This is a genomic window from Paraburkholderia sp. A1BS-2L (assembly GCF_051125205.1).
Taxonomy (GTDB): Bacteria; Pseudomonadota; Gammaproteobacteria; order Burkholderiales; family Burkholderiaceae; genus Paraburkholderia.
On sequence record NZ_CP120428.1, the window covers coordinates 860108 to 973589 of the forward strand.

Here is a 113482-nt window from a genome sequence, read left to right on the forward strand (position 1 = left end):
CGCGCACCGCATGGGTGAGCAGCAGCATCCCCAGCATCAGCAGCGATATGGCGCTGAGCGCGAGCGATACGGTCTGGATCGATTTGAGCATTGGCGCGTCGGCCTAGAATTTTGCGGTCATGCCGAGCCCGACCACGTTGCGGTCGTAAAGTTGCGGCCGCAACTCGCGCGCTGCCGAGACGTTGATCGCGAGCGAGTCGCTCACGTCGAATACGGCCCCTGCATAGAAACCGCGGGTCTTGACGGTCACACCCTGGTCCGTCTCGGGCGCATTGGCGAACCCTGCCAGCAGACGCAGCCGGCTCCACGCCTGCCAGTCTGCGCGCAGCGAATATCCCGTCAGATAGCGGTCTTGTTCGTCCACCGAGTTGATCCATTTCGCTGTGACCCATAGCTGATCGTTGCCGAGATACTGGATCGCGCCAAGGTTAGCGGACCAGATCCGCCCAGTCTCATAGAGGGTGTAACGCGCATCGAGCGTCGCGTAAGTCGACTGCTTGCCGGCCGCCCGATCGAGCCGCCATTGCAAGCCGGTGCCGGCCGCCACTTTCGGCAAAATCGATGCGTCCGGTGTGCCGCCGCCATAGGCGTAGACGCTCAACCTGTCGGAATACCGATGATCCAGCCTCGCCTCGGAATAGACGTTGGTCGTATCGAATCGTCGACTCACGTCCGTACCGGCGGAAATCACGTTGCGCTCGTCCATCGAATATGCCAAACGGACGGCGCCTTCCTTCCAGGGTGGCGCTCCGTTCGACAGGCTGCTGTATTCGCCGTTGACGTCCAGACGGAATCGCGGGTGATCCGGCAATGTGACGCGTTGCGGCGCCACGGAATCTGGCGCCAGCACGGCTGCTTCCCGGTAGGCCGCGCGTGCCTCGTCATCGCGCCATTGCTCGCGCAAGCTGTCGCCAAGGCCGATCAACGCCGCCGCGTTGCCCGGTTGCTCCTGTGCGAGCGCGCGATATTCCGACTCGCTGTTCCGGGCGTCGCCCCTGGCGAGCAGCAGGCTAGCGTGCAACTCGCGCGCCTCGGCATCATGCGGGGCGTCGTGCAAGACGGCATCGACCTGCGCGAGCGCCGTATCGATGTCGCCGCGCCGCTCGGCGATTCGCGCGAGCGCGAGACGTGCATCCCTGTATTCGGGCGCCAGCGACAGGACGCGCTGAAACAGCCGGGCTGCGTCGTCGTCGCGTCCTTTCGCCATCAGCACCAGGCCTTTCTGCAGCAGCACGTCGACATTGTCTGGCGCAGCGGCCGCCGCGCGAGACAACAGGTCGAATGCTTCGTCCATGTGCCCGGCCAGTCGCGCCTGCACGCCGGCCTGATACAGACCGGCGATTTCCGCCGCGGAGAGGCCCGGCTCACTTTGGGCGGCAGCCGCCGGCAAGCAAGCACAGATCAGCCAGGCCGTGAGCACGCAACGGCCTGCGAATGGAACCGGATTGACCATCAGGCACGCTCCGGCGGCGACACGATGCGTGCAATGCGGGACTGCAACTCGCTGAGTGAGAACGGCTTTCTCACGTAGTCTTCCACGCCCCACCGAAATGCGTTGACGACATCGGCTTCCAGCGTGCGCCCGGTAATCATGATGACCCGCGTGTGTGCGAGCGCGCCGTCCTGATTCATCTTGCGCAGCAGCGCAAAACCGTCGAGGCGCGGCATCATTACGTCCAGCAACGCCATCGACGGCCTTTGCTCGCGTATGAGTTCGTACGCAGCCTCGCCATCAGGCGCGGACAGCACCCGGTAACCCCAGATCGCGAGTTTGTGCTCGAGCAGCTCACGAAGGAGCGCGTCGTCTTCAGCAATGAGAATCGTTGGTAAATCCGACATTTGCGCTTTCAGGACCATGGCTGTTGTGGCGGCGGGATGACAAGAGAGACTCGGCGCATTGCCGGCAAATGACATTTGATCAACGATCCAGCAGCCCGTGGAACGCGATGCCGGCATAGTTCGGCCACGCGCGAAACACGGGTTGCAGGCTGGCAGAGACGCTCAGCAGACGATCCGCATCGCCGAGGAAACTCACTTTGCCTGCATCGATTCGTTCTCTGCGCTGCTCGACATACCCGATGCCTCGCTCCAGCATGGTGGCGTGATCGAAGCGTAAGGCGACCATCTTGCCGTCCTCGGGCACCAGCCATAGCGTGCCCACGCCGCCGGGCGGCACGGGTGCGTAAGTCTGTGTCCATTCGTCCTGCAGCGGGCCGTTTTCCAGCGCGACGCTGACCGGAAAATTCCGGACTGCGCCCCACGCCAGCAAGGGCGCGGCCACGCGCTGCACTTGCGCGGCATCGGTGCGATACGCCATGACGGTCAGCGAGCGCCCGGTTCGACCGATCTGGTCAAGCACCTCGTTGCCGCCCGGCGCGTCGGGCAGCCAGAATGGCACGACCGTATCAAGCGGCAGGGCCGCCGCCTCACCGAGCGCGGCGGTGGTCTTGCTCCACGCGTGCATCACCGCCTGCGGCTCGATGCGATAAGCGGGTAATTGATACGGTTCGATGTCGTATTGAACGCCGTTCAGTCGGGCCGGTTCAGCCGACAGGCGCTGATACTGTTCGATGGCCCTCAAGCGTGCCACCGCCTGTTCTCGCCCCTTGTCTGTGACCATTTCTGGGTCGCCTTCGACCGCCCAGACCTGGATGTTGGCTCCGTGCGCGCGCGCCACGAAATCCCGCAGCGCGCCGGCGTCGCTCACCTGAGCATCAGCGATCGGCAACGCGATGTAAAGGCGCGACACCTTGTACCGCAACGCGTCCGCGAGCAAGTCACCTCCGCCGTCTTCCCATCGATTGCGTTGCCACACCCACGCGGCACGTACGCCTTGCGCCGCTGCGGCACGCGGTGAGAGATGCACGTCAATCACGTCAAGACGAGCGCCATCGGACGGACACACCAGCACGAGGTTTTGATCGATGTTCGCTGTCCCTTCACGCAACGTCGCCAGATCGATCAGGCCAAGGACCCGCCCAGTGCCGACCGTTGGCTGCAGCGGGTAAAGAGCACCAGGATCGCGCCCGGCCGGCGCAATCCCCCACTGAAAACCGGTGCTCCCGCTCCCTGCCAGCACGACAGCGCCCGCCGCGGCACGCGGCCATCGGGTGTCACGGTGCTCCAGAACGATGCCCGCGGGCTGCCGGCCAGGCCGGCAGGCGATCATGACTGTGTCACCTTCGCGATTGCGGATTGCGCTTGCCCGTTCTTCCTGCCCGAATGGCCGGAACGTGAGGTCGGGCAAAAGCGGCGTGTTGAACATCAGCATGTCGGGATTGGCTGGATCGCCGGGCGAGGCCGGTCCGATCGCCGTCGGCACGAATCGACTGTCGTCGACGATGCCTGACACGGCGATCGGGGCGCCGGCAGTCGTCCCCACCGGCGCCAGCCACGCAGACCACTGCAGTTGCGAGTCCTTCGGCAGATTCAACTCGAAACAGTGGGAGGAAGACGCGTCCGGCCGCCCTTTATCACCAAAACACTGCAGACGGGTTGTTTGGGTGTGCGCGGACGCGGATGCCATAACGGCCGCAGTCGCAGCAATCCACAGCATGATTGAAAACTTCATTCTTCCTACTAATTGAGTTTGGCCGATTCGATGACTGCCACGAGAAGGAATACGACTTTCTTCACCGAAAGCCAGACAGCCGCTCCGGATCGTGCCCGCTCCATAGCCAACCACCCCCGATGAATATGTGATTTGCCGGGCAACCGACTCCTGCCGACCTGCCGACCCGCCGACGAACGCGACAAGCCAAAGGCGTGCACTCAGGACGACATCCCGTCGCCAGAGTGGCGTATTTTCTCTCAATGCCCAGGTGCTTGAACAGTCTCGGCGGGTGAGAAGGTGACAGTCATTTAATCGATTCGCTAGCTTGTTAGCCGCAATCATGGTAAGGATCTCGGGGGCTTTGCGGTCACGGTTGCAGACCCGTTTCCGGTTGTGATGCGCTCCATTAGCACGTCGCTCGCATACCATCTGATGGCCGCGCCCCTGAACCGGTTTTCGCTACGAATTGCCCTCCTGAGGCGCGTGCCTGCATCGTCTTCGACGCCGTGGCGCGTCAGTTGGCGGATGTCTCCAGAGTGGCTGTCTTCCACCGTCATTGAGCGTGACGGGCCCCTCCCTGACCTCCAGCGTCGGACCGCAGCCCCTGCCGCGCAAGCGGTTTCGTGTACGCCCGTGATGGCGTGCCATCTGCAGGGTGCAAGTTCCTGCCGGAGCTGGCCACCGCGCCGTCGCTGAAGGTAGCCCGTCAATCTGCCGGGAGGCCCCATTTTCCCAGCGTGGTTGGCATCTGCTCGGTTTCCGGCGCCAAAGCCTCTTCCCGTTCCGAAGATATAGCGACACGATCCGATCGGTTTTGTCGTATGACTTATCAACCTTACGCAAAACCGGCCGTCTGGCTCGACGGTCCAGATGCCCTGCTCGTGCATTACCGTCCCCGCATGAGAAAAGAACCGGGGAAGTGCGCCGGATCGTGCTGCTCGGCGACTCGATGGGCGAGATGGGCGCGTATTACGCCTCCGCCGATCTCGCGTTCATCGGCGTAAGCTTGCTGCCGCTGGGCGGCCAGAACTTGATCGAGGCGTGCGCGGTGGGCGTGCCCGTGCTGATCGGCCCGCACGTGTTCAACTTCACCCAGGCCACCGCAGACGCCGTGGCGGCCGGCGCGGCGCTGCAAGTGCAGGATCGCGCCGATCTCGCGCGCCTTGCGCGAACTCTTCAACGACAAGCCGCGCCGAGTCGCCATGGCCGCGGCTCGCCGTCGCATTCGCGGCGCGTCATCGCGGCGCCACGGGGCGCACGGTGGACGTGCTTGCCACGCTGTTGCCCGAGCGGGCGTCGGCGTCGTTCGATCTTTAATGGTCGGCTCAGAACGCAAGACGCGGCGCGACATAGCCACCGTAGTCTGACGTGGAGACGCCGGTTCCCTGGGTCCGCATCGTGTAGCCTGCTACGAAGTGCCCCTGGATGTATTTGCTGTTCTGACCGACCGAGCTGTCGATATATAAAGCGGCGAATGCGACGATCGGGACGGACGTCTTGCTCGCAATTTGCGTGCCGACCGGCAGCAGGACAGTGGTTCCGGTGGGGACGTTGCTATAGATGACATCCTTGACGCCCGGCTGGACGTAGATGTTGTCTCCGATTGACAGCGAGGTCGGATTGCCGGAATTGATCAGATTGATGATCGCCGTCGTGTCGTTGGCCATCGTGTTGAACGACGTCCACTGTCCCGCCTCGCACGACGAGCCATAGGTTTGACCGTTGCCGATCTGGAACTCGTAAGGCTGGCCTGTCGCGTCGACTTTGGGCGCATTCGTTGTCGAGTCCCAGTACTGGTTGTACACGCACTGATCCATGACCACGGGAAAGAGCGATCCGGCCGGCACCGTGGACGGCGGTGCGATGATCGCGACGGCCGTTGCGCTGTCGGCCGTCGTCGGCACGCCGAGCAGCGAGCCGAGCAGCAGCGACACCAGCCCGCCGTTGCTCGAGGCATTGCGGGCGATCGTCACCTGCACTGCGGGTTCGAGCATTTGCCCCGATGGCGCTGGCAGCGTGACCTGGCTTGGGGCGAGCAGCGTGGGCGAGGATGCCGCGACGTCCCAATATCCCGCTTTGACCGCGCCGCTGGAGAGCGTGACGCCATCCGACTTGTTCAACGCGATGGCGGTCGTGGCGGACGCGGCCGCCGCCGTCCAGTTCGGTCCGCTCGTGCTGCCTCGGGAGAGCGCCCCGGCCCCGGCGAGTGCCGCCGCGTCAGCGCCGTTTTGCAGCTCGCCGCTGACCGTGAAGACACGCGGCAAGTCGATCGCAAAGGCGCCAATGATCAGCAGGGCAGTGAACGTCAACAGGAACCAGAGCGTGACCGACCCGCGCGAGCGCGATCGTGCCGGTTCCAACGGGTGCGGGTGCGGGCGCCGGCCGCGGCGCACCGGCGACGGATAGCGGGCGGCTGCTGCCCGGCCCGGAGGCACGCGGGACGGCGCGCTGGAAGACACGCGGGAACGCACGCGCTTATTCACAGTTTTTCACCGCGACGGCGGTAACGGTGATGGGGCCTGTCAGCACGCTCAACGCCGAGCCGAGCACGACCCCGTTGTAGGTGTACGCGATGCTCACCTGAAGCGGATTGCTGCTGCCGGCCGTTGCGCAGCCCCCTGCGGGGCTCACCGTCACGGTTGGAGGCGTGGCGGTGCCGCTGGTCACCAGACCGTTGTTCGTATAGGCGAGCGCGACATTCCTGATCTGGGTTTGCGTGTAGGTCGGCACGCGCAGCACCACGCCCTGGCGCGCCGCTTCCCCGGCGGCATTCGTGATGACGGCCTTGTCGCAAAGGAGCATGCTCACGTCGACGATGCCAAAGAGCATCATCAGCAGGAACGGCAGCACCAGCACGAATTCGAGCGAGACGACGCCGCGCGCATGAACGCGGGCGCCGGGGCTCGCGCGCCCGCGCGCCTTCATTGGAGCGCTCCGACACGCGCGACGCTCGCTGCCGATACCGGCTGGGTGTGTGCGGCGCCCGCGGCGCTCGCATCTGGCCCGGCGGCGGCAAGGCGCTCGCGCAGTTGCCGGTAGAAGCGCAGATTGTCATCCGCCGAGTCGGGCGGCATGTCGGTGACCAGGATACGCCTCGCGGCCTCGTTGTTGCCGAGCAATCCGTAGGCCAGCGCGAGGTTCTCGCGCGCCTGGGGCGGCGCGTCGGGCAAGCCCGCGACATCGAGCAGGACATTGGCGCCGGCGCGCACGTCACCCGCCAGGATGAGCGAGAGGCCCAGGTCCGCCTTCAGGCCTGCGACTTCGGGGTGTTGCTGCAAGGCGGCTTGATAGACCGCTTGCGCTTGCGCGTGCTTGCCTTCGAGATCCAGCGTCGCGCCCAGGCCTTCGGCGGCTACGGCATGCTCAGGGTGAGCCGCGAGCAGTTTCCGGTAGCGCTGCTCGGCTTCGTCGAGCCGTCGCTGGCGCAGCGCGACGCGTGCGAGCCCGAGCATGGCGCGCGCATCGTCCGGCGCACTGGCTGCAACCCGCGCATAGAGGACGCCGGCGCGCGCGAGATCGCCACTTTGATACATCGCGTCGCCGAGGCCGAGCTGGGCGGCTTTCGATTGCGGATCGGCCTTCAACTGCTTGCCGAAAAGCGATATGGCCAGCTGCGTATCTCCGGCTTCGAGCGCGCTTTCGGCGACATGCATGTCGGCTTGCGCATCGGGCAGGTGCGTGGCGGCAGGCTGCGGCGTCACGAAGTGATTGCTGGCGCATCCCGTGGCGAGCAGCGCGGCGGCCAGCGGTGCGAGCAGCGTCAGCAGCGCGGTGAGTGTCCTGCGCGCAGGCATGGGTCGAGATGGGATCAATTTGAACTCCTGCATTCCTGAAGCGCTCAATGGCCGCGAAACACGGCGATGAGCCGAATGACGGCCGGGCCCGCCGCAATGAGCGAGACGGTCGGCATGATGAAAAACATCATCGGCATGGTCATCTTTGGTGCGAGCTTGGCGGCCTTTTCCTCGAGCGCGACCATCTGCATGGCCCGCTCGGTGCGCGACAGCGTGCGCAGCGATTGCGTGATCGGTGTGCCGTACTTTTGCGACTGCACGAGGGTAGTCACCAGTGCGCGCATGGTGGACAGGCCGACTCGCGCCGACATCGCATTGAGCGCCTGCGCGGTGTCGCTGCCGATGCTGAGTTCGTCCGCCGTGACCGTGAATTCATCGGCGAGCGGCGGGCAGATCACGCGCAGCTCGCGCGCCACGCGCTTGATGGCGACGACGAGGCTATTGCCTGCGTTGGTGCAGACAACGAGCAGGTCGAGCGCATCGGGCAGCGCGGCCGCGATGGCGCGGCGGCGATGCCGGACGAAGAACGCGAGCGCATATTCCGGCAACATCATGCCGATGACGAATGCGCCCGCCATCAGCAGCGCCCGGATCACGAATATCTGGCCGGCCGCGGGCAGATGCCCGCCAAGGGCGATGGCGCCGAGCGCGAAACAGGCGCCCACGACGATCTTGAGCCCCGAGAGAACCGCCACCGCGCGGTGGTCGCGAAATCCCGCGCTGGCAAGACGCATGGCGACTTTGGCGCGGTCTTCGGCCTGCACGACCGGCAGCCGCTCGCCGAGGGCGGCGATGCGTCTTGCGAAGCGCTGCGGCATGCGTTTGGCGACATCGGCCGTCGCGCTGCTGTCGACGCCCATGACGCCCACGCGGGCCACGGCTTGCCGTGTGCGCTGGGCAATGCGCGCGCGCTGGCCCTTGTCGCGCATGGCGAGCCACAGCGTGAAGCCGGCAAGCAGGACGAGCAAGGCGGCATTGCGCCAGAAGTCGGCGTTCATCATCGCGAGGTGTCCAGGTTCGAAATCTTGTTGATGAGCCACAGTCCGATCGTGAGCAGCACGGCGGCGAGGGTGAGGATCTTGTGTCCGGCCCGGGTATGCGTGAGCATGTCCAGGTAGGGCCGATTCACGATGTAGATAAACCCCATGAGCGCGAACGGCACGGCTGCAATCATCTTGCTCGCGAGCCGTCCCTCCGCCGTGAGCGCCTTGCTTTTTGCGCGGATGTCGCGCCGCATGCGCACGATCCCCGAGAGGTTCTCGAGCGTATCGCCGAGATTGCCGCCCGTTTCGCGCTGCAAGATCAGGCAAACGGTAAAGAACGAGAAGTCGGCGAGCCGCATGCGCGCTGCTGCCTGTTCGAGCACGTCTTTCAGGTCGGCGCCAACGAGCAGGGCATCGCCCATCGCGCGAAAGGTCGTCCGAACCGGCTCGTCGCTTTCGACCCCTGCCACGCAGATCGCCTGCACAACGGGAATGCCGGCGCGCACCGCGCGGATGATGAGGTCGATCGTATCGGGAAAGATCGCGAGAAAGCGGTTCCTGAAACGCGCGATCAACCACTGGTAGGCCGCGCGCACGACAAGCACGGGGATGACGATGCAGCCGAGCACACGCAGTACGGGTCCCACGGGAGCGAGCGCGGTGCCGATCACCGACGCAATGAGCGCCACGATCGCGACGACGTAAAGCGCGCGAATGCCGCCCGGCCCACTGACCGTATGGATGCGTTCGTGCCAGGCCGGGATGATCGCAAAAAGGGCGTCCTGATTCGCGAAGCGGCGCTTGGGCTGCAGCAGTTGCGCCTGCTGCTTCGCGTCGTGCTCGACGAGGGCGGCCTTGCTCTCATCGCGTACCGTGATTACGCGCGCGCGGATGCGCGTGCGCGGCTGCTGGCGGGCGATGCTGCGCAAGGAATGGACGATGAGCCCGACCATCACGAGAGCAAAGAAGGCGCCAAAGCCGATGATGTCTGCGGATCTCATGATTGCATCGCCGTGAGCAGCGCCTCTTCGAGGCCGAAGTAAGCCGCGCGCTGAGCGAACACGGGACGCAGCGACGAGCATTCGAACGTCCCGCGCACCTGCTCTTCGTAAGCGGTGCCGTTGTAGCGGAAGGTGAACAGGTCCTGCGTGATGACGACGTCGCCTTCCATGCCCGCGATCTCGGTCACGTGGGTCACGCGCCGCACGCCGTCACGCATGCGCTCGACCTGCAGGATCAGATGGACGGCGCTGGCGATCTGTCTGCGAATCGACATCAGCGGCAGATTGCCGTTGGCCATCATCACCATGCTCTCGAGCCGCGTGATCGCATCGCGCGGGGTGTTCGCGTGGATCGTCGTCATCGATCCGTCGTGGCCCGTATTCATTGCCTGCAGCACGTCGAATGCTTCAGTGCCGCGCGTCTCGCCGAGGATGAGCCGGTCCGGGCGCATACGCAGCGCGTTGCGAACGAGGTCTCGCTGCGAGATGCCGCCCAAGCCTTCGCTGTTTTCGGGGCGCGTCTCGAGACTCACGACGTGCGGCTGCTGGAGTTGCAGCTCGGCGGCGTCCTCGATCGTGACCACGCGCTCGGCTTCGTCGATGAAGCGCGAGAGCGCATTGAGCAGGGTGGTCTTGCCGGAGCCGGTGCCGCCCGATATCACAACGTTCAGGCGGCACGCGGTGGCGATGCGCAGCACGTCCACCATCTGCGTCGAGATATTGCCCTGCTGCGCCATGCGGCCGAGCGTGATGTTGCGTTTGGCGAACTTGCGGATCGAGATCGATGCGCCGCGCAGGGCGATCGGCGGCAGCACGACGTTGACGCGGCTGCCGTCGGCAAGACGCGCATCGACCATCGGACTGCTTTCGTCGACGCGCCGCCCGATTGCCGCCGCGATGCGCTGCGCCACGTTGATGACGTGCGCGTTGTCGCGAAACTTCAGCGCCGTGAGCTCGAGGCGGCCGCCGCGCTCCACGTAGACCTGGTCCGGCCCGTTCACGAGAATGTCGGTGACGCGCTCGTCGGCGAGCAGCGGCTCGATCGGCCCGATGCCGAACATGTCGTTGAGAATCTCGTCGACGGCGAGCGTCTGCTCGGTCAGCGTCAGCGACAACCGCTCGCGCGCCGTCGTCTCGGCTGCGATCTGCTCGATGCCCGTGCGCACTTCGGCGCGCGACATCATGAGCGCCGCCGACATGTTCATCGATGAAAAGACGGCCGAACGAATCGCCTTGAACGTCTCGGAGCGGATCAGCGCTTCGTGGCGGTCCGCGCTCGAGAGGCTGGCGGCGGCGTGCGGCCCTGCCAGCGAGGCCAGCGGCGCCAGCGGCGCTTCGCGCTTGCCTGCTTGCGGCTCGGCGGCAGCGGCGGTGCAGGCCGCGCTGCCTGGGTCATCGGCGGATGCGGCGGATGCCGCTGATGCCGCTGATGCGCCTGAAGCGGGCGAGGGGCCGCCCGCGAGGGGGTTGCGGCGGCCGAACATCAGCTTGCCCTCCGCATGGGCACGAGGCGCTTGTACCACGGCTCGCGTGGCACGGCCGCCTCGCTGCCCGTGATCGCATTGGCGAGCGACACGATGGCCGCGGCGAACGGCGAGCGTTGTGCGTTGGCAAGCGTTGGCGCTTCGCCGAGGTTTTCCGCGAGCGCGAGGCTCTGCGGCTCATAGGGCAGCGAATGCACGGAGCCGCGTGCGAGCGCGGTGATGAAATCGTCCTCGCGAACGCGTCCGGACACGGGTTGCCGCGCTTCGTTGAGCAGCACCGTGATGCCGGGCGCGCTGTCGAGCGTTTGGGCAAAACGGCAAAGGCGTGCGGCTTCGCGCGCCGAATGCACGGAGAGATCGGCCACCACGTGGATCGTCGAGCTCGCGTCGAGGGCTTCCTCGACGACCCGGCCGGCGCGCCCCGGCAGGTCGAGCATGATGTAGTGAAAGTGGTGCTTGAGCATCGCGACAAGCTCGCCTAGCGCGCCCTGGCGCAGCATGAACTCCTGGTTGTACGGAAGTTCCGAGGCCAGCACGAGCAGGCGGTCGCTCTGCGCGACGAACGCCTGATTGATCAATTGCTGATCGAGCCGCTGCGGGTTTTGCAGCAATTCGATGAGGCCGTTGTTGGCGGCGACGCCGAGCATCGAAGTGGCCGCACCGCCGTAAGGGTCGAGGTCGATGTAGGCAATGCGGCGCCGCGTTGCATCGGCGAGATGAGACGCGAGCGCCGTTGCGATCGTCGTGACGCCGACGCCGCCTCGCGCGCCCACGAACGAGAGCACCTTGCCCATGCGCGTCGACCCGCCGCCGCCCGTGGAGGTGAGCGCGCGCCGCACGAGCTCCGCGGTGAGCGGCTTGACGAGATAGTCATGCACGCCGATGTGCAACAGGCTGCGAAAGAGCCCGACATCGTTGCGCTCGCCCACGACAATGACGGCGACCGAAGGATCGACGGCCTCGGCGAGCCGCGTCAGATCGGAAATCGGCATCGTCGATCCGGTGATATCGACGATCAGATGGCGCGGCGACTCCTTGAGCGAAGACATGATCGCGACCGCATCGTCGAGCGAGCCGGGCGTGACATGCGAGGTCGCGATGCCCTGATCGATGACGACGCTTTTGATGACTTCCGTGCTTTGCGCGTCGGCGACGACGGCGATGAGTTTTTCGGCGCCGGACGGCTGTGCCCGGCGTTTGAGGATGGTCGATTCGAAAACGCCCATGGGTGCATGCTCCGTTATCGGGATCCCGTCGACGAGTTCGACGAGGAGGGCGAAGATGACGTAGCGCTCGAATAGTCGGAGTTCAGCGGTTTCGTCCGGTCCTCCTCGTAGCGCCGCACTGCGCTCGCGGCGAGCGGCGCGTCCGCACCCGCGTACGGCACGGGTGCAACGAGGTCAGCCGGCCGCGCGAGCATCGCGGCCAGGTTCGAGTAGGTCGCGCAGCCGAACGCCACGCCGGGCCGCGCCTGTCCGGCATCGAGCATGCCGGAGCGCTGGTTGAGCGCCGCGCACGCCGGGGGCGTCGCGTGGCCGCCGTCGCCGGGGGCAAAGCCGATCACCGACGGATCAGGCATGCCAATCGGCGGCTGCGCCGACATGCAGGACGCGAGGCCGGTGCTGGCCACGCCGGCGAGAATCGTGGCAACGAGCGAGAGCCGGGGCTTCATCATGGTTCCCCTGTCAGTGTCAGTAAACGAAGCCCGCAGCGCCAACAAGGCGCGGCGAATTACCCGAAAGCGGGTCGATCGAGAGCGACTGGCGCACGGCAAACTCGATGTCGCTGCTGGGCGTGATGACATCGTCCAGCGCGCCGTGCAACTGGCCCGGCCCGGTCGGCCCGACGATATACGGCGTCACGATGACGACGAGCTCCGACTTGTCGTTCTGGTATTTCGTCGACGAGAACAGCTTGCCGAGAACGGGCAGACCGCCCACACCGGGAAGCTGGGAGAGCACATCGCTTGTCGAGCTCTGCAAGAGTCCGCCGATTGCGAAGCTCTGCCCGCTCGAGAGCTCGACGGTGGTCTCCATGCGGCGAACCGATAGCGCCGGCACCACGATCGAGTTCAGCGTGACGCTGTTGCTCGGGTCGATCTGGCTGACTTCAGGCCGCACGTTCAGGCTGATGCGGTTGTCGGCGAGGACGGTTGGCGTGAAATTCAGCGCGACGCCGTAAGGCTTGTACTCGACCGTGATCGTGCTCGTCGTGCCGCTCTGCGGCACGGGGATCGGCAACTCGCCCCCGGCGAGGAAGCTCGCCGTTTGACCCGACATCGCCGTCAGGTTCGGCTCGGCCAGCATGGTCAGCAAGCCTTCCTGATCGAGCGCGTCGAGCACGCCTTGGATGTTCGTCTTGCCGACCTTGAATCCGCCAAGCACCGAGTACGCGCCGTTGGACTGGAGGTTGAAGAGATTCGTCGTCGCGTCCAGGATGGCGCGCCCGTTGAACAGCCCACCGAAGAAGTTGCCGCTCGCGGCAATGGCATTCCAGTTGATGCCGAGCTGTTGCGTGATGTTGCGATCCACCTCAGTAATGCGCACGCGCAGCAGCACCTGGATCGGGTGCGCGATCGAGAGGCGGTTCACGAGTTGCTCGTTGGCGTGAAGATACGGCTGCAGCGTCTGGACGATGGCATCGGCATCCGCTGCGCTCGGCACCGCGCCGGTCACCATCAATGAGCCGGGCGCGCCCGACACTGTCACCGCGAGTTTGGGAAAGCGCGCGTCGATAAGACGCTGGATCGAAGCCGTATCCGTGGACACGCTGATTGTCTTGCGCAGGATTTCCCGATTGTTGGGGCCGAGTGCGAAGAGTGTCGTCGTGCCGGACTTCTTGCCGAGCACGAAAACCGAGCGCGGCGTCGGCACATGGACATCGGCAACGTTCGGGTCGGCAACGAAGACAGCAACAGCGGGTTGCGGCAATTCGATTAACGTGCCGCTGCCTGCGGCGACCGACAGCACATCGGCGGGCGCCGCGGGCTCTTTTGCCCATGCAGCATCCGCTCCCGGGCCGGCGAGTATGGTCATGGCAAGCAGCGCGCCGAACAGGGCGGTGACGGCAGGGCGGCCGCCAGCGTGGCGCCGCGCACCGCGTGAAAGCAGCTTGCCGTATGTGAGGCTGAACATGTGTCGTCCTATGATCCTGCGGCAGGGGCGGGGGCCGCTTGCGCCTGTGCGGGCGTGACGGGTGTCCCGGACGGAGTGGGCGCCGCGGGCGGCATGCCGCCAGGCAGCGGCGGCACCCCCGGCGCGCCAGTGGAAGTGCTGCCGGCCAAGTCGCCGTCTGCCTGCTCGACCTTCGAGCCGCGGTAGATGACGACATGCGGCGCCTGTGCCGGTGCTTTCGTCTGGCGCGGTGTTGTTGCCGGCGCGCTCATGCCGCGTAGCGCGCGCGAGACGTCTCCGGCCCATACGGGCGGCGTGTGCGCCATGGCGATGTCCTCGGCGTCCGGTGCGTGCCTGTCGCGCGTAGCGAAACTGCGCAGCGCAAGCGAGAGCGTGCCGAGGTGCGCTGCCACCGTGATCGACTGTGCGCTCGCCGGTGTGACCTCGATAGTCACGGTGCGGGCATTGGTGCTCGGGGCGCCGTCATCATCCTTCGGACGACGAAACGCTGTGCCGACTGCGAGTACGCGCACGCGCTCGGCAACCGTTTCCGATTCGACGGCGCGCGCGGGATCGACATGAACACCTGTTTCGTTGCGCATCTGCTGTGTGAGCAGGATGTCGACATAATCGCCGGGCTGAATGAGCCCCGCGTTGCCCGACACGTCGTCGACGGCAACCGAGATCGCGCGCATGCCGGGCTTGAGCGCCGCTGCAAGAAAACCTGGGGCGCCCGGCAAGATCACGTCGGCCACGCCAAGCGGCGTTCCTGCGCGAACCGCGTGCCGCAGCAGATCGCCCTTGAGGTCTTTGGGGGTGCCGGCTTCGGTGGCCTCTTCGACGAGTGCGCCGGACGGAACCTGATCACGTGGCACCGCTTTCCATACGAGGTCCGCGTCGCGCAGCAGCAATCCGTCCGGCAAATCGTCGGCTGCGGCGCGCACGTGCACCGTGGACGCATGAGCCGCGGCTTTCGGGTTCGATGCGGCAATGAACAGCGCGCGGATGATGAATGCGCCAATCGCGGCGATGACAACGAGCGCGGCTAGCTTGATGAAATTTGGCATATGGGCGGCGTTGTATTCGGGCAAGCGGCGTGGACGCGGCGGGCGAGACTTCGGTTAAACTAAACAAGCAGTTGCAACATGGCAAGCGTCGTGCGATGGCCGGATGCGGGCTGCAGCCAGACCGCGACCAGGCCGCCCAACGCGAGCGCGACGCCATAGGGGACGCCGCGTGCCGGTGCGATCCAGTCAAGCCGCACGCTCACACCCGCGAGGGCGGGAATGCGCTGCATGCCGGCTACTGCGAGCACGACAAGGGCCACAAACAATCCGCATGTCGAAACGACCACCAGCACGGGCCACGATTGCGGCCCTGCCCAGAGGAAGACCGCAGCGGCGAGCTTCACATCGCCGCCGCCGAGCCAGCCCAATCGAAACATCACAGCAGCCGCGACAAGCGCCGCCGCGCCCGCCGCCACATGGATCTCACACGCGGCGCGGCCGAACCCTGTCATCGCGGCGTTGACGAAATACAGGGCGGCGAATGCGGCCACGGCGGTATTCGGCAGACGCCGCATGCGCAGATCGCAACCTGCGAGCATGACGAGGGTCATGCTCGCAGCCGCTTTCACTATGCCCAGGTAAAACATGGTTTGCCGAATCTGCGGAGGAAGACGGTCTCCGGCTCGCACCTGCTCGTGCGGTGCCGGAGCATAACGAGCGCTAGATTCAGCTGATTGCGTTGGTTGCCTTGGTGATCAGCGTCTGGAAAAGCGCCTGGAAACCCGTGTTACCGGACAGGTACGTACCGAGCGCGACCAGGACAGCGACGATGATGCCGCCAAGAACCGCATATTCCAGCGAGCTGACGCCGCGCTCGTCGCGCGATAAGGAACGGATAAAACGCAGCATGAGAAGACTCCTTTTTGAAGTGACGCTTGCGTGACAATGCTTGCTATGCCGACTGGCCCCGAAGGAGGACGAACTCATCCCCCGAGACTCTTTAACGGCAATTGGCCCGCAAGCTTGAGCCCATTGCACGCGGCCTGGCATCCGGTGTGAATGCCTTCCCTGATGCGAATCGTATTGCCGGTCGCATTCATGTGATCCGTTGAATAGAGGCGTAAAGCGGTGCCAGTTTTTGCCTTATGAACGGCTTTTTGATCAGATGATTACAGAATGTTTTCGGCAGATATTTCCGCCTGCAAGGGGGCGGTCGGGGTGAAACGGGGAGGGATAGTGGATGGGTTATCGCGGCGAGGTACGCCGACGATTGTGCGATCGCCATGCAAAAGCACTGCGTGTTTTGCGAGGCCGCAGGATGGAATGAGGGCCGGGGAACAGGTGGCGCGAGCACTGGGCAGGCGGAGCGCGACGGGCATTTCGCGCGCGGCGTTGATCAGCGCTTGAGCACCCGTCTGGGCTCCAGATTCGGCCCCGCGCCCGTGCGTGTCACCGGGGTCCGGTTCCGCTGGATCCGCCGTTGATTAGCAGTCCCTGTTTTTCAATAAACGCGATTACCTGATCGAGGCCCTCGAGCGCCTTCAGGTTGCACATCACGAACGGGCGCTCGCCGCGCATCTTCTTCGCATCCGAGGCCATCACGTCGAGATTGGCGCCCACGAGCGGCGCGAGATCGGTCTTGTTGATGACGAGCAGGTCCGACTTCGTGATGCCGGGGCCGCCCTTGCGCGGAATCTTCTCGCCGCCCGCCACGTCGATCACATAGATCGTGAGGTCCGAGAGCTCCGGGCTGAAGGTGGCCGCGAGATTGTCGCCGCCCGATTCGATAAAGACGATGTCCGCGTCGGGAAAGCGCGTGAGCATCTGGTCGACGGCTTCGAGGTTGATCGACGCGTCTTCGCGGATCGCCGTATGCGGGCAGCCGCCGGTCTCCACGCCCATGATGCGCTCGGCGGGCAGGGCGCCCGCGACGGTCAGCAGGCGCTGATCTTCCTTCGTGTAGATGTCGTTGGTGATGGCGACGAGGTCGTAGCGCTCGCGCATCGCCTTGCAGAGCATTTCGAGCAGCGTGGTCTTGCCGGAGCCCACCGGGCCGCCTACGCCGACGCGCAGCGGCGGCAGTTTCCTGGTGCGTCTGGAGTGCGAATTCATGGTTTGTGTGCGTGTGTGTGTTCAGTCAGACGGCCAGGAGCGCTAGGAGCGCTAGGAGCGGAAGAGCCGCGAGTATTGCGATTCGTGCCGTGCACTCAGAATGCCGAGTTGTGGCGCGAAGGTGTTGAGCGCGTCGGGCGGCGTGGCGAGCGCACGCGTGACCGCGCGTTCGATGGCCGGCCGCATCGCGACCACGATGCGCTGCCCCGCGACCTGCCCGAGCGGCACCGCCTTGAGCGCGGCGGCGACCTGGTTCTCGACCCAGCTGAACGCGTAGGCCGCAAGCGTGGCGTCGGCCGACGCGTCATGCGCGAAGGCCGCAAAGGCAAAGGCCGTCGGCTGCGCGACGGGCGTCATGCATTCGAGCGTCGCGCGGCGCGCGGCATCGCCCCATTCGAGCTGAGCGCAAAGCTGGCGCAGCGACCAGCCCATCTGCGAGGTCTCGCGGCGCAGCTCCGCCGATTCGCGGCTCGCGACGAATTCCTCGTTCGCTTCGATCAGCGCATCGGCGTCGTGTGTGCGCCAGCGTTCGAGCTGATGCGCGATGAACGGCAGCTCGCCGGGCGCGAGCACGTTCGCGAGGCCGCCTGCGATCCAGTGCGCGGCGTCGTCGGCGTTGGCGACGAGCCCGGCGTCGATGGCCGCTTCGAGCCCCTGCGAATAGCTGAACGCGCCGATCGGCAGCGCTGGCGACGCGAGATGCAGCAGCGCGGTGAGCTCAGCGATGTCCATGGCTGTGGTCGTGCGCGTGGCCGTCGCAATGACCGTGATCGTGGCCGCAGTCGGCGCCGTGTGCGTGGTCGCCGTGGTCGCAGTGGGCGCCGTGTGCGTGGTCGCCGTGGTCGCCAGGGTCGCCGTGGTCATGATGATGGGCATGCCCGTGATGCTCGTCGAACACGCTTTGCGCGAGTGCATAGTCTTCGGCGAAGGTTTCGTCGTGACCATGACGATGTCCTCCGCCATAAGCGCCGGCTTCGGGCTGGAACGGCAACTCGGCGCGCTCGACTTGCGCACCGAGGCGCGTGAGCATGTCCTCGAGCACTGGATCGGCTTCGAGCTTGAGTGCGTCGATGTCCACTTCCACGGGCGTATGGCGGTTGCCGAGGTGATACGCGGCGCGCATGAGGGTGAGGCGCTCGGGCGCGCGCACGAGCAGCACGCTTTGCGGCGCGGCGATCACGCGCACGAGGCCGCCGTCGTCGGCGACCAGCATGTCGCCGTCGCGTAGCACCGTGCCGCGCGGCAGCACCACGCCCACTTCCTCGCCCGAATCGAGCGTGGCCGCAAAGCGGCTCTTGCAACGCGCGTCGTACGCAAGGGTGAGCGTGGCCGCGCGCTTGATCAGCACCGGCGCGAGCTTCGCGTTGAGTCGTTTGTCTATCGTGCGCATGTCGGACTAGCGTTTTCAGGCTTAGAACAGGAAATAGCGCTGCGCCATCGGCAGCACCGTGGCGGGCTCGCAGGTCAGCAACTGGCCGTCTGCGATCACCTGATAGGTTTCGGGATCGACACTGATCGAAGGTTGCCACGCGTTGTGGATCATGTCGGCTTTCGTGACATTGCGGCAGTTGCGTACCGCCACTATGCGCTTTTGCAGGCCGTAGCGCTCGGGCATGCCTTTGTCGAGCGCAAGCTGCGAGACGAACGTGAGCGAGGTCTGCGTGAGCGCGCGCCCGCGCGTGCCGAACATCTCGCGATAATGCACGGGCTGCGGCGTGGGAATCGATGCGTTCGGGTCGCCCATCTGCGCCATCGCGATCATGCCGCCCTTGAGGATCATCGCCGGCTTGACGCCGAAGAACGCCGGATCCCAGAACACCAGGTCGGCCCACTTGCCGGGCTCGATCGAACCGAGCTCGTGCGCGATGCCATGCGTGAGCGCCGGGTTGATCGTGTACTTCGCGACATAGCGCTTCACGCGGAAGTTGTCGTTGCGCGTGCTGTTGGCACCCCCGTCCTCGGGCAACGCGCCGCGCTGCACCTTCATCTTGTGTGCGGTCTGCCACGTGCGGATGATGACTTCGCCCACGCGGCCCATCGCCTGGGAATCCGAAGAGAGCATCGAGAGTGCGCCTAGATCGTGCAGGATGTCTTCGGCGGCGATGGTCTCGCGGCGGATGCGCGACTCGGCGAACGCGATGTCCTCGGCAATCGACGGGTCGAGGTGATGGCACACCATCAGCATGTCGAGATGCTCGTCGAGCGTGTTGATCGTGTAGGGGCGCGTGGGATTGGTCGACGAGGGCAGCACGTTGGCCTCGCCGCACACCTTGATGATGTCGGGCGCGTGGCCGCCGCCCGCGCCTTCGGTGTGGTACGTGTGGATCGTGCGGCCCTTGAACGCGTTGACCGTCGCTTCGACGAAGCCGCCTTCGTTGAGCGTGTCGGTGTGAATGGCCACCTGGGTGTCGGTGGCGTCGGCGACGGTGAGGCAGTTGTCGATGGCCGCGGGCGTCGAGCCCCAGTCTTCGTGCAGCTTCAGGCCGATCGCGCCCGCGGCGATTTGTTCTTCGGCGGGCTCGGGCAGACTCACGTTGCCCTTGCCGAGAAAGCCGAGGTTGATCGGCCAGCCGTCGGCGGCCTGCAGCATGCGCTCCATGTGCCACGGGCCCGGCGTGCAGGTCGTGGCGTTGGTGCCGGTGGCGGGGCCGGTGCCGCCGCCGATCATCGTCGTGACGCCCGAGGCGAGTGCCTCGTCGATCTGCTGCGGGCTGATGAAGTGGATGTGTGTGTCGATGCCGCCCGCCGTCACGATCTGGCCTTCGCCGGCGATCACTTCGGTCGAGGCGCCGATGGGGATCGTCACGCCCGGCTGCACGTCGGGATTGCCGGCCTTGCCGATGCGCCAGACGCGGCCGTCCTTGATGCCGATGTCGGCTTTCACGATGCCCCAGTGGTCGACGATCACGGCGTTGGTCACGACCGTGTCGGCCACCTCGGCTGCGAGGCGCTGCGACTGGCCCATGCCGTCGCGGATCACCTTGCCGCCGCCGAACTTCACTTCGTCGCCGTAGACCGTGTAGTCGCGTTCGATCTCGATGAGCAGGGCGGTGTCGGCGAGACGCACGCGGTCGCCGGTCGTGGGGCCGAACATTTCCGCGTAGGCGCGGCGGCCGATCTTCAATGTCATATCGGAATCCTGATGAATTCGGAGGCGGGCGCCGCGCTCAGAGCGGGCCCATGACCTTGCCGTTGAAGCCGTAGATGGCGCGCTCGCCCGCGAACGCGACCAGCTCGACGGTGCGCTCCTGGCCGGGCTCGAAGCGCACGGCGGTGCCCGCCGCAATGTTCAGGCGAAAGCCGCGCGCGGCCTCGCGCTCGAACGAGAGCGCTTCGTTGACTTCGTAGAAGTGATAGTGCGAACCGACCTGCACAGGGCGGTCGCCGGTGTTCGCGACAGTCACGGTCACGGTTTCGCGGCCCGCGTTGAGCTCGATTTCGCCGTCGTCGATCAGCATTTCGCCGGGGATCATGAGCGGCACTCTCAAGGAATCGGATGGTGGACGGTCACGAGCTTCGTGCCGTCGGGGAAGGTGGCCTCGACCTGAATGTCGGGGATCATCTCGGGCACGCCTTCCATCACGTCGTCGCGCGTGAGCAGCGTGGTGCCGTAGTGCATGACCTCGGCGACGGTCTTGCCGTCGCGGGCGGCTTCCATCAGCGCGGCGCTGATGAAGGCGACCGCCTCCGGATAGTTGAGCTTGAGGCCGCGCGCGCGACGCCGTTCGGCGAGCAGCGCGGCGGTGAAGATCAGGAGCTTGTCTTTCTCGCGTGGCGTGAGCTTCATCGTTTTTAATAAGTTGGAACGGCTAACCGGGGCCAACCATCCGGGCCCGATCGTGCGGCGTCAGCTTACGGCAGCGAGGTTACGCGCAGCTTGCAGTTCCTTGGGGATCGCGCGGACATGGCGATGCAGGCATTACGCAAGGTGTATGCCAATGACGGGGCGCTTTGAATGCACCTTCGCGCGGAATTTGCGCACCTTGTTGATGCATCGATGCGCTTCGATGGCGCATGGACGCGCCGACGTGGTGCGTGAAAGGGGCGGCGGGGGTCAGGTCGTCCAGAGGCGCAGCGGCGCGGCCGTTACGCCGTGCACGATCGGGCGCAGCCGGCTCCAGCACTGCGCGAGCGTTTGCTGCAGCGGCTCCATCGAGCGCGCGATGACGCGCACCAGCAGCACGCTTGGCGCAACGCAGGTGGCGCCCGCGCGCAGCGCGTCGTCGAAGGGGAGCGTGAGCGCGAGGTCTTGCGCGAGCGCCTCGTTGCAGGCCGGGCCAACGGCCCACAGCATGCCGAAGGCCGGATAGCCGGCGAGGCCCTGAGGAGCGTCGCGCAGCGGGTCGGCGGCGTCCATGAGGGCGCGTTCGAACCAGAGGAGTTGCTCGTCAGCACCGGGTGCGGCGGCGCGCACGACCCGAGTGAGCGAGCGCACCATGCCGGCCGACCAGCGCTCGCCGGCCGCCTGGCGGCCGAGTTGCACGGCGTCCCAGCCGATTGCTGTCGCGCTTTCGGCGAGCGTGAGCGAGAAGTCGAGCTCGGCGTGCGCGTGATCGAAGACGAGATTGTTCTGCGGCAGCCAGTCGAGCCTGGCGTTCGCGCCCACGCGCAGCTTGATGCGCTGGCGCGCCACGCGGCCATTGGACTTGTACCACTTGGTGGCACCCGGCGTGGTGAGCACGGCATGAGCGCCAGCGCCGACATTCACGTCGATGTCGAGCCGGTCGCCACCCGCGATGCCCGCCGGCGGATGCACGATCACCGCGTGACAGATCGCATCGCCTTCGGGATAGAGCGGTCGTTGCACGCGCAACGGTCCCGTGTGCAGCCGGTGCGCGAGCGTCGTGCGCTCGCCGCGAAGCTCGAAGCCGAGTTCGAGTTTCGCGGCCCATTCGTGATGAATCGGGTTGCGCGAGGCGGGGCTGGCGGGCGCGGCGAGATCTTCGTGAAGCGGCATGCGAAAAATATGGGGCAGGTGCGGGCGGCGACTGGATGCGCAGGGTAGCGCATCACGCGCCGGCCATGCCTCGCGCGATTCGTCGGTGAACCGTGAGCGATTAGTAGGTGGGCACCTTCGGATCGACCTGGCGCGACCACGCGTCGATGCCGCCTTGCAGGTTGAACACCTTCGTGAAGCCGCGCGACTCGAGGAACATCGCGACCTGGGCGCTGCGCGCGCCGTGGTGGCAGATGCAGACGATCTGCGCTTCGTCGTCCAGTTCTTCGCTGCGCGCCGGAATCTGGGCCATCGGGATCGAGACGCTGCCGGCGATGCTGGCGGTCTGGATTTCCCACGGCTCGCGCACGTCTAGAAGCACGGGGGCGCCGCGCGAGGTGTCGGCGAGCCATTCGGCGAGGGCGGGGGCGGTCAGATTCTGCATGGGAGACTCAGTCGTAGAGATGAGACGAGCCGCTTATGCGGCCCGCCGGAAACACCGTGGTTTAAAACTTGAAACGCGAGGGCTGCACTGCGTTCTCGAGCGGCTCGACATACGTTTCGAACACGGTCGCGATGCGGTATTGCTTCTCGTCCATGCGCGTGATGATCTGCGCTTCCATGACCGGCGCGTCGCCGACGAAAGCGGCCAGCCGCCCGCCCACCTTCAATTGTTCGAGCAGTTCCTGCGGCACCACCGGCAGGCCGCCCGAGACGCAGATCACGTCGTAGGGCGCATTCGCGGCCCAGCCGCGCGAGCCGTCGCCCTGCACGACTTCGGCGTTGAGCACGCCGTTCTTCACGAAGTTGGCACGCGCGAATTCGGCGAGTTCCGGGTCGATCTCCACGCTCAGCACCTTCTGCGCGCGATGCGCGAGCAGCGCCGCCATGTAGCCCGAACCCGCGCCGATCTCGAGCACGCTCTCGTGCTTTTTCACCGCGAGCTCCTGGAGCACGCGCGCCTCGACGCGCGGCGCCAGCATGTGCTGACCGTTGGGCAGTGGCACTTCGAGGTCGGCGAACGCGAGATCGACATAGGCCGCGGGGACGAAATGCTCTCGCTTGACGATCGAAAGGAGGTTCAGGACGTCCTGGTCGAGCACGTCCCAGGGGCGAATCTGCTGCTCGATCATGTTGAAACGCGCTTGTTCGATATTCATGGTGACTCGGCGTTATGGTTCGGGTTCTGTGCAGATGGCCAGGCCTCGGGCAACCAGCAAACACACGCTGAAAACGGTGCCAGGCAACCGCGAGATTGTACCAAAGGGCTTTCGCGCCGCGCCTTGCGGCCGGCGCTGGAAATGCACAAGCGGATCAGTATTTGTCCTGGCTCGAATGCGTGGGGAGGCCCGCCTGGCCATTCGGACGAATGTGCGCGAACGCATCGGGCAGCGAAACTCGAAGCGTGTTTAACCCGCTTCAAAGGAGCAGCATGTCTGGCGTGATACAGATGAATTACAGGGTGGCTTCGAACATCACGCGAAGGCGTTGGGGGATGGGCGCAAGCGCATTGGTCCAGGTGCGCATCGATCCGGCGCTCAAGGAGCGCGCGTCGGCGGTGCTCGAATACATGGGGCTCACGGTTTCGGACGCGGTGCGCATCCTGCTCACGCGCGTCGCGAACGAAGGCGCTTTGCCGCTCGGCTTCGCGCTCGATCCGGCCACGCACGATGCCGGGTTCCGCGCGAAGGTGCGCGAGGCGCTGGAAGACCCGCGGCCCGGGCCTTGCGCCCGCTCGCGGGAGTACAGCTTGAAGCTCGAACGGCCGCCGCCCACGCTGGCCGGCTGTTGCCGGCTAGCGAACCGGCCGAGCCCGCCGGCAACCCGAATCACTGCGCGAGATACACGAACTTGCCGCCGCGTATCGTGCCCATCACGCTCGCGCGCTGGTCGAGGCCCACGTGGTCCTTTTCGCTGGTGTTGACCACGCCGTTGGGCACCACCAGCTCGTGGGCGCCTTCGAGCTCCCGGCGCAGCGCCACGCGAAACGCCTCGGTGCCGGGCTGGGCGGTCTTGAGCGCGCGCTTCACCGCATCCTGAAGGCGCGGGTAGACGCCGGCGGCGTCGCCGGCGAACTGCGTGACCGTGCCCGGGCCGTATTTCGCCTCATAAGCATCGACGAACGCTAGCGCGGCCTTGTGCGCCGGGTGGTCCGCCGGCAGCGTGCGCGCGACCACCACGGGCTGCGTCGGGAACAGCGTGCCTTCCACGTCCTTGCCGCCGAGCTTGATGAACTCCGGCGTGGCGATGCCGTGGGTCTGATAGATCGCGCCCTTGTAGCCGCGCTCGACCAGTGTGCGCTGCGGCAGCACCGTGGGCGTGCCGGCGCCCGCGATCAGCACGGCGTCGGGTTTCGCGGCCATCAGCTTGAGGATCTGGCCGGTCACGCTGGCGTCGGTGCGGTTAAAGCGCTCGGTCGCCACGATCTGGATGTTGCGGTCCTTCGCGAACTTCGTGAACTCGTTGAGCCAGCTGTCGCCGTAGCTGTCGGCAAAGCCGATGAAGCCCACGGTCTTCACGCCGTGCGCGGCCATGTAGTGCGTCATCACGTCGGCCATGGCGGCGTCGGTCTGCGCCATCTTGAAGGCCCATACGCGCGCGCCTTGCTGCGGTTCGACCACCGAGGCCGAACCCACCAGCGTGATCATCGGCGTTTTGGCTTCGGCCACGGGGTCGAGCGCGGCGAGCGCGGCCGGCGTGATGTTCGGCCCCACGATCACGTCGACGTGGTCCTCGTTGATGAGCTTGCGGATGTTGCGCACCGCCGCGCCAGGGTCGGAGCCGTCGTCGAGCACGATGTAGTCGGTCTTCTGGCCTGCGATCTCCGGGGGCCACATCAGGATGGCGTTCTTGCTCGTGATGCCGATGGCCGCGGCCGGGCCGGTGCTCGACAGATCGATGCCGACCTTGAGGTCGGCGTGCGCGGCGGGCGCGAACGCGGCCGTCGCCAGCGCGGCAGCCGCTGCGAGCGGGCGTAGCGCGCCGAGGGGCGAGCGCACAAACGAGCACAAGGACGGAATCAGGCGCGGTTGCAGCTTCATGCGATGGGTCTCCAGGAGGATATGAAGCGAAAAGCGTTGTTGTCGTGTTGCGTTGTGGTTTCTTCCGGCGCTCGCATGCCGTTACAGCTCGTAGGTCTCGTGCTCGCCCTTGAGCGCCTGCTCGATCAGCTTGCGGTTCAGGCTCGGCGAGAGCAATTCCACCAGCGTATAGACGTAGCTGCGCAGGTACGCGCCCTGTTTGAGGGCCACCCGCGTCACGTTGCTGCCGAACAGATGCCCCACCGGCACGGCGCGCAGATGGCGGTCGCGTTCGGCGTTGAACGCGATATCGGCCATGATGCCCACGCCCAGACCCAGTTCCACGTAGGTCTTGATCACGTCCGCGTCGATGGCCTCAAGCACGATGTCGGGCGAGAGGCCGCGCAGGCGGAACGCGTCGTTGATCTTGGTGCGGCCCGCGAACGCATTGTCATAAGTGATCAGTGGAAATTGGGCCAGATCGTCGAGCGAGAGCGGCTTGCGCTCGAGCAGCGGATGGTCCGGCAGCATCATCGCCACATGGTGCCAGGTGAAGCAGGGCAGCGACACCAGTTCCTTGTAGCCGGAAATGGCCTCGGTCGCGATGCAGAGGTCGGCCTGGTCGTGCAGCACCATCTCGGCCACCTGGGTCGGGCTGCCTTGCAGAATTGAAAGGTGGACCTTCGGGAAGCGCCGCTTGAATTCCGCGATGGCGGCCGGCAGCGAATAGCGCGCCTGAGTGTGCGTGGCGGCGATGGTCAGGTTGCCCTGATCCTGCGCGGCGTAGTCCTTGCCCACGCGCTTGAGGCTCTCCACCTCCTGCAGGATGCGCTCAACAGAGGCAAGGATGATGCGTCCTGGCTCCGTGAGCGAGCGCACGCGCTTGCCGTGGCGCGTAAAGATTTCGACCCCGAGTTCATCCTCCAGCTCGATGATGGCCTTCGAGACGCCCGGCTGGCTTGTATACAGGGCCTTGGCCGCTTCCGTGAGATTGAAATTCTGGCGCACGGCCTCGCGCACGAAGCGGAACTGGTGGAGGTTCATATATAACCCCTTGGCATATCAACCTGATTTTTAGATCGTTTGAATTATAAGGCGAGTTTATTACCATTCCTCCAAGTTTTCCAATATGGATATCTGTTTTGGTCATTAGCAAAGGAACGGCGCATTTCAAGCACGCCGACCGGAAGCCAGATCAAGACGGTCGAATCGAATCGGAGCGCGCGGCGTAACCGGAACGCTGCGAATGAACAACCCTGGGGTCCCCGAATGTACCAATACGATCAGTACGACCAGACCATCGTTGACGAACGCGTCGCGCAATACAGCGACCAGGTTCGCCGGCGCCTCTCGGGCGAGTTGAGCGAAGAAGAATTCCGCCCGCTGCGCCTGCAGAACGGCCTGTACTATCAGCGCCACGCCTACATGCATCGCATCGCGGTACCGTACGGCAACCTGCGCAGCGACCAGTTGCGCATGCTCGGCCGCATCGCCCGCGAGCACGACCGTGGCTATGGCCACTTCTCGACGCGCACGAACGTCCAGTACAACTGGATCAAGCTCGAAGAGACGCCGGAAATCCTGCGCAAGCTCGCCTCGGTGCAGATGCACGCCATCCAGACTTCGGGTAACTGCATTCGCAACATCACCGCCGACCAGTTCGCGGGCGTCGCGCCCGACGAGATCGTCGATCCGCGTCCGTGGGCCGAGATCCTGCGCCAGTGGTCGACGTTTCACCCCGAGTTCGCGTGGCTGCCGCGCAAGTTCAAGATCGCCGTCTGCGGTACGAAGGAAGACCGCGTGGCCGTGCAGATCCACGACCTGGGCGTCTATCTCGACCGCAACGAGAAGGGCGAAGTGGTCGCGAGCATCCTCGCGGGCGGTGGCCTCGGCCGCACGCCGATCGTCGGCGCCATCATCAAGCGCGACCTGCCGTGGCAGCATCTGCTGACCTACTGCGAAGCCGTGCTGCGCGTGTACAACCGCTATGGCCGCCGCGACAACATCTACAAGGCGCGTATCAAGATCCTCGTGAAGGCGCTCTCGCCGGCGAAGTTCGCCGAGCAAGTCGAAGAGGAGTGGCAGCATCTTAAGGACGGCCCCTCGACGCTCACGCAAGCCGAGCTCGACCGCGTGGCGCAATATTTCGTGCCGCCGGCCTACGAGAAGCTCGCCGATACGGACGCCTCGTACGAGAAGCATCTGCTCGAGAACCGCGCGTTCGCGCGCTGGGTCGAGCGCAACGTGCGTCCGCACCGCGTGCCGGGCTATGCATCGGTGACGTTCTCGCTCAAGACGGGCAAGGTCGCGCCCGGTGACGCCACCGACAAGCAAATGGAAGCCGTGGCCGACTGGGCCGACGAATACGCGTTCGGCAAGATCCGTATCTCGCACGAGCAGAACCTGGTTCTCGCCGACGTCAAGAAGCGCGACCTCTTCGCAGTGTGGGAAAAGGCGAAGGAGCAAGGCTTCGCCACGCCGAACATCGGCTTGTTGACCGACATCATCGCGTGCCCGGGCGGCGACTTCTGCTCGCTCGCGAATGCGAAGTCGATCCCCATCGCGCTCGCGATCCAGGAGCGCTTCGAGAACCTCGACTACGTCTACGACCTGGGCGACCTGTCGCTGAACATCTCGGGCTGCATCAATGCGTGCGGTCACCACCACGTCGGCAATATCGGCGTGCTGGGTGTGGATAAGGACGGCTCCGAGTGGTATCAGGTCACGCTCGGCGGCGAGCAGGGCAACGGCGCCAGTGGCACGCGCCTTGGCCGCGTGATCGGCCCGTCGTTCTCGGCTGAAGAGATGCCCGAGGTGGTGCAAAAGGTGATCGACACGTTCGTCGAGCACCGCATCGACGGCGAGCGCTTCATCGACACGTACGACCGCATCGGCATCGCGCCCTTCAAGGAGCGCGTGTACGCATCGCGCCAGCCGGCCCACGCCTAACCGCAGCACGCAACGAGATACGAGCAATGGCATTGATTATCAAACAACGCGAGATCGTCGAAGACAACTGGCAAGTCGTGCGTGCCGCCGAAGACGGCGCCCTGCCTGAAGTGTCGGCGCTGCCCGCCGGCAAGGTGCTGGTGCCGCTCGCGCTGTGGCAGGCCGAGCGCGACGCGCTGGTCGCTTCGCGCGGCAAGGGCGAACTGGGCGTGTGGCTCGCGCCGGACAGCGAACCGGCCGACATCGCCGGCGACTTCGAGAAGATCGCGCTGATCGGCGTGGACTTCCCGGTGTTCCGCGATGGCCGCGGCTATTCGATCGCGCGTCTGTTGCGCGAGCGCTTTGGCTACAAGGGTGAACTGCGCGCGATCGGCGACGTGCTGCGCGACCAGCTGCGCTTCTATGAGCGCTGCGGCTTCGATGCGTACGCGCTGCGCGCCGACAAGGACATCAACGACGCGCTCAACGCATTCACCGAGTTCACGGTGCAATACCAGGGCGCGTTCGACGAGCCGTCGCCGCTGTTCCGCCGCCGTGCCGCGCTGGCAGCCCAACAAGGCGCTGCAGCATGAGCACCGCTTTGGACACAACGGCCAACGACATCCCGGCGGAACTGCAGGCGAAGATCGAGCGCCTCGACGCGCTGCTCGATTCGATCGCTGCGCGCCACGCCAGCGTGAAGCTCGCGAGCAGCCTCGCAGCCGAAGACATGCTGCTCACCCACGCGATCCTCTCGCGCGGCGTGAAGATCGGCGTCTTTTCGCTGAACACGGGCCGCCTGCATGCGGAAACGCTCGGCATGGTCGAGCGCGTGCGCGAGCGCTACGGCTACGAGATCGAGCAGTTCCACCCGCAACAGGACGCCGTCGATGAATACGTCGCGCAGCATGGCCTGAATGCGTTTTACGAGAGCATCGATCTGCGCAAGCGCTGCTGCGAGATCCGCAAGGTCGAGCCGCTGAACCGCGCGCTTTCGGACGTGTCGGCATGGGTCACGGGCCAGCGCCGCGAGCAGTCGGTCACGCGTGCTGAGCTGCACGAGGAAGAGCAGGACGGCGCGCGCGGCATCGCCAAGTTCAATCCGCTCGCGGACTGGACCGAAGCCGAGGTGTGGACGTATCTGCGCGCCTTCGACGTGCCGGTGAACCCGCTGCACGCGCGCGGTTACCCGAGCATCGGCTGTGAGCCCTGTACGCGGGCCGTGTGTCCGGGCGAAGACAGCCGGGCGGGGCGCTGGTGGTGGGAGTCGCGCGACACGAAGGAATGCGGGCTGCACATCACGTCGGTTTCCGCGATTCCGGTTGTGCAAGCGCCAGCCGCCGGCCAGGCGAACTAGAATTGAGGGTTGTCGCGCCGTTTGCAAAGGCGGCGCGAAATCGAACACAGAGCATCGCGCCCCATCAACGGGGCGCCCAGACGAAGGATCTGAACATGAGCACGACGCTCGATTCCGCAGTGAACGCACCGCTCCAGGTCACGGCGAACCGCATGGACCATCTCGACTGGCTCGAAGCCGAGTCGATCCACATCCTGCGCGAACTCGTTGCCGAGTGCAGCAAGCCCGCGCTGCTGTTTTCGGGCGGCAAGGACTCGGTGGTGGTGCTGGCGCTCGCGCTCAAGGCCTTCGGCCTCGGCGCGAACCGCAAGACCTCGCTGCCGTTCCCGCTCGTGCACATCGACACGGGCCACAACTACGAAGAGGTGATCGACTTCCGTGATCGCCGCGCCGCTGAAATTGGCGCCGAGCTCGTGGTGGGCCACGTCGAGGATTCGATCAAGAAGGGCACCGTGCGCCTGCGCCGCGAAACCGATTCGCGCAACGCCGCCCAGGCCGTCACGCTGCTCGAAACCATCGAGCAATACGGCTACACGGCGATGATCGGCGGTGCGCGCCGCGACGAAGAGAAGGCCCGCGCGAAGGAGCGCATCTTCTCGTTTCGCGACGAATTCGGCCAGTGGGACCCGAAGGCGCAGCGCCCGGAACTCTGGAGCATCTACAACGCGCGCCTGCACAAGGGCGAGCATCTGCGCGTGTTCCCGATCTCGAACTGGACCGAGCTGGACGTGTGGCAGTACATCGAGCGCGAGAAGCTTGAACTGCCCTCGATCTACTACGCGCACCAGCGCGAGATCGTGCGCCGCAACGGCCTGCTCGTGCCGGTCACGCCGCTCACGCCGATGAAGGAAGGCGAAGTCAGCGAAATGGCGCAGGTGCGTTTCCGCACGGTGGGCGACATCAGCTGCACGTGCCCGGTGGAAAGCGATGCCGACAACGTCGAGAAGATCATCGCCGAGACGGCCGTGACCGAAATCACGGAACGCGGAGCTACGCGCATGGACGACCAGGCGTCGGAAGCCGCGATGGAACAGCGCAAGAAGCAAGGTTATTTCTAAAGAGCACGCAGAGGAAGAAACGAATATGGTTACGACGCACCAACCTGAAGACCTCGGCGTGCTGCGCTTCATCACGGCGGGCAGCGTGGACGACGGCAAGAGCACGCTGATCGGCCGCCTGCTGTACGACAGCAAAGCAGTCCTGAGCGACCAGCTCTCGGCGCTCTCGCGTGCGAAGAACAAGCGCACCGTGGGCGACGAGATCGACCTGTCGCTGCTCACCGACGGCCTCGAAGCCGAGCGCGAGCAGGGCATCACGATCGACGTGGCATACCGCTACTTCGCTACGGCACGGCGCAAGTTCATCATCGCCGACACGCCGGGCCACGAGCAGTACACGCGCAACATGGTCACGGGCGCTTCGACGGCGCACGCCGCGATCATCCTGATCGACCCCACGCGCGTGACGGTCGAGAACGGCGTGACCCAACTGCTGCCGCAAACCAAGCGCCACAGCGCGATCGTCAAGCTGCTGGGTCTCCAGCACGTGATCGTCGCGATCAACAAGATGGATCTGGTCGACTACAGCGAAGCCACCTTCGATCTGATCCGCGACGCCTACGTCGCGCTCGCGCGCCAGCTCGGTCTGGAGAACGTGCGCTTCGTGCCGGTTTCGGCGCTCAAGGGCGACAACATCGTCGCCGCGAGCGAGCGCATGCCGTGGTACGCGGGCGAGCCGCTGCTCGACGTGCTCGAGGCGCTGCCGGTCGCGCAGGCCACCGGCGACGCGCTGCGCTTCCCGGTGCAGTGGGTTGCGCGCCAGGACGGCTCGAGCGCCGACGACTTCCGCGGCTACATGGGCCGCATCGAAGCGGGCGAAGTGAAGATTGGCGACGCCATCACGGTGCTGCCGGCGGGGCGTGCGGCTACGGTGGCCGAGATCATCGCGCCGGTGCCGGGCGGCACGGCGCAAGTCGACCGCGCGTTCGCGGGCCAGACCGTCACGATCCGTCTCGCCGAAGATGTGGACGTTTCGCGCGGCGACACTTTCGTGCCGGCATCGGACGATACGCAGCCCGCGAAGAAGCTTGAGGCGGACCTCTGCTGGTTCGACGAAGAGCCGCTCTCGTTGCAGCGCAAGTACCTGCTCAAGCAAACCACCAGCACGGTGTTCGCGAAGATCGGCGCGGTCAAGGAAGTGCTCGACGTGCACACGCTCTCGCACGCCACCGACCGTCACAACCTCGCGATGAACGACATCGGCCGCGTGGCGCTCACGCTGCAAAAGCCGGTCGTCGCGGACCTGTATGATGTGCACCCCGGCACCGGCGCGTTCGTCCTCATCGACGAGGCGACGCACCACACGGTGGCCGCAGGCATGATTCGCGCGGTTGCCGCCTGACGCGGCACGGCGCGAACGTGGCAGCGCGCCGCCGCCAGGGTTCGAAGGCGACGCGCCGACACAGGAGTCAACGAGGCAAATGGGCAAGGTTTATCTGATCGGCGCCGGACCGGGCGCGGCGGATCTCATCACGGTGCGCGGCGCGCGTCTGCTCGCGAAAGCGCAGGTCGTGCTGCACGATGCGCTCGTGGAGCCGGCGATGCTGGATTACGGCCCACAGGACGCGAAATTCATCGCGGTCGGCAAGCGTTGCGGCCAGCGCTCGACGGCGCAGCACTTCATCAACAAGCAGATCGTCGATGCGGCGCGCGAGCACGACGTGGTCGTGCGCCTGAAGGGCGGCGACCCGATGCTGTTCGGCCGCGCCGACGAAGAGATGCGCGCGCTCGAAGCGGCGGGCATCGAGTACGAGATCGTGCCGGGCATCACGGCAGCGCTGGCGAGCGCGGCTACGCTGCAACGCTCGCTTACGCTGCGCGGCGTGTCGCGCAGCGTCGCGCTCGCGACGTATTCGCGCGCGGCGGGCAGCGAGGAGATCCGCGAGCAGGTCAACGCCGATTCGCTGGTGTTCTACATGGGCCGCGACAGCGCGCCGGAGATCGCGCGGCAGCTGATCGAAGCGGGCCGCGCGGGCGCAACGCCCGTGGCGATCGTCGAGGCATGCAGCACGGCGCGCGAACGCACGCTCACGCTTACGCTGGCGGGCCTTGAAGCGGGTGAGGCGCACGACTGGCTCGATCCGGCGCAGCCGAGCCTGCTCATGATCGGCGAGGCTTTTGCCGAGCGGTCGGTGCAGCAGTCGCAGGCCGAAGGCGAGACCCGGGACGAGATGCCGGGCTATCGGGCCGCATGAGGCAACGAAAAACAACAGGGGTAGCAGAACGTGCGACGGGCCGCTGAATGAAGCGGCCCGTTTGCTTTGGTGCAGGCGTTAGTGGTTTCTAGTCACGCTCTTGCGCGAGACAGTACTGCACGATCGCGTCGAGCACGCCGTCGTCCTCGCCCACGGCGCTCGCGCACGAGAGCCGCACGTGCGGATGCGCCGCCTGGCATTGCGCGATGAGTGCGGGCAGGTCGCGCCGGATATGGCCGCCCTGGCCGAAGAACACCGGCACCACCGTGATGGCGTCGCAGCCCAGCGCCGCTTGTTCGGCGATGGCCTCGGGCAGGCTCGGCGTCATGAGTTCGAGGAAGGCGAGACTCACGGGCCGCGCCGCGCCGCGCGTGGCGGCGAGCTTGCCCGCGAGCCGCGTGAACGGCTCTTTCCAGCGCGCATCGCGCGCGCCGTGGCCGAAGAGGATCATGCCGTGCGTGCCCATCGCCGTATTTTCCTGAGGAGCGTGGTCTGGCCGCTAATCGATACCCGCGCGTCAGATCGACGTTAGTGCCGGTCGACCCATTTCAGGCTGAACAGCCCGAGCGCCAGATAGATGAGACCCGGCGTCGCTGCGGTGAGCGGCGCAGGCCACGTGTTCAGTGTACCGATGTGCGAGAACAGCGTGTTCACGAGCTGGAAGCTCATGCCGAGCATGATCCCGCCGAACACCTTGATGCCCACCACGCCCGCGCGCGTATGCAGGTACGCGAACGGCAGCGAGAGCACCAGCATCACGAACACCGCGAACGGGTAGATCAGCTTGCGCCAGAACGCGATCTCGTAGCGCTGCGTGTCCTGATGGTTTTCCGCAAGGTGCTGGATATAGCGGAACAGGTTGAACATCGACATGCGATCGGGCGAGACCAGCAGCACCGAAAGAATCTGCGGCGTGAGCTCCGAGCGCAGCGAGTACTCGGGCACGGCGGTTTGCTGCGCGCGATAGACCGGATTGAGCGCATCCGTGGGCTGGCTCGGCGGCGGCGTCACGCTGATGAGCTGGGTATCCGTCACGTCCTTGAGCAGCCAGTGCCCCGGCGGCTGATACTTGCCGCTCTTCGCGACGCGCACGTTCGAGAGCCTGAAATGCGAATCGAATTCGTAGATGCGCACGTTGGTGATCGTCGCGTCGGGCAGCAGCTCGCCCACGTTGACGAAGCGCGTGGCCTGTTGGCCGTCGGCGCGCGCGGTGAGCGTGTCCTTCACCCACACCCCCGACTTGAAGTCGGACGACACGGCGGAGCCGAGCGCTTCGAGGCGCACGCGCTCGGAGAGCTGATCGGTGTACGGCCCGATCACTTCGCCCATGAGGTAGGTGAGCAGCACGAGCGGAATGCCGATCTTCAGGAGCGAGCGCAGCGCTTGACCGGTCGCGAGACCGGACACGCGAAAGATCGTGTACTCGGAATTGGCGGCCATCTGCGCGAACACGTAGATCGCGGCGATGAGCGCCGCCACCGGAATGATCTCGTAGAGCCGCGACGGCGCCTGCAGCGAGACGCGCAGCACCGCGTACATGAACTTGTAGTTGCCGTGGCCGACCGAGTTCAGCTCGTTGATCAGGTCGAAGAAAAAGAACAGACCCGAAAACGCAAACAGGATGAACACGAAGGACACGTAGACCTGGCGTGCGAAATACTTCTCGTAGATGCGCATCGGTCAGCTCCCCTGGGACGTGCGCTGGAACATCGCGCGCGTGAAGAGCGGCCGGTTGCGCACGCGCAGCCAGAAGATGAAGACGACCAGCGCGAGCACCACGACGTGCAGCGCGACGAGGCCGACGCCGAACGGCATCTTGCCCTGCTCGACCTGCGATTGCACGACGTTGAGCAAGTTCGAGTAGGTGAGGTAGATCAGCACGGCCATCACGAGATTGATGGTGCGCCCGCGGCGCGGGTTCTGATACGCGAGCGGGATTGCGAGCAGCATCAGGTTGATCGCGATGAGCGGCAGGCCCGCGCGCCAGGCGAATTCGCCGAGATTGTCGCCGCTTGGATTGCGCAGCAGATCCAGCGTGGAGGTGCTGCTCGCCGTGGGCGTGGCGACCACGGGCTGGCTCTGGACCTTGACGCCGTAGCGCTGGAACTCGGTGATGCGGAAGTCGGGATGGCCGGGCTCGCCGTCGTAGCGGCGGCCGTTCTCGAGCACGACGAAGCGGTCGCCGTTCTTCTCGGTTTCGGTGTGGCCGGTCTTCGAGACGATCACGTTGACCTTGCCGTTTTCGGTGCTCGTGACGAACACATTGTCCACGCGGCCCTTGTCGGGGTTCATGCTCTCGATGAAGAACACGCGGTGCGTGGTGGGCGATTCGCGGAACTGGCCCGGCGCGAGGAGCGACACTTCATCGCGCTGCTGAAAGCGCGCGCGGATCAGCTTGCTTTGCGCGTTCGACCACGGCCAGCCGACGAAGGCGAAAAACACGATCAGCAGGATGATCGGCGTCGAAAAAACGGCGATCGGCTTGATGAGGCGCGTGAGGCTCACCCCGGAGGCGAGCCAGACGACCATTTCGGAATCCTTGTACCAGCGCGTGAGCACAAACAGGATCGACACGAAAAGCGTGACGATGAGCATCACCGCGAGATAGCCGATCACGGTCAGGCCGATCAGGACCAGCACGTCGCGCGGGTCGATCTGGCCGGAAGCCGCGAAGCCGACGATGCGGATCATCATTGTCGTCAGCATGATCGTGAGCAGAACCATGAACACGGCGCCGGCCGTATACGCGAGTTCTCGCTGCAGGGAACGTTCGAAGATCATTGTTGATGAAGAGGGCGGGCGGCCCGCGCCGGGCGGCGCGCGGCTCGCGCAACGGCTCGGGAGCCGCCGCGGGAAAAATAGCGGATAATTGCGGCTTTCATCCTAAGCCCTGATTTTATCCGAGGACAAGCGCGATGGACTTTAGCATAAAAGCCTGTGACTGGAGCAAAGGCGGGGAAGGTCCCTTCCTGACTGGCAAGTCGGATTGCGTCGTGGTGGGCGTCTTCGAGGCGCAGACCCTTTCGGGCCCGGCATTCGTGATCGACCGCGCCATCGGCGGCGCAATCGTTCGCCTCGTGAAGTCCGGCGACATCGACGGCAAGGCCGGCTCGACGCTGTTTCTGCCGGAAGTGACCGGCATCGGCGCTTCGCGCGTGCTGCTCGTCGGCCTCGGCAAGCAGGATGCATTCGGCCAGAAGGCCTATGGCGAGGCCGTCAAGGCCGCGTGGCGCGCGATTCTCGGCACCAAGATCGCACAGGTCACGTTCACGCTCGCACAGCTGCCCGTCAAGGATCGCACGAGCGACTGGGGCGTGCGCGCTGCAATCCTTGCGCTGCGCAATGAGACCTACCGCTTCACGCAGATGAAGAGCAAGCCCGAGCTCGCGCAGCGCGCGCTCAAGCGCGTGGTCTTCAGCGTCGACGCCGCGGACGAAAAGGCCGCGAAGCTCGCCGGCAAGCAGGCCGTGGCGCTCGCCAACGGCATGGACCTCACGCGCGACCTCGGCAATCTGCCGGGCAACGTCTGCACGCCCACCTACCTCGCGGCCACGGCCAAGAAGCTCGCGCGCGACTGGAAGCTCAAGGCCGAAGTGCTCGGCCAGCGCCAGATCGAAGCGCTCAAGATGGGATCGTTTCTTTCTGTTACAAAGGGGTCGGTCGAGCCGCCGCAATTCATCGTGCTGCACTACCAGGGCGCGAGCGCGAAGGCCGCGCCGGTCGTGCTGGTGGGCAAGGGCATCACGTTCGACACGGGCGGCATCTCGCTCAAGCCCGGCGAGGGCATGGACGAGATGAAATACGACATGTGCGGTGCGGGCTCGGTGCTCGGCACGCTGCGCGCAGTCGCCGAAATGGGCCTGAAGCTCAACGTGATCGGCATCATTCCCACCTGCGAGAACATGCCCGCGGGCAACGCCACGAAGCCCGGCGACATCGTCACGACGATGGCGGGCCTCACGGTCGAGGTACTCAACACCGACGCCGAAGGCCGCCTGATCCTGTGCGACGCGCTCACCTACGCCGAACGCTTCAAGCCGGCCGCCGTGATCGACATCGCCACGCTCACGGGCGCTTGCATCATCGCGCTCGGCCATCACAACAGCGGCCTGTTCTCGACGGACGATGCACTCGCGGGCGAATTGCTCGATGCTTCGCGCGAGGCGATCGATCCGGCGTGGCGCCTGCCGCTCGACGAAGCGTACCAGGACCAGCTCAAGTCGAATTTCGCCGATCTCGCCAATATCGGCGGGCGTCCGGCGGGCAGCGTGACGGCGGCGTGCTTCCTCTCGCGCTTCACGCAAAACTATCCGTGGGCTCACCTCGACATCGCGGGCACCGCATGGAAGAGCGGCGCGGCGAAGGGCGCGACGGGCCGTCCCGTGCCGCTGCTCGCGCAGTTCTTGATCGATCGGGCCGCGGACGGTCGCGCAGGGCAATGACGCGCATCGACTTCCACACGAACGTCGGCGATTCGCTGATGTACGCGTGCCGGCTCGTGCGCAAGGCGTATCAGGCCGGCCAGCAAGCTGTCGTGCTGGCCGAGCCCGCGCGCCTGCGCGCGTTCGACGAGATGCTGTGGACTTTTTCGCCGCTCGATTTCGTGCCGCACTGCATGGCCGGGAGCGCCCACGCCGCGCAAACGCCCATCGTGCTGAGCGCGGATCTCGAGCAGGCGCCGCATCATGGCGTGCTGCTCAATCTGGGCTCGGCGGTGCCGCCGCAGTTCGCGCGCTTCGAGCGCCTGCTCGAAGTGATCGGCGACGCGCCCGAGGAGCTCGCCTCGGGGCGCGAGCGCTACCGTTTCTACCGCGACCGCGGCTATGCGCTGAACAACTACAAGCAGGGCGCTTGACCCCTATTGAACCCGGCACGCCGGCTGCTTGTCTCTCCTTTATTGTTTGATCGAAATCCAAAGGAGGTGATCGTGTCCGATTTTCATCGCGCTGACGAACCCGAGATCCCGATGCTGAACGAACCGCTCGTGCAGGGCAACCTGCTGCGCGGTCGTCATGGGTCGCCGTTCGAGACCGTGTCGGCACAGGCATCCACACCCGAGCCGAGTGCTGGCGTGTGCGCCGAAGTTCCCGATAGCCCCCTTCCTCCTGACGCCGAAGCGCTCGTCGAACGGCTGAGCGGACGGGCCATGAGCTGGCTCACGGGCGATGGGCGCGACGTGATCGAGGCGCGCTGCGCCGCGGCAATGCAGGAGCACGCGCACTGGATCGTCGGGCAGGTGTCACGCGAAATCGGTCTCGCGCTCGAAGCTGAATTGAAGGGCTGGGTGAAGGCTGCGGTGCGCGAGGAACTGGCCGCGCGCGCGGCGCAATCGACGCCTCCGGCGGCCTGAAGCGGTTTTGCGGCGGGCCGTGCTGCACGCAGGCCCGTATGGATTATTTCAGCGTGAGGATCCAGTTCGCGAGCGAGGCCGCCTGAGCGGAAGTCAATTGGGTGTTCGCGGGCATGGGCACCGAGCCCCACACGCCGTTGCTGCCTTCCAGGATCTTGCGCGCGAGATAGCTTTGCGCGTCGGGCTTGTCCGCGTACTTCGCCGCGACGTGGTGGAGCGACGGGCCCATGAAGGTGCGCGTCACTGAATGGCAGCTCATGCAGTTCTGCTGTTGCGCGAGGGCAAGCCCGCTCGGGCCCGGACCGTTCTGTGCGTGGGCGCTCGTCGTGGCTAGCGCCAATGCCAGCGCCAGCGCGGCAACGGGCGTCGCTGTGTCGTTCTTCGCGTGCGACTTCAGTTTCATACTGGTCTCCGCCAGCTTGTTCGCCGGCTGTGTGGTCGCATTATAAGAGCAAAGGGCGCACGGTCCGTGCGCCCTCCTTACGGCGTGCCCGAAGCCTTTACGTTGCGCCGATTTTCCGCCTGCCGCGGGTCTGATCGTTCTCAGCTCCGCGGGTTCTCAGCCTCCGGTTCTCAGCCCGTGACCGCACCCTTGTTCGCCGGACGCGCCAGCGCGGCGTATTTCGCGAGCACGCCCCGCGTGTAGCGCGGCGCCGGCTGTTTCCAGGCCGCGCGGCGGCGCGCGAGTTCGGCGTCGTCGATATTCAGTTGCAGCAGCAGCTGGTGCGCGTCGATGGTGATCGAGTCGCCCTCCTGCACGAGCGCGATGGCGCCGCCTTCGAACGCTTCGGGCGCGACGTGGCCCACCACCATGCCCCACGTGCCGCCCGAGAAGCGGCCGTCGGTGATGAGCCCCACGGATTCGCCGAGCCCCTTGCCGATGATCGCCGAGGTGGGCGCGAGCATCTCCGGCATGCCCGGGCCGCCCTTCGGGCCAAGGTAGCGCAGCACCACCACATCGCCGGCCTTGATCTTGTCGGCGAGGATCGCTTCCATTGCGCTTTGCTCGTCGTCGAACACGCGCGCCGGGCCGGTGATCACGGGATTTTTCAGGCCCGTGATCTTGGCGACGGCGCCATCAAGCGCGAGGTTGCCCTTGAGGATCGCGAGGTGGCCTTCCTTATAGAGCGCCTGGTCGATCGGGAAGATGACTTTTTGATCGGCGCGCGGCTTCGCCGGCACGTCCTTCAGTTCCTCGGCGATGGTCTTGCCAGTGATGGTCATGCACTCGCCGTGCAACAGGCCTGCGTCGAGCAGGATCCTGAGCACCTGGGGAATGCCGCCGGCCTTGTGCAGATCGGTCGCCACATACTGGCCCGAAGGCTTCAGATCGCAGATCACCGGCACTTTCTTGCGCATGCGCTCGAAGTCGTCGATGCTCCAGTCGATTTCGGCGGCATGCGCAATGGCAAGATAGTGCAGCACCGCGTTGGTCGAGCCGCCCGTGGCCATGATCAGCGCCACGGCATTCTCGATCGACTTCTTCGTGATGATGTCGCGCGGCTTGAGATCCTTCTTGACCGCCTCGACGAGCACGCGCGCCGACTCGGCGGCCGAATCGACCTTTTCCTCATCGGGGTTGGCCATCGTCGACGAATACAGGAGCGACATGCCGAGCGCCTCGAACGACGAGCTCATCGTGTTGGCCGTGTACATGCCGCCGCACGAACCCGTGGACGGGCACGCGTTTTTCTCGACGCCCTCGAAGTCCTCCTCGGTCATGCGGCCCGCGGTGAACTCGCCCACGGCCTCGAACGCCGACACGATGGTCAGGTCCTTGCCCTTCCAGTTGCCGGGGCGGATCGTGCCGCCGTACACGTAGATGCCGGGCACGTTGATGCGCGCGAGCGCGATCATGCCGCCGGGCATGTTCTTGTCGCAGCCGCCGATCACGACTACGCCATCCATCCACTGGCCCTGCACGCAGGTCTCGATACAATCGGCGATCACCTCGCGCGAGACGAGCGAATACTTCATGCCCTCGGTGCCCATCGACATGCCGTCCGAGATCGTGGGCGTGCCGAAGATCTGCGGATTGGCGTTTGCGCCCTTGACCGCCGCGACGGCCGCGTCGGCGAGGCGCTGCAGGCCCGCGTTGCAGGGCGTGATGGTCGAGTGGCCGTTGGCGATGCCGATCATCGGCTTGTCGAAGTCGGCCTTTTCATAGCCGAGCGCGTAATACATCGACCGGTTCGGCGAGCGGGCGACGCCTTGCGTAATGTGCTTCGAACGACGATTGTAGGCCATGGGGACGCTCCATGAAAGGTGTCTCGATCTTGTTCGGTTGCCGGGTTCGGGGCTCGAGGGGAATGCGCCGGCGTGTGCGAAGAAGAATGGAGTTTCGCGAGCACAATGTCCAATATATTCTCCGCGCCATCTGTCCCCCGAGCCCGCAGTGAACCCGCAGTGAGCCCGCAGTGAGCCCGCAGTGAGCCCGCAGTGAGCCCGCAGTGAACCCGCAGTGAACCCGCAGTGAGCCGCGTGGGAGGCGCGTTTTGGTTCATGCCCGCTCGTCTCGGCGATAATGTGTCGCCGCAGCACGCGAAGCGAACTGTGCAGCCTTGAAGCCGTCCAATGCACGCGCCGCGCATTATTGTGCTGATTTTTACAACTCGATTTCAAACCTCACCGCCGACAAGCACTGATTTCACGATGCTCATCCACCCGAATTTCGACCCCATCGCCATTCATCTGGGGCCGCTCGCCGTGCGCTGGTACGGCCTCATGTATCTCGTCGGCTTCATCCTCGCGATCGTGATCGGCCGGCTGCGCCTGCGTCTGCCTTACGTGGCCGCGCAGGGCTGGACCGTCAAGGACATCGACGACATGCTGTTCTACGGCGTGCTCGGCACGGTGCTCGGCGGGCGCCTCGGCTACGTCGTGTTCTACAAGGCGAGCTGGTACTTCGCGCATCCGCTCGACATCTTCAAGGTGTGGGAAGGCGGCATGTCGTTCCACGGCGGCTTTCTCGGCGTGACTTTCGCGATGGTCCTGTTCGCGTGGCAGCGCGGGCGCACCTGGCTGCAGGTCACCGACTTCGTCGCGCCGATGGTGCCCACGGGGCTCGCCGCAGGGCGTCTTGGCAACTTCATCAACGGCGAGCTGTGGGGCCGCGTGACCTCGCCGGACGCGCCGTGGGCCATGCTGTTCCCGGGCGCCGCCAACGACGACGCCGCGTGGCTCGCCGCGCATCCGCAACAGGCTGCGCAGTGGCATCTGAACGAGGTGTTCGCGCAATATCATTTGCTGCCGCGTCACCCGTCCGAGCTCTATGAAATCGCCCTCGAGGGCATTGCGCTCTTCATCGTGCTGATTCTGTTCGCGCGCAAGCAGCGTCCCGTGGGCGCGATCTCGGCGATGTTCCTGATCGGCTATGGTCTCGCGCGCTTCACCGTGGAGTTCGCCCGCGAGCCCGACGATTTCCTCGGTTTGCTCGCGTTGGGTTTTTCGATGGGGCAATGGCTCTCGTTGCCGATGATCGTCGTGGGCGTGCTGATGATGATTTGGGTCTATCGCCGCGCCAAACGCGACAACGGTGCGCAGCAAGCCGTGAGTGCCAGGAGCTGATGCCGCGGTTGATGCGACTCGCGCTGCACTGAACGCACCATGAAGAAAGCCACGGTTTTGCCGTGGCTTTCTTTTTTGTTGTGCGCCTGGCGCGCGTTACTTCATCTGCACCGAGCCCGACACGTTGACCGTGACGGTGGACGTGCCGCCTTCGAGCGGCATCGGCGGTGCGGCCTTCGCGTCGGCCGACATGGCGCGCGCGCTCATCATCATGATCGGACGCGGCATCACGCCTTGATGGCCCACGTTCACGTCGCGGACCGTGTAGCTGCTATAGCCGAATGCGCGCGCATTCGCGGCCGCCTGCTCGCGAAACGAGGCGATCGCCTGGCCCGAGAGCTTTTGCTCGGCGGCACGCTGGGCTTCGGGCGAAAGCGAGAACTGCACGTTGCCCACCTGCATCACCGAAGCGATATCGCCGGCGAGTTTCGAGGCGGCGGCGAAGTCGTGCGATTCGAGCACGACTTCCGTGCGGCCGCGCCATGCCGAAATGCGCCCGTCGCGATCGGTCGACGGATAGATCGAGAACTGGCCCGAGCGTGCAGTCACGCCCGCGACGCCCTTGGCTTTTTGCAGCGCCTGGTCGGCGCGCTGATTGAGCGTGGTCGTGAGCGATGCGGGATCCTTCGCTTCCTGCTCGTAGAACAACGTGATCGTGACGACGTCCTGCGGGATCTCGGCGCTTGCCTGGGCGGAAAGCGAAAGTACGCCCGCCGGTTGATAGCGCGCTTCGCTCTGCGCGAATGCGGCGCCCGGCGCGAGTGTCATGGCAAGCGGTACAGCGGCTGCGAGTGCGGCGGCGAGCGTGACGACAGCTTTTTTCTTCATATTGGGGCTCCTGGCAGAACAGATTCGCAAAACGGCACGTGCGTGCCGTTTGCGTGTTCGTTAGGCGGGGTGGGCCGCGCAGGGTTCCCGCCGGAGCAGGGCAGCTTTGCAATCTTTAAAGATTGGCTGCACACGCACGCCAACGGCTCATGTCGAGACTTACATCAGCCGCCTGGTGATGAAGTCCCATTCGGCCTGGGTGACCGGCGTGATGGACAGGCGATTGCCCTTGGCGAGCACGCGCATGTCGGCGAGCTCCTCGTGCTCGCGCAACGCGGCGAGTGCAATGAGCGGGCACTTCTTCTTGAACACCACGTCGACGAGCATCCAGCGCGGCGTTGCCTGCGTGGATTTCGCGTCGTAGTAAGGGCTCTTCGGATCGAATTGCGTGGGATCGGGGTACGGCGTGGACGAGACTTGTGCGAGACCCGCGATGCCGGGCTCGGGGCAGCTCGAATGGTAGAAGAGCACGCCATCGCCGATCTGCATGGTGTCGCGCATGAAATTGCGCGCCTGATAGTTGCGCACGCCGGTCCATGGCAGCGTGCGCTGCGGGGCGTTCGCGAGATCGTCGATGCTTGCTTCGTCGGGTTCGGACTTCATCAGCCAGTAGCGCATGACTCGAAGTAACACGTCGGAAGTGGAGGGGGGGAAACAGCGTTGGCGCAGGGAACGCCAAAAGGGAAGCACAAAAAGGACAACACAAAAGGAAAACGGCATCGGACGTGAGTTCGATGCCGTTTGAATAGGTCCCCGCCTTAGCCGCTAGGCCGGCATCCTGAACCGGAGGTTCAGAATTGGTCGCAGTTAGCAGCACTTCGGGTACATCAGACTAGTGACGCGCACACCCGTGCTACAAATTTCCGCAACCGTGCACATGGCATTGGTTCAAGGAATATATGACCTTGGCGAACCAGGCAGGGAAGCTGACTAAACTGTTTGGTGCTCTGCTGTGTGCTGCTGTTCGAAAACGTCTTGTGGACGTTTTCGTGAACATCACTTTAGCGCGATTTTAATCCTTTATGTAGCGGGTTTTATTGAACCCCGTACTGCTGGATGACTGCGCCAAGCTGCTCATTCATTTGGTGCATTGTACGACGGATTTCTTCCGCTGGGAATGCTTCGCCGTGCCGCACGCTCGTCTGCAAACGCAGCAATTCCGATGCGATCGAGAGCGCGGCCATCACGGCGATGCGGTCCGTGCCGCGCACGTTGCTGTGATTGCGGATCTTCGACATTTCCGCGTCCACGCGCGCCACGGCTTCGAGCAGCGCGCCTTCGGTTTCCGGCGAACAGGCGAGGCGATAGCTTTGGCCGAGAATCGTCGCTTCGATCTGTTTGGTCGTCATGCATTTTCTCCGTGGCGAGCCGCGTTTTGACCCGTGCCTTCGTCGCCGGCGTTTTGCGACGGCTCGAGCAAGTCGAGCTGGTTGTCGCGCTCCGCGCCCGTGCGCGCGCGCGGCAGCTTTTCGAGGATCGCGTTCAGACGAACCTGAGCGTCGTCGATCTTGGCCGAGAGCCCATCGCGCTCGGCCTGCAGCGCGTTGCGCTCTTCGCGCACCTGGTCGAGTTCGGCGCGGGTCGCTTCGCATTGCGCCTGCAATTGCGCGAGTTGCTCTTCGAGCGCCACGCGTGCTTCATGATGGCGCTGATTAATCTCGATCAGCCGCCCGATGTTTTGTGAGAGTGTTTCGAGTTCGTTGAGCATCTGCTGCGTCCTCTAAAGACAGGCATTCTAGCGCGGATTGTCGCGTATTCCGATAACTGCGACGTTTCCAGACGTAACATCACCGCTTCATGGTGGCTTCTTGCTGTTTTTGAACCGCCATGTGTGGGCCGGCGACGCCCGGGAACGCATCTTGCACCATGCGCGAGGCCGGCCTTCATATCGTGGTTGTCACCGCGTTTCGCGCAATAATGGCGCTTTCTTGACGCCCGCACGGGGCCCTCCTACACTTGACGGCCCCGTTTCGCCTCTAACGATCGCGTGTGTCAGTGTCCCGGGATCGACTCCTTTCGACGATGCGAACCGTCAACTCCGATAAATCGCGCAGCACCTCTGCGCCGGCCGTGCCGCGCGCTTGCGGCGCCAATGTGTTGCGTCGCACGATGAACGCGCGCCGCGCGGCAACGATCTGGTGTGGGCTTGCCGTGGCCGCGCTCGCAGTGTTCGTGGCGTCGCTTGCGATCGGCAGCGTGCCGGTGACGCTCGCGCAGGCGCTGCATGCGCTCGTGCCCGCCACGCCGGGCACGACGGCCACACAAAGCGCCAACGACATGGCAAGCGAGATCGTGCGCACGCTGCGCTTGCCGCGCGCGCTCGGCGGCTTCGCGTGTGGCGCGTTGCTCGCGCTCGCGGGCGCGCTGCTTCAGGTGCTGTTGCGCAATCCGCTCGCCGAACCCTACGTGCTCGGCGTCTCGGGTGGCGCTGCCGCATTCGCGCTGGTGGCGATGATCGCGGGCGCGGCGTGGTGGGTCGTGCAAACGAGCGCCTGCGCAGGCGCTTTCGTGTCGATCCTGCTCGTGCTCGGCCTCGCGCGCCGCGAGCTTTGGCGCGGCGAACCGCAGGACAGTTCTCCGCGTCTGTTGCTCACGGGCGCGGTGACGGCGGCGGGGTGGGGCGCGCTGATCACGCTACTGCTGACGCTCGCGCCTGAAGCGAGCCTGCGCGGCATGCTGTTCTGGCTCACCGGCGACCTCAATGGCGCCGGCATGCCATGGCCTGCGCTGATGGCGCTTGCGCTCGTGCTTGCATTCGGCGTGATCGCCGCGCCGCGCCTGAACGTCCTGCTGCGCGGCGACGCGGCCGCCCAGGCGCTCGGCGTGCCGGTGCTGCGCTTGCGCGTGGGCGTTTATCTCGCGGCATCGCTCGCGGCGGCGGCGGCCGTCACCACGGGCGGCACCATCGGCTTCGTCGGGCTCGTCGTGCCGCACATGTTGCGGCTCGCGTTCGGCAACGACCAGCGCATGCTCGTGCCCGCAGCCGCGCTCACGGGCGGTCTCGCGGTGATGGGCGCCGATCTCGTCGCGCGCACGATTGCCGCGCCCACGCAGTTGCCCGTGGGCGTCGTGACCGCGCTCGCGGGCGTGCCCGTGTTCCTGTGGATGTTGCTCAAAAGGCGCACGCCATGAGCAGCAACGCTGGCCGCCGCGCTCCGGGTCACGACCCGGCTCACGAAAAGCCGCTGCTCGCCGTGCATGCGCTCACGCTGCGCACGGGCGCGCGCACACTGGTCGAAGGCCTCACGCAGCGCTTCGGCGCGGGCGAGATCTGGTGCGTGGCCGGCGCGAACGGCGCGGGCAAGACCACCTTGATCGCAACGCTCGCGGGCCTGCGCGAGAGCGCGGCGGGCCACGTCGAAGTCGACGGCATTGCGTTGCGCGACTGGCCGCCGGTGCGCCTCGCGCAACGCCGCGCGTTGATGCCGCAGGACGTGCGCGATGCATTCAGCGCAAGCGTGCTCGATACAGTGCTGCTCAACCGCTATCCGCACCTCACGGGCTGGGGATGGGAAAGCGAAGACGACCGCGCCGCCGCGCACGCCGCGCTCGCGCTGCTCGGTCTCGAGACCCTCGCCGCGCGCGACGTGCTTTCGCTCTCGGGCGGCGAGCGCCAGCGCGTCGCACTGGCGGCGGTGCTCTGCCAGGGCGCGCCGCTTTTGCTGCTCGACGAACCGCTCTCGCATCTGGATCTGCATCATCAGATCGCGTGCCTGGAAGCGCTTTCGCACTGGGTGAATACCGGGTCGCGCGCGGTCGTGTTTTCCTGTCACGATCTCAATCTTGCACGGCGCTACGCGACGCACGCCCTGCTGCTCGACGGACGTGGCGGCTGCTTCGCGGGCCCGGTGCGCGACGTGCTGACGGCGGAGCGCGCGAGCGCGGCCTTCGGCCACCCGCTCAGGCTGATCCGCGAGGGTATGCACGAGGCGCTCGTGGCCGCTTTCGAACTTCCACGCCAGCGCTGACGCCTTTTGCGCGCGCGAGCGGTATTGAACCGCGCATTGAACCGCGCATTGAACCGAACTGAAACCAACATGACTTCAACGCTTTCCGAATTGCTGGCTGTCGAGCCGCTCGATCCGTCGCTGCGCGAAGAGCTTCAGCACCTCATCGATACCAAGACCAAGCCGCCGGGCAGCCTTGGCCGTCTCGAGGCGCTCGCGCGCCAGCTCGGCTTGATTCAGCGCACTACGCGCCCGAGTGTCGAGCGTCCCGCGATGATCGTGTTCGCCGGCGACCACGGCATCGCCAACGAAGGCGTGAGCCCGTATCCGCAGGCGGTGACTGCACAGATGGTCGCGAACTTCATCGCGGGCGGCGCGGCCATCAACGCGTTCAGCGGCGTGGCCGGGCTCGAGCTGGAGATCGTCGATGCCGGTATTGCAACGCCATTGCCGCCACTGCCGCCGCTCACTGAGGTTTCGACGCTCGTCTCGCTGCCGGTCGCGCGCGGCACGCGCAACTTCGCGCACGAAGCGGCGATGACGCGCGACGAGGCCATTGCTGCGCTCGCGGCGGGCGCGGCGCGCGTGCGTCATCACGCGGCGCTCGGCACCAACGTGATCGGTTTCGGCGAGATGGGCATTGCGAATACGTCGTCGGCTGCGTGCCTGATGAGCCGCCTGTGCGGCGCGCCCATCGACGAATGCGTGGGGCGCGGCACAGGGCTCGACAACGCGGGCCTCGCGCGCAAGCGCAATGTGCTCGCGGCAGCACTCGCGCGTCACCCGAACGCGCGCGAGCCGATCGATGTGCTCGCAACCTTCGGCGGCTTCGAGATCGCGATGATGGCGGGCGCGTTTCTCGAAGCGGCGCGCCAGCGCATGGCGATTCTCGTCGATGGCTTCATTGCAACTGCGGCGCTGCTGGTGGCGGATGCGCTCGCGCCGCACGTGCGCGAGTACTGCGTGTTCGCGCATGCGTCGAACGAGGCGGGGCATCGTCGCATGCTCGATCATTTCGGCGCGCGCGAGCTGCTCGCGCTCGATCTGCGTCTGGGCGAGGGCACGGGCGCCGCGCTGGCGGTGCCGCTCCTGCGCGCGGCCGTGGCGTTTCTCAATGAAATGGCGAGCTTCGAGTCCGCCGGCGTGGATGAGCGCAGCGAGCGTGGGCATTGAATCCGCTCGCGGAACTGCGGTACTTCTTCACGGCGCTCGGCTATTTCACGCGCGTGCCGGTGCCGCGCTGGGTCGGTTTCGAGCCGCAATGGCTGAACGCGGCGGCACGCTATTTTCCGCTCGTCGGCGCGTTGATCGGCGCGCTGGCGGCGCTCGTGTACCTCGCGGCGCTCCACGTGTTTGCCGCGAGCGTGGCGGTGCTGCTCTCGATGGCCGCGACGCTCCTCGCGACCGGCGCATTCCATGAAGACGGTCTTGCCGATTGCATCGACGCATTCGGCGGCGCGTATCAGCGCGAGGACGTGCTGCGCATCATGCACGACTCGCGCATCGGCGCGTTTGGCGCCATCGGCATCGTGATTTCGCTCGCGCTGAAGTGGCAGACGCTGGCCGCGCTGCCGCCGTTGCGCGCCGCCACGCTCATGCTCGCCGGCCATGCCGCGAGCCGCGCGCTCGCCATCAGCTACCTCGTCTCGCTCGATTACGTGCGGCCCGAGGGCAAGGCCAAGCCGCTCGCGCAGCGCATGAGCGCGCGCTCGCTCGGCTGCGCGTTCGTGTTCGGCCTGCCGTGGCTCTTTTGGCCCGCGTGGCCGGACTGGCGTGCGGGCGTGGCGACGCTCGCGGTGCTCGGCGTGCTGCGCTATGGGCTTGGGCGGTATTTCGTGCGGCGCATCGGCGGCTATACGGGCGATTGCCTCGGCTTCGCGCAGCAGGTGTTCGAGCTTGCGATCTATCTGATGGGGCTCGCTTGGATCTCGTCCTGATTCGTCATCCTGCCGTGGCGGTGGAGGCAGGCGTGTGCTACGGCAAGTCCGACGTCGCGCTTGCCGCAGCCGCCGATGCCGGCGCGGCATCGATTGCCGCTCGCCTCGCCGCGCTCGACGTGCGCGCGCCGCAACGTATCGAAACGAGCCCGCTTGCGCGTTGCGCGAGCGTGGCGCGCTTGCTCGGGCAGATGCACGACGGCATGGCTGCGCATGAAGATGCGCGTCTCGCGGAGATGGACTTCGGTGCGTGGGAGATGCAGCGCTGGGACGCCATCGAGCGTGCGCAGATCGACGCCTGGGCCGCCGATTTCGCGCATGCGCGCACACACGGCGGCGAGAGCGTCGCGCAGTTCTACGCGCGGGTGTCGACGTGGTTCGATGCGCTCGACGCCGGGGCGCACGAGCGCGTGTGGGCCGTGGCGCATGCGGGCGTGATTCGCGCGGTTGCCGCGCGCGCATTGGATTTTCCGCTCGAGCGCTGCGCACGCTGGCCGCTCGCCATGGCGGCGATCGTCACGCTGCGCCGCGAGGCGTCGGGCGGCGAGTGGCAGCTCGCGCGCTGGAACGCGTGACGTGCGCTGCCGGTTTATTCGGATTCCAGACTAATTGGTGTTTGCATCGCGCGAACGCGCGCGGTCGAGATCCTCGCATAACTGCGCTGCGCCTTGTGCGATGCGCGGCCCGGGCCGCGTGAGCAGATCGCCGTCGATGGCGAAGAGATTGCCGCGCGCCACTGCATGCATCTGGGGCCACGCGCGCCAGTGCGCGAGCGCGGGCAGCGGCTGGTCCGGCGCCGTTGCGCCTTGCGACGCGGTGACGATCGCATCGGGATTGGCGGCCAGTACGGCTTCGGTGGAGAGCGTGGGCACCAGCGGATGCAGCGCGGCAAAGACGTTGCGTGCGCCGCATAGCGCGATCACGTCGCTGATCATGTGCTCGCCGTTGATCGTCATGAGCGGCCGGTCCCAGACTTCGTAAAACACCTTTACCGGCGCGCGCTGCGCGTAACGCGTGCGCAATTGCGCGATGGTGCTGCGATACGCGAGCGCCGCTTCCGCAGCGGTTTTTTCCGTGCCGAGCAGCGCGCCGAGCCGCGTGAGCGAGGTCGCCACATCGTCGAGCCGTCGCGGTTCGCTGAAGAAGAGCGGGATGTGCAGCTCGCGCAGACGGTCGATCTGCTGCTGCGCATTGCCATGCCGCCACACGACGATCAGGTCGGGCTTGAGCGCGGCGATGCGTTCGAGGTCGAATGCGCGATTGTCGCCGACGCGGGGCACGCTTCGCGCCTGCGGCGGGTAATCGCTGTAGGCGACCGCGCCCACCAGCCTCGCGCCGCCGCCCGCTGCGTAGATCAACTCGGTTGCGTGCGGCGAGAGGCTGATGACGCGCTGTGCGGGCGCGGCGAGCGTGACGGTTTCGCCGGCGTCGTCGACGGCGCTGATTGCGCTGATTGCGCCGGCATGAGCGGTTTCGGGTGCGAACGCGGCGCAAGCCGCCACGAAGAGCGCGTGGGTGAGCGGGCGGCCGCGCCGGCCGGTGTTCAGCTGCTTTTTGATGTGGTTCGCGAGCGCGCTGAACGCGACCAGCGGATGCGCGCGGCGCGGCTCGCCAAGCCAGCGGCCGACGACTACGCCGGCAACGGCGAGGGCGGCGGTGGCGGGCCGGCTCAGCGTTGTCAGCACGATGGCGGCGCTTTGAGCACGAGCGGCAAACCGGCCGCCACGAGCGTTGCGCGGTCGGCGAGCGCGGCGATGCACTGGTTCAGGCGGCCGAGTTCATCGACGTAAAGGCGCGTGGCCGCGCCCATCGGCACCACGCCCATGCCGATCTCGTTGCTCACCACGAGCACGGTGCAGTCGGCGCGCTTTGCGCGCTCGCAGGCGGCGGCGAAGGCGTCGAGGCGGGCGCGCCAGTCGGGCAGCGGCGTCTCGGACTCGGGCGGGCACAGCAAGTTGGCGAGCCAGAGCGTGAGGCAATCGATCAGCACGCACTGGCCGGGCGTGGCCGCGGCGTCCAGCGCGCCCGCGAGATCGTGCGGCGCGACGATCAGCCCCCAATGGGCGGGCCGCCGCGCGCGATGATGCGCGACACGCGCGGCGAATTCGGCATCGGCATGCGCGCCACCGGGCATGCTGGCGGTGGCGATATAGGTGACTGGCAGGCCGCTTTCGGTGGCGAGGCGTTCGGCGTAGGCGCTCTTGCCCGAACGCGCGCCGCCGACGATGAAGGTGAAGTCGCGTGAAATCATCGTGCGATTGTAGCGGCCCGCGCAAGCCTGTTTCTAATGTGAGCAGTCCCTTCTCGGGGCAGATTGACGGCGAGCGCGGCGGGAGCGCGTAGCCTGGCACGCCTTTACGGCGCGAGGGGCTGAAAACGGCGCATTTCAGCGAGGCCTGCCGCTTTAGTACAGCACCATCTGCGTGCAACGGAACAGCGCGGTGGTTTTGCCGTCCGGGCCTGTCACGGTGGCATCCCAGATTTGTGTGCTGCGCCCGAGATGCACGCCGGTCGCGACCACGCTCAGCGTGCCTTCGCGCGCCGTGCCCAGAAAGTTGCTCTTGAGCTCGATGGTGGTGAAATTCTTCGCGCCTGGCGGCAGGTGCGCGAAGCAGCCATAGCCACAGGCCGTATCGGCCAGGCAGATGACCGTGGCGGCGTGCAGGAAGCCATTGGGCGCGAGCAGTTCACTGCGGATATCGAGTTCGCCGCGCAGCAGCCCCTGATCGAGCGCGAGCGCGCGAAAGCCCATCAGCTCGGGCAGCCGGCCGCGCTGGCGCTGGTGCAGGGAATCGATGGTGATATCGGTGCGCAAGATGCTCATGGCAGGAGGTTCCTTGATTGTCGGAAAATAGGGACGAAGCTCGGCGCAGGCACGGGCCCGGACTTCGGCGCCGCCGCATTTGCCGATATTATCGGACGGTTGCGTCGGCGCATCGGTGTGCCGCGCGGCTTCCCGGCGGCTCGCGCGCGCAACGGCGTGGCAGCGGCGGCATCGGCGGAAGCGAAATCGGCAGAATTCGGCAGAATCGGCAAACCGGCTGGCCCGCGCGCCAGCCATCCTGACGGGAGCATTCATGACGGTGATCGTGGTGGCGAACCCCAAGGGCGGCGTTGGCAAGAGCACGCTGTCCACCAATCTGGCCGGCTATTTTGCGGCACAAGGCGAGTGGGTCGCGCTCGCGGATCTCGACCGGCAGCAGTCGGCGCACGCATGGCTCGAGCTGCGGCCCGAGACGCTGCCCGCCATCGAGAGCTGGAGCGTCGATCTCGATAACCCGGCGAAGCCGCCCAAGGGGCTCGAGCACGCCATCATCGACACGCCGGCGGGGCTGCACGGCAACCGGCTCGCCGCGATCGTCGCGCTCGCGGACAAGGTGATCGTGCCGCTGCAGCCCTCGATGTTCGACATTCTCGCGACCAAGGACTTTCTCGACCGGCTCGCCAGGGAAAAGGCGGTGAGAAAGGGCGCCATCAAGGTGGGCGTGGTGGGCATGCGGGTGGACGCGCGCACGCGCTCGGCCGAGCAGCTGCAGCGTTTCGTGGAGGGGCTGGATTTGCCCGTGCTGGGCTATGTGCGCGACACGCAGAACTACGTGCAGATGGCCGCCCACGGGCTCACGCTATGGGACGTCGCGAAAAGCCGCGTGGAGAAGGATCTCGACCAGTGGCGCTCGATTATCGAGTGGGTAAATGCCAAATGAGCAGCACATAAGCGGCAACCCCGGCGGCGCCTGCCTTGCCTGCGGGCGGCGCCGGCGCTCAAGGCCGAGGCCGCCCGGGTTTGGCGCGATCAGGTCCAGCTTTGCGTCGGCACGTGGTCGCGGCTGCCCTTGATGCGGTTGTTCTCGTCGACGAACACGAGGTCCGGCTTCCAGCCCGCCTTCAGCTCTTCTTCTTCCACATTCGCGAAAGCCGCGATGATCACGAGGTCGCCCAGTTGCGCGCGGCGCGCGGCCGAGCCGTTCAGCGAAATCATGCCGCTGCCGCGCTCGCCCTTGATCGCGTAGGTCGTGAAGCGCTCGCCGTTGTTGATGTTCCAGATGTCGATGCGCTCGTTTTCGACGATGTTCGCCGCTTCGAGCAGGTTCTCGTCGATCGCGCACGAGCCTTCGTAGTGCAGCTCGCAGTGCGTGACGGCGACGCGGTGAATCTTCGACTTGAGCATATGGCGTTGCATGGTGAGTCTCCTCATGCGAGCGGGCGCGCGGCCCGCCACGGGTAATACGGGAAAAATCGGCTGGAAAACGTATGAAACGGCGCGCCGCGCTCAGATCTCGAGGTTGTCGATCAGGCGCGTGGGGCCCAGCTTGGCCGCGGCCAGCACGACGAGCGGCGCATCCGCATCGGCGGCAACGCCGGCTGCGGGGGGCAGCAGGTTCGCGCGCTTGCGGATGGCGATGTAGTCGGGCTGCCAGCCGCGCGCGGCGAGCGCGGCCATCGCTTCGAGTTCGAGTTGCTGGAAGTCGTGGCGGCCCGAGAGCACGGCTTCGCGAATCCCGCGCAGCGCGAGCGCCAGTTGCGGCGCTTCCGCGCGCTCGGCGGGCGAGAGATAGCGGTTGCGCGAGCTGAGCGCGAGGCCGTCGGTGTCGCGCACGGTTTCGGCGGCAATGATTTCGGTCGGCAGCGCGAACTGCTGGCACATCGCCCGCACGATCATCAGCTGCTGGTAATCCTTCTTGCCGAACACCGCCACGCGCGGCTGCACGCACGACATCAGCTTCATGACGACCGTGCACACGCCTTCGAAAAAGCCGGGCCGGAACTCGCCTTCGAGAATGTCGCCCAGATTGTGCGGCGGATGCACGCGGTATTCCTGCGGCTGCGGATACATGTCGGCCTCGGTGGGCGCGAACAGCACGTAGACGTTTTCCTTTTGCAGCTTCTCGATGTCGTCCTGGAGCGTGCGCGGGTATTTGTCGAAATCTTCGTTGGGGCCAAACTGCAGGCGGTTCACGAAGATGCTGGCGACCACCGGGTCGCCGTGCTGGCGCGCGAGGCGCATCAGCGAGAGGTGGCCTTCGTGCAGGTTGCCCATGGTCGGCACGAACGCGGTGCGGTTTTGGCCGCGCAACTGGTCGCGCAGTTCCTGAATCGAGCTGATGACTTTCATGATCGGATGCGTTATGCCTCGCACGGGGCAAGACGGGTTGCGGCAAGCGGATGGCGCGCGGCGCGGCCGCCCGGATGGCGTGCCCGGCCCGTCAGGGGCAGGCGCGGGCGATTGTAGAGGATTTGCGCTCGCGGCGCAGCCGTTCCGGATGGGGGGTTATCCTGGCCTGGCTTGACGGGGTCTTATCGCCCCATCATCGAGCGTCAGGCGGAGCGCCGGGCGCGCCGCTAGGCCGGGAGATAGGCGAGGCGCACGTAGATCGGCGCAAACGGCTCGGCCTGGGTGATCTCGATGAGCGACTCGCGCGCGAGCTCGAGCATGGCGATGAAGTTCACGACCACCACGGGCACGCCGCGCGTGGTGTCGAAGAGCTCGGAGAACTCCATGAAGCGTGCGCCCTGGAGCCTGCGCAGGATCACGCTCATGTGCTCGCGCACCGAGAGCTCCTCGCGCGAGATCTTGTGGTGCTGGACCAGCTTCGCGCGCTTGATGACGTCGGCCCATGCGGCGCGCAGGTCGTTGCTGTCCACGTCGGGAAAGCGCGGCGTGATGCTCTGCTCGATATAGACCTCGGCGCGCAGGAAGTCGCGGCCGAGCTGCGGCAGACGGTCGATGCGCTGCGCGGCGAGCTTCATCTGCTCGTATTCGAGCAGGCGCCGCACGAGTTCGGCGCGCGGGTCTTCGGCTTCCTCGCCCGTGTCGGCCTTCTTGACCGGCAGCAGCATGCGCGACTTGATCTCGATGAGCATGGCCGCCATCAGCAGATATTCGGCGGCGAGCTCGAGGTTGGTCTTGCGCAGTTGCTCGACGTAGCCGAGGTATTGCGTCGTGACATCCGCCATCGGGATGTCGAGCACATTGAAGTTCTGCTTGCGGATCAGGTAGAGCAGCAGATCGAGCGGGCCTTCGAACGTTTCGAGGAAGACTTCGAGCGCGTCGGGCGGGATGTAGAGGTCTTGCGGAAGCTTGAAGAGCGGCTCGCCGTACAGGCGCGCGAAAGCGACGCCGTCGACCGTGTCGGGCGTCGAATCCGTGGCGGGAGCGGTGAGTGCGTCACCCGCGCTGGCCGGGCTCGCCGCAGCGTGATGCGCTTCGGCTGCGGCCGGAAGGGCATGACCCGCGGCGGCCTTCCCTTCGGCCTCATTAGCCATGTCGGCCCCGTCGGCCTCGGCCATCAGAAGTTCTGGTAGTAGACGTAGGGCGTTTGCTTGACGCGCGAGGCTTGCTGGCGCTCGCGCTCGTCGAGGTCGAGCGGCTGCTTGTCCCAAAGGAGCGCACGGCCTTTGCGCTGCTGCTCTTCCAGGCCGGGCTTCTGCTCTTTGAGTTGATTCAGGAACTGCGTGATTTCCGACTGATACATGGCGAATGTCCGTCGCGGGTAGTTTGCGATTAGTGCGATTCAGTGTGATTGACGCGTGTCGGCGGGAATTTTACCGCAAGCGCGGGACGGGGAACATCCGCACGGGCGATGCCGGGGCCCCGTCCCCGGCAGCCATGGTGCCCGGTTACAACGCATCTTGCGGCCCTTTTTGCGCCGCATCCTGGGGTTTTCGAGCGCCGATGTGGTGAAATAACGCGTTTGCGCCCGCGCCCGGCGTGTGCAACGGAAAAAAGAAACACGGCTGGAGGTTTGTTTGGCGGGAAGGGTGAACGAAGCGGTGCGCGTGCAGCAGCGTCCCTCGCGGGTGACGCGGCGCGGGCACGCCGTTGCGCGCGTGCAGACGCGCTCGCTGCGCTTCGCCGCGTGGCTCGCCGTGAGCCTTCTCGTCAGCCTCATGAGCGCGGCGCCCGCGCGGGCCGATCTGGTCGATTTGCTGCCGTGGTCGCACAAGCGCACCTATTACGACGTCGAAGTCCAGAGCTCGCCGCGCGAGCTGGCCAAGCTGCTCGAAGCGCACCTCGACATCGCGCGCTTTTCCACGCGGCCAGGCGTGAGCGACGATCAGTTCGACTTTCTCATCACCGCCACGCCGCAGCAGGTGCGCGACCTTGCGTCCACGGAAGGCTATTTCACGCCCGTCGTGCGAACCGACGTGCGCAGCGGCGAAAACGGCAAGCGTCGCGTGATCGTGCATGTGGATGCGGGCCCGCGCACGACCATCTCGGCGGTGAACCTGACCTTCACCGGGCCGGTGCTGAGCGAGGATCCCGCGCAGGAAAACGCCGCGCGTTTTGCGTTCTCGCTGCACGAGGGCGAAGCCTTCACGCAATCCGGCTGGAGCGGCGCCAAGAGCGCGGCGCTCAGGACGCTGCAGGCGCGCCGCTACCTGGGCGCGAAGATCGTGCGCTCCGAGGCGCGCATCGACCCGCTCAAGCATGACGCGAAACTTTCCGTCACATTCGACAGCGGCCCGACCTTCACGATGGGGCAGATCGACGTCTCGGGCACGCGGCGCTACCCGGAGCGGATCGTGAACAATGTGAACCCGATCACCCCCGGCGAAATCTACGATGTCCACCGCGTGACCGAACTGCAGCGCCAGGTCCAGAATACGCCGTACTACGCGAGCGTGGCCATCGACGTCGACGACAACCCGAAAAAGCCCGAGCAGACGCCGCTGCACGTCAAGGTAAGCGAGTATCCGTACAACAGTTTCCGCGGCGGCGTGGGCTACTCGACCGACACCGGCGCGCATGTTCAGGGCTCGTACACCTATCTGAACACCTTCGGTTCGGCATGGCCGCTGGAGCTTTCGGGGCGGCTCGACCAGATCCAGAAGTACGGCCAGATCCAGCTTTCGATGCCGCCGGGCGAGCATGCGTGGACCAACAGCGTGCTCGCGTCGTACACGACCACCGACGTCTCGGATACCACGATCTACAGCCTGCGCGCGGGCGTGCAGCGTACGCGCACGTCGCAGAACATCGACTTTGCGTATTCGCTGCTCTACTACCAGGATCGCCTCTACCAGAACGCCGGGCCGCCCACCATGGCCCGCGCGCTGATGCCCGAGTGGTCGTGGACGCGCCGCAACGTCGACGACCCGCTGTTTCCGCGCTCTGGCAACGTCGTGCGCGTCGAGGCGGGTTTCGGCGTGAAGGGCGCGGGCTCCGACGCCACCTTTGTGCGCGGCTACATGCGCGGCCAGCAGTACCTGCCGATCGGCCGCGACGACATCATGGTGTTTCGCGCCGAGATGGGCGGCGTCTTTACAGGGAGCAGTTCGTCGAGCGTGCCGGCGTCGCTGCTGTTTCGCGCGGGCGGTTCGAACTCGGTGCGCGGCTACGCGTTCCAGAGTATCGGCAACAACGTCGACGGCTCAATTCTGCCGACCAAGTATCTCGTGACCGGGTCGGCGGAATATCAGCACTGGTTCAATCACGACTGGGGCGGCGCGGTGTTCTTCGATGTCGGCACCGCCACCGATACCTGGGGAGAAAAGGTCTTCTATCCGGGCGCGGGTTTCGGCGCACGCTGGCGCAGCCCCGTCGGCCCGGTCAATCTCGACCTCGCGTACGGCTTTCGCGACCGCCGGGTGCGGCCCTACGTGACTCTCGGTATCGCTTTCTGATCATGACGCTCGCCACGTTTCGCGCTGTTTCGACGCCGCTGCCCGCCAGGGGGCGCTCCGCCAACGGGCGTTCCGCCGTGCGGGGCGACGCATGAGCGCGCGCGAGCGCTGGCGTCGCGCGGGCTGGCCCGTGCCTGCGGTGGCGTTTGCCGCGCCCTCGGAGGGTGGCGGGGCGCTGCCCTCCGGAACACCACCGGGCGGCGATGGCGCGAACGGCAGCAGTGGCGCGGATGCGCCGCCGCCGCGCCGCCGGCGCCGCCTGTGGAAATCGCTTGCGTGGGCGGTTGCGGCGCCCGTGCTGATCGTGGCGCTGGTGGCCGGGCTCGTCTATGGCGTGGCGACGACCGAGCGCGGCACGGCCTGGGCCTGGCGCGTCGCCGTCAAGGCGCTGGGCGGGCAGCTCGCAGGCCGGCTCGATGGCGGCACGCTCGCAACGGGTCTGCGCCTGCGCGACGTGCGCTGGCGCGGCAAGGACGGCACCACTTTCGCGGTCGACCGCGCGAGCGGCCAGTGGGCGCTGGAGATCCACGAGGGGCGCCGCTGGCGCTTCGTGCTCGATTATCTGCATGTGGGCGACATCGACGCGCGCATTGTGCCGTCCACCAAGCCTTCGTCGCCAATGACGCTGCCGGGCGACCTGCGGCTGCCGCTCGCGCTCGAGATTCGCGATTTGCGCGTGGCGAAGCTCACATTGCACGAAGGCGCCTCGGCCACCGAGTTCTCGAACTTCGCATTCCACGCGCGCAGTGACGGGCGGCATCACGAGGCGGCCGTCGAGCAGCTCGACACGCCGTTTGGCGCGGTGAACGCGAGCGCGAAGCTCGACGGCGTGCGGCCGTTCGCGCTCTCGGGCGACCTCGGCTATGCGGGCAAGGTCAACAAGGAGGACGTGCAGGTGAGTGCACGCCTTGGCGGGTCGCTGGAGGCGCTCACCGCCGATATCGCGGCGAGCGGCATGAAGCTGACGGGGCAAGCCCACGCCGAGGCGGCGCCGTTCGCCGCAGTGCCGCTCAAGCGCGTGACGCTGGCCTTCGATCACGTGAACCCGCAGGCGTTTTCGCCGGGCGCGCCGTTCGCCGACCTCGCGCTGCGCGCCGACCTCGCGCCCGCGCAGGGCGGGGTCAAGCCGTTGGTGCCTGAGGCGGCGTCGCAAGCCGCGGCGTCCGGGGCAAAGGGCGCGTCGGGCACTGCGCCGGCTCTTGCCGCGGGCTTCGCATCAGGTGCATCAGGTGCATCGGGCGCTTCCGGCGCTTCCGGCGCTTCCGGCGCCGCGGCGCGTCACGAGAACGCCAACGCAGCGGGCTTCACGGTCGCGGGCACGGTGTCGATCGTCAACGCAAAGCCGGGCGCCATCGACGCGCATCTGCTGCCGCTCATCGACGCGCACACGAATGTCGTGCTCGATGCGCACACGCAGCGCCTCTCGAACCTGAACGTGCGGCTCGTGAAGAACGCCACGTTGACGGGCGGCGGCGTGCTGAGCGGGCGCAATGGCCGCTTCGACCTCAAGGTGGCGGCACTCGACCTGAACGCGATCGAAGCGAGCGTGGTCCCGACCCAGCTCGCGGGACCGGTCACGGTGCGCCTCGCCGGCGACGCGCAGAGCGTCGCACTCGATCTCGCCGATCCGAAGGCCGCGCTGCGCCTGCAAGGCAAGGTGACGCAGGATCCCGCGCGCCTCGCGTTCAACGACGTGCGGCTGAGTTCGGGTGCCGGACGTCTCGATCTCTCGGGCGCGCTCAAGCATGACGCCAATTCGAGCTACACGCTCAAGGCGGTGCTGACCGATTTCGATCCGCTCTCGCTGACGTCGCAGGCGCCGGCGCGCACAGACGCGGCGCACAAGGCAGCGCACAAGGCGGCGCAGCCCGCGGCGCCCACCGATGCGCAGCGCGCGGCTGAAAAGAACGCCCTGAATCCGAGGCGCAACCTCGCGCTCAATCCGGCGATGAACCCCGCGCTCAATCCGGCGCAGACGAGCGAGCAGGCGGACGCGCAGAATGTCGCGCGCAATACGACCCAAAGCGCGACCCAAAGCGCGACTCGAAACGCCACGCAAGCCGCCGCCCCCAAAACGCCCCCGCCGAAAGCGGCCCTGCGCAAAGCCGCGCCGAAGGCCCCGGCGCGCCGCATCACGGCGCGCGTGAACGGCACGCTCAACGCAAGCGGCATGCTTGCGCCCACCTTCACAACGAAGGCCGAGTTCAAGCTCGGCCCGAGCGTCTACGACGACTTGCCGCTCACCGGCGAGGGCCTCGTCCAGCTCGCGGGCTCGCGCATCCTGCCGAGCCGCGCGAACCTCTCGGTCGCGGGCAACACCGTCGACCTGCAGGGCAGCTTCGGCGCGCGCGGCGACCGCCTGCGCTTTCGCGTGGACGCGCCGCAGCTCGACCGGCTCGGCTTCGGCGTCGCGGGCCAGCTGGCAGCGAGCGGCGACCTGACCGGCACGTTTGCGCATCCCGACGTGACGCTCGACTACAAGGCCGAGAACGTGGTGTTCGGCGAGAACCACGTTGGCCACGCCGAGGGCCGCGCCGAGGCGCGCGATGGCGCGAACGGCGCGCTCGCCTTCAGCGCCGATGCGAGCGGCATCGCCGTGGCGGGCGTCGACATCACGACGCTGAGCGCGCGCCTTGCCGGCACGCGCGCGAAGCACACGCTCACCGCGAGCGCGAAGGGCAGGCTGCAGGGGCAGCCGATCGACGTCGCGGTGGCGGCCAACGGCAAGCTCTTGGACACCCGCGAAGGCACGCGCTGGGACGGCACGGTGACGCAACTCGAGAATCGCGGCGTGCCGGGTGTGAAGCTGGAGGCGCCGGTGACGGTGAGCGCGGGACCGGGCAAGCTCACGCTTGGCGCGACGCGCATCGCTGCCGTTGGCGCCTTGCTTGACTTGAAGTCGTTCGACCTCGATCACGGCCGCATCCGCTCGGCGGGCGCGCTCACGAACGTCTCGCTCGCGCGCATCCTGCAGTTGCGCCAGCAGTTCACGGGCGTGCCGTCCACGCTCAGATCGGACCTGATCTTCGATGGCGACTGGGACTTCTCGCTCGGCCAGAGCGCGAGCGGCTATGTGCAGGTGAAGCGCCGCTCGGGCGACATCACGACCGAGATCGGGCGCGGGTTTGCCTCGCTTGGCATCGGCGATCTCCATGCGCGCGCCGCCTTCAGCGGCGGCAACCGGCTCACGTTCACGGCGCATGCGCAGGCGAGCCGCGTGGGCGTGCTCGACATCGACACGAACACCACGCTGGTGGCGCGCGACGGCATCCTCACGATAGCCGACGAAGCACCGCTCGGCGGCACGATCAAGGCGAACGTGCCCTCGCTCAAGACCACCGGCGGCCTGCTGGGCCCGAGCTATCTGCTCGACGGCCATCTCGCGCTCGACCTCGCGCTGGGCGGCACGGTCGCGAAGCCGAACCTCACGGGCTCGCTCGTCGGCGACGGCATTTCCGCCACGGTCGTCGATCAGGGCGTCGAGCTGAAGGACGGCGTGATACGCATCGCGCTCTCGAAGAATCTCGTCGACTTCCAGCAGGTCGAGTTCCACGGTGCGACGAGCGGCACGCTGCGCGCGACGGGCCGCGTGCGGCTCGACAATGCCGAACCCGATCTCACCGCGAGCATCATCGCTGACAAGCTCGAGCTTTTTGCTTCGCCTGACCGCAAGCTGTCGCTGTCGGGCAGCGCGACCATCGCCAATGGCGGGCATCTGGGCGGCATGCAGATCGATGGCAAGTTCACCGTCGATCACGCGCGCTTTGACATGCCCGAGTCAGCCGCGCCCGCGCTCGGCGATGACGTCGTGATCGTGCGCCCCGACGGCACGACCACGGGCGGCGTGCCGCCGCCGATCGAGGAGACGGCGTCGAAAAAACCCGCGCCGCGCTTCTCGCCGCGCTCGAACATCGCCATCAGCCTCGGGCGCGACTTCCGCTTCCATGGCCAGGGCGCGGACCTGGGACTGGCCGGCACGATCACCGTGAACAGCGCGCCCGATGTTCCGCTGCGCGCGGTCGGCAACGTGCGCGTGACCGAAGGATCCACGTACACGGCGTTCGGCACCAAGCTCAACATCGAGAACGGCTTCTTCACCTTCAATGGACCGGTCGGCAATCCGGGCATCAACATTCTCGCGATGCGGCGCAACCAGCAGGTCGAGGCGGGCGTGCAGGTGACCGGAACGGTCCAGGCGCCGGTGGCGAAGCTCGTTTCCGAGCCGAACGTGCCCGACAGCGACAAGCTTTCGTGGCTGCTGTTCGGCCACGGCACCGACCAGGGCAACAACGTCGGCCAGCAGAACGCGATGACGACGGCGCTGGCGCTGCTCGGCAGCGAGCAGGGCAAGCGCATCGCGCAGAGCATCGGGCTCGATGAATTCTCGATCGGGCGCAGCGAGGTCGGCCTCACCGATCCCGAGGTTGTGATGCTGTCCAAAGCCATCAACGAACGGTTCGTGCTCGGCTACGAGCAAGGGCTGCAGTCGGCGTCGAACGCGATCAAGGCCACCATCAACCTCACGCGCTATTGGTCGGTGACCGCTTATGGCGGCACGTTCTACGGCGCGGACGTGCTCTATACGCGGCGCTACGATCGCATCCGGTGGTAGCCGCAAACAAAACACCCCGCAGCGCAACTCGCCTGCGGGGTGTTGTCTTCTGCTAGCGAAGCCCCTCTCGCGAGGGGAACGCGGCGTTGTTTTACCGCACGCGCATGCCCGGCTTCGCGCCGCTATGCGGCTCGAGAATGTACAGGCCCGGTTCGGCCTTCTCGTCGGTGGCGGATGCCGCGAGCACCATGCCTTCGGACATGCCGAACTTCATCTTGCGCGGCGCGAGGTTCGCGACCATCACCGTGAGCTTGCCTTTGAGGTCTTCGGGCTTGTACGCAGAGCGGATGCCCGAGAACACATTGCGCGTCTTGCCTTCGCCCACGTCGAGCGTGAGTTGCAGCAGCTTGTCCGAGCCTTCCACAATGTTGCAGTCGACGATCAGCGCCACGCGCAGGTCGATCTTCGCGAAGTCGTCGATGGAGATGACTTCGGGCGTTTCGTCCGATTTGTCGGCAGCGGGCTTCTTCGCAGCTTCCTTCGAGGCCTTCGACTTCTTGCTGGCGTCGGCGGCCGCGGGCGCTTCCGTGGCCTGCAGCGAGTCGCGGTTCGCGGCGAGCAGCGCTTCGATCTGCTTCGGGTCCACGCGCGTCATGAGGTGCTTGTACGCGTTGATCGGCTGTTGCGACGACAACGTCTTGCCGGTGTCGGCCCACGTGAGCGGCGCGATCGCGAGAAACTGCTCGACGCCCTCGGCGAGCGTGGGCAGCACCGGCTTCATTGCCAGCGAAAGCAGGCGGAATGCTTCGAGGCTCACGCTGCAGGTTTCGTGCAGCGCCGCCGCGTTGGCCGGGTCCTTCGCCTGTTCCCACGGCTTGGCCGTATCGACGTATGCGTTCACCGCGTCGGCGAGCTCCATCGTGTGGCGCAGCGCGCGGCCATACTCGCGCGCCTCGTAGTGCGCGGCGATCTGCGGGATCGCCGCGCGCAGTTGCGCGATGAGCGGATGATTCATCGCGCTGTCCTGCACGCGGCCCTCGAAGCGCTTGATGAGGAAGCCCGCCGCGCGGCTCGCGATGTTGATGTACTTGCCGACGAGGTCGCTGTTCACGCGCGCCTGGAAGTCGTCGAGGTTCAGGTCGAGGTCTTCCATCGAGCTATTGAGCTTGGCCGCGAAGTAGTAGCGCAGCCACTCGGGATTCAGGCCCGTGTCGATATAGCTTTGCGCGGTGATGAAGGTGCCGCGCGACTTCGACATCTTCGCGCCGTCCACCGTGAGAAAGCCATGCGCGAACACGTTGGTGGGCGTGCGATGGCCCGAGAACTGCAGCATCGCCGGCCAGAACAGCGTGTGGAAGTACAGGATGTCCTTGCCGATGAAGTGGTACTGCTCGGTCTTCGTGTCGGGCTTGACCCACGCGTCGAAGTCGAGGCCGCGCTTCTCGCACAGGTTCTTGAAACTCGCGTAATAACCGACGGGCGCGTCGAGCCAGACGTAGAAGTACTTGCCCGGGGCGCCTGGAATCTCGAAGCCGAAGTACGGCGCGTCGCGCGAGATGTCCCAGTCGGCGAGCTTCGATTCGCCCGCGTCGCCGAGCCACTCGCGCATCTTGTTGGTGGCTTCCGGTTGCGCGAGGCCGCTCACCCAGCCGCGCAGGAACTGCTCGCAGCGCGGGTCGGAGAGGCGGAAGAAGTAGTGTGTCGAGGTCTTGCGGATGGGCGTGGCGCCGGAGACCACCGAATACGGGTTCTTCAGGTCCGTGGGCGCATAGGTCGAGCCGCACACTTCGCAGCTGTCGCCGTACTGGTCTTTCGCGCCGCACTTCGGGCACTCGCCCTTGATGAAGCGGTCCGGCAGGAACATGTTCTTGAGCGGATCGTAGGCCTGCTCGATGTCGCGCGTCTCGATGAGGTCCGCCGCCTTGAGCGCGAGGTACACCGATTCCGAGAGCACGCGGTTCTCGTCGGAGTCCGTCGAGTAGTAGTTGTCGAACGATACGCCGAAGCAGTCGAAGTCGCGCTTGTGCTCTTGCCAGACGCGCGCGATCAGCTGTTGCGGCGTGAGGCCTTCCTTCTCGGCGCGCAGCATGACGGGCGTGCCGTGGGTGTCGTCGGCACCGACGTAGTAGACCTCGTGGCCATGCATTCGCAGCGCGCGAACCCAGATGTCCGTCTGGATGTACTCGACCAGATGGCCGATGTGGATCTGCCCGTTGGCATAGGGCAGAGCAGACGTGACGAGGATCTGGCGGCGGCCGCTTTGAACGGTAGACGCGCCGGCTGCGACGAGGTCGGTGGCGGGTGCTGACATAAGTGGGGGGAATCCGATGTTGCGGGGGAAACGACGATTTTAGCAGGGCGGGGGCGGGGCGCGTTCGGCCGGGGAAGGACGGCCCACGCGCATGCGGACGCACATGCAAAAATGCCAGGCAAAAAAAACCGGGGCAGGATGGCCCCGGAGCAACAACGACAAGAGGAGAATGGTGACGCGGCGGCGTCGCCGCACACGTACCGTAAAGAAAGACAGCGGAGTTGGGGGAGAGTTCGAAAAATTTTCAATCCGCTAACTTCGCCCGCCGTGGGTCTGCCCGAAGGCCTGCCTGCTGCAGTTTGCGCACGCCCAAAACACAAGCGGGACGGCTTGCAGCCGTCCCGCTTCATGGTATTGCCGGCGCCGCGATATTGCTGATGCGGCGCCGCGAGGCGCGCTTAGCCCCCCTGATGCTGCGCCGTCGCGCGCAGATAGATTTCCACGCGGCGGTTCGCGGTGCGGCCGGCTTCGGTGCTGTTGTCCGCGATCGGCTGGGTGTCGCCGCGGCCTTCGGCGGCCATGCGCTGCATCGGGATGCCGCGCGACGCCAGGTAGTTGACCACGCTCTGCGCGCGGTTGACCGACAGCGTCTGGTTGTAAGCGGGCTGGCCCGTGTTGTCCGTATGGCCCACGACCTGCGCGACCACTTCCGGGTTCTGCTGCAGCGTCTGCGCGACCTGGTCGAGCACCGGCGCGAACGACGGCTTGATCGCGTAGCTGTTGGTGTCGAACGTCACGTTGCTCGGGATGTTGAGCTTGAGCGAGCCGTCCGGCTGCTCGCTGATCTGCGTGCCGGTGCCCTTGGTGGCGCCGGAGAGCTTGTTGTGGATGGCGGTCCAGTTGTAGCCCGTGATGCCGCCGACCAGCGCGCCGGCGCCCGCGCCGATGGCTGCACCCTTGCCGCCGCCGAAGATCGCGCCGATGGCCGCGCCCGTGCCAGCGCCGACACCGGTGCCGATGGCGGTGTTGGTACCCTGCTCGGTTGCACAACCGGCGACGAGCGCACCGGCAACGGCGAAGACGGACAGGCGGGTCAAGATTCTTGTGTTCATTTTCAATCCTCTCTTGGGTGGAACTGCACAGTCGCTTGTGCCGGTCACTGCGCCCGATTGGGCCCGATTGGGCCCGATTGGCCTCAGGGTCTTCGGACGGCGCGCGGCTGCAACTACTACAATGACGACTTGGGCACATGCGCGAGTCGTCTGGCAATGATGGGTCCTTTTTTGCGACGGCTTGACAAGTGCACATTCGGCACAAGCAGCGGTGCAAAAAGGGCCGATGCCGCGAAGCGTGCCTTGCCGCGGGCATTTGCGCAATCCAGCTTAACAATTTCTTGCGATTTCCGGCGCTGACATGACACCTCACGGCATTCCGGCCGCGCGGGCGCCGGCGCATTCTTGCACACGGAGTTTGAATGAGCATTGATCGGGCATTGGTCGACGCCGCGCTGGCGGCCCTCGTGGATCCGAACACGGGCAAGCCGTACGCAACGGCAAAAGGTGTGCGAAACGTTACGGTCGACGGCGATACGGTTGGCGTCGAAATCGTGCTCGGCTATCCGGCAAAGAGCCAGTACGACGCGGTCCGCGCCCAGGTGGAAGGCGCGCTTGCCGGCGTGCCCGGCGTCAAGGCGAGCCGGGTCGCGGTGCGCCATGAGATTACCGCGCACACCGTGCAGCGCGGCGTGAAGCTGTTGCCGAACGTGAAGAACATCGTCGCCGTGGCCTCGGGCAAGGGCGGCGTGGGCAAGAGCACGACTGCCGTGAACCTCGCGCTCGCGCTGGCGGCCGAAGGCGCCTCGGTCGGCGTACTCGACGCGGATATCTACGGCCCGTCGCTGCCGATGATGCTCGGTATCGTTGGCCGCCCGCAATCGCCGGACGGCCAGTCGATGGACCCGCTCGAAGGGCACGGCGTGCAGGCCAACTCGATCGGCTTTCTGATCGAGCAGGACAACCCGATGGTCTGGCGCGGCCCGATGGCCACCTCGGCGCTCGAGCAGTTGCTGCGCCAGACCAACTGGCGCGAGCTCGACTACCTGGTGGTGGACATGCCCCCGGGCACGGGCGACATCCAGCTGACGCTCTCGCAGAAGGTGCCGGTCACGGGCGCGGTGATCGTGACGACGCCGCAGGACATCGCGCTGCTCGACGCGAAGAAGGGTCTCAAGATGTTCGAGAAGGTGGGCATTCCGATTCTCGGCATCGTCGAGAACATGGCCGTGCACGTTTGCTCGAACTGCGGTCACGCCGAGCACATCTTCGGCGCGGGCGGCGGCGAACGCATGGCGAAGGAGTACGGCGTGGAGGTGCTCGGCAGCCTGCCGCTCGACATCGGGATTCGCGAACAGGCCGACTCGGGCCATCCGAGCGTGGTGGCCGATCCGGCTGGCTCGGTGGCCGCGACTTACAAGGCGATCGCCCGCCGTATCGCGATCCAGATCGCGGAGCGCGCGCGCGACATGAGCTCGAAGTTCCCGACCATCGTCGTGCAGAACACGTGAGCCGCGCATCGCGCGGCTGGCGGGCCAGGCCGGCAAACTGTCCCTGTTTGAGCCGATACCGAGCCGAGGCCGCGTGGCGTACCTCGTTAAGCCTTGCTGCATAAGGCTTGCGGCGTGTGTGGCAGCGCTCACGCGGGGCGCGCACAAGGCCTTGCGCGCGGTATCATGTGACATTCAAGGGTCCGGATCGACGGGCGCAGGGGCGCACCGCGTGCGGACATGAGGATTGCATGGGCAAAGGAATCGAGAGGGGAGACGCAAGGCGCGCGGGCCGCGCAGCCCTGCTGGCCGTGGCGGCGTGCATGCTGCTGGCCGGCTGCACCAGCTTCATGGGCCGGCAGGACAAGCGTGCGCTCGCACAGGTCTTGCCTGTCGTCGGCAGCCAGGTGCGGGGCACCGTCTCGTTCGTCGAGCGCTCGGACGGCGTGCAGGTGAGCTACAACCTTCTTGGCCTCGCGCCCGACAGCGACCACGCGGTCCAGGTCCACGATCGCGGCGACTGCAACGCTGCCGACGCTTCGAGCGCCGGCAGCGTGTTCGCGCCCGCGGCCGACCGCCTCAAGCCGGGCGTGCGCGTGGAGGGCGATCTCGGCAATATCCACGCGGATTCCAACGGCGTCGCCATCGGTTTCATCGTGGCGCCGGAGGTCTCGCTCGACGGCGTGCGCTCCGTTTTGCAACGCGCGGTGCTCGTGCATCGCGACCCCATCGATCCCTACGCCTTTCCTGCGCGCGGCACCGGCCCGGCGCTCGCCTGCGGCGTGATCAAGGCGCAGTGACGCGCGGCCGCACCGCACGCGATGACGCCCCGCCTAGGGGCGCCTCGCGTGCACTTCCAGGCACGCCGATCCACATCGCGTAAAATAGGCGCCTTTCGTACAGCGGCGGCGCGCCGCGAAGCGGGCGGCAGAGCGCGCGAGGCGCGCTTTCGGGCCATTCCCGCGCCGCTTCTGCGTTGTTTCCGGCGTTATCTTTTTTCGTTCCCCGTTTTTTCTGGACCGTAGCCCAACATGGCAATCAAATCCGACAAGTGGATCCGGCGCATGGCCGAAGAGCAGCAGATGATCGAGCCGTTCGTGCGCGACCAGGTTCGCATGTCGGAGGACGGCCGCAAGATCGTGAGCTACGGCACCTCGAGCTACGGCTACGACATCCGCTGCGCCGACGAATTCAAGATCTTCACGAACATCAATTCGACCATCGTCGACCCGAAGAACTTCGACGAAAAGTCGTTCGTGGACTTCAAGGGCGACGTCTGCATCATCCCGCCGAATTCGTTCGCGCTCGCGCGCACGGTCGAGTACTTCCGCATTCCGCGCAACGTCCTGACCGTGTGTCTGGGCAAGTCCACCTATGCGCGCTGCGGGATCATCGTGAACGTGACGCCCTTCGAGCCCGAGTGGGAAGGCTATGTGACGCTCGAATTCTCGAATACGACACCGTTGCCTGCCAAAATCTACGCGAACGAAGGCGTGGCCCAAGTGCTCTTCTTCGAGAGCGACGAGGTCTGCGAGGTGTCGTACGCGGATCGCGGCGGCAAATATCAAGGCCAGCACGGCGTCACGCTGCCCAAGACCTGAGTTCGAGCGCACCACCACCCACCGCACACACGACATATGGGGACCGCTGCGCATCATTAGCAGCGGTCGTTTCTTTTGGAGAATTCGCCCATGAAGTTTCGTTTTCCCGTCGTCATCATTGACGAAGACTTTCGCTCCGAGAACATCTCGGGTTCCGGCATCCGGGCACTCGCCGAAGCCATCGAGAAAGAGGGCGCGGAAGTCCTCGGGCTGACGAGCTACGGCGACCTCACGTCGTTTGCGCAGCAATCGAGCCGCGCGGCGTGTTTCATCCTTTCGATCGACGACGACGAGCTGTTGCCCTACGTCGAGGATTCCGATGGCGAAGCGCCTGGCCACGCGCCCGCGATCATCGCGCTGCGCGCATTCGTGGAAGCGGTGCGCAAGCGCAACGCCGACATCCCGATCTTCCTGTACGGCGAGACGCGCACCTCGCGCCACTTGCCCAACGACATCCTGCGCGAGCTGCACGGCTTCATCCACATGTTCGAGGACACGCCGGAGTTCGTCGCGCGCCATGTGATTCGCGAAGCGCGGGTGTATCTCGACGCGCTGGCGCCGCCGTTCTTCAAGGAACTCGTGAAGTACGCCGACGAAGGCTCGTACTCGTGGCACTGCCCGGGCCACTCGGGCGGCGTGGCGTTTCTGAAGAACCCCCTCGGCCAGATGTTTCACCAGTTCTTCGGCGAGAACATGCTGCGCGCGGACGTCTGCAATGCGGTTGAGGAACTCGGCCAGCTGCTCGACCATACGGGCCCGGTCGCGGCCTCGGAGCGCAATGCGGCGCGCATCTTCAGCGCCGACCACGTGTTCTTCGTGACCAACGGCACGTCCACGTCGAACAAGATCGTCTGGCACGCAACGGTGGCGCCCGGCGACATCGTGCTCGTGGACCGCAATTGCCACAAGTCGATCCTGCACGCGATCACCATGACGGGCGCGATTCCCGTGTTCCTCACGCCCACGCGCAACAACTTCGGCATCATCGGCCCGATTCCGCGCGACGAGTTCAAGCCGGAAAACATCCGCAAGAAGATCGAGGCAAATCCGTTCGCGCGCGAAGTGCTCGCGAAGAACCCGAACGTCAAGCCGCGCATCCTCACGATCACGCAAAGCACCTACGACGGCGTGATCTACAACGTCGAGATGATCAAGGACCTGCTCGGCGACATGCTCGACACGCTGCACTTCGACGAAGCTTGGCTGCCGCACGCCGAATTCCACGCGTTCTACCAGGACATGCACGCGATCGGCGCGGGCCGTCCGCGCACCAAGGCGCTCGTGTTCGCGACGCATTCCACGCACAAGCTGCTGGCCGGCATCTCGCAGGCTTCGCAGATCGTGGTGCAGGACTCCGAAGACAGCGCGTTCGATCGCCACCGCTTCAATGAGGCCTACCTCATGCACACGTCCACGAGCCCGCAATACGCGATCATCGCGTCGTGCGACGTGGCCGCTGCGATGATGGAAGCGCCGGGCGGCACTGCGCTCGTGGAAGAGTCGATTGCCGAGGCGCTCGATTTCCGCCGGGCCATGCGCAAGGTCGACGCCGAGTACGGCGACGACTGGTTCTTCCAGGTCTGGGGCCCGGACGATCTGGCCGAGGAAGGCATCGGCTCGCGCGAAGACTGGATGCTGCGCCCGAACGATCACTGGCACGGCTTCGGCAAGCTCGCCGAGGGCTTCAACATGCTCGACCCGATCAAGGCGACCATCGTCACGCCGGGTCTGGACGTGGACGGCGATTTCGGCGACGCCGGCATTCCCGCGGCCATCGTCACGAAGTACCTGGCCGAGCACGGCATCATCGTGGAGAAGACGGGGCTGTATTCGTTCTTCATCATGTTCACGATCGGCATCACCAAGGGCCGCTGGAACTCGATGGTCACGGAGCTCCAGCAGTTCAAGGACGACTACGACAATAACCAGCCGCTCTGGCGCGTGTTGCCCGAGTTCGTCGCGCAGCATCCGATGTACGAGCGCGTGGGCCTGCGCGACCTGTGCCAGCAGATCCACAGCGTCTACCGCGCCAACGACATCGCGCGCCTCACGACCGAGATGTATCTCTCGGACATGGAGCCCGCGATGAAGCCGTCCGACGCGTTCGCCAAGCTCGCGCACCGCGAGATCGACCGCGTGCCCGTCGACGAACTCGAAGGCCGCGTCACGTCGATTCTGCTCACGCCGTATCCGCCGGGCATTCCGCTCTTGATTCCGGGCGAGCGCTTCAACAAGACGATCGTGAATTACCTGAAGTTCGCGCGCGAATTCAACGAGCGCTTCCCGGGCTTCCACACCGACATCCACGGACTCGTGGGCGAGACCATCAACGGCCGCATCGAGTATTTCGTGGATTGCGTGCGCGCTTGAGCGCCAGGAGAAGGTCGAGCGGCATGATGGTGCGTTCTTTCGTGACGACGCTGGCTACGGCGGCTACGCTGGCGGTGAATGTGGCAGCGGGGTTGGCGGCCGGGCTGGTGGCGCTAGCGCCGGCGGCGCATGCCGAAGTGGCGGCCGCCGACCCGATCGATGCGGGCATGCGGGCCTGTCTCGCGCGCGCCGACCGTTCCTCGACGGCGGGGCAGATCCAGTGCATGGACGAGGCGCGCACCGCGTGGCATAGCGCCGCCGACGCGGCGCTCGCGCAACTGGTCTCGCAGTTGCCGCCTGCGCAGCAAAAGCGCTGGCGACTCAGCCAGACCAAATGGGCGGCGTGGCGCGACGCCGAGGACACGATGCTTGGTGCGGCATTCGCGAGCACGAGCGGCTCAACTTATCAGCTTTACGAGGCGGATATGCGCCTGCAGCCGGTGCGCGACCGCGCGCTCTCGCTGCGCGGGCAGGCCGCGGCGGCATCGGGCGACGCGCCGCCTCGCGTGCGCGCCTGTAGCGCCGATGCACGCTGCGAGCACGTGAGCTACGACCTGAATCGCTACTATCGCAAGCTGTATGTGCGCATGCCGGCGCACTCGCGGCCCGCGCTCGCGCGCGCGCAACGCGCATGGCGCGCGTATCGCGACGCGACCACGCCGCTCGTCGACGAGCGTGCTCGCCTCGACCTGCTCGGGGCGCGGCTTGCGACGCTCAAGCGCTTGTCGGAGACGGTGAATAACCGCTGAGCCGTCAGCCCCGGCCGGTTCGTTCAGTCGAAGATGAACTGCTCGGGCGCGCGCGCCGCGAGCGTGGTGGGGTCGCCCAGCAGGTCGTGCAGCGCGAGCTCGATGCTCTCCGACATCGCGTTTAGCGCGAGGTCGTTTTCATCAGTGCCGAACGGGTCTTCGAGCTGCGAGGCGATTGCTTCGTGCGCCATGAACGCGTAGGCCACGAACACCGCGAAGATCGGCGTGAGCGCGCCGATGCTGTCGACGAGCCCGAAGGGTAGCAGCGCGCAGAAGAAGTACACCGTGCGGTGAATCATCACCGTATAAGCGAAAGGCAGCGGCGTGGAGACGATGCGCTCGCAGCCGCCGATCACGTCGGAAAGTCCATTGAGATTGTGCTCGAAGGCGAGCACGGCGTAGCCGTCGACGCGGCCCGCGCGCGCTTCGTCGCGCAGCCATTCGGAAGCGCATTGCACGAGCGTCATGGGACGGTAGCGCGAAGCCATCACGCGTTCCACCATGTCGCGCGGCAGGCGCGCCTCGAGGTCCGCGCGTGGGTCGGTGCGGCGCAACTGGTGGCGCAGCGCATGTGGCAGCGCGCAGAGCAGCGCAGCTAACGGGCGCACGTGCGCGCGAGGATCGCTGCTTTGCACCAGTGTGAGCGACTCGCGCACGAGCGAGCGCGTCTGGTTGAGCAATTGCCCCCACAGCTTGCGGCCTTCCCAGTAGCGGTCGTAGCTCGCGCTGTTGCGAAAGCCGAGGAACACCGCGAGCGCGATGCCGATCAGCGAGAACGGCACCGTGCTCAGGTTCACCGTGACCTTGAGGATGTGATCGTGGGAGGCAACAGCCACGATCGAGATCGCCAGCACGAGCATGAGGCGCGGCAGAAGCTGCGGCAGCACGGAACCGCGCCAGGCGAGCAGCATGCGGAACCAGTGCAGGTGAGGGCGGACGATCATCGGGTCGGGCGAGCGGGGTTGGGCGGGGCCGGCGGGTCGGCCAGCCGGGATCATGCGCCATGATAGGCGAAGGGGCGCGAACCTCGGGTGCTCACTTCGTGCATTTTGCAGGGAACACAGTGCGCAGCGGCGCTCCAATGCAAAGCGGGCGCGCGACGGTATTCGTCGCGCGCCCGCTTTGTCGTGACCTCGTGGACGCATCATCCAGCCCGAATGATGCGCCGCCGCGCCCCTTACTTCAGCGCTGCGCGTGCCGCCGCGATGGCCGCACGCACCTGCTCCGGCGCGGTGCCGCCCGGATGGTTGCGCGCCGAGACCGAGCCTTCGAGCGTGAGCACCGCGAACACGTCCTCGGCCAGCAGATGCGCAACGGCCGGCAGCTCGCGGCGCATTTCGTCGAGCGTGAGGTCCGCGAGATCGCAGTTGCGCTCCACGCAGATGCGCACCGCGTGCGCCACGGCTTCGTGTGCGTCGCGGAACGGCAGGCCCTTTTTCACGAGGTAGTCGGCGAGGTCGGTGGCCGTCGAGAAGCCTTGCAGCGCCGCTGCGCGCATCGCCTGCTCCTTCACCGAGATGCCCGCGACCATTTCCGCAAAGATGCGCAGCGTGTCCGCAACCGTGTCGACGGTGTCGAACAGCGGCTCCTTGTCTTCCTGGTTGTCCTTGTTGTACGCGAGCGGCTGGCCCTTCATCAGCGTGAGGAGCGCCATCAGGTGGCCGTTCACGCGGCCGGTCTTGCCGCGCGCGAGCTCGGGCACGTCCGGGTTCTTCTTCTGCGGCATGATCGACGAGCCCGTGCAGAAGCGGTCGGCCAGATCGATGAAGCCCACGCGCGGGCTCATCCACAGCACCAGTTCTTCGGAGAAGCGCGACACGTGCGTCATCACCAGTGCGGCGGCGGCCGTGAATTCGATCGCGAAGTCGCGGTCGGAGACGGCGTCGAGCGAGTTCGTGCAGATGCTGTCGAAGCCCAGCGTCTTCGCCACCGCGAAGCGGTCAATCGGATAGCTCGTGCCCGCGAGCGCCGCCGCACCCAGTGGCAGACGGTTCACGCGCTTGCGGCAGTCGGCCATGCGCTCGGCGTCGCGCGTGAACATCTCCACGTAGGCGAGCAGGTGATGGCCGAACGTGACCGGCTGCGCGACTTGCAGGTGCGTGAAGCCCGGCATGATCGTGCCCGCGTGCTGGTCGGCGAGGTCGAGCAGCGCGCCTCGCAGGTCGCCGAGCAGGCCGCCGATGCGGTCGATCTCGCCGCGCAGCCACAGGCGGATGTCGGTCGCGACCTGGTCGTTGCGCGAGCGGCCCGTGTGCAGGCGCTTGCCCGCGTCGCCGATCAGCGCCGTGAGGCGCGCCTCGATGTTCAGGTGCACGTCTTCGAGATCGAGCAGCCATTCGAATTCGCCGCGCTCGATCTCGCCCTTGATTTGCGCCATGCCGCCCTGGATGGCGGCGAGGTCGTCGGCGGAGATGATCTTCTGCGCAGCCAGCATCGACGCGTGCGCGAGCGAGCCCTCGATATCGACGAGCGCGAGGCGCTTGTCGAAGAAGACCGACGACGTATAGCGTTTGACCAGCTCCGACATGGGCTCGGAGAAGCGAGCCGACCAGGCTTCGCCTTTTTTGTGCAGTTGGGACGTCATGGTGATGGGCGTGAACGAGCGTGATTAAGCGGGCCGTGTGCTCAGGCAGGAAGCTCAGCAGCGCATTCTGATGCCAGACGCGGCGCACGGCGGGAAAGAAGACGATTTTACCATCGGCGCAGTGGGCCGCCGGTGCGTGGGCCGCCCGGCGCTGCGCCGGATGAAGCGATGCGCGGCGGCCGCGCGCAAAGCGCCGGGCGCCGCGGCGTTCAAAGCCGCACCAGCACCACCAGCTTCAGGTCTTCGCGATGCGCGGGCTTGAGCGTGATCTGGTCGTAGGCGATGCGGCCGTGGCGCGGATGATTGAACTCGCGCCGGCCGCCTTCGCGCTCGAACACATCCTGCGAGGCCCAGAAGCGCGCGAACTCGTCGCTCGCGGCCAGCAGCGAATCGATCAGCGCGCGCGTGGGGGCGTCGTTCAGATGGCGGATCGAGTCGGCGCGAAATTCGGCGGCGAGGCGCCGCGCGCGCGTTTCCCAATCGACGATCAACTCGCGCCCGAGCGGCTGCGTGAAGGTGAAGCGCAGCAGGTTGCGGTCGTGCCCGGCATCGAGCCAGCCCGTGAACAGGTCCGCCGCGTGGGCGTTCCATGCGAGCGCGGTCCACTGGCGGTCGAGCACGTAGGCGGGCGCGTCCACCAGTTGCACTGTTTGCAGGAGCGTGGCGGGTGCATCGGCAGCGCTGGATGGATCGGGCTCGGCGGGATCGCGCTGGGCGGCCAGTTCGAACAAATAGGCGCGCTCGGCGCGCGAGAGGCGCAGCGCGACGGCGATGCGCGCGAGCGCGTCCGCCGAAGCCGAGACGGGCCGGCCCTGCTCGATCCACGTGTACCAGGTGGGGCTCACGGCGCACAGCTGCGCGACTTCTTCGCGGCGCAGGCCCGGCGTGCGGCGGCGCGGGCCGGGCGGCAAGCCGACTTCCTGCGGCGAGAGCCGCTCGCGGTGGGCGCGGATAAATTCGCCCAGCGCACGGGCGGGCGTGGCGTCGAGCGTTTTGGCGGCGCCGAGGTCGGCGGCTGGCGCTCCGGAGGCTGGGGTGTCGGGGCTCATGAGGCGTGGGGCAGGTGCTCGCGATACCAGAATAATCGCTTAACTTGTACTGGTACAAAACGGCCTCTATTGTAACGGCTGACGCGGCGCCGGACTCGGTACTGCACAGGCCGTTCACCTACAGGAGCAAGCGATGAAGCATCACGATCAGGTCGCCGACGCATTCGGCTCGACCGCAGCCGCCTATCTCACGAGCCAGGTTCACGCGAGCGGCGCGGATCTGGACAATCTCGCCGCCACCTTCGCGGCGACTTGCGGCAACGCCGTGGTGCTGGACATGGGCTGCGGCGCGGGGCATGCGAGCTTCGCGGTGGCGCCACACGTGCGTGAAGTCGTGGCCTACGACATTGCTGCACCGATGCTCGCCACGGTCGAGGCCGCCGCGAAAGACCGCGGCCTTGCGACCATCCGTACACAGCAGGGCGCCGCCGAGGCGCTGCCGTTCGCCGATGCGACCTTCAACTGGGCGATCAGTCGCATGAGCGCGCACCACTGGCGCGACGTGCCGCGCGCGCTTCGCCAGGTGCATCGCGTGCTCAAGCCCGGTGGGCGCCTGAAGTTCATCGACATCGCCGGTATCGACGATCCGCTTTACGACACGCATATCCAGGCGGTCGAATTGTTGCGCGATGCTTCGCATATTCGCGACTACCGCGCCGATGAGTGGCTCGCGATGCTCGATCGCGCGGGGTTCGACGCGAAGGTGGCCGAGCGCTGGCGCATCGCGCTCGACTTCGACACGTGGGTGGCGCGCATGCGCACGCCGCCCGAGCGCGTGAGCGCGATCCGCTCGATGTGGGAGCGTGCGCCCGATGAAGTGAGGCAATACTTCGATGTCCAAAGCGATGGCTCGTTCAAGCTCGATGCGTTGATGATCGAGGCGACGCGGCGCGACTAAAGCCCTTCACGCAATCGGCGCAAGAAAAAAACGGCGTCGTGCCCGTAGGGGCATGACGCCGTTTCTCGATGCGCGTAAAGATCAACCCGTATTGCGCAACCCCGCCGCAATCCCGTTGATCGTCAGATGAATGCCGCGCCGCACGCGCGGGCTCGGGTCGCCGGCGCGATAGCGCTTGATCAGCTCGACCTGCAAGTGATTGAGCGGGTCGAGATACGGGAAGCGGTTCTTGATCGAACGTGCCAGCAGCGGGTTATCCGCGAGACGGCCGCTCGCGCCCGTGATCTCGTCGAGCACGCGCGTGGTGCGCTCCCACTCGGCCACGATGCGGTCGAACACGAGCTTGCGCAGCTTCTTGTCGGCGACGAGCTGCGCATAGCGCGACGCCACCGCGAGATCCGTCTTCGCAAGCGTCATGTCCATGTTCGAAAGCAGGTTCGAGAAGAACGGCCAGGTCTTGTACATCTTCCTGAAGAGCGCGAGGCGGCGCGTGCGCTCCGCGTCGTTGCCCGCTTCGTCGAGATACGCGGCCACCGCGCTGCCAAAGCCGTACCAGCCGGTGAGCAGCAGGCGGCACTGGCCCCACGAGAAGCCCCACGGAATCGCGCGCAGGTCGTCGATCTTGCGGTTCTTCGGGTCCTGCAGCTTGCGCGAGGCGGGCCGGCTGCCGATGTTGAGCTCGGCGATTTCGGTGATCGGCGTCGAGGCGAAGAAGTAGTCGGTGAAGCCGGGCGTCTCGTAGACGAGCGAGCGGTACGCCGCCATCGCCGCATCGGAGAGCATCTGCATGGTCTCTTCGAACACGGGCAACTGGTCCGGCGCGTTGCCGGCGGCTTTGCCCATCGGCAGCAGCGTGGCTTCGAGCGTGGCGGCAATCACCGTTTCGAGGTTGCGGCGGCCGATCTCCGGATTGCCGAACTTCGAAGCGATGACTTCGCCCTGCTCGGTCAGGCGGATCTGGCCTTCGACCGTGCCCGGCGGCTGCGAGAGGATCGCGTTGTAGGTCGGACCGCCCCCGCGGCCCACCGTGCCCCCGCGGCCATGGAACAGGCGCAGCGTGATGCCGCGCTCGCGATAGAGCGCGACGAGCGCGAGCTCGGCGCGGTAGAGCTCCCAGTTCGAGGTGAGGAAGCCGCCGTCCTTGTTGCTGTCCGAGTAGCCGAGCATGATTTCCTGCTCGTTGCCCTGGTGCTCGACGATGCTGTCGATGCCCGGCAGCGCAAGCAGGTCGCGCATGATGCGCGTGGCGTTGCGCAAATCGGGGATCGTCTCGAACAGCGGGATCACCATCAGCGAGGCCTTCGCGGCATCGTCGGCATGGCCGAGACGCCCGCTCATGAGACCGGTTTCCTTTTGCAGCAGCATCACTTCGAGCAGGTCGGAAACCGTTTCGGTGTGCGAGATGATGTAGTTGCGCACCGCGCGCGCGCCGAACTTCTCGCGCGTCACGCGCGCCATCTCCAGCACGCCGAGCTCGCTTTTCACGAGGTCCGAGTAGTCGAGCCAGGGCGAGCGCAGCGGGCGCGCGTCGGCGAGCTGCGCAAGCAGGACGATCTGCTTGTCGTCTTCGGAGAGCGACGCGTAATCGGCTTGCACGCCCGCGCGCGCGAGCAGCTCGGCGATCACGGCTTCGTGGATGTCCGAGCTCTGGCGCAAGTCGATGCTCGCGAGATGGAAGCCGAACACGTCGACGGCGCGCATGAGCGGGGCAAGACGCGTGGTCGCGAGCGAGGCGCCGTGATGCTCGGCGAGCGAATCCATCAGGATATGCAGGTCGCGCGAGAACTCGGCTGCGTCGGCGTAGGGCTGCGCGCGCACGGGCTGGACGTTGCGGCCCGCGCTGCGCACGGCGACCACGCCTTCGCCGAGGCGCACGCGCGCGCTGGCCGCAAGCCGCGTATAGACGCCGATCAGCGCGCGGCGGTACGGCTCGTCCACGCGGTGCGGCGACTGGTCGGGCGAGGCCGCGGCAAGTGCCTTCAACTCGTCGCTCGCGCCCGCGAGCAGGTTCGAGACGGACAGCTCCGCGCCGAGCTTGTGCACTTCATCGAGGTAGTGCTGCAGGATCACCTGCGCCTGGCGCTCGCTCGCTTCTTCGAGCGTGGCGGCGGTGACGTTCGGGTTGCCGTCGCGGTCGCCGCCGATCCAACTGCCCATCTGGAAGAACGCGGGCAGTCGCGCATCGACGCCGTGCTCTTTCAGCGACGTTTCGATCTCGCCGTACAGCGCGGGGATCTCGGTGAGGAAGGTCGTGTGGTAGTACGAAAGCGCGTTTTCGATTTCGTCGCCCACGGTCAGGCGCGAGTCGCGCAGCATGCGCGTTTGCCAGAGCGAGGTCACGCGCGCACGCAACAGCGCCTCATTCTGCTCGCGCTCGCGATGCGTGAGCGGCTGGTCGCGTTCGGCGAGCAGGCGCGCGACGTCGTGCTGCGAATCGAGCGTGCTTTTGCGCTGCACTTCGGTGGGGTGCGCGGTGAGCACGGGCACGATCAGCGCGTCGTTGAAGAACTGCTGGAGCACGGGCGTCGCGGCCGCGCCCGCCTGCGCTAGACGTTCGAGCGAATGCGCGATGGTGCCCGCCTGCGGCGCCGAGCCCGCGAGATCGTGGATGCGGCGGCGGCGGTTGCGATGGCGATCCTCGGCGATGTTCGCGAGATGCGAGAAATAGCTGAACGCGCGCACCACGCTCACGGTCTGCTCGGGCGAGAGCGCGCGCAGCTGCTTTTCCAGCGCGAGCGCGGCGGTGTTGTCGTCCTCGCGGCGAAAGCGCACGGCGGTCTGGCGGATGGTTTCCACCACGTCGAACACGGCGTCGCCTTCCTGCTCGCGCAGCACTTCGCCGAGCAGGCGGCCGAGGTAGCGGATGTCCTCGAACAGCGGCTGGTCCTTGTCGTCGCGTGCGCGGGCGTTGCGCGCGGCGGTCGCGGGCTTCGCCGCCGACTTCGCCGCGGGCTTGGCAGCTCGAGTGACTTTCAGGGCCTTGGGAGTTGGGGTGGCCTTCGTGGTCTTCGTCGCGTCTGCCGCTTTCGTGGCCTTTGCCGCCTTCGTCGATTGGGTCGATGGGGTCAAGGCTTTCACGGTGGTCGTCGACTTGGCCTTTTTGGCCGTCGACGGGGCGGCCGTTTCGGCGGCCGTGGAAGAGGCGGGTTGCGATGCGTTGTTGCGGCGCTCTGCGCGCGCCGATCCGGAAGACTTCACGATGTTTTCCTCAGGACTAGCCAGGAGATGGACAAGTTGATCGGGAACTGCCAACTGCATGGCCGCGGCGCGGGCCGCGGTCAGGGGTACAACGGGTGTAACCTGGAATGAATGCGCCATCTTGCGCGTGCCGCACGTGCATCGCGCATATTATGAGACAGCGTGCGGACAGTTCGGACAGGGCCGGTGTTGCCGGGGAGGGGCTTCGTGAGCCCCATCGGCTTGCGGGCGGCAGGCCGAAAAAGGGGCGCGTGCTAACATTGCCCGTTATCCGATTCTGTTTTTCGAACCCGTCATTCGATGTGCTTGCCATGAATTCCGAGATGTTATCCGCGCCCACGCCCCGCACCCTTGTGATCGCTTCGCGGGAGAGCCGCCTGGCGATGTGGCAGGCCGAGCATGTGCAAGCTGCGCTGCACAAATTATATCCATCCTGCGACGTGAAAATTGTCGGAATGACGACACGCGGCGATCAAATTCTCGACCGCACGCTGTCGAAAGTCGGCGGCAAGGGGCTGTTCGTCAAGGAGCTGGAGCAGGCGCTGGCCGAAGGACGCGCCGATCTGGCCGTGCATTCGCTCAAGGACGTGCCCATGGAGCTGCCCGAGGGCTTCGCGCTCACGGCCATCATGGAGCGCGAGGACCCGCGCGACGCCCTCGTGTCCAACGATTACGAATCGCTTGCGGCGCTGCCGCCGGGCAGCGTCGTGGGCACTTCCAGCCTGCGCCGAGAGTCGATGATCCGCGCGCGCTATCCGCATCTGGACGTGAAGCCGCTGCGCGGCAACCTCGACACGCGCCTTGCCAAGCTCGATCGCGGTGACTACGCGGCCATCATTCTCGCGGCGGCGGGGTTAAAGCGCCTGGGCCTCGGCGCGCGCATCCGCGCGCTGCTGGAGCCGGCGGACAGCCTGCCAGCGGCGGGGCAGGGCGCGCTCGGCATCGAGATCCGCGCCGATCGCGCCGATCTGGCCGCGTGGCTCGCGCCGCTGCACGACGACGCCACCGCGAAGGCCGTGGAGGCCGAGCGCATGGTGTCGCGCGCGCTCGGCGGCAGCTGCTCGGTGCCGCTGGCCGCGTACGCGCAGTGGCGCGATGGGCGGCTCGCGCTGCGCGGCACGATCGCCACGCCCGACGCGAGCCGCGTGCTCGCCGCCGAAGGCGACACGGCGCCGGCCACCGTTGAAGATGCCGTCGCGCTGGGGCGCCGGGTCGCGGACGAACTGATCGCCCAGGGCGCGCTCGAGATCGTGCGCGCGCTTTCCGAGGCCAGCGCCGACGATGCGCGTGCGCCGAACGCGCCGCCGGCCAGCAAGCCGGACGAGACGGGCGCGCGATGACGGCCCCCTGGCAGCCGCGTCGCGCCGGCGCGAGCGCTCCTGCGCAGCCCGATGAGTGGGGCGGCCCCGCCGACCCTGGCGGGGGCGCGGGTGGTGCTGCTTCCAATCGTGCTTCCGGGCCGTTCACCGTCGTCATTACCCGACCGGCCGGCCAGTCGCGCTCGCTTGCCGCACAGCTCGAGTCGCGCGGCCTGCGCACGCTTGAATTCCCGCTCATTGCCATCGAAACCGTGCGCGACGACGCGCCCTTGCGCGAAGCGCTCGGCGCGCTCGACCGCTACGCGCTGGTGGTGTTCGTCTCGCCCAACGCCGTCGACCGTGCGTTCGGCCACTACAGTGCGATTTCGTCGATCTGGCCGCATGCGCTGCCCGTCGCCGTGGTGGGGCCGGCCAGCGTGGCTGCCCTCGCGCGTCACGGCGTCGCGGCGCCCGAGCATCGCGTGATCAGCCCGGCGCGTCCCGCCGACGAGGAATCCGCGCGCTTCGACTCCGAGTCGCTCTACGCCGCGCTCGAAAAAACGCTCGGCGAGAACGCTTTCGCGGGCAAGCGCGTGCTGATCGTGCGCGGCGACGGCGGCCGCGAATGGCTCGCCGAGCGCCTGCGCGAGGCGGGCGCCGAAGTCGAGGCCGTCGCTGCCTACCGCCGCGCCATGCCCGAGCCGCCCATCGGCGTCTGGGAGAGCGTGCATGCGCTGCTCGGCGGCGCGCCGCACGCGTGGCTCGTGACCAGTTCCGAAGGCGTGCGCAATCTCGACGAGCTCGCGCGCGATCACCTTACTGCAGGCGAACTCGTCGAGTTGCGCCACGCGCCGCTGGTCGCGCCCCATGCGCGGATCGGCGAGACGGCGCGCAGTTTGGGTTTTGATAGGATTACGGTGTCCGGCGCGGGCGACGAGCGCATCGTCGAAACGCTGCTGGGCCTTGCGTTGTCCCTTTCAGCATCCTCGGCTTCTTCCGTAGCGCATTTAGCTGCGCCTCATGGTGGGGCACAGGCAGCTCAACCGGTTCAGAACACCCCGGCGTCGTCGCCGGCACAACCACGCATGACTGATTCGAACGATTCCAGCCAGGTTTCCAATCGGGGCGCGGCATCCCAGGGCAGCAGCGGCGCTTCGCCTGCGGCCGCGAGTGCGCGCCCGGCATCCGCCTCTTCCACTTATTCCTCCACGCCACCCGCGTCATCGCAGCCCGTGCGGCGCGGCGGTGCGGGCCTGGCCGCCCTGTGGTTCGTGGTGGTGCTGGTCGCCGCAGGCGCGGGGGCAGGCGGCTACGCGCTTAACCGCAAGCTCGACCGCGTGGACGCAGCGCTCATGCAGCGCCAGCAGGCCGCCGAGCAGCAGAGCGCCGCGCTGCGCGCACGCACCGATCAGGCCGTCGCGAACGCCCAGCAGGTCGACAAGCAGATGTCGCTGCTCGAAGGCAAGATCGCCGACGCGCAGAACTCACAGCAGGCGCTCGCGCAGCAGTACGCCGATCTCGCGCGCAACCGCGACGAATGGACGCTCGCCGAAGTCGGCCAGATGCTGTCGAGCGCGAGCGAGCAGCTGCAGCTCACCGGCAACACGCAGCTCGCGCTGTTCGCGCTGCAAAGCGCCGACACGCGTCTGGCCGCCTCGGACAGCCCGCAGGCGCTCGCCGTGCGCAAGGCCATCGCGCAGGACGTCGACAAGCTCAAGGCCGCGCCATCCACCGATCTCGCGGGCCTCGCGATCAAGCTCGATACCGCGCTGGACGCGGTCGACTCGCTCCCGCTCGCGGGCGAAGCGCTGGTCGCGCACACCAAGCCCGAAGTCGCCCCGCCGCTCGACGCCGCTAAAGTGGCCGCCGCCACCGGCGAGCCGCGCTGGCGCGCGTGGCTCGACACCTTCGTCTCGGGCATCGGCAAGCAGATCGCGAGCCTCGTGCAGGTGCGCCGCATCGACAACGCCGACGCCATGCTCACTTCGCCCGACCAGGGCTACTTCGTGCGCGAGAACCTGAAGCTGCGCCTGCTTTCGGCGCGTCTGTCGCTGCTCTCGCGCAACGGGCCCACGCTCAAGTCCGACCTCGCTGCCGCCGACACGGCGCTCGCGCGCTACTTCGACAGCGCGTCGAAGGAAACGCAGAACGTGCGCGACCTGCTCAAGCAGGTGGATGCGGGTTCGGGCGCGGTCGCGCTGCCCACGCTCGACACGAGCCTGAAGGCACTCCAGCAATACCGGAGCCGGGGGTAATACATGGCGATCCGTGGACTTATCTGGCTGGCGATCCTCTTCGCGGTCGCCGTCGCGCTTGCCACCGTGGGCCGTTTCGACGCGGGGCAGGTGCTGCTCGTCTACCCGCCGTATCGCGTGGACGTCTCGCTCAATCTCTTCGTGGTGGGCATCGTCGTCGCGTTCCTGCTGCTTTACGCGCTCTTGCGCTTTGCGCGCAACATCGTGACGATGCCGCGCCGCGTCGCCGCCTACCGCGCGCGCATGCGCACGGAAAAGGCCAACTCGGCGCTGCGCGACGCCGTGGGCAATCTCTACGCGGGCCGCTTCTCACGGGCCGAAAAGGCCGCGCGCGATTCGCTCGTCGACGAGAAGAACAAGGGCGCCGCGGGCCTGATTGCCGCGAACGCCGCGCATCGTCTGCACGAGTACGCGCGCCGCGACGACTGGCTCACGCAGGTGGACGACCCCGACCTCCAGGAAGCGCGCCTCATGGCCACCGCCGACATGCGCGCCGATGGGCGCGACGCGGACGGGGCGCTCGCCGCGCTCACCGAAATGCGCTCGCAGGGCGGCCGCCGCATTCACGCGCAGCAGATCGCGCTGCGCGCGCAGCAGCAGCTCAAGAACTGGGGCGAAGTGCTCAAGCTCGTGAAGACGCTGGAAAAGCGCGAGGCGCTGCATCCGGCCGTGGCGGTGCGCCTGCGCCAGCTCGCGGCGGAGAACCTGTTGCGCGACCGGCGCCACAACGCGGACGCGTTGCTCGAGCTCTGGCACGCGCTCACGCCGGTCGAGCGTTATTCGCCGCGTCTGGCCGACTGCGCCGCAGAACTGCTGATCGCACTCGACCGCCCGAACGAGGCGCGCAAGATCGTCGAGGAAGCGTTGGGGCAGAGCTGGGATGCGCGCCTGTTGCGCCGTTATCCCGACACCGCGGGCAACGACGCGCTGCCGCTCATTCAGAAGGCCGAGGCATGGCGCAAGGAGCGTCCCGAGGACGGCGACCTGTTGTTCGCGCTGGGCCGCCTGTGCCTGAAGCAGCAGCTTTGGGGCAAGGCGCAGTCGTTCCTGGAGGCCGCGCTCAAGTCCGCCGAGGCGAGCGAGAACGAGCCGCTCAAGATCCGCTCGCATCGCGCGCTCGCACGCCTGCACGAGCAGCTCGGCGACGCCGGCAAGGCGGCCACGCACTATCGCGAGAGCGCACTGGCGATGAACGTCGTTTAAGACCTGGCGCGCTTCGCTTCGCTTCACAACGCAACGCAACGCAAAACGGCCGCTTTCAAGCGGCCGTTTGCATGTTGGCGCGCGTAGCCGCGCTAGCGGTTCACCAGTTTCGCGGGTGCGCACAGCGCGAGCAAGCCGCCGAGGATCATGAACGCCGCAAGCATATACATGCCCGAATCATTCGCCGACGTGACCTGCTTGAGCCATCCCACCGCATAGGGGCTCAGAAAGCCCGCGAGATTGCCGATCGAGTTGATGAGCGCGATGCCCGCCGCCGCGCCGGCGCCCGCGAGCCAGGCCGTGGGCAGGCTCCAGAACAGCGGCAGCGTGGTGAGAATGCCAATGGTGGCGATCGTGAGCGCCGTCATCGCGAGCGTGGTGTCGTGCGCCCACGCGACCGAGAGCACGAGGCCGATCGCGCCGATCGCGGCCGGAATCGCGATATGCCAGCGGCGCTCGCGCAGGCGGTCGGCGCTCTTCGCGGCGAGCACCATGCCGACCACCGCCGCCGCGAACGGAATCGCCGAAAGCAGCCCGATCATGAGCGCGTCTTTTACGCCCGTCGCCTTGATGATGGTGGGCAGCCAGAAGCTTACGCCGTAGAGGCCCATCACGAACGAGAAGTAGGTGAGGCTCATCACGAGCACGCGCGCGTTGATGAGCACCCTGGCGAGCGGGAGGTTTTCCTTGGTGGCGTCCTCGGCGGCGATGTTGTGCTCGAGCAGCGCGCGTTCTTCGGCGCTCAGCCACTTCGCGTCGCCGATGCGGTCGTCGAGCACGAAAAACACCAGCACGCCGACGATAATCGAAGGCAGACCTTCGAGCAGGAACAGCCACTGCCAGCCCTGCCAGCCGTTCACGCCGTTGAACGACTTGAGGATCCAGCCCGAGACCGGGCCGCCGATCACGCCCGAAAGCGCGACGGCCGTCATGAACCAGGTGGTCATGCGGCCGCGCCGGTGCGCCGGATACCAGTACGTGAGATAGAGGATGATGCCCGGGAAGAAGCCGGCTTCGCACAAGCCGAGCAGAAAGCGCATCACGTAGAACATGGTGGGCGTGGTCGCGAACATCGTGAAGATGGAGACGAGGCCCCACGTGACCATGATGCGCGCGATCCATACGCGTGCGCCCACGCGATGCAGGATCACATTGCTTGGCACTTCGAATAAAAAATAGCCGATGAAGAAAATGCCCGCGCCGAAGCCGTAGACCGCATCGGAGAGATTGAGCGCGGCGCTCATTTGCAGCTTGGCGAAACCCACGTTGACGCGATCCAGATACGCGACCACGTAGCAGAGCATCAGCAGCGGGATGAGGCGCCACGCGACCTTGCGGTAGGTGGCTTCTTCGAAGGCGGAGGGCGGAGCGCCCGCGCCCGCTTGCGGCAGGTGATTCGCTGGACTGGCCATAGTTTCTCCATAGACTCGATCGTGGTGCTGGTTGCCTGGGGAGCGCGCTGGAACGTGCCAGAACGTGCCAGAACGTGCTATACGCAGCGCCCGCCGTCCACTTCGATGCAGGTGCCGGTGATGAAGGCTGCTTCGTCGGAGGCGAGGTAGAGGCACGCGTTGGCCACGTCCTGCGGCGTGGAAAAGCGCCCGAGCGGAATGCCCGCGATAAAGCGCTGGCGGTTCTCGGGCGTGTCGGGCACGCCCATGAATTCGGCGGTCAGGCCCGTATCGCCGATCACCGGATTCACGCAGTTCACGCGGATCTGGTCGGGGCCGAGCTCGGCGGCGAGCGCCTTGCTGGCGACGATCATCGCGCCCTTGCTGCCGTTGTACCAGACGAGCCCCGGGCGCGGCCGTATGCCCGCCGTGGAGGCGATGTTGACGAACGCGCCGCCGCCATGCTCGCGAAAGTGCGGCACGAACGCCCGCACGCTCCAGTAGAGCCCCTTCACGTTGACGGCGTAGACGCGGTCGAATTCGGCCTCGCTCACTTCGAGCACGGGCTTGTTGCGATGCGTGGTGCCCGCATTGTTGACGACGATCTGCACGCTGCCGAAGTCCTCGACGGCGGCTTCGCGCAGCGCGTGCCAGTCGGCTTCGCGCGTGATGTCGCCGGTCACCGCGATGGCCTTGCCGCCCGCGAGCGCGATCTCGCTCGCGACGCGCTGCGCGGCGGCGCCGTTCAGGTCGTTGACGACGACGTTCGCGCCTTCGCGCGCGTAAGTCTTCGCGATGCCCTCGCCGAAGCCCGAGCCGGCGCCCGTCACGACAGCGGTCTTGCCTTTGAGTCGCATGATGTCTCCATGTGTTGGTGGATTTATTCCGTTTTCCTGACTATGCGCGGAGGTGCGCGAGCGCTATTGCGCCGCGCTAGCCGTGCCGCAGCGCGATGGTCTTCAGCACCGTGAAGCCGTACAGCGCCTCGAAGCCTTTTTCGCGCCCATAGCCGGACAGGCGCGTGCCGCCGAACGGCAACTCGACACCGCCGCCCGCACCGTAGTTGTTCACGAACACCTGGCCCGCGCGCACGCGCCGCGCCATGCGCATCTGGCGCGCGCCGTCGCGCGTCCATACGCCTGCCACGAGCCCGTAGGGGGTGCCGTTGGCGAGTGTGACCGCCTCGCTTTCGTCGTCGAAGGGCATGGCCGCGAGCACCGGGCCGAACACTTCTTCCTGGGCAAGGCGGCTTTGCGGCGGCACGTCGCGCAGCAGCGCCGGCGCTTCGTAGAAGCCGCCGGTGGGCGCATCGGCTTCGAGCTTGCCGCGCGCAGCGGTCGCGATGCCGTCGCGCTGGGCTTCGTTGAGAAACTCGCGCACGCGCCGCCGCTGCTTGTCGCTGATGAGCGGCCCGCAATCGAGGTCGGCGCTCGCGGGCCCGACGCGCAACGCTCCGAACGCCGCCGCGAGCCGTTCGAGCAGCGGCTCATAGGCGGCTCGCTCGATCAGCACGCGGCTGCCCGCCGAGCACGTCTGTCCCGCGTTCTGCACGATGGCGGCGACGAGCACGGGCAGCGCGGCGTCGAAATCGGCATCGGCGAACACGATCTGCGGCGACTTTCCGCCCAGCTCCAGCGTGACGGGCACGTGATTGCCGGCGGCTGTCTGGGCGACGAGCTTGCCCGTTTGCGGCGAGCCCGTGAACGAGATGTGGTCGATGCCGGGGTGCTCGGAGAGCGCCGCGCCCGCCTCGTGACCGAGGCCCGTGACGATGTTCAGCGCGCCGGCGGGCAGACCCGCGTCGTGCGCGAGCGCCGCCACTTCGAGCAGCGAGACACAGGCGTCCTCGGCGGGCTTCACGACGCAGGCGTTGCCGGCCGCGAGCGCTGCGCCCACGCTGCGCCCGAAAATCTGCATCGGATAGTTCCACGGCACGATGTGGCCGGTCACGCCATGCGGCTCGCGCACCGTGAGCACCGTATAGCCTGCCTGGTAGGGCAGCGTCTCGCCGTGCAGCTTGTCGGCGGCGCCCGCGTAGAACTCGAAGTAGCGCGCGAGCGCGGCGGCGTCGGCGCGCGCCTGCTTGAGCGGCTTGCCGGTGTCGCGCGCTTCGAGCTGCGCGAGCGCCTGCTGATGCTGGGCCACGCGCGCCGAGAGCTTGAACAGCAAGCGTCCGCGCTCCGCTGCGCTCAGTGCGCCCCAGGCGCCTTCGTACGCGGCGCGCGCGGCGGATACGGCTGCATCGATATCGGCGGCATTGCCACGCGCGAGCTGCGCGAACGGCTGGCCAGTGGAGGGGTCGATTGCGGCGAGGGTCTCGCCGCTGGCGGGCGAGCGCCACGCGCCGCCGATGAAGTGCTTCGCTTCTTCCATGCATGCGCCTCGTAAATGGGGGATGAAACGAGGGAAGGGGAATGCAAAACGAGCAACGCCAAAAGGGCAAAGCCTCCGGCGCGACCATTATCACGCCAATTCAGCAGGTGCTTCATCCGCGTGCGGGAAAGCCCTGGGCCGAACCGTCGGACGCGGCGGGCGATTGGCTATAATGGGCGCCAACTTCCGACGTCCGGTTGCACGCTGGAGCGTCGTGCGCGTTTTGGCCGATGGTGCTGATTCGTGCCGGTCCGCGCCCCGCGCATGCAACCGTCGCTTTTTCCCTTCTCAACAGAGAGCGCTCATGAGCTTCGCAAATGTCCCCGCCGGCAAGGATCTGCCGCAAGACTTCAACGTGATCATCGAAATTCCGGCGCAAAGCGATCCGGTCAAGTACGAAGCCGACAAGGACCTGGGCCTGCTGGTCGTCGACCGCTTCGTCGGCACGGGCATGCGTTATCCGGTGAACTACGGCTTCATTCCGCAGACGCTCTCCGGTGACGGCGACCCCGTCGACGTGCTGGTGATCACGCCGTTCCCGCTGCTGGCAGGCTCGGTCGTGCGCTCGCGCGCGCTCGGGATGCTGCAGATGACCGATGAGTCGGGCGTCGACGCCAAGCTGATCGCCGTGCCGCACGACAAGGTCTGCCCGATGACGGCCAACATCAAGTCGCTGGAAGACGTGCCCGCGTACCTGATGGATCAGATCAAGCACTTCTTCGAGAACTACAAGTCGCTCGAAAAGGGCAAGTGGGTCAAGGTGGAAGGCTGGGTCGGCATCGAAGCCGCCCACAAGGAAATCACCGACGGCGTCGCGAACTTCAAGAAGTAATCGCGAAGCCAGCACCGCTGGCCAGAGCGCTCCGCAAGGGGCGCTTTTTTTTCGTCCGCGGCGTTCGCGCCAGGCGCTGGCGCCGCGTCTGCCGGCCGCTCAATCGAGCTCGGCCGCTCAATCGAGCTCGGCCATGTCGCGCGCCTGCGGCACGCGCAGGGCGTCGAGCGGCGCGGGCTTGCCGAGCGCATAGCCCTGCACGAAGTCGACGCCCATGGCGATCATGCACTCGACGATTCCCGCGTCCTCGACGCACTCGGCGATGGTTTCCTTGCCGGCCGCGTGCGCGACCTCGTTGATCGAGCGGACGATGGCCTGATCGAGCGGGCTGTCGACGATGCCGCGTATGAAGCTGCCGTCGATCTTCAGATAGTCGACGCTCAGGTGCTTCAGATAGTTGAGCGACGACATGCCCGCGCCGAAGTCGTCGAGCGCGAAGCGGCAGCCGTGCGCGCGCAGGCGCGAGATGAGCGTGATGGCGTCGTGCATGTTCGTGATCGCGGCGGTCTCCGTGATCTCGAAGCACACGCGCGAGAACGGAATGTCCCAGACCCGCTGCTGCTCTTCGATATAGTCGGCGAGCCGCTCGTCGCCGAGCGAGGCGCCCGAGATGTTGATCGACCAGGTGCCGTAGCGGTGCGCGCCGGCGGCGATGGTCGCGAACGCGCGCGCGATCACCCAGCGGTCGATCGCAGGCATCAGGTCGAAGCGCTGCGCCGCGCCGATGAATCCCGCCGGGCTCACCAGCGCGCCCGCGGCCGAGCGCATGCGCAGCAGCACCTCGACATGCGCGTCCTGCGGGCCGGAGTCGGGTGCGAGCGGCACGATCTCCTGGCCGAACAGGCAGAACTGGTCGTCTTCGAGCGCCGCCTTGATGTCGGCGACCCAGGCCATTTGCGTGTGAGCCTCGGAGAGCTCCTCGTCGTCGAAGCGAAAGAGGTGCACGCGGTTACGTCCCTTCTTTTTTGCCATGTAGCAGGCGACGTCCGCTGCCTTCATCACTTCCTTCACGCAGGCGAGGCTCGCCACGTCGCCGACGAGGCCGATGCTCACGCTCGTCTGCACGATGCGGCCGCCGCCCGTGAAGCGGATGCCGGCGATGGCCTCGCGCAGGTCCTCGGCGAGCGCCCATGCATGCACGACCGGGCAGTGCGGCAGCACCACGCCGAATTCGTCGCCGCCGAGGCGCGCGATGATGTCGGTGCCGCGCAGCGTGTTGCGCAGCACGCTGCAGACTTCCCGGATCAGTTCGTCGCCGGTCGAATGGCCGCAGGTATCGTTGACCACCTTGAACTGGTCGAGGTCGAGGAACATGGCCGAGTGCGCGGAGCGCTCGCGCGATTCGCCGGTGATGGCTGGGAAACCTGATCTACCCGCGCCGCCTTCGAGCAGCGCGCCGAGCCGCTGCTCGAATTCGCGGCGGTTGTACAGGTCGGTCAGCTCGTCGTGGGTGGCCTGATACGAGAGGCGCGCCGCGTGCTCGCGCAGCGCGCTCACGTCGTAAAGCACAATGACAGTGCCGATGGTGCCGCCCCGCGCGTCGCGCAGCCTCGAGACCGAGTAGTCGACTGCGAGCCGCGAGCCGTCCGGGCGCGCGACGTAGAGATCCGCCGCGCCGCCGCCTGTTCCGCTTATCCCGCTTATCCCGCTTATCCCGCTGGTCCCGCTGGTCCCGCTGGTCCCGTCGGCTGCGCACACGGCGGGCGCGCTGCCAGCAATGTCGAGGCCGCAGGCCTCGCCGGCGCCGTTGCGCAGGTCGCAGATGGTCCCGAAGGGCTGGTCGAGGAGCGCGGCGGCGCGGCGGCCGAGGATGCGCTCGGCGACAGCGTTGCAGTAGGTGACGCGCCCGTCTTCGTCGGTGCGGATCACGGCTTCGCCGATCGAGGCCAGCGTGACCTCCGCGAGTTCGTGCTCGGTATGCGCCTGCGCTTCCGCCGTCTTGAGATCGGAGATGTCGAACAGGCATCCGACCATGCGCACCGCGCGGCCGCGCGCGTCGCGCACCGCTTGCCCGCGCGCGCGGCACCAGCAGTAGCCGCCGGCCAGCGTGTGCAGGCGGAATTCCACATCGAAGGTCGTCGCGCGCGCGAGGTGACGGCGCAGCGCCTGGCGCACGCGAGGCAGATCGTCGGGATGCACGAGTTGCACGAGGCCGGTTTCGCTGTCGAACGGGGTGCCCGCGGCAAGCCTAGCGTCGTAGCCGAGCTGCTCGTAGAGCCAGTTCGAGAAGTAGCACTGGCGGCTGCCGACCTCCCAGTCCCAGAGCCCCGCGTTGATGCCCGCGAAGCCGAGGCTCAGGCGCTCCTCGTTCTTGCGCACCTCGGCTTCGAGACGGTCGCTGCGCTTGAGCACGCGGCGGATGAATAGCGTGAACACGGCGAGCAGCAAGAACGCGCAAGCCGCGAGTGTGAACGTGAGAAGCGAGCGCGTGGCGCGCGCGGCATCGTCGAGCGATCGTGAGAAGCCGTTTTCGATGGGCGCGAGCTCGCTGTCGATGGCGTGCAGTTCGCGCACGAGCGCGGCGGACTCGGCGCTGTGCAGCTTGCCCGCCTGCGCGAGCGCATGCAGCCGCGTCCCGGTTTCGGCGAGGCGCAGGATGTAGCGGTCGCCGATGTCCCAGTACGCCACCGCCGGTCGCATCCACGGCGTGTTCTTGAGCGTGCGGTAGCCCCAGGTCATGCCGTCGACGTCGGCGGGCGCGATGCGGCCCTGCTCGAAGCCGCGCCGGATCCCCGCCACATCGGGCTGCGGCCGGTTCATTTCGAGCTTGGCCGCACGATCGCCCAGCGGCACGGCGATCCAATCGAGGAAGGAGCGGTAGTCGGCTTCGTCACCGACGCGGGCGTAGCGGTCGAGCGCATATACGGCATCCTTCTGGCCTTTCGACCAGGTGCTTTCCCCGGCCACATAGGCGAGCAGGATCGACATGATCGCGAGGCTGATCGACGCGATCACCGTCATCACCACCGCGAGCAACCACAGCGGCAGCAGGACGGCCGTGGTGCGCCGCAGTCCATGCCACCCCGGGGTCTGCCGCGTGGGCTCCATTTTGAATCGTCTCATCAGGCCTCACCGCTCCGGTCGCTTTACGGAATGACGTGACGGCTCGCGTCGAGGGCAAACGCTCGGCGCTCCTGTGAAGGATAACGGCGCAAGCGGGGCGGGCTTTAGGCTTGGGCAGTGACGGGCGGCGATGGGCGTGTGTCCGCGTGGACGCTTAAGCCGGCGTCTCCTCCTCCGGCTCCGTACGCCCGGACGGCTCGGCCGGCGCCGGCAGCACCGACTCCAGCGTGCGCTCGCCAGCCGCGAGCGCACGTTTTTCGCGCGGCGTGAGGCGCTTGACACGGTATTCGGCGCGCAGGGCGCTGGCGCGGTCGGCCAGCTCGAACTGCGCGAGCACGCGCACCGGCTTGCGCGAGCGCGTGTAGCGTGCGCCGGTGCCGTTCGCGTGCTGCGCGAAACGCGCCTGGACGTCGACGGCGATGCCCGTGTAGACGCTGCCATCGGCGCATTCGAGCAGGTAGAGGAACCACGGCATGACTGGGGGTGCGATGATCGTTTGAACGGTGATGGGGGCGAATCTAGCTACCGGACTCAGCTGCCGAATCTAGCTGCGAAACGGATTATGATCGTTCAGCTCATGCACATAGGCATGAATCTGGTTCGCCTCGCCTTGCAGAAAGTGGGCGACGGCGTCGGCGAACGCGGGATGCGCGAGCCAATGCGTCGAGCGCGTGACCGTGGGCATGAAGCCGCGCGCCATCTTGTGCTCGCCCTGAGCGCCGCCTTCGAACACGGCGAGCTTCTCTTCGATGCAGAACTCCAGCGGCTGATAGTACGCGGTCTCGAAGTGCAGGCAGGGCACGTGCTCGAGCGCGCCCCAATAGCGGCCGTAGAGCGTGCCGCCGCTGCCGTCGGCGTCGCGCTGGTAGACGACGAGCGAGCTTGCGATCGGCTTGCCCTCGTATTCGGCGATCACGAGCATCAGGTTCTCGGGCATCGTTTCGCCAATCGCGCGGAAGAAGTCGAGATTCAGATACGGCGACGAAAAGTGCTCGCGATAGGTCTGCCGGTAGCAGCGGCTGAAAAAGCGCCAGTGCTCGTCGCGGATGTCCTCGCCGCGAATGCGCCGGTGCGTCACGCCCGCGTCGCGCACCTTGCGGCGCTCGGCGCGGATGTTCTTGCGCTTCTTCTGTTCGAGCGTCGAGAGAAAGTCGTCGAAGTCGCGGTAGCCGTCGTTGAGCCAGTGAAACTGCACGCCTTCGCGCTGCATCATGCCGAGGTCGGTGAGCATGGCCGCGTCTTCGGCGCTCGGAAACAGCACATGCAGCGACGAGACGTCGGCCTGCTCGGCGAACGCGACCAGCGTGGCGGCCAGATGGCGGCGCGCGTGCTCGTCGGCGGCCAGCAGGCGCGTGCCCTGCACGGGCGTGAAGGGCACCGCGCACAGGAGCTTCGGGTAGTACTCGAGGCCGTTGCGCTTGTAGGCGTCGGCCCAGGCCCAGTCGAACACGTATTCGCCGTACGAGTGGCCTTTCAGGTAGACGGGCGCGGCGGCGGCGAGCTGGCCCGTGCGCGCGTCGGTGAGCGTGACGAACTGGGGCGCCCAGCCCGCGTCGGGCGTGGCGCAGCGCGTCGCGTCGAGCGCCGCGAGGAATTCGTGGCGCAAAAAGGGCGTCGGCTGCGCCTGGCGCGCGAGCAGCGCGTTCCATTGCGCAGCGTCGACCTCGGCCGGTGAGCCGAGAATGCCCGTGCGATAATTAAAATGTTCCTTATTCAACTTGCGTGCCCGTTGTGGCTTGGCGCAGCGCCGCGCCGCGGCAAACGTTCATGGTAAGGCAAACCATCCGAACGGGTGAGGGCGCGAGTCGGACTGAATGTCCACTGGGCGTCGCCTGAGCGTCTCCATGCCCCCAATCGCTTATCGGTCATCCAGATGAAACAGCGCTTCTTCAATCTCTATTCGCATGGCTTCGCGCGCGTGGCCGTGGGCGTGCCGCGCTGCCGCGTGGCCGATCCGGCCTTCAATGCCGAACAGACGCTCGCGCTCGCGCGCGAGGCCGCAGACGGCGGCGCGGTGCTGATCGCGTTTCCCGAGCTCGGCCTTTCCGCCTATAGCTGCGACGATCTCTTTCACCAGCAAGCGCTGCTCGATGCGTGCGAGCGCGCGCTCGCGCAGATCGCCGCCGCGTCGGCCACGCTGCCGCTCGCGATGATCGTGGGGTTGCCGGTGCGCGTCGGCCATGCGCTGTTCAACTGCGCGGCGGTCGTTGCGGGCGGGCGCGTGGCGGGCGTCGTGCCCAAGAGCTATCTGCCGAACTACGGCGAGTTCTACGAGCCGCGCCAGTTCAGCGCCGCCGATTGCGCGAGCACCGAAACGGTGCACCTCGCCGGCCAGGACGTGCCGTTCGGCGCGTCGCTGCTGTTCGATGCGGCGCCGACCCCGGGCCTGCGCTTTCACGTGGAAATCTGCGAGGACGTCTGGGTGCCGATTCCGCCGTCGTCGTTCGCGGCGCTCGCGGGGGCATCGGTGCTCGTGAACCTGTCCGCGTCGAACGTGGTGGTGGGCAAGGCCGGGTATCGGCATCAACTGGTTTCGCAGCAGTCGGCGCGCTGCCTCGCCGCGTATCTGTACACCTCGGCGGGCCAGGGCGAATCGACCACCGACATGGCCTGGGACGGCCAGGCGCTCGTCTACGAAAACGGCGAGCTGCTCGCGCAGTCCGGGCGTTTCCTCGACGACTCGCACCTGATCTATGCCGATGTCGATCTCGACCGGCTCCAGCAGGAGCGCATCCGGCAGACCACCTTCGGCGACTCGGTGCGCCGTCATGCCGACGAGATCGCGAAGTTCCGCGTGATCCATTGCGAGCTGGGCGCCACAGGCAAGGGCGCCTGGGAGCAGGAGACGCTGGCGCTCGCACGCCGCGTCGAGCGTTTCCCTTATGTGCCGGCCGATCCGAAGCGCCGCGATGAGCGCTGCAACGAGGTCTACAACATCCAGGTGCAGGCGCTCGTGCAGCGGCTCTCGCAGGCCGGCATCAAGAAGGTGGTGATCGGTGTGTCGGGCGGGCTCGATTCCACGCACGCGCTGCTGGTCTGCGCGAAGGCGATGGACCGCCTCAAGCTGCCGCGCGCCAATATTCTCGCGTACACCATGCCTGGCTTCGCGACGAGTGAGCGCACGCTGCGCCAGGCGCGCGAGCTCATGACGCTGGTGGGCTGCACGGCGCGCGAGATCGATATTCGCCAGAGCTGCATGCAGATGCTCGAAGACCTCGGCCACCCGTATTCGGAAGGCAAGGAGAGCTACGACATCACCTTCGAGAACGTGCAGGCGGGCGAGCGCACGAATCACCTGTTCCGCCTCGCCAATTTCAACCACGCGATCGTGATCGGCACGGGCGATCTTTCCGAGCTCGCGCTTGGCTGGTGCACCTACGGCGTGGGCGATCACATGTCGCACTACAACGTGAACGCCAGCGTGCCGAAGACGCTCATCACGCATCTCGTGCGCTGGGTCGCGGAGACGGGGCAGATCGGCCAGAACGGCCGGGGTGACGAACGCGGGCGTGACGTGCTCGAAGCGATTCTCGCCACCGACATCAGCCCAGAGCTGATTCCGGGCAAGACCGACGGCGTGCCGGAGCAGAAGACCGAAAGCACGATCGGCCCGTACGAGCTGCAGGACTTCAATCTCTACTACACGCTGCGCTTCGGCTTCGCGCCTTCGAAGGTCGCGTTCCTCGCGCGCCATGCGTGGCGCGAGCGCGAGACGGGCGCGTGGCCCGAGAACGCGAAGGTCGCGCGCAATCAGTACGATCTCGCGGCCATCAAGCGTAATCTGCGGATTTTTCTCGACCGCTTCTTCCGCACGAGCCAGTTCAAGCGAACCTGCATTCCGAACGCGCCGAAGGTGGGCTCGGGCGGCTCGCTCTCGCCGCGCGGCGACTGGCGCGCGCCGAGCGATTCGGAGTCGGTCGTGTGGCTCGCGGATCTCGAGCGCGTGCCCGATCAGGAGCGCGCGAGCGCGCCGCCGCCCGCCGCTGCGTCTTGAAATCGTCGCGCACAGCGTAAAATCGCGGATAACCTGCGGACGAACCGCAAACAAACTGAGACAGACGAGGATCGCCATGAAACGCATTACAGCCGTCATTAAACCGTTCAAGCTCGACGAAGTGCGCGAAGCGCTTGCCGAAGTGGGCCTCACGGGCCTGACCGTGACCGAGGTGAAGGGCTTCGGCCGCCAGAAGGGCCACACGGAGCTTTATCGCGGCGCCGAGTATGTGGTGGACTTCCTGCCCAAAGTGAAGATCGAGGTGGTGGTCGCCGACGCGCAGACCGACCAGGTGATCGATGCGATCATTGGTGCGGCGCGCACGGGCAAGATCGGCGACGGCAAGATTTTCGTCACCGACGTCGAGCGCGTGATCCGGATCCGCACCGGCGAAGAGAACGAAGCGGCGGTCTGAAATCAGAAAAAGCAGGGGACGGCGCCGCTCGCACGGCCCGTCCCCAAAATAAAAAACGGTGCGATACCCGTTGGGATACCGCACCGATACGCGCCTCTCGCAGCAGCGTGAAAACTTCGATGTAACTGTTCTGTCCAGACTTCTCGCGAATTAGAACGAGTGCTGGATGCCTGCGTACACGCCGGTCTGGCTGTGGCCCGGCAGCGGGTTGCCCGTTCCGGCGCCCAAGCCCGGGTTGTTCGCGTTCAGACCGAAGTTGGCCGACTTGCTGTTCTGCACCGTCGCGACCTGGAGGTCGAGCAGTGTGCGCTTGGACAGGTTGTACGAGCCACCAACCGTGTAGAGCGTGGCATTGCCGCCGCCGTTGTTCGCATTGACGTGATAGACCGCCGCGATCAGCGCGGCTGCCGGCGTGGCTTGCCACGTCACGCCACCCCACTCGTGATCGAGCGTGGTCGGCTGGCCGGGCATCGTGAATGCGCCGTTCATTCCCGACGTGCGAATGGCCTGATAGCCGCCCTGGACCTTGAACGGACCCAGGAACACGTTCGCCATGATCGTGTATTCGCGCGACGCGGTGAACGGGCCGCCGGTCTGGCCGGTGGCCGGGTCGGTCACGGTCGGGTCGCCATTGAGCTGGCCGTTGATCGGGTTGCGGATTTCATCGTACAGGCCGCGGATCTGGAACAGCGCGTTCGTGTAGGTCAGCTGCAGGCCGTCCTGGCGACCCTGGGACGTGCTGCCGTTGCCGTTCCAGCTCGTGGCGTTCGAGAACGAGTACTGGCCGTACACGTCGAAACCGTAGAACTTCGGCGACTGGTACGAAATGTTGTTGCTCGACGCGGGCCAGTTACGGCCACGGACCATCGATGCCGACGACCAGTTCGACTGGCCGAACGGGTCGAAGTCCCAAATGCCGTTCGCGATGAACAGTTCGCGGCCCATCAGCAGCGTACCGTACATGTCGTTGGCCATACCGACCGTTGCCCAGCGATTGAAGAGACCGCCGCCGCCCGGGCCTTGACCGGTTGCCGTGCTAAAGCTGCCTTCCAACTGGAACAGCACCTTGTTGCCGGCACCGATGTCTTCAACGCCCTTCATGCCCCAGAGGCTCGTGCCCCAGTAGCCGCTTTCGAGCTGAACCTGGCTCGTGCCATGAGTGGCGCGGCCTTGGGCGTCGCTGCCTGCGCCGATGCCGTTCATGTATGCGATACCTGCATCCAGACGGCCGTAAAGGGTCACGCTGCTTTGCGCATGCGCGACTACGCCAGCCGACATCAACGCTGCGGCGAGCAGAGCTTTCTTCATCTTTTCTCCTCCATACCCTGTCAAAGAGTCAACCTAAGTACTGCCAATGACGTCCGCGCGTTCGGGGCGCCGCGGACAGAAGTTGTCGCGTAGGGAGCGTGACCCGAGGATCGGCGTACGGAAACGATGCGAGCAGGACAACCTGGTCGAGTCGTCTTGCAGATCCCCTGGTTGACTGGCATCTCCCGTTCTTATTTGAAGTGAAACTACTTTTAATGAACTTCGTTTTGCTACTTTGGTTACTAATTTAGCAAAAAAGCCTGACGCTGGCGACCGAAATCGCTTGTGGGTGCTGGGGTGTCGCCAAATTGCCATACGTGTTTCCTGGATGGTGGTCAGCACGATCTGAAAAGTATGTCTAAAGCCTTGCGGGACAAGGCACACACGTTTGCTGACGGAGGATCTTCAGGATTGCCACTATTGACGCAAAATATCGTCAGGCGTAGGGCGGAATGCGCGAATTGGCCGCGCAAAGGGGCGTTCGAACGGGATTTGGAAGGTAAAAAGAAAAGGCGCTGAAAGCGCCTTGAAATACTACTTTTACTACATTGCCGCGACGGCATGTAGTCGACTACATGATGGCCCGGCTTACTTGAGGCTGCCCGAGAGGAACTGGCGCAGGCGCTCGCTTTTCGGACTGGCGAACACTTCGGCTGGCACGCCTTCTTCCTCCACGCGGCCCTGGTGCAGAAACATCACATGATTGGAGACGTTGCGCGCGAAACCCATCTCGTGCGTCACGACGATCATCGTGCGGCCTTCCTCGGCGAGCTTCTGCATCACCTTGAGCACTTCGCCCACGAGTTCGGGATCGAGCGCGGACGTAGGCTCGTCGAACAGCATCACGTCGGGGTTCATCGCGAGCGCGCGCGCAATCGCCACGCGCTGCTGCTGGCCGCCCGAGAGGTGCGAGGGATATTGCGTCTCCACGCGCGGCGCGAGGCCGACCTTTTCCAGGTACGTGCGCGCGCGCTCCTCGGCTTCCTTTCGCGAGAGGCCGAGCACGTGCACGGGCGCCTCGATCACGTTCTCGATCACGTTCATGTGCGACCACAGATTGAAGTGCTGGAACACCATCGCGAGCTTGGTGCGCACGCGCTGCAGTTGCTTCAGGTCAGCGGCGTGCAGCGCGCCGGTGCGCTTGTCGGCGCGGGTCGCCACTTCCTCGCCGTCGACGATGATGCGGCCCGAGTTCGGCTGTTCGAGGAAGTTAATGCAACGCAGCATCGTGCTCTTGCCCGAGCCGGACGAGCCGATCACGCTGATCACGTCGCCGGCGTTCGCCTTGAGCGAAACGCCCTTCAGGACTTCATGGTCGCCGTATTTCTTGTGGAGCGAATCGACGAAAAGTTTTTGCTTCTGGGAATTCATCAAATACCTCGGTGCGGGCTCACTTGCCCTCATTTACCTTGAGGTCGCAGATACGCGAGCCAGCGGCGCTCGGCCTGGCGGAACAGCCAGACGAGCGTGAAAGAAATGATCAGGTATAGCAGGGCGGCGATGCCGAACGCGCCGAACGACTGGTAGGTCGCCGAGTTCACGTCGCGCGCGATCTTCAGGATGTCGGGCACGGTGGCCGTGAACGCCACGGTCGTGGCGTGCAGCATCAGGATGACTTCGTTGCTGTAGTAGGGCAGCGCGCGGCGCAGCGCCGAAGGCAGGATCACGCGGCGATACAGCGTGAAGGGCGACATGCCATAGGCGCGCGCGGCCTCGATCTCGCCATAGGGCGTCGCCTTGATCGCACCCGCGAAAATCTCGGTGGTGTACGCACAGGTGTTGAGCGCGAATGCGAGCAGCGTGCAGTTCATGCCGCTGCGGAAGAACGCGCTGGTGAGCTCGTGGTTGCGCACGATGTCGAGGCTGTAGAGGCCCGTGTAGCAGAGCAGCAACTGCACGTAGAGCGGCGTGCCGCGGAACACATACGTGTAGAGCCACACGAGCCGCGCGAGCCACTTGCGCTTCGAGACGCGCGCGACCGCGAGCGGCACCGATAGGCAGAAGCCGATGCCGATCGAAATCACCAGCAGCCACGCCGTAATGGCGACGCCCGTGAAGTGATAGCCGTCGCTATAGAGATAGTTGCGCCAGTATTGCTGGATCAGTTGGACGAAGTCTTGCATGGTCTTGGCCTCTCGCGTGTCAGAGATCCGCTTTGCGCACGCCCGTGGAGTAGCGCTTGTCGAGATACATCAGCACGAAGTTCGAGACGGTCGTGATGACGAGATAGATCGCGCCTGCGAGCAGGGTGAAGAAGAAGAAGCGCAAGGTGCCTTTGCCGGCGTCCTGGCTGGCCTTCACGACGTCGGCGAGGCCGATGATCGAGACGAGTGCCGTGGATTTCACGAGCACCTGCCAGTTGTTGCCGATGCCGGGCAGCGCGAAGCGCATCATCTGCGGGAACATGATGCGCGTGAACACCTGCCAGTTGGTCATGCCATAGGCGTGGCCCGCTTCGAGCTGGCCGCGCGGCACCGCGAGAAACGCGCCGCGGAAGGTCTCGGTGAAGTACGCGCCATAGATGAAGCCCAGCACGATCACGCCCGCGAGGAACGGGTCGATGTCGATCTGGTCCCAGCCCAGGTAATCGGTGAGCATGTTCAGCCAGATCTGGATGCTGTAGAAAAGCAGCAGCATCAGCACAAGATCGGGCACGCCGCGAATGAGCGTGGTGTAGGTCGTGCCCGCGCCATACGCGACGCGGTTTTTCGAGAGCTTCGCCGCCGCGCCGATCAGCCCGAGCAGGAACGAGAGCGCGAGCGAGAGCACCGAGAGCTTGACGGTCTGCCAGGTGCCGGCGAGGATCAGCGGGCCGTAGCCTTGAAGAAACATAGGTGAGTCCTCAACGGGGCGTCGCAACGCTGGACGGCGCCCCGCGAAAGGCGCGGCAGAGACTGCCGCGGTTCAAGTCGGTTCATGCGCGGCCGGCGTGGCTGGCCGCGTGCTTCGCGACGGCGGCGCCCATGAGCGCCGTGTGTCCCCGTCTTGTTGTTTACTTGCCTTTATAGATATCGAAGTCGAAATACTGCTTCGCGAGTCGGTCGAACGTGCCGTCCTTGTGAATTGAGGCGAGCGCCGCATTGAATTTCGCCTTCAGGTCGGTATCTTCCTTGCGCAGGCCGATCGCGGTGCCGTCGCCGATCGTCGCCGGATCCTCCACGGCCGGGCCCGCCCACGCGAAGCCCTTGCCGCGCGGCGTCTTCAGGAAGCCGAAGTCGGCCTGGACCTCGTCCTGGAGCGCCGCATCGAGGCGGCCCGACATCAGGTCCTGATACACCTGATCCTGATTCTGATACGTCACGACGTTCACGCCCTTGCCGGCCCAGTGCGCCTTCGCGTAGGCCTCCTGGGTCGAGCCCTGCTCGACGCCCACGTTCTTGCCCTTGAGCGAGGCGACGGTGGGCTGGAGCGGCGAGCCGGCCTTGGCGAGCATGCGCGCGGGCGCGTCGAACATCTTGTCGGAGTAGTCGATCTGCTGGCGGCGCTGATCAGTGACGGACAGCGACGAGACGATCGCGTCGAACTTGCGGGCCTTGAGCGCCGGAATGATGCCGTCGAGGTCGCTCTCGACCCAGACGCACTTCACGTTCATGCGCGCGCAGAGGGCCTTGGTCAGGTCGACGTCGAAACCGACGATCTGGCCGCTGGCGTTCTTGGATTCGAACGGCGGATAGCTCGCATCGACGCCGATGCGCACGGTCTTCCATTCCTTGGCCGCGGCGCTGCCCGCCAACAGGGCGAGTGCGAGGCACACTGCGAACTTCTTCATCATTCTCCTGTAGACCAGAATTCGCGCTTTGGCGCGTGACTCCGGTCCCATGCAAAGCGGATACGGGCGCGACGCCGGGCGGGCGCCGCGTTGTAAGGGCGCCGTCATTTTAGGCGATCAAAAATGCGGGTCGGACGCGGACAGCGCCGGTTGCTTGTCTCTGATGGGCCTGCCGGACTGTTCCTGACCGGGCGTCTGAAAAGCGCGGTATTTTACCCGATGCGCGGTCCCGCGCGGTCAGCCGTCGCTTCGCGCGCCGTTTCAGCAAGAAAAACGCCGCGGGATTCGCAGACTTAGTGTGTCACGAACGTAGGCGAGAGCCTGCGGTGCTGTACTGAAGATGGGAGTAGGTCTCCCGAAGTCGGCTTTCAACCGGCGGCGTCCGCATTCTGACCTCATGCTGACGGTCCCCTTCGGGCCCGGCTGGCTGCATGTCCACGCAGCGATCAACGTCGTCCGGAAATCACTATCATTGTCTTGCGGGGGGGGGGGCAAAGAGGGGACAGATCGAGGCGACTTATAAAGAACTCAAAGAGCAGATGGCCGAACTTCAGGTTTAGCTGACCGCCGCCCGTCAGGCGGAATTCCAGATGGTTCTCGAAGATATTCGGGCCAAGGTTGCGGAGTACGGCTTCACGGAACAGGAGGTTTTTGGCCGTCGTGCCGGCAGAAGTCAAACTCCGAAAAGTCTGTCGCTCGCAAAATATCGGGACCCACGGAGCGGAGCGACATGGTCGGGGAGGGGGCGAGCACCTGACCGGATCCAGGGCGCAAAAAACCGCGAGCGATTTCTGATTTCAGAATAACGTATCGCACTCCGCGATGTTTTTCCTGGCTCGGCCCCGGTGGCCCATGCGAGCAGATGCTGGCAAACAGATCCTTCCAGATGCAACGCCGCGTTTTCACGCCGTGCGTGCCGGCAAGGTCGACAGCGGGGTTTTCACGTGGTTCACGATCTGGCAGGTGGCAAACCCGCGCGCGCCGACGCGGTGACCGACACGATCGTGCTGCTCGCCAATACACTCCCAGCGTATGAGCTCGCCCACCGGGGCAGTTGCGCGGGAAGGCTGCATGGCCATATCCACCTCGAACAGTCCGCGCAAATGCAGTCGCTTGTAACAGTGCCGCATCAATGACCGCCGCTTGATCCAGCGCGCTTCCTGGGGGAGCGCTGCAGAAAACGTTGCTCTGTATTGCGAATTACCTGCTATCAGGCGCGTGGAAAGCAGGTACATTCCCGCTGCTATCCACCGTTTTCATGCCCGCGTTCGGATCACTGCGAGTCCGTGCAGACAATTGCTCTGCTCACGAAGATCGTTGCCTTCTCAGCGGCGTGAATGGCGGGCGTGAAAGTGCGTCGTGCGGCGCAAACGCGCGCAGCCGCAGAAACGGAGCCATTGCAGTATGCGATTGTGGCGTACGAAGTTTTACGGCAGGATAAGTGTGTCGTACGATTCCGGTGCAAGCATTCACGCGTATCCCTGCACGTTATGGCTGACCTTCGTTTCAAACTCGTTGCGCTCGCGCTGCCATCCGGGAGTGCACCCGAATCCCTTCCACCTTCTGTCGTCCAACTGATCGCTGCGTGCTGGCCCGGCATGAGCCGTGCCCAGCTCCTTGATCGCGCGCGCCGCCTGGCCATGCGGGCATCGTTGCGCGCTCGAGCGGGTGTGGGCCCGGAAGGCGTGAGCCTGTTCTCGCTGATGCTGGAGGCGGCCGACGGCCGGATAGAGCTTGTGGCGCACGTCCGGCGACGCGCGACAAGGCGTACCGGACGACGCGCGAAGGTCTCGCTGCCGCCGCCGCGCGACGCCAGGCAGCGGGGGCTCTTCTGAGAGGTGATTGTCGACGTTCATTCAGCGCGTCTGCCGTCAGTAAGCGTGAGCAGGATATTTCGCGGGAAAGTCCCGCTGAGCGATGTGTGCGGGTTCGATAGTTAAGTCGTTATCGAACGCTGCCGCGATGGATCGTGAACGTTTCCGTGCGCGCACCATACCGTTTCGTGACTTCTGCATCCGCCATCAGTCTGGACGATTTCAGGATCGGACCTGCCACGACATACAGTCGATCGGGATCAGCGCCGTACATGTAGATGTAGCCGTCATTGCCGTCGAGATGAAGTTCGGTCTCGCCGAGTTCGCCAGCATGCGCACGCCTTATCGCGCTTTCCAGACGGTGTTCCAGTACCCGGATTCGCGGCAGGTCCCTGGGCCAGTAATCGAAATCGACCATCATGACCGGTCCAGGTGGCCTTTGTGAGGGCTCCGAAGCGCCTGTACTGCCGGCGAAGAGCGCGATGCACAGAACGGTGGAGAACGCCCCTCTTCTCATCGTTCGTACCATGGCGACGGCGAAATGAAGATCCATTGTCGGAGATCGAGGCTGTCCCGTCGAGAGCACCTGTGTGGCCGATCGCTGCCTGCGGGTTGCGTGACACCCATGTGACGTAAGGTTATCGTGCCAGTTGCACGCGACGTGGCGGTCCGACGTTCCATTTGGCGAGCCGTGACCACGAAGAAGCGAAAGGCATGACGAATGAAACGGACAAGACTAACGAACCGGACAAGACTAACGAACCGGCGAACATCTCAATGTGTTACCTCATGGCAGACCTGGCCGCTGCCTTCGTTCAACCGCTGCCTTCGTCTCGCGCGGCTGCCGCGACCGCCGTCCAACTGCCTGACTCGGGGCGTTGCGTGATGCGCTCAACGGGCGTGCTCGCCTGAGTGGTGATCAGCTTGCAGATGAGTCTCGCAAAGGGCTCAATATTCTGATACGTGCTCGCCTGCTCAAGGGCAGCAAGGTAGGCGTTCCTCGACTGAACCGTAACGATCGTCCACGGGTAGCCACCGGTGCTCAGCATGAAATTCATGATGAAGCGCGACAGCCGGCCATTGCCGTCCATATAGGGGTGGATGAACACGAAGATGAAATGACCCAGGACCGCCCGAACGCCCGGATGATCCTCCTGCTCGATCAGTTCCATCAGCGCCGGCATGCAGTCGCGCACAGCGTCGGGCGCTGGCGGGACGTGCAGTGCGTTGCGGATGAACACCTGGTTGTTCCGGTAGCCCGCGAGGTCACCGACCTTGAGAATGCCGGCCTGCACACTGGGCGAGAAGAGCGCCAGATACCACTGGAAGAAGTCCGCGACGAAAGCATCGGCTGGCCGCTCACCGTCCCGTACGACACGACCGATGAGCGCCTTCACGTGCGCGTGAGTCTCGGCGTATCCCTTCGCCGCCGTGGCATCCCGGGTCTGTCTGTCATCTGGATTCGTCTCGGGGCTCCACCTCCCTGTGCGAACCTTGTCAATCAGATCCGCACTGACGCGATAACCCTCGATGGACAGCGAGTGATACGCGTCCGCTACGTACCGGGCCGTGATGTCGGAGATCAGTGCGTCTGCTTCAACTGGCTCAGCGCGCGGCACCGTCTCGAACAGACGGATGACTGTCGCGCGCATGGTGGACCACATTGCCCGGATACGCATGACATATGGAGACTCGTTTCGGCCACCCCGAATCGGCATGAGAGCCCGTTCGAACGGATTCTCGATATTCACGTTGAAATCGGCGGCCCGCATGGTGAACACCAGCTGGTTTGCTTCAGCCGCACGACCGACCGCCTGAAGCGCACCTGCCAGCCGGCCTGCCACCACACTATGGCCCCCCGCGAGAAGTGCTTCGATGAGTTGCGTGATGTCGACCTGCCGCATGGCAATCTGCGCGGACATCTCGTGCTGCGTGAAAAACGTTGGGCTCACCCGGATCAGCGCCTCCGGCAAAGGCATGAGCAGTATTCCGCTGGCGTCCGGCGTGCGTCTTGGCACCAGCTGCCCGGGGGGAACACGGTAGAAAAAGATGGAGCAGTCAAAGGGCAGCGATTGGGGCTGGTTGTCTGCAGACGGCGACTGAATCTGCAGCTGCTTGGCGATGCTGGTGTGGCCGCTGTGCTTTAGCACCGAGAGCTCGGCACTGAGCTGCCAGTCCCGACCAAAGCGCGACGGCCGACACGAACACTTCCATGTTCGCGTACCAGTGCGTGGAGTCTCCGTCTGAGTCTTCAGGGTTGTTGGCGAGATACCACCCCTTGATGACCGGCTTCAGAAACCCCGCCTTGAGCAGCCGCTGCCGGTGAACACGCGTGAGGGCTGGCAGGGCGGACGCCTGAAATACCCCCACGCCCTCATCTTGCAGGGTCTTGAGTACGCGAAGGGACTTGGCTAGTTTTTCGTGTGGAGCAGCCATTTCCCGTCATTTCACTAGAATGATGCTTCATTGCATCACTAGAATTATGTCTTTTATGTTCACTAGAATGATGCTTCGCGATATCACTAGAATCATGTGGATTTTGTCGGGTGCGCGGGCGACACGCCGCTTGTCCGGCTCGTCGTGCTCAGCGAGGAGACTGGCTGCGTGATTCCCGGCACCGCCGAGTTCATGAATTCGGGCGTGAGCTTTGTGCTGCACTTTCCAGGAAAAGATGCAGCTATTCAGCGTCCCCAAAACGGCGTCGTTTCTCGAGAAACCGGGTTTTTCCCGTGTACGGCATGCCAGCGACCATCCCCATTCAGGAACATTTGAATTCCCCCGCAGGTGCCGAACCGGCGCACGACAGCGAGGCAGTAAAAGGCGCGGCTTCCCGTTGAGCGGATCAGGTGTCGCCGCTCCGGGAATCGTTCACCGGCGCAGCGGGCATGCCAGCTGGACTGTCGCTCCGGTATAACGACATGGGCCGGGTTTCCTTTGGCATGCCCGGCTCCGTTTTTCCGGGGGGGGATCAAGCAACTGCGCGGGGAAGCGGAAACAGTGATGGCCCTGCACCGTCCTGAGGGCACGCCAGGACCAGATTCAATATGCACTAAAGTCTGGCGCGCCGCTGCCGAAAACTACGGCATGAGACACGAACATCCAATGCATTCCTGGGGCGACTCCATTTTTGCGGAAGCGCGGGCGCTCGAAGCGAGCATTCGCGCGATCCGCGAAGCGCAGGGCAAGAAAAACCCAAGCGATTTCCCACCCGATAGTCCGGCTTGCCTTTTGGCCATGGACGAATTCGCGCATGATGTTTGCCGTGCGCTCGGCGTTGATCCGATAGCGTCCGGCGAAGTCACGGACGACGCTCTTCACTGGGTGGCTACACAGAGGCAATGAAATGGATGCGCCACACTGGACGCAACCCTCGCGCCAATGTGGAGCGGCGAGTCAGGCGTAATCACGGACGAAGACGTACAGCGCTTCCCGTTACGCAACGCGATGCTCAGCTCGCTGGGAGGCGGCCCGCCATACGGCGGGCGGGTGTTCGCGGCGTGCGGACAGGAGCCAGACTGGGGTCGATGGCCTGCATCGGCCCGGCGGTCGGTAAGGCACGGACGCGGCCGCAACCGGCGCGACGACTTCCGATCATCATCAGTTGCGTGATGAGACGCGATGGAGTCAGTCCGCCTCACTTCGATCAATGAGCCTGGTGATTATGTACGACCGTCGATAGTATGGAAGCGATCCGCCTGGGCAAGCTGCCCCCGCCCATATCGGCGCGGCCAGTCGGGACTCCGTAGACTTTTACAGCTGGAATGCGCGTACCGCAGCGTGTAACGTTTCTGCCTGTGCTCGCAGTGCGCTGGCCGCCTGAACGCCATCCTGCACGAAGGCAGCGTTTTGCTGGGTGACACGATCCATCACGGTGACGGCGGCGTTCACCTGTTCGATGCCGGTGCTCTGCTCCTCTGAGGCATCGGCGATCGAATCAACAAGTTGGGCGACCCCTCTTACGGTGCCCAGCAGATCAACGATGGTTGCGGCGGCAGCTTCAACGGCCTGATTGCTTTGATCGACCTCTGCTGTCATTTCTTTGATGAGCGTATCGATTTCCTTCGCCGCGCCTGAACTGCGTTCAGCGAGCGCGCGCACTTCCTGCGCGACGACGGCGAAGCCTCGCCCCTGGCTCCCGGCGCGCGCAGCTTCGACGGCAGCGTTCAATGCCAGCAGATTCGTCTGGAAAGCGATTCCATCGATCACTGAGGTAATTTCCTGAATGCGCGCCGAGCGCTGCGCAAGCGCCCGCATGCGCTCGCCTGCGTCGCGTGCGGCACGGTCACCGTCGCCGGCTTTTGCCGACGCGATGCCGGCGAGCGTGCGTGCCTGCGTGGCATGCCCTGCATTCGAGCGCACCATCGTGGAGAGCTGCTCCATGCTCGACGAGGTCTGCTGGATACTGGCCGCGTGTTCTTCGGTGCGCTGTGCAAGCGTGCCGTTTCCCGAGGCGAGTTGCGCGGTTGCCTTTGCGATGGCTTCAACTGAATCGCGGATGCCGCCAATAATCGCGGCGAGCCGTTGCTGCATGACATTCATGGCGTAGAGCACGCTACGCGTGTCGCCGGGCCTGACCACGACCTCGACTGACAGGTCGCCTGCGGCAACGCGATTGGCGAGTTGCGCAGCCACGAACGGTTCCGAGCCAAGGTCACGAAAGAGACTGCTTGCCATCGAGGCACACAGGGCGGCAACCCCGACGAGCCCAGCGACGATGAGCCCGACCACGAACCATTCGACCACCTGACCCGTCCTGCGCGCGCGTTCATATTCCGATTGAGCATCGGCGAGCTCGAGCGCGCGCAGCTGCGCGCCCTGCGTCTTCACCGTCTTCGAGAGAGGATCAATAATCTGCGTCTGTACCCACTGCGCTTCGGAGAGACTGTTCGCCGCAAGCAGTTGCACTGCGGGACGCAGGCCCTTGTCCCGCAGCGTGGTCCAGTTCGTGGAGAAGGCCTCGGCGCGGCGGCGGTCATCTCCGGAATCCGTGTGGGATAACCAGGCCTGCATGAGTGAGTCGATGCGCGCAATGCGGCTCGTCGTGCCTTCGACCACGAGCTGGGTCTTTTGCGCAGACGGATCGAGGATGGCGTCGCTGACCGAAAAGCTCGCTTCAGTGACCAGCTCGTCGATCGTCGAGATCGCCTGTAGCGCCTGGACGCGACCCTCGATCATGGTTTGAAGCGTGCCGATCGAAGTCGATACACCAAACAGACCCACCGCGCCGATACACAGCGAGACGAGAACGACCACCGTGCTCAGCAGAACAAGTCGGGCTTTGATAGTGAGCTTGCGCATAAAAGTCTCGCAAAGACGCGCACCGTGCACGGCACGGGCATAAATCCGGAATGATTGGCTACCGCGACAGCAGCGCGTCTTTTTACGACCGATTCGCTGAAACGGTGAGTGAATTTTTTGTGACACGGCTAATCGCCATGCCGCGCCTGCGAGGCATGGTGTCAAGCACGGGGCCGCGTCACTGGATGTGCGATCGCATCCGGGGGAGGCGACGTCGGCGCTCCAGGGTGCTTTCTACCCGTTGATCTGGCGTTGGAGTTGCGACCTGTAGACCTTAGGCAAACTGCTTAAGTTGAAATGCAGAGGACATTTGTGTCGTCGCCGGGCGCGGAACCACCAGCATCTGAAAGTGAGCATCTGCTATTGCAGGCGCAGGGAGGGGCGCCCATGTCAGGTTCCCCTTGCAGCTGTCGCGTATCGAATCAGTCTTCCGCAAACGTTTTGCCCAACGTTCGCCGCCACAGTCCAAAAAACGGATATGCGAATTTTTAGAATTCTTTCGGATGCCAAAACACTGATTCAAAAGAAGCTTTCTGAATTTTCCGGTCGTCGCATATCACCGCCTTTGGGTTCATGAGACTCTAGTTTGTCGCCATCGAAGCGGCGCCGCTACTTCGATGGTGACGTACTTCTTACTCATTAACCTACGGGGTTTGACATGGACCGCATCGATTCGGTCGTTTTGTCGCAAATTGGCGCTTATAGGCCTATTGGAGAATCTTTTAATCAGGGTAACGTAAAGAAAACAGAGACGCTGCCGTTTACGATCAAGGTGGTAAGCAATCTGGCTGACCTCAAGAAGGCCGTCGAGATGCGTCGTGCTGCCTATCGGCGCCACTTGCCGGAGTTTGCCGAGACCATGGGCGTGGAGCCGCTTGACGGCTCGCCTGGCACGGTCGTGCTACTCGCGCAGTCACGGCTGGATGGTGGCCCGCTTGGCACCATGCGGGTGCAGACCAATGCGTTCGGTCCACTTGCTGTTGAACAGTCGGTCAGCCTGCCGGACTGGCTGGGTAACGCGCGCCTCGCCGAGGCAACACGGCTCGGTGTGGCGCACGGTGCAATCGGCAGGATGGTGAAGGTGGCGCTGTGCAAGGCGTATTACATGTATTGCGCACAGAATGGGATCGACTGGATGTTGATTACGGCGCGTTCACCACTCGATCGGGAATACGACGCGATGCTGTTTGAGGATGTGTACGGCCAGAACGAATTCCTGCCGATGGCGCACGTGGGAGGGATGCCGCATCGCGTAATGGCGAAGCCGGTTGCCCTGGTTCGTCAGCGCTGGGCGAAGGTCAATCATTCATTTTTCGGGTTCTTTTTCGAAACGGATCACCCCGATATCGATGTCAGCGTCGCGCCGAAGCAGGGTGAAGCCGGACACGGCGTTGAGTGTGGTGGCATGGCGGCCAGCGCATCTGGCCGTCTGCGCACGCTGAGCGAAGCGTAAGGCTCGAAGTCCGCCCGAACGCAATCTGGCGGACAAAAGGTCGGCGGCGTCAGCACAGTCGTGCTTTTGTCGCCGGCCATCGTAGCATTACAGGAAAATCGGGGATGAAGTCATTGGGGAAGGGCAGCAGATGACAGGCCTTAAGTGGGCGTTCCGGGACAGGCTGACCGGCTGGTCTTTCCAGTGGTTTTCAGTGTACGTCGCGCCATTTGTGATTGCGCTTGGCAGCATTGCCGTTCTGTTCTGGGCGCCGCGCCAGTTCGATACGACCGGGGTGGTCCCGATCAGCTTTCCCGTGATTGCGGACCCGTCGGCGACACTGTCACCCTCCGTCGCCATTGCACGCCTGCGCGATACCGCGCCCACAGCACGTTTCAGTACCCATCTCGCGGAAACACCGTTCTGGTTCCTGCTGGAAGCGCCAGCCACCGCCGATGGAGGTGTCACGTTCATCGATCTGCCGTCGAGGCACGCGCAGGCGCTGTCGTGCTGGCAGACGGCACCCGTTCTCACCTTGCTCGGCACGGGCGACCGCTACGGAACGAGCGGCGAGATGCGCGCCAACAAGGCGGGATTTGCACTCAGGGTCGACGACCACGTCGCGCGTGCGCCGATCCTGTGCCGGGGTACCTTCTCAGGACCAGCGTACATTACCGCCTCCGCGTCGAGCCGCGACAAGCTCGAGATTACAACGCTTGATTTCCAGCAGGAGGTATCGCTGATCACCGGCGGCCTGCTCACGCTCGCGATCTTCGTGTTCGTGACGGCAATCATCAATCGCGAATGGACCTACGTGATCTTCGCCGCGTGGCTCGTGGGCAACCTCCGGTTGAGCGCCAACGCGGTCGGCTTTGATACGGAATGGATGGGCAGGGTTATCCCGCCGGAGCACATCGCGCTATTGCGGCAGTTCACCTTCGCAGCCTATTACGTACTCACCACGACGCTCTTCGTGGAGCTGTTTCGCCGCGAACTCCGGGAAATCGGCCTGCGCTGGAGTCTGCAGGCCGTCCGGTACGGCGGCTGTGTGCTGATGGTCGCTGCGTTCGCATTAAATTACGCACACTTCATTCCGGTGCTGTGGGCAAGCGCCAGCTTCTGCATACTCGTGCTGACCTACTTCCTCGTGCAACTGGTGATCAAGGCGAGATCGCGCACGGTGCTCTGGTATGTCGCGTCAATGGCCATCGTGCTGTTTGCGACGCTGTCGCAGGTGCTTGCCGCAGCACTTGGCCTGAAAGCGCTGGCCGGGGGCCTGAGTCCTGTCGTGACGGCGCTGTCTTCGAGCATGCTTTGTGCATTTGCCATTGCGGAACGTATGCGCGAAGAGCGCGAACGTCGGCGGCAAATGGAGATCGAGCTGCGCAACACGTATGACGTCACGCCGATCGGTCTCTTCACGCTGAACGGGGAGAGCTGCTTCGTGCGCGCCAATCCGGCGCTGCATGCGATGCTCGAACTGCCTCAACAGCGCTATACCTCGTATCGATGGGCCGACTATTTTGCGCCTGGCGCTGAGCCAGCCCTGCATGAACTCCTGGAAAGGGAAGACTCCGCGTCAATCGAGATCGACGGCGTCGCCGGCACGAGGACTGGCGCCCGGCGGTACTCGCTGCGGGCAATCCGGGCGAACGGATTCATCGAGGGGTCGCTCGAGGACGTGACGGACCGGTCGAAGGCGGTGGAGCGCCTGCACTTTCTCGCCGAGCACGACCCGCTTACTGGGCTGCTAAACCGTCGTGGCATCGAACATGCAATCGGCCGGCAAAGCGGCGAAACGGGCCCGTGGGCACTCGCATACCTGGATCTCGACCGGTTCAAGCAGTTCAACGACCTGTTTGGTCATGGGACCGGCGACGAAATACTCAAGCAGGTCGCCGCTTACCTCGTTGAGCATCTCGGCTCCGATGTCCCGATCGGACGCATCGGCGGTGACGAATTCGTGTGCGTCCTCGGGGACGTGGCGATCGACGATGCAATCAAGCGCTGTCGCGAATTTGTCGTGACATTGAACTCTGCACCCATTCACTTCGACACGCGGGCATTTCAGGTGAGGGGATCGATCGGCCTGGTCGAGTGCTCGGAAGGTGCACGGGTCCTTGATGCATTGGCCCACGCTGACCGCGCGTGCCGCGCTGCGAAGCGAGGGGGTAGTGCGCGGCTAGTCGCATTTCGCAAGGACGCGCCAGTGTTCGAGGAGCGTGCCGCTGAAATCAGCCTGATCGAGGCGCTGGGGCAGAGCCGGCTGCCCGATGGGCTGTTCCTCGTGATGCAACCGATTATGTCCATGCGTGCGCCGACGCAGGCGCTCGACTTCGAGGTGCTGCTGCGTCTGCGCATGCCGGACGGCGCGGTTGCGACAGCCGCGAAACTGATCGCCGCTGCCGAGGATTCCGGCACCATCACCGCGATCGATCGCTGGGTGCTCTCGACGACGCTGGCATGGCTGCGTGAAAACCGCGCCTCGCTTTCCACGACACGCTTCGTATGCGTGAACCTGAGCGGCGGGTCGCTTAACGACGAGCAGTTCCTCGACGAGTTGTTTGAGCTGTTCTCGCGTCACGAGGACGTCATCCACTACCTTTGCATCGAAATCACCGAAAGCGTGGCATTGCACGATCTCGAACACACCGAACGCTTTATTGCGCGCGTGCATGGGATGGGTGCAAAGATAGCGATCGACGATTTCGGTGCGGGCCACACGTCGTTACGCTATCTGAAGAAACTGTCGGCCGATGCCCTGAAGATCGACGGGGAGTTCGTGCGCACGATGTGTAACCATCCGGCCGACATTGCGATCGTCGAGGCGATCATTACGCTTGCGCGTAACCTCGGCATGCGCAGCATCGCCGAATGGGTTGAAGATGTCGAGACCTTGCGCGCGCTCGACGAACTGGGGGTCGACTATGTGCAGGGCTACGCAATCGCCAAGCCACAGGAAACCGATGACATTCTCGCTGCAACCTCTGCAGCGGGCTTCGTGAGCAAGGCGGAGGTCACGCGCTATCTGGAAGAGCAGCAGACGCTGAATGGTGGCGCCGATGACGAGTTCATGGAGCGGGAGGGTGCGGTGTGAAATGAATTGCCGCACCACGCACCAGCCCACGGCCTCCGACGTTGCTATACCCGAGCGCGTGGTTGCATAGTCGACCCACATCCAGCTGCGCTACACGCGACGGATAGATCGACAACCACGGCGACGATTGCATCGAGCGGAAGCTGTCGCGAATCTCGTGGGCATGTACCTGCGCGCCAGTGCGTGCGTGAAGTGAGGAACTTCCCCGGTGAGTTTCACACGATGTCGCAGCAAGTATGGGCATCTGACGGGCATTCGGGCGGTGTTGCATGTGCCCGTCGCGCTCGATTATCCTGAAGGCGAACGGGCGGCAGGATTGAGTCACCTGAAGGCGTCAGCAGTCTTCGCAGAGATCAGCGACGCCGACACAGCGCTTGTCGCTCAGTGGCTGCAGGTTCGCTTCCTGATCGCCTTCGGTGGCCGCCTCGGGCGCACGCAGGGTGACCGAGCCGGCTGAGTCCCGTCCGTAGTACTCGAGCAGGGCAAAGGCGTCATTCACGTCCGGCAGCTTCGCGTCGCTCGCGAGCAACTCGCGCACTCGCTCTTCCGGGAGTAGGTTGTCGAAGTACCACTGTGCCGGACGCCGGGTGGCACCATCGCACAGGATCTCCGCCTGCAGGGGCAGGTGCGGGCTCAGTGCGTACCGATCGGGATTGGCGAGCCACGCCGGGTCATATTCGAACGCCCACAGGTTCTGGTTTTCATGCAGCGTGCCGATCAGTTGGTGATCGATCGAGGCGAGAAGGGCGCGCTCGGTCATTTGCGGGCATTCCCTTTACCGGTCTTTTGCTCGCTGGCGCCCTCGGCGTGCGCGAGAACGTTGCGCGCGCGCGTGAGGGTGTCGCTCGCGCGCGCGTCAGGCGAGCCCACTAACAAAAAAACCGTTCAATCGCATGGTTTCGGAGCCACCGGGCTGGACTGAAGTGCAAAAAACGTGCGGTCGCAGGGCGACTTTGCGCGCAGCGAGGTGGGCGCTATGCTCGTGCCGTGCGCGACAGCGCTCGCGAGCGGCCCGGGCACGGTGGCGCGCGCGAGCAGTTGCGCGAGCAGATACGCATGCGCGTTGGCGCTACGATGCTCGGCACTGCGCGGCGTGCACGGTGCTCGTGCCGTGCACGACCTCGCTCGCAGACGAGCAGCGCGGGCGCGGTGCAGTCGAGCCGCGCGCGGGAAAGCGCGACATGATGCGCGGGGGATGCACGAGACCGCGCACGAGTGAGGGGCGCGTGCGCAAGCCTGCGCGGCGCGCTTGCGCGACTGACCCGCCGTGTCTCGTAGACACTGTCGAACGGTCGACCCGCGAAGGCCTGTAGCGAGGCGGCAACCCGACGCTCGAGTGTCCGTGCAATGG

General features: G+C 65.7%; 101 protein-coding genes, 1 other RNA gene and 2 pseudogenes (1 of these 104 only partly in view). 35 read left to right on the plus strand and 69 right to left on the minus strand.

From position 1 onward, the window contains the following. The 4 genes in view from P5W98_RS03820 to P5W98_RS03835 are tightly spaced (at most 12 nt apart) and all read right to left on the minus strand, a layout consistent with a single transcriptional unit that may run on beyond the window. Positions 1-91: the start of a HEAT repeat domain-containing protein gene (locus P5W98_RS03820; protein WP_434718345.1), read on the minus strand. 953 nt of this gene lie to the left of the window's left edge; the window shows 91 of its 1044 coding nt (coding positions 1-91); it begins with the start codon at positions 89-91; its stop codon lies beyond the left edge, outside the window. Positions 92-103: 12 nt separating this feature from the next. Then, positions 104-1453 carry a YaiO family outer membrane beta-barrel protein gene (locus P5W98_RS03825; RefSeq protein WP_434718346.1) on the minus strand — a complete coding sequence of 450 codons (1350 nt, stop codon included), beginning with the start codon at positions 1451-1453 and terminating at the stop codon, positions 104-106. After that, positions 1453-1914, minus strand: coding sequence for a response regulator transcription factor (locus P5W98_RS03830; protein ID WP_421073736.1), 462 nt, complete (start codon positions 1912-1914; stop codon positions 1453-1455). Before P5W98_RS03830 ends, P5W98_RS03825 begins: the two co-directional genes overlap by 1 nt. Before the next feature lie 4 nt (positions 1915-1918). Then, positions 1919-3571 carry a hypothetical protein gene (locus P5W98_RS03835; protein ID WP_421073737.1) on the minus strand — a complete coding sequence of 551 codons (1653 nt, stop codon included), beginning with the start codon at positions 3569-3571 and terminating at the stop codon, positions 1919-1921. A gap of 913 nt (positions 3572-4484) precedes the next feature. On the opposite strand from P5W98_RS03835, the pseudogene P5W98_RS03840 reads away from it, so the two are divergent. Then, positions 4485-4870, plus strand: a pseudogene (locus P5W98_RS03840) (glycosyltransferase); the annotation flags it as partial. A gap of 8 nt (positions 4871-4878) precedes the next feature. On the opposite strand, the gene P5W98_RS03845 reads toward P5W98_RS03840, so the two are convergent. From P5W98_RS03845 to P5W98_RS03945, 21 genes are all read right to left on the minus strand, one after another. Beyond that, complete coding sequence (locus P5W98_RS03845; RefSeq protein ID WP_421073738.1) at positions 4879-5913, minus strand: TadG family pilus assembly protein; 1035 nt, start codon at positions 5911-5913, stop codon at positions 4879-4881. Positions 5914-6028: 115 nt separating this feature from the next. Beyond that, the gene (locus P5W98_RS03850; protein WP_421042321.1) at positions 6029-6478 is read right to left on the minus strand and encodes a TadE/TadG family type IV pilus assembly protein; all 450 of its coding nucleotides are present in this window, start codon (positions 6476-6478) and stop codon (positions 6029-6031) included. Further along, positions 6475-7365 carry a tetratricopeptide repeat protein gene (locus tag P5W98_RS03855; RefSeq protein ID WP_421042320.1) on the minus strand — a complete coding sequence of 297 codons (891 nt, stop codon included), beginning with the start codon at positions 7363-7365 and terminating at the stop codon, positions 6475-6477. Before P5W98_RS03855 ends, P5W98_RS03850 begins: the two co-directional genes overlap by 4 nt. Before the next feature lie 26 nt (positions 7366-7391). After that, entirely contained in the window at positions 7392-8348 is a 957-nt protein-coding gene (locus tag P5W98_RS03860; RefSeq protein ID WP_421023355.1) for a type II secretion system F family protein, read from the minus strand. Next, entirely contained in the window at positions 8345-9331 is a 987-nt protein-coding gene (locus tag P5W98_RS03865; protein ID WP_421023356.1) for a type II secretion system F family protein, read from the minus strand. The genes P5W98_RS03860 and P5W98_RS03865 overlap by 4 nt, the downstream gene beginning before the upstream one ends. Next, positions 9328-10815, minus strand: a complete 1488-nt coding sequence (locus P5W98_RS03870; RefSeq protein WP_434661978.1) for a CpaF family protein — start codon at positions 10813-10815, stop codon at positions 9328-9330. Before P5W98_RS03870 ends, P5W98_RS03865 begins: the two co-directional genes overlap by 4 nt. Beyond that, on the minus strand, positions 10815-12041 hold the full coding sequence (locus P5W98_RS03875) for an AAA family ATPase (RefSeq protein ID WP_434718347.1): 1227 nt from the start codon (positions 12039-12041) through the stop codon (positions 10815-10817). Before P5W98_RS03875 ends, P5W98_RS03870 begins: the two co-directional genes overlap by 1 nt. A 14-nt stretch (positions 12042-12055) precedes the next feature. After that, on the minus strand, positions 12056-12487 hold the full coding sequence (locus P5W98_RS03880; protein ID WP_421025177.1) for a CpaD family pilus assembly lipoprotein: 432 nt from the start codon (positions 12485-12487) through the stop codon (positions 12056-12058). Between the two features lie 19 nt (positions 12488-12506). After that, the gene (locus tag P5W98_RS03885) at positions 12507-13850 is read right to left on the minus strand and encodes a type II and III secretion system protein family protein (protein WP_421025178.1); all 1344 of its coding nucleotides are present in this window, start codon (positions 13848-13850) and stop codon (positions 12507-12509) included. A 107-nt stretch (positions 13851-13957) separates the two neighbouring features. Next, on the minus strand, positions 13958-14995 hold the full coding sequence (cpaB, locus tag P5W98_RS03890; protein ID WP_421023359.1) for a Flp pilus assembly protein CpaB: 1038 nt from the start codon (positions 14993-14995) through the stop codon (positions 13958-13960). Between the two features lie 59 nt (positions 14996-15054). Next, a complete protein-coding gene (locus P5W98_RS03895) occupies positions 15055-15546 on the minus strand; it encodes an A24 family peptidase (RefSeq protein WP_421023360.1) in 492 nt (163 codons plus the stop codon). A 115-nt stretch (positions 15547-15661) separates the two neighbouring features. Then, a complete protein-coding gene (locus P5W98_RS03900; protein WP_421023361.1) occupies positions 15662-15844 on the minus strand; it encodes a Flp family type IVb pilin in 183 nt (60 codons plus the stop codon). Between the two features lie 540 nt (positions 15845-16384). Then, complete coding sequence (gene ureG / locus P5W98_RS03905; protein ID WP_421023362.1) at positions 16385-17047, minus strand: urease accessory protein UreG; 663 nt, start codon at positions 17045-17047, stop codon at positions 16385-16387. A gap of 51 nt (positions 17048-17098) precedes the next feature. After that, entirely contained in the window at positions 17099-17779 is a 681-nt protein-coding gene (locus P5W98_RS03910) for an urease accessory protein UreF (RefSeq protein WP_421023363.1), read from the minus strand. Beyond that, complete coding sequence (ureE, locus tag P5W98_RS03915; RefSeq protein WP_421023364.1) at positions 17766-18437, minus strand: urease accessory protein UreE; 672 nt, start codon at positions 18435-18437, stop codon at positions 17766-17768. The genes P5W98_RS03910 and ureE overlap by 14 nt, the downstream gene beginning before the upstream one ends. Before the next feature lie 21 nt (positions 18438-18458). Beyond that, positions 18459-20177: an urease subunit alpha gene (ureC, locus tag P5W98_RS03920; RefSeq protein ID WP_421023365.1), complete on the minus strand. Its 1719-nt coding sequence runs from the start codon at positions 20175-20177 to the stop codon at positions 18459-18461. 37 nt (positions 20178-20214) lie between these two features. Further along, positions 20215-20520: an urease subunit beta gene (locus tag P5W98_RS03925; protein ID WP_421023366.1), complete on the minus strand. Its 306-nt coding sequence runs from the start codon at positions 20518-20520 to the stop codon at positions 20215-20217. A gap of 11 nt (positions 20521-20531) precedes the next feature. After that, complete coding sequence (gene ureA / locus P5W98_RS03930; RefSeq protein ID WP_017773123.1) at positions 20532-20834, minus strand: urease subunit gamma; 303 nt, start codon at positions 20832-20834, stop codon at positions 20532-20534. A gap of 267 nt (positions 20835-21101) precedes the next feature. Continuing rightward, entirely contained in the window at positions 21102-22004 is a 903-nt protein-coding gene (locus P5W98_RS03935; protein WP_421073748.1) for an urease accessory protein UreD, read from the minus strand. 100 nt (positions 22005-22104) lie between these two features. After that, the gene (locus P5W98_RS03940; RefSeq protein ID WP_421023368.1) at positions 22105-22428 is read right to left on the minus strand and encodes a rhodanese-like domain-containing protein; all 324 of its coding nucleotides are present in this window, start codon (positions 22426-22428) and stop codon (positions 22105-22107) included. Positions 22429-22489: 61 nt separating this feature from the next. Beyond that, positions 22490-23143 carry a protein-L-isoaspartate O-methyltransferase family protein gene (locus tag P5W98_RS03945; protein WP_421023369.1) on the minus strand — a complete coding sequence of 218 codons (654 nt, stop codon included), beginning with the start codon at positions 23141-23143 and terminating at the stop codon, positions 22490-22492. Positions 23144-23478: 335 nt separating this feature from the next. On the opposite strand from P5W98_RS03945, the pseudogene P5W98_RS03950 reads away from it, so the two are divergent. Further along, a pseudogene (locus tag P5W98_RS03950) lies at positions 23479-23703 on the plus strand (type II toxin-antitoxin system RelB/DinJ family antitoxin); the annotation flags it as partial. 109 nt (positions 23704-23812) lie between these two features. Here the strand turns inward: P5W98_RS03950 and P5W98_RS03955 are convergent. Together P5W98_RS03955 and P5W98_RS03960 are read right to left on the minus strand one after the other, a co-directional pair. After that, entirely contained in the window at positions 23813-25024 is a 1212-nt protein-coding gene (locus tag P5W98_RS03955) for an ABC transporter substrate-binding protein (protein ID WP_421044245.1), read from the minus strand. A gap of 81 nt (positions 25025-25105) precedes the next feature. Further along, the gene (locus tag P5W98_RS03960) at positions 25106-26047 is read right to left on the minus strand and encodes a CysB family HTH-type transcriptional regulator (RefSeq protein ID WP_035527474.1); all 942 of its coding nucleotides are present in this window, start codon (positions 26045-26047) and stop codon (positions 25106-25108) included. A gap of 225 nt (positions 26048-26272) precedes the next feature. Here P5W98_RS03960 and P5W98_RS03965 point away from each other — a divergent pair, with 225 nt between their 5' ends. From P5W98_RS03965 to cobA, 6 genes are all read left to right on the plus strand, one after another. Beyond that, entirely contained in the window at positions 26273-27952 is a 1680-nt protein-coding gene (locus tag P5W98_RS03965; protein WP_421023372.1) for a nitrite/sulfite reductase, read from the plus strand. A gap of 26 nt (positions 27953-27978) precedes the next feature. After that, a complete protein-coding gene (locus P5W98_RS03970; protein WP_421023373.1) occupies positions 27979-28524 on the plus strand; it encodes a DUF934 domain-containing protein in 546 nt (181 codons plus the stop codon). Further along, positions 28521-29288 (plus strand): phosphoadenylyl-sulfate reductase, encoded by a 768-nt coding sequence (locus P5W98_RS03975; RefSeq protein ID WP_434718348.1) that lies wholly within the window; start codon positions 28521-28523, stop codon positions 29286-29288. Before P5W98_RS03970 ends, P5W98_RS03975 begins: the two co-directional genes overlap by 4 nt. Before the next feature lie 95 nt (positions 29289-29383). Continuing rightward, complete coding sequence (gene cysD / locus P5W98_RS03980; RefSeq protein WP_421073750.1) at positions 29384-30346, plus strand: sulfate adenylyltransferase subunit CysD; 963 nt, start codon at positions 29384-29386, stop codon at positions 30344-30346. 25 nt (positions 30347-30371) lie between these two features. After that, a complete protein-coding gene (locus P5W98_RS03985) occupies positions 30372-31688 on the plus strand; it encodes a sulfate adenylyltransferase subunit 1 (protein WP_434661988.1) in 1317 nt (438 codons plus the stop codon). Between the two features lie 79 nt (positions 31689-31767). Next, positions 31768-32541, plus strand: a complete 774-nt coding sequence (gene cobA, locus P5W98_RS03990) for a uroporphyrinogen-III C-methyltransferase (protein ID WP_421073752.1) — start codon at positions 31768-31770, stop codon at positions 32539-32541. A gap of 88 nt (positions 32542-32629) precedes the next feature. On the opposite strand, the gene P5W98_RS03995 is transcribed toward cobA, so the two are convergent. From P5W98_RS03995 to lptF, 3 genes are all read right to left on the minus strand, one after another. Further along, positions 32630-33007, minus strand: coding sequence for a sirohydrochlorin chelatase (locus P5W98_RS03995; protein ID WP_421023378.1), 378 nt, complete (start codon positions 33005-33007; stop codon positions 32630-32632). A gap of 62 nt (positions 33008-33069) precedes the next feature. Then, positions 33070-34218, minus strand: a complete 1149-nt coding sequence (gene lptG / locus P5W98_RS04000) for an LPS export ABC transporter permease LptG (protein WP_421073753.1) — start codon at positions 34216-34218, stop codon at positions 33070-33072. A 3-nt stretch (positions 34219-34221) separates the two neighbouring features. After that, positions 34222-35322: an LPS export ABC transporter permease LptF gene (gene lptF / locus P5W98_RS04005; protein ID WP_421073754.1), complete on the minus strand. Its 1101-nt coding sequence runs from the start codon at positions 35320-35322 to the stop codon at positions 34222-34224. 134 nt (positions 35323-35456) lie between these two features. Here lptF and P5W98_RS04010 point away from each other — a divergent pair, with 134 nt between their 5' ends. From P5W98_RS04010 to P5W98_RS04020, 3 genes are all read left to right on the plus strand, one after another. Further along, positions 35457-36983 (plus strand): leucyl aminopeptidase, encoded by a 1527-nt coding sequence (locus P5W98_RS04010; protein WP_421073755.1) that lies wholly within the window; start codon positions 35457-35459, stop codon positions 36981-36983. Further along, positions 36980-37396 (plus strand): DNA polymerase III subunit chi, encoded by a 417-nt coding sequence (locus P5W98_RS04015; protein ID WP_421023382.1) that lies wholly within the window; start codon positions 36980-36982, stop codon positions 37394-37396. Before P5W98_RS04010 ends, P5W98_RS04015 begins: the two co-directional genes overlap by 4 nt. A 72-nt stretch (positions 37397-37468) precedes the next feature. Beyond that, complete coding sequence (locus tag P5W98_RS04020) at positions 37469-37891, plus strand: DUF2486 family protein (RefSeq protein WP_421073756.1); 423 nt, start codon at positions 37469-37471, stop codon at positions 37889-37891. A gap of 43 nt (positions 37892-37934) precedes the next feature. Here the strand turns inward: P5W98_RS04020 and P5W98_RS04025 are convergent, their stop codons facing one another. Together P5W98_RS04025 and ilvD are read right to left on the minus strand one after the other, a co-directional pair. Next, positions 37935-38294, minus strand: a complete 360-nt coding sequence (locus tag P5W98_RS04025; RefSeq protein WP_421073757.1) for a c-type cytochrome — start codon at positions 38292-38294, stop codon at positions 37935-37937. Between the two features lie 170 nt (positions 38295-38464). Further along, positions 38465-40138 carry a dihydroxy-acid dehydratase gene (ilvD, locus tag P5W98_RS04030; protein ID WP_421023386.1) on the minus strand — a complete coding sequence of 558 codons (1674 nt, stop codon included), beginning with the start codon at positions 40136-40138 and terminating at the stop codon, positions 38465-38467. Between the two features lie 405 nt (positions 40139-40543). On the opposite strand from ilvD, the gene lgt reads away from it, so the two are divergent. Further along, on the plus strand, positions 40544-41458 hold the full coding sequence (gene lgt / locus P5W98_RS04035) for a prolipoprotein diacylglyceryl transferase (protein ID WP_421023387.1): 915 nt from the start codon (positions 40544-40546) through the stop codon (positions 41456-41458). A gap of 96 nt (positions 41459-41554) precedes the next feature. Here lgt and P5W98_RS04040 read toward each other — a convergent pair whose 3' ends face one another. The 5 genes from P5W98_RS04040 to P5W98_RS04060 all read right to left on the minus strand — a co-directional run bounded on the left by P5W98_RS04040 (position 41555) and on the right by P5W98_RS04060 (position 43994). Then, positions 41555-42286, minus strand: a complete 732-nt coding sequence (locus P5W98_RS04040) for an SIMPL domain-containing protein (protein WP_434718349.1) — start codon at positions 42284-42286, stop codon at positions 41555-41557. Positions 42287-42445: 159 nt separating this feature from the next. Beyond that, entirely contained in the window at positions 42446-42904 is a 459-nt protein-coding gene (locus P5W98_RS04045; protein ID WP_421073759.1) for an EVE domain-containing protein, read from the minus strand. A gap of 128 nt (positions 42905-43032) precedes the next feature. Further along, a non-coding RNA gene (gene ssrS / locus P5W98_RS04050) (6S RNA) lies at positions 43033-43213 on the minus strand. 107 nt (positions 43214-43320) lie between these two features. Further along, positions 43321-43635, minus strand: coding sequence for a cell division protein ZapA (locus P5W98_RS04055; protein WP_129561435.1), 315 nt, complete (start codon positions 43633-43635; stop codon positions 43321-43323). Then, positions 43632-43994 carry an ATPase gene (locus P5W98_RS04060; RefSeq protein ID WP_421023391.1) on the minus strand — a complete coding sequence of 121 codons (363 nt, stop codon included), beginning with the start codon at positions 43992-43994 and terminating at the stop codon, positions 43632-43634. Before P5W98_RS04060 ends, P5W98_RS04055 begins: the two co-directional genes overlap by 4 nt. Before the next feature lie 314 nt (positions 43995-44308). Here P5W98_RS04060 and P5W98_RS04065 point away from each other — a divergent pair, with 314 nt between their 5' ends. The 5 genes from P5W98_RS04065 to cobC all read left to right on the plus strand — a co-directional run bounded on the left by P5W98_RS04065 (position 44309) and on the right by cobC (position 48745). Then, entirely contained in the window at positions 44309-45418 is a 1110-nt protein-coding gene (locus tag P5W98_RS04065) for a FecCD family ABC transporter permease (protein WP_434718350.1), read from the plus strand. Then, positions 45415-46254 carry an ABC transporter ATP-binding protein gene (locus P5W98_RS04070; RefSeq protein WP_434718351.1) on the plus strand — a complete coding sequence of 280 codons (840 nt, stop codon included), beginning with the start codon at positions 45415-45417 and terminating at the stop codon, positions 46252-46254. Before P5W98_RS04065 ends, P5W98_RS04070 begins: the two co-directional genes overlap by 4 nt. 69 nt (positions 46255-46323) lie before the next feature. Then, positions 46324-47406, plus strand: a complete 1083-nt coding sequence (gene cobT, locus P5W98_RS04075; protein WP_434718352.1) for a nicotinate-nucleotide--dimethylbenzimidazole phosphoribosyltransferase — start codon at positions 46324-46326, stop codon at positions 47404-47406. After that, positions 47403-48170, plus strand: coding sequence for an adenosylcobinamide-GDP ribazoletransferase (locus tag P5W98_RS04080; protein WP_421023395.1), 768 nt, complete (start codon positions 47403-47405; stop codon positions 48168-48170). The genes cobT and P5W98_RS04080 overlap by 4 nt, the downstream gene beginning before the upstream one ends. Continuing rightward, positions 48155-48745 carry an alpha-ribazole phosphatase gene (cobC, locus tag P5W98_RS04085; protein ID WP_421023396.1) on the plus strand — a complete coding sequence of 197 codons (591 nt, stop codon included), beginning with the start codon at positions 48155-48157 and terminating at the stop codon, positions 48743-48745. Before P5W98_RS04080 ends, cobC begins: the two co-directional genes overlap by 16 nt. A gap of 30 nt (positions 48746-48775) precedes the next feature. Here the strand turns inward: cobC and P5W98_RS04090 are convergent, their stop codons facing one another. The 3 genes from P5W98_RS04090 to P5W98_RS04100 form a co-directional block, all read right to left on the minus strand. Continuing rightward, on the minus strand, positions 48776-49672 hold the full coding sequence (locus P5W98_RS04090; protein WP_434718504.1) for a cobalamin-binding protein: 897 nt from the start codon (positions 49670-49672) through the stop codon (positions 48776-48778). Between the two features lie 176 nt (positions 49673-49848). Next, on the minus strand, positions 49849-50421 hold the full coding sequence (cobU, locus tag P5W98_RS04095) for a bifunctional adenosylcobinamide kinase/adenosylcobinamide-phosphate guanylyltransferase (protein WP_434718353.1): 573 nt from the start codon (positions 50419-50421) through the stop codon (positions 49849-49851). A gap of 153 nt (positions 50422-50574) precedes the next feature. Beyond that, the gene (locus P5W98_RS04100) at positions 50575-50994 is read right to left on the minus strand and encodes a PaaI family thioesterase (RefSeq protein WP_421073908.1); all 420 of its coding nucleotides are present in this window, start codon (positions 50992-50994) and stop codon (positions 50575-50577) included. Between the two features lie 253 nt (positions 50995-51247). Between P5W98_RS04100 and P5W98_RS04105 the strand changes: the two genes are divergently transcribed. Then, positions 51248-51874 (plus strand): AAA family ATPase, encoded by a 627-nt coding sequence (locus P5W98_RS04105; RefSeq protein ID WP_434718354.1) that lies wholly within the window; start codon positions 51248-51250, stop codon positions 51872-51874. An 89-nt stretch (positions 51875-51963) separates the two neighbouring features. Here the strand turns inward: P5W98_RS04105 and panD are convergent, their stop codons facing one another. The 4 genes from panD to P5W98_RS04125 form a co-directional block, all read right to left on the minus strand. Then, the gene (gene panD / locus P5W98_RS04110) at positions 51964-52350 is read right to left on the minus strand and encodes an aspartate 1-decarboxylase (protein WP_028221186.1); all 387 of its coding nucleotides are present in this window, start codon (positions 52348-52350) and stop codon (positions 51964-51966) included. 90 nt (positions 52351-52440) lie between these two features. Next, the gene (panC, locus tag P5W98_RS04115) at positions 52441-53283 is read right to left on the minus strand and encodes a pantoate--beta-alanine ligase (protein ID WP_421073766.1); all 843 of its coding nucleotides are present in this window, start codon (positions 53281-53283) and stop codon (positions 52441-52443) included. Positions 53284-53510: 227 nt separating this feature from the next. After that, positions 53511-54434, minus strand: coding sequence for a segregation and condensation protein A (locus P5W98_RS04120; protein WP_421073767.1), 924 nt, complete (start codon positions 54432-54434; stop codon positions 53511-53513). A gap of 23 nt (positions 54435-54457) precedes the next feature. Further along, positions 54458-54643, minus strand: coding sequence for a DUF3460 family protein (locus P5W98_RS04125; protein WP_129561447.1), 186 nt, complete (start codon positions 54641-54643; stop codon positions 54458-54460). Positions 54644-54917: 274 nt separating this feature from the next. On the opposite strand from P5W98_RS04125, the gene P5W98_RS04130 reads away from it, so the two are divergent. Together P5W98_RS04130 and P5W98_RS04135 are read left to right on the plus strand one after the other, a co-directional pair. Then, the gene (locus P5W98_RS04130) at positions 54918-56795 is read left to right on the plus strand and encodes an autotransporter assembly complex protein TamA (RefSeq protein WP_421079146.1); all 1878 of its coding nucleotides are present in this window, start codon (positions 54918-54920) and stop codon (positions 56793-56795) included. A 91-nt stretch (positions 56796-56886) separates the two neighbouring features. After that, positions 56887-61407, plus strand: a complete 4521-nt coding sequence (locus P5W98_RS04135; RefSeq protein ID WP_434718355.1) for a translocation/assembly module TamB domain-containing protein — start codon at positions 56887-56889, stop codon at positions 61405-61407. Positions 61408-61498: 91 nt separating this feature from the next. On the opposite strand, the gene metG is transcribed toward P5W98_RS04135, so the two are convergent. Together metG and P5W98_RS04145 are read right to left on the minus strand one after the other, a co-directional pair. Further along, positions 61499-63658, minus strand: coding sequence for a methionine--tRNA ligase (gene metG, locus P5W98_RS04140; RefSeq protein WP_434718356.1), 2160 nt, complete (start codon positions 63656-63658; stop codon positions 61499-61501). A 398-nt stretch (positions 63659-64056) separates the two neighbouring features. Beyond that, on the minus strand, positions 64057-64710 hold the full coding sequence (locus P5W98_RS04145) for an OmpA family protein (RefSeq protein ID WP_421023405.1): 654 nt from the start codon (positions 64708-64710) through the stop codon (positions 64057-64059). A 362-nt stretch (positions 64711-65072) separates the two neighbouring features. Between P5W98_RS04145 and apbC the strand changes: the two genes are divergently transcribed. The 5 genes from apbC (at position 65073) to P5W98_RS04170 (ending at position 70860) form a co-directional block, all read left to right on the plus strand. Beyond that, a complete protein-coding gene (gene apbC, locus P5W98_RS04150) occupies positions 65073-66161 on the plus strand; it encodes an iron-sulfur cluster carrier protein ApbC (RefSeq protein WP_421023406.1) in 1089 nt (362 codons plus the stop codon). 230 nt (positions 66162-66391) lie between these two features. After that, entirely contained in the window at positions 66392-66940 is a 549-nt protein-coding gene (locus P5W98_RS04155) for a superoxide dismutase family protein (RefSeq protein WP_434718357.1), read from the plus strand. 231 nt (positions 66941-67171) lie between these two features. Further along, positions 67172-67741 (plus strand): dCTP deaminase, encoded by a 570-nt coding sequence (gene dcd / locus P5W98_RS04160; RefSeq protein ID WP_129561453.1) that lies wholly within the window; start codon positions 67172-67174, stop codon positions 67739-67741. 90 nt (positions 67742-67831) lie between these two features. Then, the gene (locus P5W98_RS04165) at positions 67832-70111 is read left to right on the plus strand and encodes an Orn/Lys/Arg decarboxylase N-terminal domain-containing protein (protein ID WP_421023408.1); all 2280 of its coding nucleotides are present in this window, start codon (positions 67832-67834) and stop codon (positions 70109-70111) included. Between the two features lie 26 nt (positions 70112-70137). Continuing rightward, a complete protein-coding gene (locus P5W98_RS04170; protein WP_434718505.1) occupies positions 70138-70860 on the plus strand; it encodes a lysozyme inhibitor LprI family protein in 723 nt (240 codons plus the stop codon). Positions 70861-70883: 23 nt separating this feature from the next. Here the strand turns inward: P5W98_RS04170 and P5W98_RS04175 are convergent, their stop codons facing one another. The 3 genes from P5W98_RS04175 to P5W98_RS04185 all read right to left on the minus strand — a co-directional run bounded on the left by P5W98_RS04175 (position 70884) and on the right by P5W98_RS04185 (position 74493). After that, entirely contained in the window at positions 70884-71804 is a 921-nt protein-coding gene (locus P5W98_RS04175; RefSeq protein WP_434718358.1) for a bestrophin family protein, read from the minus strand. Between the two features lie 233 nt (positions 71805-72037). Further along, on the minus strand, positions 72038-73444 hold the full coding sequence (gene argH / locus P5W98_RS04180) for an argininosuccinate lyase (protein ID WP_434718359.1): 1407 nt from the start codon (positions 73442-73444) through the stop codon (positions 72038-72040). Between the two features lie 209 nt (positions 73445-73653). Beyond that, positions 73654-74493, minus strand: a complete 840-nt coding sequence (locus P5W98_RS04185) for a helix-turn-helix transcriptional regulator (RefSeq protein ID WP_421044207.1) — start codon at positions 74491-74493, stop codon at positions 73654-73656. Positions 74494-74626: 133 nt separating this feature from the next. On the opposite strand from P5W98_RS04185, the gene P5W98_RS04190 reads away from it, so the two are divergent. Further along, entirely contained in the window at positions 74627-75391 is a 765-nt protein-coding gene (locus P5W98_RS04190) for a class I SAM-dependent methyltransferase (protein ID WP_421023413.1), read from the plus strand. 81 nt (positions 75392-75472) lie between these two features. Here P5W98_RS04190 and ppc read toward each other — a convergent pair whose 3' ends face one another. Next, complete coding sequence (gene ppc, locus P5W98_RS04195) at positions 75473-78589, minus strand: phosphoenolpyruvate carboxylase (RefSeq protein ID WP_434718360.1); 3117 nt, start codon at positions 78587-78589, stop codon at positions 75473-75475. Positions 78590-78900: 311 nt separating this feature from the next. Here ppc and hemC point away from each other — a divergent pair, with 311 nt between their 5' ends. The 3 genes from hemC to P5W98_RS04210 are packed head-to-tail and all read left to right on the plus strand — an operon-like array spanning position 78901 to position 83345. Continuing rightward, positions 78901-79929 (plus strand): hydroxymethylbilane synthase, encoded by a 1029-nt coding sequence (hemC, locus tag P5W98_RS04200; protein ID WP_434715438.1) that lies wholly within the window; start codon positions 78901-78903, stop codon positions 79927-79929. Then, a complete protein-coding gene (hemDX, locus tag P5W98_RS04205) occupies positions 79926-82142 on the plus strand; it encodes a fused uroporphyrinogen-III synthase HemD/membrane protein HemX (RefSeq protein ID WP_434718361.1) in 2217 nt (738 codons plus the stop codon). The genes hemC and hemDX overlap by 4 nt, the downstream gene beginning before the upstream one ends. A gap of 3 nt (positions 82143-82145) precedes the next feature. Next, positions 82146-83345 (plus strand): heme biosynthesis protein HemY, encoded by a 1200-nt coding sequence (locus tag P5W98_RS04210; RefSeq protein WP_434718362.1) that lies wholly within the window; start codon positions 82146-82148, stop codon positions 83343-83345. Between the two features lie 92 nt (positions 83346-83437). Here P5W98_RS04210 and P5W98_RS04215 read toward each other — a convergent pair whose 3' ends face one another. From P5W98_RS04215 to P5W98_RS04225, 3 genes are all read right to left on the minus strand, one after another. Then, positions 83438-84757, minus strand: coding sequence for an MFS transporter (locus P5W98_RS04215; protein ID WP_434718363.1), 1320 nt, complete (start codon positions 84755-84757; stop codon positions 83438-83440). A 77-nt stretch (positions 84758-84834) separates the two neighbouring features. Then, the gene (locus tag P5W98_RS04220) at positions 84835-85593 is read right to left on the minus strand and encodes an SDR family oxidoreductase (RefSeq protein ID WP_129561467.1); all 759 of its coding nucleotides are present in this window, start codon (positions 85591-85593) and stop codon (positions 84835-84837) included. A gap of 76 nt (positions 85594-85669) precedes the next feature. Beyond that, positions 85670-87109 (minus strand): aldehyde dehydrogenase family protein, encoded by a 1440-nt coding sequence (locus tag P5W98_RS04225; protein WP_434718364.1) that lies wholly within the window; start codon positions 87107-87109, stop codon positions 85670-85672. 304 nt (positions 87110-87413) lie between these two features. Here P5W98_RS04225 and ppa point away from each other — a divergent pair, with 304 nt between their 5' ends. Then, positions 87414-87941 (plus strand): inorganic diphosphatase, encoded by a 528-nt coding sequence (gene ppa, locus P5W98_RS04230; RefSeq protein WP_129561469.1) that lies wholly within the window; start codon positions 87414-87416, stop codon positions 87939-87941. A gap of 117 nt (positions 87942-88058) precedes the next feature. Here ppa and P5W98_RS04235 read toward each other — a convergent pair whose 3' ends face one another. The 3 genes from P5W98_RS04235 to P5W98_RS04245 all read right to left on the minus strand — a co-directional run bounded on the left by P5W98_RS04235 (position 88059) and on the right by P5W98_RS04245 (position 92721). Beyond that, entirely contained in the window at positions 88059-91004 is a 2946-nt protein-coding gene (locus P5W98_RS04235; protein WP_434718365.1) for an EAL domain-containing protein, read from the minus strand. Positions 91005-91158: 154 nt separating this feature from the next. Further along, a complete protein-coding gene (locus P5W98_RS04240; protein WP_421044199.1) occupies positions 91159-91479 on the minus strand; it encodes a GIY-YIG nuclease family protein in 321 nt (106 codons plus the stop codon). A 69-nt stretch (positions 91480-91548) separates the two neighbouring features. Beyond that, the gene (locus P5W98_RS04245) at positions 91549-92721 is read right to left on the minus strand and encodes a GNAT family N-acetyltransferase (RefSeq protein WP_434718366.1); all 1173 of its coding nucleotides are present in this window, start codon (positions 92719-92721) and stop codon (positions 91549-91551) included. 156 nt (positions 92722-92877) lie between these two features. On the opposite strand from P5W98_RS04245, the gene P5W98_RS04250 reads away from it, so the two are divergent. Together P5W98_RS04250 and P5W98_RS04255 are read left to right on the plus strand one after the other, a co-directional pair. Beyond that, on the plus strand, positions 92878-94998 hold the full coding sequence (locus tag P5W98_RS04250; RefSeq protein ID WP_434718367.1) for an NAD(+) synthase: 2121 nt from the start codon (positions 92878-92880) through the stop codon (positions 94996-94998). Positions 94999-95074: 76 nt separating this feature from the next. After that, entirely contained in the window at positions 95075-95413 is a 339-nt protein-coding gene (locus P5W98_RS04255; protein WP_035527352.1) for a P-II family nitrogen regulator, read from the plus strand. A 150-nt stretch (positions 95414-95563) separates the two neighbouring features. On the opposite strand, the gene P5W98_RS04260 is transcribed toward P5W98_RS04255, so the two are convergent. The 5 genes from P5W98_RS04260 to P5W98_RS04280 form a co-directional block, all read right to left on the minus strand. After that, the gene (locus P5W98_RS04260) at positions 95564-96721 is read right to left on the minus strand and encodes a porin (RefSeq protein ID WP_421073786.1); all 1158 of its coding nucleotides are present in this window, start codon (positions 96719-96721) and stop codon (positions 95564-95566) included. A gap of 588 nt (positions 96722-97309) precedes the next feature. Beyond that, positions 97310-98092, minus strand: coding sequence for an ABC transporter ATP-binding protein (locus P5W98_RS04265; RefSeq protein WP_434718368.1), 783 nt, complete (start codon positions 98090-98092; stop codon positions 97310-97312). 29 nt (positions 98093-98121) lie between these two features. Next, a complete protein-coding gene (locus P5W98_RS04270; protein WP_035527343.1) occupies positions 98122-98844 on the minus strand; it encodes an ABC transporter permease in 723 nt (240 codons plus the stop codon). A gap of 19 nt (positions 98845-98863) precedes the next feature. Further along, complete coding sequence (locus tag P5W98_RS04275) at positions 98864-99553, minus strand: ABC transporter permease (protein ID WP_421073788.1); 690 nt, start codon at positions 99551-99553, stop codon at positions 98864-98866. A 160-nt stretch (positions 99554-99713) separates the two neighbouring features. Continuing rightward, positions 99714-100490, minus strand: coding sequence for an ABC transporter substrate-binding protein (locus tag P5W98_RS04280; protein WP_421073909.1), 777 nt, complete (start codon positions 100488-100490; stop codon positions 99714-99716). Positions 100491-101050: 560 nt separating this feature from the next. Between P5W98_RS04280 and P5W98_RS04285 the strand changes: the two genes are divergently transcribed. Next, positions 101051-101296 carry an H-NS histone family protein gene (locus P5W98_RS04285; protein WP_434662435.1) on the plus strand — a complete coding sequence of 82 codons (246 nt, stop codon included), beginning with the start codon at positions 101051-101053 and terminating at the stop codon, positions 101294-101296. 96 nt (positions 101297-101392) lie between these two features. On the opposite strand, the gene P5W98_RS04290 is transcribed toward P5W98_RS04285, so the two are convergent. From P5W98_RS04290 to P5W98_RS04315, 6 genes are all read right to left on the minus strand, one after another. Beyond that, entirely contained in the window at positions 101393-101725 is a 333-nt protein-coding gene (locus P5W98_RS04290; RefSeq protein ID WP_434718369.1) for a hypothetical protein, read from the minus strand. A 234-nt stretch (positions 101726-101959) separates the two neighbouring features. Further along, positions 101960-102346, minus strand: coding sequence for a hypothetical protein (locus tag P5W98_RS04295; RefSeq protein WP_434662020.1), 387 nt, complete (start codon positions 102344-102346; stop codon positions 101960-101962). A gap of 88 nt (positions 102347-102434) precedes the next feature. Continuing rightward, positions 102435-102857, minus strand: a complete 423-nt coding sequence (locus P5W98_RS04300) for a hypothetical protein (protein ID WP_434662021.1) — start codon at positions 102855-102857, stop codon at positions 102435-102437. 262 nt (positions 102858-103119) lie between these two features. Beyond that, positions 103120-104454: a Fic family protein gene (locus P5W98_RS04305; protein WP_434662023.1), complete on the minus strand. Its 1335-nt coding sequence runs from the start codon at positions 104452-104454 to the stop codon at positions 103120-103122. Between the two features lie 889 nt (positions 104455-105343). Then, entirely contained in the window at positions 105344-105622 is a 279-nt protein-coding gene (locus P5W98_RS04310) for a hypothetical protein (protein WP_434662024.1), read from the minus strand. Positions 105623-106054: 432 nt separating this feature from the next. Beyond that, positions 106055-107602, minus strand: a complete 1548-nt coding sequence (locus P5W98_RS04315; protein WP_421025180.1) for a methyl-accepting chemotaxis protein — start codon at positions 107600-107602, stop codon at positions 106055-106057. Positions 107603-108260: 658 nt separating this feature from the next. On the opposite strand from P5W98_RS04315, the gene P5W98_RS04320 reads away from it, so the two are divergent. Both P5W98_RS04320 and P5W98_RS04325 read left to right on the plus strand, forming a co-directional pair. Beyond that, positions 108261-109055, plus strand: a complete 795-nt coding sequence (locus P5W98_RS04320; protein WP_434662025.1) for an N-acyl amino acid synthase FeeM domain-containing protein — start codon at positions 108261-108263, stop codon at positions 109053-109055. A gap of 130 nt (positions 109056-109185) precedes the next feature. Continuing rightward, positions 109186-112131 (plus strand): putative bifunctional diguanylate cyclase/phosphodiesterase, encoded by a 2946-nt coding sequence (locus P5W98_RS04325; protein WP_434718370.1) that lies wholly within the window; start codon positions 109186-109188, stop codon positions 112129-112131. 334 nt (positions 112132-112465) lie between these two features. On the opposite strand, the gene P5W98_RS04330 is transcribed toward P5W98_RS04325, so the two are convergent. Together P5W98_RS04330 and P5W98_RS04335 are read right to left on the minus strand one after the other, a co-directional pair. After that, positions 112466-112891 carry a HipA N-terminal domain-containing protein gene (locus P5W98_RS04330; protein WP_434662029.1) on the minus strand — a complete coding sequence of 142 codons (426 nt, stop codon included), beginning with the start codon at positions 112889-112891 and terminating at the stop codon, positions 112466-112468. A gap of 309 nt (positions 112892-113200) precedes the next feature. Beyond that, entirely contained in the window at positions 113201-113413 is a 213-nt protein-coding gene (locus P5W98_RS04335; protein ID WP_434662030.1) for a hypothetical protein, read from the minus strand. Between the last annotated feature and the right edge of the window lie 69 nt (positions 113414-113482).

What these genes read in the sequence shown, in the direction of transcription:
- P5W98_RS03985 (WP_434661988.1), top strand. Translation starts at nt 30,372, where the DNA reads ATGGTTACGACGCACCAACCTGAAGACCTCGGCGTGCTGCGCTTCATC.
- P5W98_RS03860 (WP_421023355.1), bottom strand. Translation starts at nt 8,348, where the DNA reads ATGATGAACGCCGACTTCTGGCGCAATGCCGCCTTGCTCGTCCTGCTT.
- cobT (WP_434718352.1), top strand. Translation starts at nt 46,324, where the DNA reads ATGACTTCAACGCTTTCCGAATTGCTGGCTGTCGAGCCGCTCGATCCG.
- cobA (WP_421073752.1), top strand. Translation starts at nt 31,768, where the DNA reads ATGGGCAAGGTTTATCTGATCGGCGCCGGACCGGGCGCGGCGGATCTC.
- P5W98_RS03970 (WP_421023373.1), top strand. Translation starts at nt 27,979, where the DNA reads ATGGCATTGATTATCAAACAACGCGAGATCGTCGAAGACAACTGGCAA.
- P5W98_RS04300 (WP_434662021.1), bottom strand. Translation starts at nt 102,857, where the DNA reads ATGGATCTTCATTTCGCCGTCGCCATGGTACGAACGATGAGAAGAGGG.
- cobU (WP_434718353.1), bottom strand. Translation starts at nt 50,421, where the DNA reads ATGATTTCACGCGACTTCACCTTCATCGTCGGCGGCGCGCGTTCGGGC.
- P5W98_RS04170 (WP_434718505.1), top strand. Translation starts at nt 70,138, where the DNA reads ATGGTGCGTTCTTTCGTGACGACGCTGGCTACGGCGGCTACGCTGGCG.
- ilvD (WP_421023386.1), bottom strand. Translation starts at nt 40,138, where the DNA reads ATGGCCTACAATCGTCGTTCGAAGCACATTACGCAAGGCGTCGCCCGC.
- P5W98_RS03875 (WP_434718347.1), bottom strand. Translation starts at nt 12,041, where the DNA reads ATGGGCGTTTTCGAATCGACCATCCTCAAACGCCGGGCACAGCCGTCC.
- P5W98_RS04320 (WP_434662025.1), top strand. Translation starts at nt 108,261, where the DNA reads ATGGACCGCATCGATTCGGTCGTTTTGTCGCAAATTGGCGCTTATAGG.
- P5W98_RS04295 (WP_434662020.1), bottom strand. Translation starts at nt 102,346, where the DNA reads ATGAACGTCGACAATCACCTCTCAGAAGAGCCCCCGCTGCCTGGCGTC.
- P5W98_RS04055 (WP_129561435.1), bottom strand. Translation starts at nt 43,635, where the DNA reads ATGACGACCAAACAGATCGAAGCGACGATTCTCGGCCAAAGCTATCGC.
- argH (WP_434718359.1), bottom strand. Translation starts at nt 73,444, where the DNA reads ATGACGTCCCAACTGCACAAAAAAGGCGAAGCCTGGTCGGCTCGCTTC.
- P5W98_RS04100 (WP_421073908.1), bottom strand. Translation starts at nt 50,994, where the DNA reads ATGAGCATCTTGCGCACCGATATCACCATCGATTCCCTGCACCAGCGC.
- P5W98_RS04010 (WP_421073755.1), top strand. Translation starts at nt 35,457, where the DNA reads ATGGACTTTAGCATAAAAGCCTGTGACTGGAGCAAAGGCGGGGAAGGT.
- ureE (WP_421023364.1), bottom strand. Translation starts at nt 18,437, where the DNA reads ATGCGCACGATAGACAAACGACTCAACGCGAAGCTCGCGCCGGTGCTG.
- P5W98_RS04070 (WP_434718351.1), top strand. Translation starts at nt 45,415, where the DNA reads ATGAGCAGCAACGCTGGCCGCCGCGCTCCGGGTCACGACCCGGCTCAC.
- P5W98_RS03975 (WP_434718348.1), top strand. Translation starts at nt 28,521, where the DNA reads ATGAGCACCGCTTTGGACACAACGGCCAACGACATCCCGGCGGAACTG.
- P5W98_RS04165 (WP_421023408.1), top strand. Translation starts at nt 67,832, where the DNA reads ATGAAGTTTCGTTTTCCCGTCGTCATCATTGACGAAGACTTTCGCTCC.
- P5W98_RS04175 (WP_434718358.1), bottom strand. Translation starts at nt 71,804, where the DNA reads ATGATCGTCCGCCCTCACCTGCACTGGTTCCGCATGCTGCTCGCCTGG.
- P5W98_RS04280 (WP_421073909.1), bottom strand. Translation starts at nt 100,490, where the DNA reads ATGAAGAAGTTCGCAGTGTGCCTCGCACTCGCCCTGTTGGCGGGCAGC.
- P5W98_RS03910 (WP_421023363.1), bottom strand. Translation starts at nt 17,779, where the DNA reads ATGGACATCGCTGAGCTCACCGCGCTGCTGCATCTCGCGTCGCCAGCG.
- P5W98_RS03835 (WP_421073737.1), bottom strand. Translation starts at nt 3,571, where the DNA reads ATGAAGTTTTCAATCATGCTGTGGATTGCTGCGACTGCGGCCGTTATG.
- P5W98_RS03925 (WP_421023366.1), bottom strand. Translation starts at nt 20,520, where the DNA reads ATGATCCCCGGCGAAATGCTGATCGACGACGGCGAAATCGAGCTCAAC.
- P5W98_RS04315 (WP_421025180.1), bottom strand. Translation starts at nt 107,602, where the DNA reads ATGCGCAAGCTCACTATCAAAGCCCGACTTGTTCTGCTGAGCACGGTG.
- P5W98_RS04105 (WP_434718354.1), top strand. Translation starts at nt 51,248, where the DNA reads ATGACGGTGATCGTGGTGGCGAACCCCAAGGGCGGCGTTGGCAAGAGC.
- P5W98_RS04225 (WP_434718364.1), bottom strand. Translation starts at nt 87,109, where the DNA reads ATGGAAGAAGCGAAGCACTTCATCGGCGGCGCGTGGCGCTCGCCCGCC.
- P5W98_RS04015 (WP_421023382.1), top strand. Translation starts at nt 36,980, where the DNA reads ATGACGCGCATCGACTTCCACACGAACGTCGGCGATTCGCTGATGTAC.
- P5W98_RS03825 (WP_434718346.1), bottom strand. Translation starts at nt 1,453, where the DNA reads ATGGTCAATCCGGTTCCATTCGCAGGCCGTTGCGTGCTCACGGCCTGG.
- P5W98_RS03955 (WP_421044245.1), bottom strand. Translation starts at nt 25,024, where the DNA reads ATGAAGCTGCAACCGCGCCTGATTCCGTCCTTGTGCTCGTTTGTGCGC.
- cpaB (WP_421023359.1), bottom strand. Translation starts at nt 14,995, where the DNA reads ATGCCAAATTTCATCAAGCTAGCCGCGCTCGTTGTCATCGCCGCGATT.
- P5W98_RS04330 (WP_434662029.1), bottom strand. Translation starts at nt 112,891, where the DNA reads ATGACCGAGCGCGCCCTTCTCGCCTCGATCGATCACCAACTGATCGGC.
- P5W98_RS04220 (WP_129561467.1), bottom strand. Translation starts at nt 85,593, where the DNA reads ATGCGACTCAAAGGCAAGACCGCTGTCGTGACGGGCGCCGGCTCGGGC.
- panD (WP_028221186.1), bottom strand. Translation starts at nt 52,350, where the DNA reads ATGCAACGCCATATGCTCAAGTCGAAGATTCACCGCGTCGCCGTCACG.
- P5W98_RS04250 (WP_434718367.1), top strand. Translation starts at nt 92,878, where the DNA reads ATGAAACAGCGCTTCTTCAATCTCTATTCGCATGGCTTCGCGCGCGTG.
- P5W98_RS04325 (WP_434718370.1), top strand. Translation starts at nt 109,186, where the DNA reads ATGACAGGCCTTAAGTGGGCGTTCCGGGACAGGCTGACCGGCTGGTCT.
- P5W98_RS03995 (WP_421023378.1), bottom strand. Translation starts at nt 33,007, where the DNA reads ATGGGCACGCACGGCATGATCCTCTTCGGCCACGGCGCGCGCGATGCG.
- P5W98_RS04210 (WP_434718362.1), top strand. Translation starts at nt 82,146, where the DNA reads ATGGCGATCCGTGGACTTATCTGGCTGGCGATCCTCTTCGCGGTCGCC.
- P5W98_RS04145 (WP_421023405.1), bottom strand. Translation starts at nt 64,710, where the DNA reads ATGAACACAAGAATCTTGACCCGCCTGTCCGTCTTCGCCGTTGCCGGT.
- P5W98_RS04270 (WP_035527343.1), bottom strand. Translation starts at nt 98,844, where the DNA reads ATGCAAGACTTCGTCCAACTGATCCAGCAATACTGGCGCAACTATCTC.
- P5W98_RS03945 (WP_421023369.1), bottom strand. Translation starts at nt 23,143, where the DNA reads ATGAATATCGAACAAGCGCGTTTCAACATGATCGAGCAGCAGATTCGC.
- P5W98_RS03865 (WP_421023356.1), bottom strand. Translation starts at nt 9,331, where the DNA reads ATGAGATCCGCAGACATCATCGGCTTTGGCGCCTTCTTTGCTCTCGTG.
- hemC (WP_434715438.1), top strand. Translation starts at nt 78,901, where the DNA reads ATGAATTCCGAGATGTTATCCGCGCCCACGCCCCGCACCCTTGTGATC.
- P5W98_RS04255 (WP_035527352.1), top strand. Translation starts at nt 95,075, where the DNA reads ATGAAACGCATTACAGCCGTCATTAAACCGTTCAAGCTCGACGAAGTG.
- P5W98_RS04275 (WP_421073788.1), bottom strand. Translation starts at nt 99,553, where the DNA reads ATGTTTCTTCAAGGCTACGGCCCGCTGATCCTCGCCGGCACCTGGCAG.
- P5W98_RS04265 (WP_434718368.1), bottom strand. Translation starts at nt 98,092, where the DNA reads ATGAATTCCCAGAAGCAAAAACTTTTCGTCGATTCGCTCCACAAGAAA.
- P5W98_RS03900 (WP_421023361.1), bottom strand. Translation starts at nt 15,844, where the DNA reads ATGCTGCGTTTTATCCGTTCCTTATCGCGCGACGAGCGCGGCGTCAGC.
- P5W98_RS03960 (WP_035527474.1), bottom strand. Translation starts at nt 26,047, where the DNA reads ATGAACCTCCACCAGTTCCGCTTCGTGCGCGAGGCCGTGCGCCAGAAT.
- P5W98_RS04065 (WP_434718350.1), top strand. Translation starts at nt 44,309, where the DNA reads ATGCGAACCGTCAACTCCGATAAATCGCGCAGCACCTCTGCGCCGGCC.
- P5W98_RS04235 (WP_434718365.1), bottom strand. Translation starts at nt 91,004, where the DNA reads ATGAGACGATTCAAAATGGAGCCCACGCGGCAGACCCCGGGGTGGCAT.
- P5W98_RS03870 (WP_434661978.1), bottom strand. Translation starts at nt 10,815, where the DNA reads ATGTTCGGCCGCCGCAACCCCCTCGCGGGCGGCCCCTCGCCCGCTTCA.
- P5W98_RS03850 (WP_421042321.1), bottom strand. Translation starts at nt 6,478, where the DNA reads ATGAAGGCGCGCGGGCGCGCGAGCCCCGGCGCCCGCGTTCATGCGCGC.
- panC (WP_421073766.1), bottom strand. Translation starts at nt 53,283, where the DNA reads ATGAAAGTCATCAGCTCGATTCAGGAACTGCGCGACCAGTTGCGCGGC.
- P5W98_RS03830 (WP_421073736.1), bottom strand. Translation starts at nt 1,914, where the DNA reads ATGTCATTTGCCGGCAATGCGCCGAGTCTCTCTTGTCATCCCGCCGCC.
- lptF (WP_421073754.1), bottom strand. Translation starts at nt 35,322, where the DNA reads ATGATCTTCGAACGTTCCCTGCAGCGAGAACTCGCGTATACGGCCGGC.
- dcd (WP_129561453.1), top strand. Translation starts at nt 67,172, where the DNA reads ATGGCAATCAAATCCGACAAGTGGATCCGGCGCATGGCCGAAGAGCAG.
- P5W98_RS04045 (WP_421073759.1), bottom strand. Translation starts at nt 42,904, where the DNA reads ATGCGCTACTGGCTGATGAAGTCCGAACCCGACGAAGCAAGCATCGAC.
- P5W98_RS04135 (WP_434718355.1), top strand. Translation starts at nt 56,887, where the DNA reads ATGAGCGCGCGCGAGCGCTGGCGTCGCGCGGGCTGGCCCGTGCCTGCG.
- P5W98_RS04185 (WP_421044207.1), bottom strand. Translation starts at nt 74,493, where the DNA reads ATGAGCCCCGACACCCCAGCCTCCGGAGCGCCAGCCGCCGACCTCGGC.
- P5W98_RS03965 (WP_421023372.1), top strand. Translation starts at nt 26,273, where the DNA reads ATGTACCAATACGATCAGTACGACCAGACCATCGTTGACGAACGCGTC.
- P5W98_RS04240 (WP_421044199.1), bottom strand. Translation starts at nt 91,479, where the DNA reads ATGCCGTGGTTCCTCTACCTGCTCGAATGCGCCGATGGCAGCGTCTAC.
- lptG (WP_421073753.1), bottom strand. Translation starts at nt 34,218, where the DNA reads ATGCGCATCTACGAGAAGTATTTCGCACGCCAGGTCTACGTGTCCTTC.
- P5W98_RS04260 (WP_421073786.1), bottom strand. Translation starts at nt 96,721, where the DNA reads ATGAAGAAAGCTCTGCTCGCCGCAGCGTTGATGTCGGCTGGCGTAGTC.
- ureG (WP_421023362.1), bottom strand. Translation starts at nt 17,047, where the DNA reads ATGAATTCGCACTCCAGACGCACCAGGAAACTGCCGCCGCTGCGCGTC.
- P5W98_RS04120 (WP_421073767.1), bottom strand. Translation starts at nt 54,434, where the DNA reads ATGGCTAATGAGGCCGAAGGGAAGGCCGCCGCGGGTCATGCCCTTCCG.
- apbC (WP_421023406.1), top strand. Translation starts at nt 65,073, where the DNA reads ATGAGCATTGATCGGGCATTGGTCGACGCCGCGCTGGCGGCCCTCGTG.
- P5W98_RS04215 (WP_434718363.1), bottom strand. Translation starts at nt 84,757, where the DNA reads ATGGCCAGTCCAGCGAATCACCTGCCGCAAGCGGGCGCGGGCGCTCCG.
- lgt (WP_421023387.1), top strand. Translation starts at nt 40,544, where the DNA reads ATGCTCATCCACCCGAATTTCGACCCCATCGCCATTCATCTGGGGCCG.
- P5W98_RS03895 (WP_421023360.1), bottom strand. Translation starts at nt 15,546, where the DNA reads ATGACCCTCGTCATGCTCGCAGGTTGCGATCTGCGCATGCGGCGTCTG.
- ureA (WP_017773123.1), bottom strand. Translation starts at nt 20,834, where the DNA reads ATGAAGCTCACGCCACGCGAGAAAGACAAGCTCCTGATCTTCACCGCC.
- P5W98_RS03880 (WP_421025177.1), bottom strand. Translation starts at nt 12,487, where the DNA reads ATGAAGCCCCGGCTCTCGCTCGTTGCCACGATTCTCGCCGGCGTGGCC.
- hemDX (WP_434718361.1), top strand. Translation starts at nt 79,926, where the DNA reads ATGACGGCCCCCTGGCAGCCGCGTCGCGCCGGCGCGAGCGCTCCTGCG.
- P5W98_RS04060 (WP_421023391.1), bottom strand. Translation starts at nt 43,994, where the DNA reads ATGCTCAACGAACTCGAAACACTCTCACAAAACATCGGGCGGCTGATC.
- ureC (WP_421023365.1), bottom strand. Translation starts at nt 20,177, where the DNA reads ATGACATTGAAGATCGGCCGCCGCGCCTACGCGGAAATGTTCGGCCCC.
- metG (WP_434718356.1), bottom strand. Translation starts at nt 63,658, where the DNA reads ATGTCAGCACCCGCCACCGACCTCGTCGCAGCCGGCGCGTCTACCGTT.
- P5W98_RS03885 (WP_421025178.1), bottom strand. Translation starts at nt 13,850, where the DNA reads ATGACCATACTCGCCGGCCCGGGAGCGGATGCTGCATGGGCAAAAGAG.
- P5W98_RS04025 (WP_421073757.1), bottom strand. Translation starts at nt 38,294, where the DNA reads ATGAAACTGAAGTCGCACGCGAAGAACGACACAGCGACGCCCGTTGCC.
- P5W98_RS03940 (WP_421023368.1), bottom strand. Translation starts at nt 22,428, where the DNA reads ATGCAGAATCTGACCGCCCCCGCCCTCGCCGAATGGCTCGCCGACACC.
- P5W98_RS04190 (WP_421023413.1), top strand. Translation starts at nt 74,627, where the DNA reads ATGAAGCATCACGATCAGGTCGCCGACGCATTCGGCTCGACCGCAGCC.
- P5W98_RS04125 (WP_129561447.1), bottom strand. Translation starts at nt 54,643, where the DNA reads ATGTATCAGTCGGAAATCACGCAGTTCCTGAATCAACTCAAAGAGCAG.
- cysD (WP_421073750.1), top strand. Translation starts at nt 29,384, where the DNA reads ATGAGCACGACGCTCGATTCCGCAGTGAACGCACCGCTCCAGGTCACG.
- P5W98_RS04155 (WP_434718357.1), top strand. Translation starts at nt 66,392, where the DNA reads ATGGGCAAAGGAATCGAGAGGGGAGACGCAAGGCGCGCGGGCCGCGCA.
- P5W98_RS04040 (WP_434718349.1), bottom strand. Translation starts at nt 42,286, where the DNA reads ATGAAGAAAAAAGCTGTCGTCACGCTCGCCGCCGCACTCGCAGCCGCT.
- ppa (WP_129561469.1), top strand. Translation starts at nt 87,414, where the DNA reads ATGAGCTTCGCAAATGTCCCCGCCGGCAAGGATCTGCCGCAAGACTTC.
- P5W98_RS04290 (WP_434718369.1), bottom strand. Translation starts at nt 101,725, where the DNA reads ATGTACCTGCTTTCCACGCGCCTGATAGCAGGTAATTCGCAATACAGA.
- P5W98_RS03935 (WP_421073748.1), bottom strand. Translation starts at nt 22,004, where the DNA reads ATGCCGCTTCACGAAGATCTCGCCGCGCCCGCCAGCCCCGCCTCGCGC.